The sequence below is a fragment of the Rahnella sp. AA genome (assembly GCF_002834385.1).
GTDB lineage: Bacteria > Pseudomonadota > Gammaproteobacteria > Enterobacterales > Enterobacteriaceae > Rahnella.
The window spans coordinates 1-91,246 of sequence record NZ_PITQ01000017.1 but is presented as its reverse complement, the minus strand read 5'-3'; the positions used below and the strand labels follow the sequence as shown (position 1 = coordinate 91,246).

Below are 91,246 nucleotides of genomic sequence, written 5' to 3'. Positions count from 1 at the left end.
CCTGCTGATGCAGGGTTCCGGCAGTAAGATGCAGGCCGTCGTCCGCCGTGATCGCGCCGCTGTTTGTGAACGTTGTCGCGCTGACATCGACGTTATCCGCCCCCAGCGTGGCGGTGCTGGTCAGGGTTCCCGCGCCGATCGTCAGCGCCCCCCGCGTCACCAGTTTTCCGCCCAGCTCTGCGCCTTCAGACGCACTGATCCCCAGCGCGTTTTTGCCCTGCGTCTGCGAATCACTGCCGGTGGTCAGGTGTTGCGTGCTCAGCGCCATATTGCCGTCGGCGGAGAGAAAACCGTTCAGGTCGGCGGTGCCCGCACTGAGGTTCACATCCCCCTGACTGGTCTGGGCGGAACCTGCGCGGGTGCTGAGCGCCGTGGCGCGGAGGTCTGCGCCCTGCGTGCCGGTGAGCGAACCGCCCAGATCCGCCTGCGCGGTGTTCAGCCGGAGCTGACCGTCAGCCAGTAACGTGGCCGCATCGCCGTTTGTCACGCCGTCGCGCACGGTCAGCGTCAGGTCGCCGTTGGTGCCCGTCAGCCCCTGATTATTGAGCTGGTTCAGGGTGAAGGTCTGGTCACCGCCGGACTGCGCCGTGCCGGTATTGGTGAAGGTGCCGCCGTTAAGCTGCTGCGTGCCCAGCGACTGCAACAGGCCGCCGTTGCCGAGCGTGCCGAAACTGAACTGCCCGTTGCGGTTGGCCGCCAGCGTACCGGCGTTGCTGAAATCCCCGGCGGTGAAGTTCAGGTCACGGCCGGCAATCAGGCTGCCCGACCACTGGCCGCCGCTGGCGACGGTGGCCTGTACATCATTCTGCGCCGAGGTTTTACCGCCCTGCGCAGCATTGAGCCGGTCAGCGGTGACTGAGAGATTGCCGCCCGCACGGGTTGTGCCGTCGAGCTGTTGCTGCTGTGCGGATAACTGCATATCGCCGGTGGAGGCCAGCGAGCCTGTACCGGTGACCTGCAATGCGCCGCCGCCTGCCGCCAACGTGTTGCCGTCCAGCACACCGGACACGACAGCGCCATCAGCGGCGGTAAACGATAAATCTTTGTCGCTGTGGATACTGCCTGATGCGCCGACGGAGAGGTCTGTCGCGTTCAGGTCAGCGTTGCCGGTGGTGGAAATCTGGCCGTTAAGCACCTGCTGCCCGGCGGTGAGCTGAATATCCCCGAGGCTGGTGATGAGCGAGTGTTGCCCGGCGTTCAGGGACGTGCTGTTAAGCGTCAGGCCGTTTTTGCCGGTCAGCGTGCCGTCGGCAATCATCTGCCCGCCGCCGAGACTCAGCCGGTCACCGGCAAACAGTGAGCCCTGCTCACCCACCGTCATCTGGCCTGCAACCTGCACACCCAGCCTCTGCTGCGAGCCAATCAGCCCCTGATTATTCAGGGCAGTGGCGGTGATGTTTTGTGCCCCGCCGGACTGCAGTGTGCCGCTGTTGTTCAGCGCCGTGGCCTTCAGGGTCTGCGTGCCCTGCGCCTGTATCAGCCCGCCGTTGGTCAGCGTCTGTGCCTGAAGCTGCACGCCGCCGCCCGCCGCAAGCTGGCCGTTATTGGTGAGGTCACCCGCCGACGTCAGCGTCGTATCGCCGGCCGACTGCTGGGTGCCGTTAAGGGCAATGGCCTGCGCACTGGCGGTCAGTTTGCCGGTGGCAGTGGCGTTACTCAGCATCAGCTTACCGCTGGCGTCAATCTGCATGTCGCCGACCGACGCGTTCAGGTTACCGAGGTTCACCCCGACGCCTTTGTCGCCGGAGACCAGATGAATACGGTTGGCGTACATGCCGCCCAGCGCACCGGTGTCAATCGCCACCGACGGCACGCCTGCGCCGGATACCGGCGTTGCGTTGCCCTGCGCATCCACATGATTCGCGCCCAGGGTGACGTTTAAATCTCTGGCGTACAGCCCGGCGTTAATCTGCGCGGCGCGTGAAATCAGCGAGAAGGCGTCGCTCTGGCGGGCATCCAGCCCCTGACCTTCGACGGTAATGCTGCCCTGCGTGACCTCAAGGGACTGCAGCGAACCGTCCGCGCCCAGCACCGGTTTGCCGGTGGTTAACGTGGCGTTCGGGGTATTGAGGAATCCGCAGCCGTTACAGGTAATGCCGTACGGGTTCGCCACCATGACGTTCGCGGCTTTACCGGCCACTTCCATGTAGCCATTCAGCTGCGACGGGTTGGAGGACACCACCTCGTTAATGATGCCCTTCGCTTCCTGCCCTGCCGTGAGGTTGGGGTTGTTCTGGATAAGGCCGCCGAGCTGGGTCTGCGTGAGCTTGCCGGTGGCGTTGTTGAGGATGAGGCCCTGCTGGCCGACGTTGAAATCATTGTAGGTGTTATGCGAAATCCCGGCCTGATTCGGGGTGGCGATATTGACCACCGGCACACCGTTGGCGGCCTGGTCGGTGCGGGTGTTGCCGCCTGCGACCGTCACGCCTGCCGCAAATGCGGGCACCACAGGCTGCCACACCAGCCAGCCCATCAGCCCGTACGCCAGCACCCTGCGCCATAAGGCAACAGGTTGTTCTTTCGCCGATTTCATCCCCGAATTCCTTCTCGTAAATTTACAATACAATGCCGATACGGTAGTAGACCGTGACGCGGTCCGGCGACAGTGAATCCGGATAGCTCAGCGGCCAGCCGACGGTAAACTGGCTGGAGAAATGTGCATTGGTGCTCGATAAGCCGACCGCCGTGCCCCACAGGGTGCCGGAAGCGTTAGCATCGTGATTGCTGCGTTGCAGATAGCCGCCGTCAAGCGCCGCCACACTGCTGATTTGGCCGAGGAATGGCAGCGTGAACAGCTGAGTGTCCAGTTCGTTGCGCCAGTAACCGCCGTTATCGCCGGAGAGGTATTGTTCTTTGAATCCGCGCACCGAGCTTTCACCGCCAATCGTCAGGCGTTCGCTGCCGTAGAGGCGGTCGTCGCCCCACTGGCCGTAAGCACTGGTCAGCCAGGTGATACGCTGCGTCACCGGGCGGTAATAGCTGGTGGACAACGTCCACTTGGAGAACTCCGCGCGTGGCGCATCGTCGGCTTTCCCCTCGTCACTTTCGCCGCCAAACCATGGGACACCATGGCTGAAGGCCGGATTCAGCGTCGCGTATCCCCCCCAGAGTTTCTGGCTGTGGTTGATCCCGGCGGTCCAGCTGGTCAGGCTGCGCGTGCTGCTGCCGAGCGGGACGTCGTTGAGGTAATTACGGTTGAGGCGGTGAGTTAATCCCAAACTGGCGGCAGTTTTCATGTCACCGTTGCGGAACAACACGCGGGACAGCGTGAAACGGTGCGCCTGGCTGTCGCCGCTGGAGCGCCAGAGATAACCCTGTGATTCGATCGTGCTGAGGTAATCGCTGTAGCTGTAGTTGTAATCAAACAGCCAGTAGCCGTAAGGCAGATTGACGCCGGCCTGTACGCTTTTCGCGTCATGGTCACTCGCCATGTCACTGCTGCGTGACGCGCTGACAAACCACTGGTCGGCCAGCCCGAGCAGGTTATTGCCGGTCAGCGAACCATTCATCTGCCCGGTGCCGGTACTTTTTTGCCCGGAGTTATCGAACCCGGCGCTGGCCTGCAGCGGGAACTCCGGAGTTGACGTCAGATTAACAATGGAATAACCCGGCTGGCCGCCGGGCTGGATTTCAATCTGTACCGGTGTTTTACGCAGCCGGTTAATTTGCTCCATCCCCTGCTCAATATCACGCAGGTTAAGGATTTTTCCGACGAGCCCCGGAAACGCCATCGCCAGCATCACCCCGCGCTGATTTTCCATTTTGATGGCTTCGAGCTTGCCTTCCATGACCGTCAGGCTGAGTGTGTCGGAAGACAAATCCTGCTCGGTGAGAAACGCACGGCTGGTGATATAACCCTGACCGATGTACCAGTCGGAGACCTCTTTCACCAGCGCATTAATCTGGCCGATGCCAAGGCATTGCTGAAGATAAGGCTGAGTCAGTTTTTGTTGTATCCGCGCAGGCATGTGATCGGCACCGCGCAGCGTAATGGTGTGAATATCAAAACAAGGGCCGCCGGGTTTCGGCGCGGTTTGCGGTGCGGGCGTGAGTGGCGTACTGCGTTCCAGTTCCTGACGTTGTTGCTGGTTTTGCAAAAGGAGCTGGCGCTGCTGCTGCTCGATGCTGTCGCGATCTGCCGGGCTGAGCGGTGCGGCATGTACGGTGAGGGAAACGATCAGCGGCAGTGCCATCAGGCCGGTGATTACCCTTCGCCTGGACTGGCGGGCACGAGCCAAAACCAAGCGACCTGATGGTGCAGAAATACTTATGATTTCCATATCCGGGCGTTTTTCCTGTCCAGCACCATGTTCCTTTGCACTTCAATAACCCGGCATCAGAAATGGCTATGGCATTGATTAATGATTAAACATTCAGCTCCTATCGGCACCAGATAAATTTACTTTAGGGTTTTTAAAAAAAATTTAAGCAAAACAGATGTAAAATTGAAATGCCGCGACACATCAGAAAATATGATTTGTAGGGGTATTAGTAAGGCACCGGTGGCCGTCCGTGTTGCACGGGCTGGAGAGATTTTTCACCCATCGCGCTTTCACGACAATAAGCCAATGCGCTGGCGGGTATATTTCCAGTGGCTAAGACGATATATCGCCTGCGGGGAAGTGCAATTTGAGGCGGGTTGAATTCTTATTTATTAAGCGAGATGCACGGTGCGTTAAAATAACGTAAAAAAAAGCCAGAGGTATTTACCTCTGGCTTTTTCGAATAATTTCCCTTTGGGAAAATTACAAACCGTACACCAGGTTTACAGACGTCACGGTATCGGTTTTATCCGGCGCGCTCGCAGGTGGTTTGGTGTTATACGTCACGTCATACGCCACTTTCAATGAGAAGTGAGTATTGATCGCAACGGTCAGCGCAGTTTCTGAGTTCAGCGTGGTTTCATCGTTCGCTAATACTGAGAAGCCCTGCGTGAAACGTGCGGTATCGCTGATCTGATAACCGTAAGTCCCTGAGCCATAAGCCAGAGCACGGGTATTGTTACCGCCCTGTTCGAACTCATCATGACGAACACCAGGACCCGCTTCCAGGTTCAGCGTGTGAACCGGACCGCTCCAGATCTGACGACCATAACCGACAGCCGCAACATCACGGGAACGGTAACCGTTATAACGGTCACTCAGCCAGCTCGCCTGACCAAAGACATAGTTCGCATTGTCAAGGTTATAGCGGGTACGACCACCAGCCTGATATTTCTCGGATGAACGGACACCGGAAGAAGATGTGTTACGCGCAGAACCCCACAGGCTGTAAGCCGTGTTGGTATCAAACCAGGTCATGGTGGTATCAGCATTCAGCGTGGAGTTGCTGGTGTTACCGGTTTGGGCACTGTAACCCGCCTGAACATTACCGTCGAAAGGCTTCTTCGCCTGAGCAGGGTCATCTAAGGCAGTAAAGATTGTGGTGTCTGCAAGGCTTGAAATACTGAACAGCGCTGCACCACAGACGATGGCACAAGCTGGTAAACGACGTACAACCCGAAAAAACATTTTGTTTCCCCAATAAGACTTAAGGCAAATAACGACACTGGAACCACACGATTTATGCCATTAATTAGGATCCGTTAATCAAGCCTGGCAACTCCATTTCGATGGCACATGTATACAAATATTTCTACCGCAACAAATATAACGCACTCAGCCCAGGATATCTTAATAAAGCGGCTTTTTTAGATAGTTCCGAATGACATATATTTCCAGCAATAGAAACATACAAAATCATTACATTTCCCTTCATTGATTTATTATTTCAATGCAGGGCAGTAATAAATCCTAACGTGCCACACTTTACTTCTTTCCTGCCGCTTTGGTTCGAAATGTTACCAGCCGGCAGCGTACAGATTTCCGCCGAACTCTTCGCTGAATCTTGTCCTTTTGAGCGATGCGGGGTAGTTTTGTCCTGATAACATCTTATTTTTGCCTCGGGTTCCTCGAAGGCAGCCTTCAGGAGGAGTGGTCATGGCTTTACAACAAGAGATTATTCAGGCTCTGCACGTTAAACCGCACATCGATGCCGCACAGGAAGTCCGTGTCAGCGTCGATTTTCTCAAAAGTTATCTGCTGGCCCATCCGTTCATCAAGACACTGGTGTTGGGCATCAGCGGCGGGCAAGATTCTACTCTTACCGGCAAACTTTGCCAAACGGCAATTAACGAATTACGTGCGGAAACTGGCGAAGCAGAGTACCAGTTCATCGCCGTGCGTCTGCCATACGGCGTACAGGCGGATGAATCTGACTGTCAGGACGCGATTAGCTTCATTCAGCCGGATCAAGTATTCACCGTAAACATCAAAAATGCCGTACTGGCCAGCGAAGCAACATTGCGCGAAATCGGTATTGAGCTGAGTGATTTCATTAAAGGTAATGAAAAAGCCCGCGAGCGCATGAAAGCTCAGTACAGCATCGCCGGAATGAAAAAAGGCGTTGTTGTCGGGACTGACCACGCCGCCGAAGCCGTGACCGGTTTCTTCACCAAGTACGGCGACGGTGGTACCGACATCAATCCGATTTTCCGTCTGAACAAACGTCAGGGGAAAGCGTTGCTGAAAGCACTGGGTTGTCCGGCACATCTTTATACCAAAGCGCCGACGGCAGATCTGGAAGATAACCGCCCTGCGTTACCGGATGAAGCAGCGCTGGGCGTGACGTATGAACTGATCGACGATTACCTTGAAGGTAAGAAAGTCGATGATAAATATGCCGCGATTATCGAAGGCTGGTATCTGCGTACCGAACATAAACGTCAGCCGCCCGTGACTGTGTTCGACGATTTCTGGAAGAAAAAATAACCCTTCTGGTGCAGGCGAATTGACGGGCACTCACCGGTGTCCGTTTTTATTCACAGCCACCGCAGATTTGATTGTCACAAGCTACTTTCCATTCATTAACGAAATCATTACCCTTAGCGTCCTTTCGGATGACTGACAGTGATGTTTTCAATGCAAAAATTCCTTTTCCTGCTGCTGAGCATGGTGCTCCTTGGCCCTCTGGGTATTGATTTATACCTGCCTGCCATTCCGGCTATTGCCCTCGGCCTGCACAGTTCAGAGGCCGTTATTCAGTCTTCCATTTCACTGTTTATCCTGGTGATGGGGCTTGGGCAACTGATCGCCGGTCCGCTGGTCGATAAATTTGGCCGCCGCCCGATCGCCGTTACCGGCGTGGTCATTTATCTGGCGGGCGCGATGATTGCCGCAACGGCCGGAACCGCCTGGATGTTTCTTTTCTCCCGCGTGGTTCAGGGGCTGGCGGTGTGTTGTACTTCCGTGGTTATTTTCAGCGGCGTGCGCGACCGGATGAGTGGCAATGATGCTGCCCGCGCCTATGGATTCCTGAACGGCACGCTGAACATTATCCCCGCACTGGCCCCGCTGATCGGCGGTTTGATCGCACAGTATTATGGCTGGCGAGCCCCGTTCTGGGCACTGGCCGTCTATACGCTGGCGGTGTTGCTGCTGGTCATTTTCAAACTACCTGAAACACGCCCTGCCGGGACGCAAACCAATGCCGGGCTGCCCTTGCATCAGTATGCCCGCATTTTATCTGACCCGCGTTTCATGACGTTTGCGTTGGTAAATGCGGGCGCGATGGGTATGGCCCTCACCTACGTGTCGCTGGCTCCCACGGTGTTGATGAGCATTGCGGGTCTGACACCACTGCAGTTTTCGCTGGTGTTTGGTGCCAACGGGTTCTGGATTATGGCGATGAGTTTTATCGCCAACCGCATTATCCGTAAAGTGGGACGCCCGGCTTGTCTGAAAACAGGCGGAATTCTGATGTTCGCCGGATGTGCCGGGTTGATCGCCGGGATCACACTGATGGCTCCGGCAGAACAGACCGCGACATGGCTCTATATGCTGCCGGTCGCCAGCGCCTGCGCGGGGCTGGCTTTCCTGATGGGCCCGGCGACCAGCTATGCGCTCGAACCGTTTTCAAATGAGGCAGGGGTGGCCTCTGCACTGGTCGGTTCGGTTCAGATGGCGGGTGGAGCATTATTTGGCTTTATTGCGATGGCGTTGCCTTTACAACCCAAACTGAGTCTGGCGCTGGTGATGCTGGCAGGAGGATGTCTGGCGATGCTGGCGCGCCGCGCCAGTAAGAAATCGACGGGTCAGCTGACCCGTCTGAAAAACTAAAAGCCGTTACCCGACGGTAGTCACCGGTACGCGCGGTGCGAGCGCACTCAGCAGTTCGTAGCCCAGCGTACCGGCGGCGGCCGCCACCGCGTCGACCGGCAAATACCCGCCCCACAGTTCGACCGGTGAACCAATTTGTGCGTGCTGACACGGCGTTAAATCCACCGCCAGCATGTCCATTGACACCGTACCCACCGTTTTTGTTATCACACCGTCGACCCAAACCGGCGTGCCGGAAGGTGCATGTCGCGGATACCCGTCAGCATAACCACAGGCCACAACGCCGATGCGCTGTGGCCCTGCGACGCTGTAGCGTCCGCCGTAGCCCACGCGATCGCCCGCGTTAAGTTCCTGAACGGCAATCAGCTCGCTTTTCAGCGTCATCACCGGCTTTAGTCCGCTATTTTCGATATCCTTCCATTCGCCGCTGGGTGACGCGCCATAAAGAATAATCCCCGGACGGATCCAGTCATAATGCGTATGCGGATGCCAGAGCGTGGCCGCAGAGTTGGCCAGACAACGTGGAGCACGGATGTTCTGCCCTGCCAGGTTAATCGCGGCCATCTGCGCATCTACGCCTTCAACACTGTCGGCGGTAGCAAAATGGCTCATCAGTGTGATTTCGCCCACCTGCTTCAGTTCACGCAACTGCTGCCATGCGGCACCGGCGCACGCGGGCGCAAACCCCAAACGGTTCATCCCGCTGTTGACCTTCAGGTAAACATCCACCGGCCGGGTGAACTGTGCTTCTGCCAATGCTTTAATCTGCCACTCGCTATGTACCGCAGTGGTCAGCCGGTACTTATCCACGATAGCCAGATCCTTCGCGCTGAAGAACCCTTCAAGCAGCAGTATCGGCCCGCGCCAGCCGGACTCACGCAGTAAAACCGCCTCGTTAAAATCAAGCAATGCAAAACCATCAGTGGCAGACAAGCTTTTCCAGATACGTGAAATACCGTGGCCGTAGCCGTTGGCTTTCACTACCGACCAGACTTTGCTGTGAGGTGCATATCCGCGGATAGTGTTCAGGTTTTGAGTTAACGCGGACAAAGATAATGTGGCTGAAATCGGGCGAGGCATACCAGCTCCGGCAAAAAAATAAGATGACGCCCGGGCCGCATAAGACGCTGTACCCGGGCGGAAATTGGCAGCAGGCTCAGCCGACCGGATGCATTTTATGCGGTCCGGCCGGACGGGCGATAAAATCAGGGCTGTAGCGCTCAACGGACAAATCGTCCGAAGGGATTGCCGGTGTCACGCCGGATATAATATCCGACAGCAGTTGCCCTGAACCGCAGGCCATTGTCCAGCCCAGCGTGCCATGCCCGGTATTGAGATAAAGATTTTTAAGGCGTGTACGCCCGACAATCGGCGTACCGTCCGGCGTCATCGGCCGCAGACCTGTCCAGAATGTTGCCTGTTCCACGTTGCCGCCGTTTGGATAAAGGTCTTTCACCACCATTTCCAGTGTTTCGCGGCGCGCCTGCGCCAGTTTAAGGTTGAACCCCACAATCTCGGCCATACCGCCAACACGAATGCGATCGTCAAAACGGGTTATCGCAATTTTATAAGTTTCATCGAGCACGGTAGATACCGGCGCCGAAGCGGGGTCGGTAATCGGAATGGTCAGTGAATAGCCTTTCAGCGGGTAAACCGGAATGGACACCAAATCGGCCAGCAACGCTGTGGAATAAGACCCGAATGCCACCACATAAGCGTCGGCTTTCACGAGCTCATCACCGCACTGCACACCGGTGATTTCGCCGTTTTCCACCAGTAATTTATCGACGGTGCGGTTGAATTCGAATATCACACCTGCCTGGCGAGCCATTTCAGCCAGTTTGCGGGTAAACATCTGGCAGTCGCCGGTTTCATCATTCGGCAAACGCAGGCCACCGGTCAGCTTGTGCGCGACCTGAGCCAGCGCAGGCTCTGCGCTCGCCAGCTGGCCGGACTCCAGCAACTGATACGGCACGCCGGCGTCTTCGAGCACCGCGATATCCTTCGCCGCACTGTCAAACTGCTGTGCAGTTCGGAACAGCTGTAACGTGCCGCCCTGACGCCCTTCATACTGAATGCCGGTATTTTCACGCAGCGCCTTCATGCAGTCACGGCTGTACTCCGCGAGACGTACCATGCGGCTTTTGTTGGTCTGATAGTGGTCCATATTGCAGTTACGCAACATTTGCCACATCCATTTCAGCTGGAACTGTGTCCCGTCAAGGCGGATGGCCAAAGGCGCATGCTTCTGAAACATCCATTTGACGGCCTTGACAGGAACCCCCGGCGCCGCCCACGGTGCGGCGTAGCCCGGTGAGATCTGCCCTGCATTACCTGCGCTGGTTTCTTCTGCCGGGCCGGACTGACGATCGATAACCGTCACCTGATGACCCGCTTTGGCCAGATACCATGCACTGGCGACACCGACCACACCACTGCCTAAAATCACCACACGCATATCGACTCCACTCCACGACAAAACAAAGCATAATATTCTGATGACAGGAAATTAACCTGCCTGATAAAAATCGCCAACACAGGCATTCATAACCGTGAGTTGTTTCACAATTATTTATCGTCTATGACAGCATTTTTTTCAATAGCCAGAAATAAATAACGATAACCCGCAACATTCAGGCTTTCATGTGAGAAAATTATGGTTTTATGATGTCAATGACAGCATTGCTGTCACCATGCATGACGAGTGGCAAAGCGGCTTTTTATGCAGTCATTTATTCTTTAAATTAATCAACAAATCAGAATAAAAAACTAAAAATAGTCGCACGCGTGGCATTCCCTCAGGGAATGTACGGCGCTTTCCTTTCCAGGCTTGCGGGGGTTTATAAAGTGTATTGTTGGCTTGAAAACATGAAGGCCACCCTTAACGGTGGCCTTTGGCTGTGCCGGGCTGGCGTGAAGAGCGGACTTCTCAGGCAGTTGCAGATTCCAGTCTCATCAGAGAGACGGGTTTGAACAGGCCTTTTTGCCCTTCCAGCTCCACACAATTTTCCCGGCGAAGTTCTTCGGGGGAACCGCTTTTCACACGAAACGCGGCAATTTTACCCGTCACGCCCGTTTCAGCATCCATAACGCGGGTGCCCTGGCCGATCCGGTTTCTATATCTGTCATAAGTAAAGGTATTTGCCATTTTCTGACCTCCTTAAGCATCAATAACAAACAACAGCGAACAAATGCTATACCTGTAAAAATCAGCTTTCAATATACAAACCCTGCTAATTATCAGGTTTAATTAGCTGCAGGTGTCCGCCTGAGTTGCCAGCCAAAAAATGTGATGCACATCGCTATCGCTCAATATGTAACCTACACTTCGTGGGATTCATTCTGAACCTCTCTTTTCCGCGATAAGGAGTCCATGTGAACAACTCAAACTTTCTGAAACTTAAAGATGGCACTCAGCTGTTTTATAAGGACTGGGGAAGCGGTCAGCCCGTTGTCTTCAGCCACGGCTGGCCGTTGTCATCGGATGCGTTCGAGGACCAGATGCTGTTTCTGGCAAACAATGGCTATCGTGTCATTGCGCACGACCGTCGCGGGCACGGACGCTCTTCCCAGAGCTGGGAAGGCAATAATATGGATCAATACGGGGATGACGTGGCCGAACTCACCGCTTATCTGGATCTTAAAGATGCCGTACACGTCGGGCATTCCACCGGTGGCGGCGAAGTAGCCCGTTATATCGGACGCCATGGCACTTCACGTGTAGCAAAAGCTGTACTCATTGGTGCAGTACCGCCGATTATGCTGAAAACCGATTTCAATCCTGACGGATTACCGCTCTCCGTTTTCGATGGTATTCGTGACGGTGTCCAGAAAGACCGCTCTCAGTTCTTCCTGGATTTGCCGGATGCGTTCTACGGCTTTAACCGCCCGGGAGCTGCCGTATCGGAAGGCTTGCGTGAAAGTTTCTGGCGTCAGGGCATGCAGGGTTCAATAAAAGCACTTTATGATTGTGTTAAAGCCTTCTCTGAAACGGATCAGCGCGAAGACCTGAAAAAGATGACGATCCCTACGCTTGTGATCTATGGCGATGATGACCAGATTGTCCCGCCGGTTTCTTCGAGCGAAGCCGCGTTGAAGTTACTGCCTGACGGGAAAAGCAAAGTCTACCCTGGCGCTTCTCACGGGCTGTGCAGCACGCATAAAGATCAGATCAACCACGATTTATTAGAATTTATCCGCAATTAGCTCCCCGGTTGTTTTCCCTGATTCTGAATTCCTTCCTCCCAAAGCCTTGCTGTGCAGGGCTTTGGGTTCTTCATTTCCTGCTGATTGACAGTGCCTTTCCTTAAGGATATAGATTTGATCAGGAATGGATTCATGGTGTTTATCTAACAGCACACTCAGATTGAGCTACGATTATCAATGGACGTGCGAAATCTTAAGAAAAGGTTGTGAATCAAACACTCTGTAGCGTCCATAACTGAATGAGGGTGCGGCTTATGACGACAGTGACCCAAAAGCAAAAAACTGAGGACAAACGTCTTAGCGATGGACCGGACTGGACGTTTGAGCTATTGCAGACCTATCTCGAAGAAATCGACAGAGTAGCCAAGTCTTACCGGCTGGATACTTATCCGCATCAAATCGAGATCATCACTTCTGAACAAATGATGGATGCCTATTCCAGCATTGGCATGCCAATCAATTACACTCACTGGTCGTTCGGTAAGAAATTCATTGAAACCGAACAGCTGTATAAGCACGGGCAACAGGGGCTGGCGTATGAAATCGTCATCAACTCCAACCCGTGTATCGCCTATCTGATGGAAGAAAATACCATCACCATGCAGGCGCTGGTCATGGCGCATGCCTGCTACGGGCATAACTCTTTCTTCAAAAATAACTACCTGTTTAAAAGCTGGACAGACGCCAGCTCTATTGTCGACTACCTGCTGTTCGCCAAGCGCTATATCAGCGAATGCGAGGAACGTTACGGTGTCGATGAAGTCGAGCGCCTGCTTGATTCGTGCCACGCCCTGATGAATTACGGCGTTGACCGGTACAAACGTCCGCAAAAAATTTCACTGCAGGAGGAGCTTGCGCGGCAAAAAAGTCGTGAAGAATACCTGCAAAGTCAGGTAAATTCCCTGTGGAAAACTTTGCCACGAAAAGACAGCGTCGATGCACCGGAACAGGCGCGTCGCTTCCCTTCAGAACCCCAGGAAAATCTGCTGTATTTCATGGAAAAAAATGCGCCTCTGCTGGAATCCTGGCAGCGCGAAATTTTGCGTATAGTGCGTAAAATCAGCCAGTATTTTTATCCGCAAAAACAAACTCAGGTCATGAATGAAGGCTGGGCGACATTCTGGCACTACACCATACTGAACCATCTTTATGATGAAGGAAAAGTATCGGATCGCTTCATCTTAGAGTTTCTGCACAGCCATACCAATGTGGTCTACCAGCCACCGTATAACAGCCCGTATTACAGTGGCATAAACCCGTATGCATTGGGTTTTGCAATGATGCAGGACATTAAGCGTATTTGTCAGGAACCGACGGAAGAAGATAAATACTGGTTCCCGGATATCGCCGGTTCAGACTGGCTGGAAACGCTGCATTTTGCGATGCGTGATTTCAAAGATGAAAGCTTTATCAGCCAGTTCCTGTCGCCAAAAGTCATGCGTGATTTCCGTCTGTTTACCGTGCTCGATGATGATCACAATAACTATCTGGAGATCGCCGCAATCCACAACGAAGAAGGTTACCGCGCTATCCGTCAGGAACTGTCGGCGCAGTACAATCTGAGCAACCACGAACCCAATATTCAGGTATGGAATGTCGATTTACGGGGGGACCGTTCGCTAACGTTGCGCTATATTCCGCAAGATCGCGCACCGCTGGATAAAAGCCGTCGTGAAGTGATGAAACATGTCCACCGCCTGTGGGGGTTCGATGTCTTTATTGAGCAACTCAATGAAGACGGCAGTGTAGAATTACTGGAACGCTGCCCGCCCCGCCCTGCACCTCTGTAACTTTCTGCATTTTCAGGCATTAAAAAAGGGCGCTCAGCGCCCTTTTCGTTTAGCGGATCCCTTATCTTTTTTGATCCGTTAAATCACCGGGCATGGCCCCCTGCATGCTGTGCCAGATTTCACCACTCTGACGACCATAATTGCGCACACAATCGACAATCTGTTCGTAGCTTTTTTCGTGGCAAATATCAGACAGCTTTTTATAGAAGGTGATCGCCAGTTTACGCGCTTCCGGATTCGAGAAGTAATAGCGCCCGACGCGGGTATAAAGGCCGCGTAATCCGTTGATAATCAGGCCGTAAATGGGATTGCCTGAAGCAAAAGCCAGACCACGAAAAATGCCGTAGTCCAGCGCCGTAAAGGCTTCCGCGTGGTCTTCAACCTCAGTCGCTTTCGCCAGCACCTGCTGGGTTTCTTCCGGATTGGTGCGCATCGCCTTACGGATAAAAATGGTCGCGATATTGGTACGGACTGACAACAGATTATCAATCAGCTGCGGGACGCTGTCGTGATCCAGACGCGCCAGCGTTTCCAGGATGTTCAGACCTGATGTCTCCCAGAAATTATTCACTTTAGTCGGTTTACCGTGCTGAATGGTCAACCATCCATCCCGCGCAAGCCGTTGTAACACTTCACGCAATGTGGTTCGGGTAACGCCAATGAGTTCTGAAAGCTCTCTCTCGGCTGGCAAAATCGAGCCAGGCGGGAAGCGGCTGTTCCAGATACTTTCGATGATGTACTCTTCGGCAAAACCGGCAGGACTTTGTGCCTTAATAACCATGTTTGTGTCGTTCCGTGTGTGGCTTTTATTAGAGATGCAGATGAGCTCATCATACCAGATGAAAATCCCCTGTTATAGCGCCCGGAAGGAACTAATGTTGAAACTGTGCCGGGGTTGGCAGAATTCCAAATTTCTTAAGGCGTTACATTCCCAGCCTTTCAGGTGGATAATTCTGACCGGAAGATTAAACTGGTCTATCTTTTTGATACATCAGTAAATTACACACAAGGGATCCCCGGATATTATGGAAACGGCCTTCACTCGCGCATTGATAAAAAACTTTCTGGGGCAGTCGCCTGATTGGTACAAAATCACCGTTCTGGCGTTCCTCATTATTAATCCTCTGGTTTTCTTTCTCGTCAGCCCGTTTTTAGCCGGCTGGCTGCTGGTCGTCGAGTTCATTTTCACCCTGGGTATGGCGCTTAAATGTTACCCGCTGCAACCCGGTGGCCTGCTGGCTATTGAAGCGGTCATGATCGGCATGACCAGCGCGGACCGTATCCGCGAAGAAATTTCAGCTAACATGGAAGTCATCCTGTTGCTGATCTTCATGGTCGCAGGCATTTACTTCATGAAGCAGCTACTTCTTACGGTTTTCACTAAACTGCTGCTGAATCTGCGCAATAAAATTGCCCTTTCCCTGGCGTTCTGTTTTGCCGCCGCCTTTCTTTCAGCCTTCCTTGACGCCCTGACCGTTATTGCCGTCGTCATCAGCGTCTCCGTGGGTTTTTATACGATTTACCACAACGTAGCATCAAATAAGTCTGAATTTGACGACCTGAATGATGACACGTCATTTACCGGCAGCCAGCAGCATCAGGCCATCCTTGAACAGTTTCGCGCATTCTTACGCAGCCTGATGATGCATGCGGGTGTTGGCACGGCGCTGGGCGGTGTGATGACGATGGTCGGTGAGCCACAAAATCTGATCATCGCAAAAGCCGCCGGATGGCAGTTCACCGATTTTCTGATCCGCATGTCACCGGTGAGCGTACCGGTGTTCATCTGCGGCTTTATTGTTTGTGCGCTGGTTGAGCGTTTCCGCCTGTTTGGTTACGGCGCACCCTTGCCGCAGCCTGTTTTTGACGTCCTTAAGGCGTTCGATCAAAAAAACAGTGAGAATAAAACCCGCCAGGAGCAGCTCAGGCTGGTCGTTCAGGCAGTGATTGGTGTCTGGCTGATTGCCGCGCTGGCTTTCCATCTGGCAGAAGTTGGCCTGATCGGTCTTTCTGTGATTATCTTCGCCACGGCATTTTGCGGGATAACCGACGAGCATGCGATCGGCAAGGCTTTTCAGGATTCCCTGCCCTTTACCGCCCTGCTGACGGTTTTCTTTGCCATTGTCGCGGTCATTGTCGAACAACATCTGTTCAGCCCGATTATTCACTTCGTGCTTCAGGCTGCGCCATCTAACCAGCTGTCCCTGTTCTATTTGTTCAATGGTTTGCTTTCATCAGTATCTGATAATGTTTTCGTCGGCACCGTTTATATCAATGAAGCCCGGTCTGCGCTGCAAAGTGGTGCGATTGACCTGAAACAGTTTGAGATGCTGGCCGTCGCCATTAACACCGGGACGAACCTGCCTTCGGTGGCGACACCCAACGGCCAGGCGGCGTTCCTGTTTCTGCTGACTTCCGCTCTTGCCCCGCTGATCCGCCTGTCTTATGGCCGGATGGTCTGGATGGCATTACCTTATACCGTCGTAATGACGCTGGTCGGTCTGCTGTGTGTGCAATACCTGTTACCGGATATGACTCAGTGGTATACCGATATGGGCTGGCTGAGCCTCCCACCGGCCAATGAGGTCATTCGGGTGCACTGAACGGGGCCCGGATTGCGTGAGTCATTCCATGCACTCCCTGCAACCCAGAAAATAAGCGAAATTAAAGTCGAATTGTCCGATTTATATTAATTATTTACCTAATATTTATTCTGACAGGCTGGCAGCGGGGTGCAATTGGTTTACACTGCGTGTCAGTCGCTAACTGCAGGGAAAATTTTTCTATGTTGCAATATCTTAACCGCTGTTCACAAGGCCGCGGTGCATGGCTTCTGATGGCGCTGACCGCACTGGCCCTTGAGCTGGTCGCATTGTATTTCCAGCACGTGATGTTACTTAAACCCTGTGTCATGTGTATTTATGAGCGTTGCGCTTTGATGGGTATCCTGGCTGCAGGCCTGGTGGGCGCTATCGCACCAGCCACCTGGCTACGCTACGCCGGTATCCTCATCTGGCTTTACAGCGCTTACGAAGGGATCCGGCTGTCATGGGAACACACGATGATCCAGTTGCACCCTTCTCCGTTTGCCACCTGCGATTTTGCAGCCCGCTTCCCAACCTGGCTGCCGCTGGATAAATGGTTCCCGTGGATGTTCATCGCCAGTGGCGATTGTGCAGAAAAACAGTGGGAATTCCTGTCATTAGGCATGCCTGAATGGCTGGTTGTGATTTTCAGCGTGTTTATGGTTATCGCTATTTTGGTTCTGATTGCCCAATTCGTAAAACCTAAACGCCGCGATTTGTTTGGCCGTTAATTCAGCCAGGCTGAAGTAGAAAAGCGCCTCAGGGCGCTTTTTTTTATGGGATTTTTCAGCAGAAATTAAAAACCTCTGCTGAACGAAAAAAGACCGATAGTTGTAAAACAGCCAATGAGTTCTATGCTACCAAGGCTAAAGGGATCAACAGAGGAAGAGATATGGTTGTTAAAGGGTTTTCAAAGGGTTTCTTTATTATGATCCTTTTCATTGTGACATTAGCCTTTCTGGATGTATTAAGGCCTTACTATTCCTCCGTACTATGGGCGATTATTCTGGCGGTCATTTTTAATCCGATGAAAAACCGGCTGAAACAATTAGTCGGTGACCGCAACGGCCTGATCTCACTGCTGACCGTGCTGATCATTTGTCTGATTGTTTTCACACCGCTGGCGATTATTACCTCTTCGCTGGCCATTGAATTCAATACGGTTTACACAAAACTTCAGGGTAATGAATCACAGTTGCCAACGCTGGTATCCGACACCATTCATCATTTGCCAAGATGGGCACGTCATTTCCTCGCCGACCACAATTTAGACAGCACGCCTGAAATTCAGAAAAAACTTTCAGACGTTGCATTACAGGGAAGCCAGTATCTGGCGGGCAGCGTTTTCGTGATTGGTAAGAGCACATTCGGATTTGTCGTTGGTTTCGGCATCATGCTGTATATCCTGTTCTTCCTGATTAAAGACGGCGCGTATTTGGTTAATCTGACGCTGGAAGCCCTGCCGCTTTCCCGCCATGTGAAGCATCATCTGTTCATGAAGTTTGCCGCCGTTTCGCGCGCAACGGTGAAAGGCACGGTGGTGGTAGCGATCGTTCAGGGTGCACTCGGCGGGCTGGCGTTCTACATTGCAGGGCTCGATGGCAGCCTGCTGTGGGGCGCACTGATGGCGTTTCTGTCGATTATTCCTGCAGTCGGTTCAGCGATCATTTGGGTCCCGGCTACGATCTACTTCTTCGCCTCCGGGATGCTCTGGCAGGGAATATTCCTCATCGTCTTCTTCGTCGTAGTTATCGGCCTGGTCGATAACATTCTGCGTCCGTTGCTGGTCGGCAAAGACACCAAAATGCCAGATTATCTCATTCTGATCACCACGCTGGGCGGGATGGAAGTCTATGGTATCAACGGCTTTGTTATCGGTCCGCTGATTGCTGCCCTGTTCATCGCCTGCTGGAATATTCTTTCCGGACGCGAGCATCAGAATAATACCGATATGATTGGCGAAGACTTTATCGAAGAAGGGAAAAACCACCCGGACGCGGATAAAACCGCACCGTAAACTATTACCGGTTTAACCCCATCAATGAGCGGCCTGTGCAGCCGCTCATTTTTTTCAAATTTCATTATGAAGATTTTCGAACCTGGCGTAGAAATGTGGAGGCGATTCAAAATTTGTCTCTGAAGGGGTAGCAATGAAAAATATTATCTTAAGCATGGTCGCAAAGATTTCCCGGATGGAGGTGGATGCAAAGCAACTGACCGCACAGGTTGAGGCTCAGTCGCTTTTACTGAGCGCCGTGTTTCTCACTGTGGGCAAAAATGGCGGTTCGCAGGAAGCCATCGAAAGCGTAAACAAAGCGATCAATTCCGTACTGGACTCCGCAGATGATGTGCTTAAATCGGATGCCAAACTTTTGTTTGAACAATTCCAGGCGCTGATTGAAATTACGCGACTGATCGATAAAGCCGACCCGGAACTGGATGCTGAGGCACTGAATGCATTAAATAGGGTCAGACCCGATTCAGAAATATAAAAATGAATGTATGATAACGATTACGCCCTGGCGGTCGCCGGGGCTTTTTTATGTCTAAAATCAGAGGTGATAGCAAATATGGGGTTAGAACGTTTAAACAAACTCCCGGTTTGGGCCGTTTGGGTTATCTGCGTGACAGCCTGTGTCGCGTTCTGGGTTATTGCGGGAACGGTAGTCTACGGAATTTTTAAGTAAAAATGGCATCCCGATTACACGGGAGAGGCAGGGAATCAGAAGGATTTTGAACTCCACGTAGCGGGCCATGCCCCGTCTCTGCCCCATACACTCACGCCGGAAATTCTTTCTTCTTTCCCTTCAACGGCTTATCTCGCCCAGCTTGGCTTATTCATAATATGATCCTGCCAGTCTTCAACGTCGTCTTCGCGAACGGCGATATAACGAACGGAGATTTGTGCCGTGTGCATCGCCGATTTAGAGGCTTTATTCAGCAGCGGATGCCACGGCAGCAACGGACGACCTTCGCCGATCAGGCGATAAGCACACGTCGGCGGCAGCCAGTCAAAGGTGGTCAGGTTTTCGCGGGTCAGCTTGATGCAGTCTTCTTCAAGCGTAAAACGACGCTCGTAGTTACGGCACTGACAGGATTTGATATTGAGCTGGTTACAGGCAACGTTGGTGAAGTAAATTTCTTCGGTATCTTCATCAATCAGCTTATGTAAGCAGCATTGTCCGCAGCCGTCGCACAATGCTTCCCATTCTTCGTCAGTCATTTCAGACAGCGTTTTTTGCTGCCAAAAAGCGGGTTCAGTCATAATGTGCATCCGGTATAAATAAAATGAGGGTGCTTATATAGACGCTTTAGCCTGCAGATGCAAGTAAAGCCGCCGGAAAGCTGCTCCGGCGGAGAGAGGATTTGTTTCAGATCACGCGGGTTGAAACAGCCTTACCGTTAAGTGTAGCCACAATTTCGTCACCCGCTTTCAGCGGCCCGACGCCCTGCGGTGTACCGGTCAGAATGATATCGCCAGCACGCAGCGTGAAATAACGGCTCATGTAAGCGATAAGCGGCAGCAGTGGCGTCAGCATGTTACGGGTATTGCCTTCCTGCCGAGCTTCACCGTTCACCACAAGTTGCAAATCAGCCTGTTGTGCGTCACCAAATTCACTGACCGGAATGAATCCGCTAATCGGACAAGAACCATCGAAGCCCTTGGCTTTTTCCCAAGGCTGCCCTGCCGCTTTGAATTTTGTCTGCAAATCGCGCAGCGTTAAATCCAGCGCCAGCGCATAACCGGCAATAGCATTTGCAACGCGGTCTTCCGTAGCCTGTTTGAGTGGCGTGCCGATAAGTACGGCCAGCTCAATTTCGTGATGTACCGAACCCAAATCTTTCGGAATAGCGAGCGGCTGACGGATATCGCACAGCGCCGTTTCCGGTTTGATAAACACCACCGGCTCGGCTGAGACCTGGCTGCCCATCTCTTTGATGTGATCGGCGTAGTTGTTACCCACACACACGACTTTATTCACCGGGAAATCCAGTAACGCGCCGTGCCAGTCTCTGTGTTGATACATACAGCCACTCCTTTTTAGGAAAATCAGCCGCTGAACGGATTTCGCGGGGTTGGCGCTAGCGGTGCAGAAGGTGCAGGTGTGGCAGCCGGAGCGGTTTCACCTGAAACAACCGGCACCTGAGAGCCCATAATGCCATCCGCCATCATTCCGATACTCAGCGCGAAATAGGTTGAACGGTTCCAGTGCATAATCGTACGGAAGTTATCGTAAACCAGGAACGCACGCCCTTGTGTGTCATCTGGTGTGATGATCCACGACCGGGTCGCCGCTGACGCCAGCGGGCTGCCATCTACCTGCGTGATGCCCATTTGCTGCCAGTAGCTGGCCGGATGCATCTGGTTATTTTTCAGGCCCGCAAGGCTGCCATCAAAACCAGCCGGTAATTTGACTTCCTGGCCCCAGCCCTGATTGCCCTTCCAGCCTTCTTTCGAAAGATAATTGGCGGTAGAGGCAAAAACGTCGTCCGTATTTTTCCAGATATCGATCTTACCGTCGCCATTTCCATCAGCGCCATAAGTCAGGTAAGAGCTTGGCATAAATTGCGATTGCCCCATCGCCCCGGCCCAGGAGCCTTTCATCATGTCGCGGGTAGCATGGCCGGAATCAACAATTTTAAGTGCAGACATAAATTCTTTGGTGAAGAAGGCCTCGCGCCGCCCTTCAAATGCCAGCGTTGCCAGCGCGGAGAAGACATCTTCTTTACCCTGGATTTTACCGAAGCTGCTTTCCATCGCCCACAGCGCCACGATGTATTGCGGCTGAACGCCGTAACGGTCGCTGACCTGCTGAAGAGCAGGTAAATTATTCTGGTATTGCGTCTGGCCCTGTTTGATTTTCCACTCCGGCAATACGCGGGTCAGATAATCATCGAGCGTGATTTTCTTTTCCAACTGGTTGCGATCGGAGTTAATCACACGATCTACAAAATGAATATCCGCGAAAGTACTGTCGATGGTTTGCTGGCTGATGCCCTGCGCCAGCGCCTGTGCTTTCAACGTTTGAACATAGGCGGGGAACTCGGCAGGGTCTCTGCCCTGTTCAGCCAGGGACGTCTTTCCGGAAGGCGTTGCGGGTGCGACAGCGGGCGCTTGCGCCGCTGCGGCAGGCTGAGAGGCTGTTTGCCCGGAAGTTGCTTTCTGTGCTGCACAACCACTGAGGATAATCAGAGGCGTTAACACGGCCAGTGCCGACAATTTCATCAAATTTTTCCTTTTGACATCTGCAAATAATTCATCGTTGTAAGCTTTAGGTACTACAACGATGAATGCAAGTCATGGCGTCTGAAAGTTCGGGGAATACCGGAACAAATGTCAGGAAATTGTTATTTGCTGGCGTCGTTCAGATGAATATTCAATAAACTTTCTGCCGGAGGTGGAACTTGCAGATAATAACCCTGCTCCCCGAGAGACTGGCGTACTTTGGTAATATCTGCAGTAGCGAGTTTTTCGCGGTCGGCCAGATTGAGCATCATTGAGAACTGCGGCACACCAAAACCTTTCAGTAATTCTTCGGGCACACGGGAGAAATCGTCTCTTTTTTCGACATACAGATAAGTCTGGTCGCGTTTAGTACTTCTATAGATCACACAAAGCATTTTTTTAACTCTATTTTATTGAAACGGTGGCTTGCCTAGATATAACTGTGACTATAACATGCTTATCGTACATCGGAATATCGCCCCCCGAGAGGTATTCCGGGGATTTAGAGTTGCTGAGACTGAGTCAGGATAGATGTCACAATCGCCAATAGAACTAAAAGGCAGCAGTTTTACCTTATCGGTTGTTCATTTACATAGTTCACAACCGGAGGTTATTTATCAGGCATTACAGGAAAAAGTGGAGCAAGCTCCAGCCTTTTTGAAAAATGCCCCTGTTGTTATCAACGTTGCCTCACTGACCGGTGAAGCAAACTGGAAAGACATTCAACAGGCTGTCGCTTCTGCAGGTTTTCGCGTTGTAGGCATCAGTGGTTGCAAAGACGAAGCGCAAAAACGCGCACTTTCCCGCACCGGCTTGCCGCTGCTGAGTGAAGGCCGCGCACAGCGCATTGCTGCAGAACCGCCGGTTCCTGTCGTGCCAGACAATGCCCCAGCGAAAACCCGCATTGTCAGCACCCCGGTCAGATCCGGCCAACAAATTTATGCCCGTAACAGCGACCTCATCGTGACCAACAGTGTCAGCGCGGGTGCGGAACTGATTGCCGATGGCAATATCCACATCTACGGCATGATGCGAGGCAGAGCATTAGCGGGCGCCGCAGGCGATGCAAATTGTCAGATTTTTTGCACGCATTTAGGCGCTGAACTAGTCTCTATCGCAGGGCAATACTGGTTGAGTGATCAAATCCCGACCGATTACCTCGGTCAGGCTGCGCGCCTCAGCCTGTTAAATAATGTGTTAACCATACAACCTTTAAACTAAGCCCTTTTGACAAGGAATCCATTCATGGCACGCATCATAGTTGTTACATCGGGTAAAGGGGGCGTTGGCAAGACCACTTCAAGCGCGGCCATTGCTACCGGTTTAGCTCAAAAAGGCAAGAAGACTGTTGTTATCGATTTCGATATCGGCTTGCGTAATCTCGACCTGATTATGGGCTGTGAACGCCGCGTAGTTTACGATTTCGTTAACGTGATCCAGGGCGATGCCACATTAAATCAGGCGCTCATCAAAGATAAACGCACTGAAAACCTGTTTATTCTTCCGGCTTCGCAAACCCGTGATAAAGATGCACTGACCCGCGAGGGTGTAGAAAAGATCCTGAATGATTTAACCGAGATGGAATTTGACTTCGTGGTGTGCGATTCCCCTGCGGGTATCGAAACGGGTGCTCTGATGGCGCTGTATTTCGCTGACGAAGCGGTCATTACGACCAACCCGGAAGTCTCTTCCGTTCGTGACTCCGACCGCATTTTGGGTATTTTGTCTTCAAAATCCCGTCGTGCGGAACAAGGCTTAGAGCCTATCAAAGAACATCTGCTTCTTACCCGTTACAACCCGGGCCGTGTCAGCCGTGGCGACATGCTGAGCATGGAAGATGTGCTGGAAATCCTGCGTATTCCTCTGATCGGGGTTATCCCTGAAGACCAGTCTGTACTGCGTGCGTCCAACCAGGGCGAACCGGTCATTCTGGATCAGGAATCTGATGCAGGGAAAGCGTATGACGACACCGTCAGCCGTCTGCTTGGGGAAGAACGTGCATTCCGTTTTATTGAGGAAGAGAAGAAGAGTTTCCTGAAACGCCTTTTTGGGGGATAAACCATGGCATTGTTAGATTTCTTTCTGTCCCGCAAAAAATCGACAGCCAATATAGCCAAGGAACGGCTACAGATCATCGTAGCCGAACGGCGTCGAGGGGATAGTGAACCATCGTATCTGCCTGATTTGAAGCGTGATATTTTGGCGGTCATCTGTAAGTACATTAAGATTGACCCCGAGATGTTGCAGGTTCAGTTCGAGCAAAAAGGTGACGATATTTCTGTACTTGAACTTAACGTCACCCTGCCAGAGTCGGAAGAAGCGCCTAAATGACAGCAGTCTATTTGCCTTGTTTGCAGATGTTTTTTTCGGCATAGTGCCCCCTGTTTTCTCAGGGGGCTACTCAGTGACTGCCCTTTTCCCTGCCCTGTAATATATTCCCACCACCTGAATACTGTATATATTCCCACTAAACATGCCATTCTGCGGCACACGCTGTTTATTATCTGAAATTATGATTAAGACTCATCCCATTCAGGCTGGCGGTTAATATCCTTAGTGTGATTCCCTCAGAGAACTTTTACCCATCGCTATTATTTAAATATGCTGTTAACAAAATAAAAAAAGCGGAGAAAATCTCCGCCCTTTTATTTTGGTTTTCTGTGCCGTTATTTGTCCACCCGGACCGCTAATCAATATTGGCTGAGAATTTCGTTCAACCTTTGCGCCAGAAGTTTTCCTCTCCAGCCGGTGATTAATTCCGGTTGTGACTCTTTGTCTTTTAACTTCCAGTGGCTGCTTAATAACTGATTAATCTGGCGACGGGATGCCAGTAACTCCACGCTCAGTTTGCTTTCTTCGCTGACAGTCTGGATCAGTGCTTTGATATCTTTGAACACTTTACGGTAACCCGGCTGGTCAATCAGATTCAAAATAGGTGCCGGTAAATCGTCTTCGTCCAGCGTCTCAGACTCTTCAACTAACGCCAGCAAAGTCCGTCCGTGGTAACGGATTTCCGGGCCACTCAGACCAAGAGCTTCCAGTTCACCCAGCGATTTAGGCTGATACCGCGCCACCTGCCAGAGGTTCTCTTCACGCACTACAAAATTAACAGCCAGGTCACGCTGACGGGCCTGGTTAAGGCGCCATGCGGCCAGTAATTTCAGACACCCCAGCTGGCGAGGGCGAAGCTGGAAGGCATTACCAATTTCCAGATACGCGAGTTCAGGTTGCAGAACTTCTTTACGACGGCGGCATAAAGCCTGACATTCGTCCAGTGCAGCGTCTATCCAGCCCGCTTCTTCCGTTTCACGCATCAGCTGGTCGGCCAGCGGCAACAGATACCACACGTCGGCTGCCGCATACACACACTGTTTCTCACTCAACGGACGCGCGATCCAGTCAGTACGTGATTCGCTTTTATCCAGCTCAACGCCGGTTGTTTCCGCGACCAGCCGTGCAAAACCGCAAGACAGCGGGCGCCCGCTGAAGGCGGCGAGAATTTGCGTATCAATCAGCGGCGAAGGCATCACACCAAAAGCGTTCAGGAAAACTTCCAGATCTTCGCTGCCGGCATGGAGGAATTTCACGACGTCAGGATCCACCAGCAAATCAATGAAAGGTTGCCACGCGGTGATCGGCAACGGGTCGATCAGCGTGAGCAATTCACCGTCAAATAACTGAATGAGCCCCAGTTGCGGGTAATAAGTGCGGGTGCGGACAAACTCGGTATCCAGCGCAATTTTACTGTGCGCCTTTGCCTGGAGACAAACCTGTTCCAGTGCGTCATTGGTTGTGATCAACTGATAATTCAAATCTTAATTCTCTTAATCATTACTGCGTTATAACGTGACAACGCCGGACATCGCCGGCGTTAAGAATCTGACTACCACTGGACAGCATATTAACCGCTATGCCGCATCCTGTCTGGGATCGGCTTTCGGTTTGACCTGCTCATCACGAAGTTCCCTTCTGAGGATTTTACCGACATTTGACTTCGGCAACTCATCCCGGAACTCGACAATCTTCGGTACTTTGTAACCGGTTAATAACCGGCGACAGTGCGCGAGGAGTTCTTCGCTGGTCAGTGACGGGTCTTTCTTCACCACGCAAATTTTGACGATTTCACCCGACGACTCGTTTGGCACGCCGATGGCGGCAACTTCGAGCACCTTGTCATGCTGTGAAACCACCTCTTCAATTTCGTTAGGGTACACGTTGAAACCGGAAACCAGAATCATGTCTTTTTTACGGTCAACAATCCGTAAGAAGCCCTGCTCGTCCACTGTAACGATATCGCCCGTCGATAACCAGCCATCTTTTAACACCTCATCCGTTGCCGACGGGCGCTGCCAGTAGCCCAGCATCACCTGCGGGCCTCGGACCCAGAGCTCTCCGGGCTGCCCCGGCGCAACATCCTGGCCGTTATCATCCACCAGCCGCACATCGGTTGACGGCACCGGTAAACCGATGCTACCGCTGTAATGTTTCAGGTCGTAGGGATTGCCCGCGACCAGCGGAGAACACTCCGTCAGGCCATATCCTTCCAGCAGATGTTTACCGGTGAGTTTTTCCCATTTATCTGCCACTGATTTCTGTACAGACATGCCACCACCGACGGAAAGCCGTAATGTAGAAAAATCCAGCTCACGGAAATCTTCGTTATTAAGCAACGCATTGAACAACGTATTCACACCGCTGATGGCCGTAAACGGGTATTTACCCAGCTCTTTAACCATCCCCGACACATCACGCGGGTTAGTGATCAACAGGCTTTTTCCGCCCAGTTCAAGGAATAACAGACAGTTCACGGTCAGCGCAAAAATATGATAAAGCGGCAATGCCGTAACAACCAGTTCATGCCCCGGTTGCAGCAAGGGGGCATAGGCCGCTTTTGCTTGTTCCAGATTGGCCTGCATGTTCCGGTGCGTCAGCATTGCCCCTTTCGCGACACCGGTTGTTCCGCCTGTGTATTGCAAAAATGCCAAATCCTCATTGATGATATCGGGTTTGATGTATTGCATACGACGTCCGCGCTGCAATGCCGTGCGGAAAGAAATGGCATTCGGCAGATGATATTTCGGTACCAGCCTCTTAATGTATTTCACAACAAAGTTGACCAGCGTCCCCTTCGCGGCAGAAAGCTGATCACCCATTCGGGTGAGGATCACATGCTTCACCTGCGTTTTGTACACCACCTTTTCCAGTGTATGGGCAAAGTTGGAGACAATCACAATCGCACTGGCTCCGCTGTCGTTAAGCTGGTGTTCCAGCTCGCGCGGTGTGTACAACGGGTTGACGTTAACGACCACCATACCTGCACGCAATACACCAAAAAGCGCTATCGGATATTGCAGGAGATTAGGCATCATCAGGGCCACACGGTCCCCCTTTTGCAAACCCAGCTCATTTTGCAGATAGGCGGCAAACGCACGACTGCGCTCTTCGAGCTTGCGGTAAGTCATCACCTCGCCCATGTTGATAAATGCCACGCTGTCAGCATAACGCAGCGTCGCATTTTCAAACATTTCGACCAGGGAACCATAGCGGTCAGGATCGATGTTCTCGGGAACATCTGCCGGATAACGTTTTAGCCAAACCTTGTCCAAGGTATCACTCCTGAAATCATGTTCTGTTGCCATCTCTGTTCGACGAGTTTTATCACGTCTTTAACAATATTTTAACTCAGCTTACCAGTTGCGTTTCAAACAATGTCGAGGTTGAGAGGCGGGTCACTATTTCTGCGACCGCGGATTACAGCCATCCCTGGCTAAAAAAATAAAAAGGCGGCATTTAAGCCGCCTTAACAACGATCTTCACTTCTCCGGCGGCGGCACAAGGTGCGCCGGAGCCGGTCTTACGGTTGCCGCAGGTAGCAACGGTGATGCACCGTGATCAGGCGGGTTACCGTGCGGCGCAGGGGCGCTATTCTGTGACGACGCTTTCGACCCGTGCGGGTGCCGCGTTATACCAACCAGGCCCCCAGCCGGGCCCAAACCCTCGCCCCCATGAATCATAAGGCCCACCGAAACCATAGCCCCACGGGCCTATCGGTTGAGGCGGCATCACCACCTGCTGTTCTACCCGCCAGCGTTTATAGCTGTTAACGTTCACCGTCACAAAATCATACGACGTCTGCCCGATCGTCCCTTTTTCAACACCGGTGATCGGCCCGACCACAGTCACTAACTGGTTGCGGTAATCGACAGGATCCACAAAACCGTTAATGTAAGCCATGATCCGCCCGCGTGAAGCAGCACCCAAAATCGGTCGTGCACCTTCGTCAAGCGGGACAGTCGCAATTTCAAGACGAGTTTTGTTTTGCAAGTTGGTCACCGAAACCACCTTGCCACCAAAACGCGACTCCTGCCCGACATACAGATTCGGTGCGCCCTGCACCGCCTGTAAATTCATTTGCGGCGTTGCCGTAGTTCCGCGAATTTCATCCGGAACGGTGACACACCCTGACAACACCAGAACGCTCAGCGCGACCGCGCTCAACGCCCATTTCTTACCTGTCTGAACCGAAAACGGCTGGACTGCTGACCACTTACGCATTGCGATGACTCCTGTGCATACTCTTAATGTTGACCACTTTTAAGAACACAAGTTGCGGTAACTTACCGGCCCGGCAGCTTTTTCCACGTAACTTCGTTGCGCAGATACGTGGGTTCAGCATCTTCAGGATCCACGCGTACGCCGTCTTCCCAGAGCCGGAGCGCCAGCAGCAGCATATCTTCCGCGTGCGGCAGTAACATTTTGCCATCAAATAATTCTGCAACCGGAGATTCACCCAACAAATGCGGATAAGCCTCCCAACCGGTACCGACGGTCGCAAAACGTCCGGTCAGTGAACCGGCCTGTTCGATGATTTGCTCAGGTTTGACCACTTTTTCGGTATTTTCGCCACTCCAGACGCCCAGGGCATTCCGGGAGAATTCGCCCCAGTACACTTCTCCCATACGCGCATCGATGGCGGCCAGTACGTTTTCAGCGCCGGTCTGGCGATACGCGCCCTGCGCCATGGTCTGTAATGTGGAGACCGGCAACAGAGGCAGCTCAGCGCCAAGCGACAGCCCCTGCGCCATACCGATACCGATACGCACGCCGGTAAAACTGCCCGGCCCGCGGCCAAAGGCCAGAGCATCAAGCTGATTGAGCGTCAGGCCCGCTTCAGCCAGGATCTGTTGCACCAGCGGCAAAATACGCTGCGTATGTTCGCGGGCGCAGAGTTCAAAATGAGCGAGCGTTTCGCCCTCATTGTATAGCGCAACCGAACAGGCTTCTGTCGCCGTATCAATTGCTAAAATTCGCGTGGACATGCCAAACCTCAGGCGGGGAAATGAATAAGTTAGGGCCTTTTTTCGGGGCGCTATCCTAACATAACGTGAAGGCTATTTCTGCTCTTCCACGTTCTGTAAAAAGCGTATCGCTTGTGCAAGCGAGCGCGTACGCGGCGTCGGCGGCAAACTGTTGAGGAAAACTTCACCATACGGGCGCATAACCAGCCGGTTGTCGCAAATCACCATCACGCCACGGTCATCGGTGTCACGGATAAGACGCCCGACGCCCTGTTTGAGCGTAATGACCGCATCCGGTAATTGTACGTCATTGAACGGATCGCCGCCGCGCAAGCGACAATCTTCGATGCGCGCTTTAAGCAGCGGATCGTCCGGCGAGGTAAACGGCAATTTATCGATAATGACGCACGACAGCGCGTCGCCGCGTACATCCACGCCTTCCCAGAAACTGCTGGTTGCCACCAGCAACGCATTACCCGCTTCGACAAACTGCGCCAGGAGCTGGCCTTTGCTGGTCTCCCCCTGCAATAACACCGGCAGCGTCAGGCTGGCACGGAATTCCTCCGCCAGTTCGCGCATCATTTTGTGCGACGTACACAGGAAGAAACAGCGGCCTTTGTTGGCTTCAATCAGTGGCCGGAGCATGCGCGCCAGCTGTTTGGAGCTGCCCTGGCCGTTCGATTCAGGCAGGAAACGCGGCACGCACAACAGCGCCTGTTTGGCGTAATCAAACGGGCTGGGCAGCAGCAATGTCTCTGCCTCATCCAGCCCGAGACGTTCGGTGAAATGATGCAACTGATCGTTCACCGAAAGCGTTGCAGATGTGAAAATCCACGCTCCCGGCTTTTCTTTCATCATTTCGCTGAATTTATCGGTGACTGACAGCGGCGTCAGCGCCAGAACGAAATGACGGGAATTACATTCATACCAGTAGCTGTAGCCGGGGATCGACACATCTTTCAGGCGCTTGAGACGGTTGCGATAGAGCGTGGCGCGCTCGAAGGCGGCGTCCAGCAAGGCCGAGCGTCCGAGAGACAGTTTGACCACGTCATAGCAAAGCTCCAGTGCGTCGTCGAGCAGCAAAAGCGCGCGCTGAATCGCGGGCTGGTTGAGCACGTCGCGCAGATTGCCGCGAAAACCCGGCTCACCGAGCGCCAGACGGAAATCCATTGTGCTCTGGCTCAGACGGTCGGCGCTTTTCTGCAACTGCACCGAATCACGCACTTCCGTGCGGTAAGCGATAGTGATGTCTTTCGCCATGTCCAGCAACTGACGGCTGGTCACCTGCTGGCCAAAATACTGGCTGGCAATATCGGGGATCTGATGGGCTTCGTCAAAAATCATCACATCAGCCTGCGGGATAAGCTCTCCGAAGCCGCTCTCTTTGACCACCATATCGGCCATAAAAAGGTGATGGTTCACAACCACAACGTCAGCATCCATCGCCTTACGGCGGGCTTTGACGACGAAACATTCTTTATACAGCGGGCAGTCGCTGCCCAGGCAGTTATCGTTGGTACTGGTGACCAGCGGCCAGACAAAACTGTCTTCCGGCACCACGGTGCAGGTGCTGATATCACCTTCTTCCGTGCTGCTCGACCAGTGCCGCAGGTGCGCCAGTTCGCTCAGCGCCTGGCTGGCGAGCTCACCGCCGGAAAGCGATTGCTGCTCCAGCCGCTCAAGGCACAAATAGTTTGAGCGGCCTTTGAGCAGCGCCAGACGGCCTTTGAATTGCAGCGCAGAAGCGACTTTCGGCAGGTCACGGGAATAGAGCTGGTCCTGCAGATTCTTCGATCCGGTAGAAATAATGACTTTTTTGCCCGAACGTAATGCCGGCGCGAGATAGGCGTAGGTTTTCCCGGTTCCGGTTCCGGCCTCAACGACCAGTCCCTGTTTTCCGCTGATGGCTTTGCTGACGGCCTGCGCCATCAGACGCTGCGGTTCACGGGGTTTGAAACCTTCAATTTTCTGCGCCAGGGCGCCATCTGTTGCAAAATCGTCTGTCACTGAATCTCTCTACCTGTACGGATCAGCAGTGATTATGCCAACCGAACGCCCTCACCGCCACCGTCATCTGCCAATCCAACGCAGCAAGCCTTTGTGTTACCCTTACCGCCATCAATAAAAAGTGACTAACAGGAGCACAACAATATGACTATCGAAAGGATCCGACCTGAGCCACGTATGTCTGATGTGGTCATCCACAACGACACTATTTACTACACCGCCGTGCCGGAAAATCTGGATGCGAATGCCAAAGATCAGACCGCTGAAACACTGGCCATCATTGATGCCGTGCTGACAGAAGCCGGTTCAGACAAGAGCAAAATTCTCGATGCCACGTTGTTTCTGGTTCACAAGGAAGATTTCCCGGCCATGAACGAAGCCTGGGATGCGTGGGTGTCACCGGGTAACGCGCCGGTTCGCTGCACCGTGCAGGCAAACCTGATGAACCCGAAATACAAAATCGAAATTAAGATCATCGCAGCACGCTAAGCGCCGGATCGCAGATGTAAAAAAACCTCCCGCGGGAGGTTTTCACATTTTGAAATACCCTAGAAATTCGGGTCGCATCAAGGCGGCAACTGAGTGAATCCCCGGAAGCATACATTCAGTATGTGACCGGGGTTCGCGAGGGCAGCCAACGCAGAGGCGGCCCGAAGGATGACGGGTATTATGCTTTTGCGCCTGCAACGGCTTCTTTCGCCAACTCAGTGATACGTGCATAGTCACCGCTTTCCAGCGCGTCGGCAGGCACCAGCCATGAACCACCGATGCACAGCACGCTTTTCAGCGCCAGATAGTCACGGTAGTTCTTCGGCGAAATCCCACCGGTCGGGCAGAAACGGACCTGAGGGAACGGACCGGCAATCGCCTGCAACGCTTTCACGCCGCCGTTGGCTTCCGCCGGGAAGAATTTGAATTCACGCAGGCCAGCATCCAGACCCATCATCAGTTCTGACACAGTGCAAATCCCCGGGATCAGCGGGATAGAACCGGCGTTAGCCGCTTTCAGCAAAGGTTCCGTCAGGCCCGGGCTAATCGCAAACTGGGCACCGGCTTCTGTCACTTCAGCCAGTTGTTCAGGATTAAGCACCGTACCTGCGCCAATAATGGCATCCGGCACTTCTTTCGCAATAGCACGGATCGCATCCATCGCACATGCGGTACGCAAGGTGACTTCCAGAACACGCACACCACCGGCAACTAACGCTTTCGCCAGCGGAACGGCATGTTCCAGTTTATTGATAACAATCACAGGAACAACCGGCCCTGAGGTCAGAATTTGTTCCGCGCTTGTTTTCCAGTTTTTCATCTCGTTCTCCATTTATGCCCGCAGGCACCGTTGTGATTGATGGCGCGCCCCTGCCACAGGGACCAGCAAATTGCGTTACTGGTGACCGACCACACCCGATTGGACGATACTACTATTCCTAACTGCTAAAAGAATTGATGTTTCATAAAAAAACGCTGCATAAGCAGCGTCTTTTTTTGATGACCCGTTACTCGAGCTCGTTCCAGGAACGGCCATCGCGGGTGATCATTGCCACGGATGCCACAGGCCCCCATGTACCGGACTGATACGGTTTTGGTGCTTCGCTTTCCGCCGCCCACGCATTCATGATGGAGTCGACCCATTTCCAGGCTTCTTCGACTTCGTCACGGCGGACGAACAGAGCCTGAATGCCCCGCATGGTCTCCAGCAGCAGGCGCTCGTAAGCATCCGCGATGTGCTGCTCGTTAAAGGTTTCGGTGAAGCTCAGATCCAGTTTCGTGGTTTGCAAACGATGTTTGTGCTCCAGACCCGGGACTTTGTTCAGCACTTCAATCTCGATACCTTCATCCGGCTGCAGGCGAATGGTCAGCTTATTTTGCGGCAACTGCTGGTAGGAATCACGGAACAGGTTCAGCGCCGGATTTTTGAAATACACCACAACTTCTGAACATTTGCTCGGCAGACGTTTACCGGTACGCAGGTAGAACGGCACACCGGCCCACTGCCAGTTGTCGATATCCACACGGATAGACACGAAGGTTTCGGTGCTGCTGGTTTTGTTCGCGCCTTCTTCTTCCAGATAACCCGGCACTTTTTTGCCCTGGACGAAACCGGCGGTATACTGACCGCGTACGGTGGTTTCGCGCACGTTGGATTGATCAATACGGCGCAGGGAACGCAGCACCTTCACCTTCTCATCACGAATACGGTCGGTGCTCAGATCAGCTGGCGGAGACATGGCAATCATGGTCAGGATCTGCAGCAAGTGGTTCTGGATCATATCGCGCATCTGGCCAGCTTTATCGAAGTAACCCCAACGGCCTTCGATACCCACCTCTTCCGCCACGGTGATTTGCACGTGATCGATAGTGCGGTTATCCCAGTTGCTGGCGAACAGGTTGTTGGCAAAACGCAGTGCCAGCAGGTTCAGTACCGTTTCTTTACCCAGATAGTGGTCGATACGATAAACCTGAGACTCCGCAAAGTATTCCGCCACCTGATCGTTGATGACCTGAGAAGACTCAAGCGAGGTACCCAGTGGTTTCTCCATCACAACGCGCGCAGGTTCTTTATTCAGCCCGGCCTCGCCCAGCCCGCGGCAGATTGCGCCGAACGTGCTCGGTGGCATCGCGAAATAGTTAATGGTAGCGCGATTTTGCTGGTCAAGCATTTTGCCCAGCACTTTGAAATGCTTCAGATCATTGACATCAAGGTTACAGAAATCAAGACGGGAGCTGAGCTTGTCCCACAGTTCCGGATCAATGGTTTCTTTCATGAAGGTGGTCAGGGCTTCTTTAACCACTTCGGTATAGGCCGCTTTGTCCCATTCCGCACGTCCGACGCCGATAATACGTGTGTCAGGGTGAATGTGACCGGCTTTCTCTAACTGATACAGGGAAGGCAACAGCTTACGGCGCGCAAGATCGCCCTTTGCACCGAAAATTACCAGATCACAAGCCTGGGCTGTCTGAGTTACCGCCATGTTCTTCTCCTCAATGCAGGAATACCTAATATATTTCTGGTTGCCTGTGCGTGCGCTGCAACTCGAATTATCTCGGGTACATATTGTAATTTTATTTCAGCAACAATGTACTCTGATTGCCCGTAAGCCGTAAACCTTGATCTGACAGTATGATAACTCCCTGATAAAACCCCATTTTTGTCATAAGTATTACAGGCATGCCGAAAACCGACCGTTTTCTGTAATTTTATGACAAAACTGAACAGAATTTACCATACTGAAAGTTAGATCTCGGTCAAACTCTGACAAAAAAAGCCGTAAATTCGCCTGACTGACGCTGCCAACGACATAACGCGCGTAGTATATTTTCATCAAATCAGAATGATTTCCTCTTTTCAAAGAAATCGTTGAAACCTATGAGTGGCATGCTTATGAATACATTGGAAAAAATCCAGACCAGCCTTGACATTCTGAGCAAGTCAGAACGCAAAGTCGCAGAAGTTATCCTCGCATCGCCGCACATTGCTATCCATTCCAGTATCGCCACTCTGGCCCGCATGGCCGACGTCAGTGAGCCTACTGTAAACCGTTTTTGCCGCCGTCTCGACACAAAAGGGTTTCCAGATTTTAAACTGCATCTGGCACAAAGTCTGGCAAACGGTACGCCTTATGTGAACCGTAACGTGGATGAAAGCGACAGCGTCAGCGCTTATACCAGTAAAATCTTTGAATCCGCGATGGCCAGCCTCGATCAGGTGAAAAACACCCTGGACATTGCCGCCATCAACCGCGCCGTCGATTTGCTCACCCAGGCCAAGAAGATTTCCTTCTTCGGGCTGGGTGCTTCCGCCGCCGTCGCGCATGACGCCATGAACAAGTTTTTCCGGTTCAACATTCCCGTGGTCTACTTCGATGATATCGTCATGCAGCGCATGAGTTGCATGAATTCCAGCGAAGGTGACGTCGTCGTGCTAATTTCTCACACCGGACGCACCAAGAATCTGGTGGAACTTGCGCACCTTGCCCGCGAAAACGATGCCACCGTCATCGCCATCACCTCTTTTAATACTCCGCTGGCACACGAAGCCACGCTCGCGCTGTTGCTCGACGTTCCCGAGGACACTGACGTTTACATGCCAATGGTCTCGCGAATTGCGCAACTGACGTTGATTGACGTGCTGGCCACGGGTTTTACATTGCGCCGTGGCGCAAAATTCAGAGATAACCTGAAGCGGGTCAAAGAAGCGTTAAAAGAATCGCGCTTTGATAAGGGTATTGTCGTCCCTAACCTGCTTGAGTGAGTTCGCCCTGCGAACCCGCATATCAAGTCAGTCATAAAGCATATCAATGATGCATTACCGATTTAATAGGGAGTCTGACGGAAAATCTACGCGCAAAGTGCGCACGACAAACGTCAGGCATGAGGTCAGCGGGTCACACAGGTGAAACCCTTTTGTATTACAATTACACCTTAACCCAATGTGGGCTCGCTGTTTTTTGCATTACCATGTTTCATCAGTTAACGGAGTAAGGCATGTCCAGAAGGCTCAGAAGAACGAAGATCGTTACCACCCTCGGTCCGGCAACTGACCGTGACAATAATCTTGAAAAGATCATTGCCGCCGGTGCAAACGTAGTACGTATGAATTTCTCTCACGGTACCCCTGAAGACCACATCCTGCGCGCCAACAAAGTGCGCGAAATTGCCGCCCGTCTTGGCCGTCATGTTGCTATCCTCGGCGACCTGCAAGGCCCGAAAATTCGCGTATCGACCTTTAAAGAAGGCAAAGTCTTCCTCAATATCGGCGACAAATTCCTGCTCGATGCCAACATGAGCAAGGGTGAAGGCGACAAAGAGAAAGTGGGTATCGATTATAAAGGTCTTCCTGCTGACGTTGTACCTGGCGATATCCTGTTGCTGGATGATGGCCGTGTGCAGCTGAAAGTGCTTGAAGTTCAGGGCATGAAAGTATTCACCGAAGTTACCGTTGGCGGCCCGCTCTCCAATAATAAAGGTATCAATAAGCTGGGTGGCGGCCTTTCCGCCGAAGCCCTGACTGAAAAAGATAAAGCAGACATTATTACTGCGGCCAGAATGGACGTAGATTACCTGGCAGTTTCATTCCCACGCACCGGCGAAGATCTTAACTATGCGCGCCGCCTGGCCCGCGACGCAGGCTGTAACGCACAAATCGTGTCTAAAGTTGAACGCGCAGAGGCCGTTGCCACTGACGAAGCCATGGATGACATCATTCTGGCCTCCGACGTCGTAATGGTTGCGCGCGGCGATCTGGGGGTTGAAATTGGTGACCCTGAGCTGGTGGGTATTCAGAAAAAACTGATCCGCCGTGCCCGTCAGCTGAACCGTGCGGTGATCACCGCAACTCAGATGATGGAGTCAATGATCACCAATCCAATGCCGACCCGCGCAGAGGTTATGGACGTTGCGAACGCCGTGCTGGATGGTACGGATGCGGTGATGTTATCTGCTGAAACCGCAGCTGGTCAGTACCCGGCAGAAACCGTGGCCGCGATGGCGCGTGTTTGTCTGGGTGCGGAAAAAATCCCCAGCATCAACGTTTCCAAACACCGCCTGGACGTGGAATTCGATAACATCGAAGAAGCCATTGCGATGTCCGCCATGTACGCCGCCAACCACCTGAAAGGCGTTACTGCGATTATCTCCATGACCGAGTCCGGCCGTACCGCCCTGATGTTGTCGCGTATCAGTTCTGGTCTACCGATCTTCGCGATGTCCCGCCATGAACACACGCTGAACCTGACGGCAATCTACCGTGGTGTGACGCCTGTATTCTTTGACAGCGTCAACGACGGCGTTGCCGGTGCTCAGGATGCGGTGAATTTACTACGTGACAAGGGTTACCTGCTCTCCGGCGATCTGGTCATTATCACTCAGGGTGATGTGATGAGTACCGTCGGAACCACCAACACCAGTCGCGTACTGCGTGTTGAATAACGTCTGAATGTTATAAACTATAACTGAAAAGCCGATCATTGCGAGCGGCTTTTTATTTCCCGCCTCAATCCATTTTTATTCCCCTGCAACAACAAGGTATTTAACGCTCTTAATTTGATCATTATTTTGCCATCTTCCAGAAATATTATTCTGCATCACCACTATTCTTCCCTGACCCAAAAAATTGCACCCACAGTTATTACGTATAAATATAACTTTTTGTATCCTCAATGCCCAGATTGAGAGCACAGAATTGAATAACAAATACAGACTTCTCTCATAGGATTAAGAGTATCCAAAGCTAAATTTACATTTTTATGTGATTGCGATCACATAAAAACATCAAAAACACAGGTATTTGCTAAATGTTCAATGTCGTTATTGAATGATAATGATTTGCATTTATAATGATTCCCAATCGTTAAAACCTTGTATATATCCGCACAAAGGAAATCAGACAAGACAAATAACCTGCAATTTCTGATAAAGAAAAATAATTAACCATACACTTAACAGGCGTGGCCATGAGCCCTGCCTGCTAACGCTTACGTTCACTGAAATTTCCTTAATACATTCGGGAGGCCGCCCTGCGCCTGCTCCCGATGAAAAGGTCAGACTAAAAGGGTCCAGAATGAGCCAGATAAATAATTGGGAATTAATGCAGGACAGCGCGGATAGCCTCACACCTGCTCAGGAAAATTTAAGACAAAATCAGGGTTATATTTTTAATCAAAATAGCACGTCAGAGTGGCAGGCACAGATCGAGCAAGGGATTGAATTAATTAAGTCTCATATTAATCAGACTGAAAAGCCTTTTTCGGGTGTATCCCCTGCCGAATTAGCCGAACAGTTTCGCCATATTGATTTAACCAAACCCTTAGACGGAACGCGGCTGGCGCTGGAAGAACTGGATGATTTATATCTTCAACACGCTGTTTATTTTCATCACCCGAAATACCTCGCACATCTCAACTGCCCGACCGTAGTTCCGTCGCAACTGGCTGAGCTTTTTATCAGCGCGATTAACTCTTCCGTCGATACCTGGGATCAGAGCGCTGGCGGCACGCTGATTGAACAAAAGGTCATCGACTGGACGCTGGCGCGCATCGGCTTTGGCGCACAGTCGGACGGTATTTTCACCAGCGGCGGCACGCAGTCAAACCTGATGGCGATGTTGCTGGCGCGCGACAGTCACTGCAAACGCACACGTCCGCAGCACAGCATCAAATATCAGGGCTTACCGCCGGAAGCTAACCGCTGGCGCATCTTCAGTTCACAGGTCAGCCATTTCAGCATTCAGAAATCCGCCGCCCTGCTCGGGCTCGGCTATGACGCCGTGGTGCCTGTCGCCTGTGACGACAAATTCCGTATGGATATCAGCGCGCTGAAACAGGAAATCGAACGCTGTCACGCAGAAGGTTTGATCCCGATTGCCATTGTGGCCACAGCGGGTACCACCGATTTCGGTAGTATCGATCCGCTCAATGAAATCGCGGAAATCTGCCGCAAAGAGAAAATCTGGATGCATGCCGACGCCGCTTATGGCTGTGGTTTACTGGTTTCCCCGCAGCATCGCCAGCGCATCGAAGGGATTCATCTGGCCGATTCCGTGACCGTTGATTATCACAAATCCTTCTTCCAGCCAGTCAGTTGCAGTGCGTTTCTGGTCAACGATCACCGCCATCTGGAACACGTCACTCACCACGCGGAATACCTGAATCCGCTGAGCGCAAAACTGGAAGGCACACCGAATCTGGTCAACAAAAGCATCCAGACCACCAAACGTTTCGACGCCCTGAAAATGTGGCTGACGCTGCGCATCATGGGCCAGCAGGCACTGGGCGAATCCTTCGATGTGCTGCTGGAACGCGCCACCGAAACCCATCAGCTGATGGAACAAAACCCGAACATTGAAGTGTTGCACAAACCCGAACTGAGCACGCTGGTGTTCCGCTTTGTCCCGCGCATGTCAATGAGCAAGGAGCAAATTGACGCCATCAATGCCGACATCCGCAAAGCCATTTTCCGCGACGGCAGCGCCGTGATAGCCGGAACCAAAGTGCATCAGCGCCAGTACCTGAAATTCACCCTGCTCAATCCGACCACAACCAAGGAAGACGTCGCCGATGTGCTCAGCCTTATCACGCATTACGGCAAAGAACTGACCGCCGCCGCGCTGAGCGCCGCGAAGAACCGCTAACAGGAGTTGCACCATGAGCCTTAATTCCCCTGAACTGAATGCAGATAAACAGACCTACGATTTTATCGCGATTGGCATCGGCCCGTTCAACCTCGGCCTGGCCTGTCTGACGGAACCGGTAAAAGCGCTGAATGGCCTGTTTTTAGATCAAAATGACGGCTTTGACTGGCACACCGGCATGATGCTGGAAAGCGCCCATTTGCAGACGCCGTTTATGGCCGATCTGGTGACGCTGGCTGATCCGACCAGCCCTTACAGTTTCCTCAACTACCTGAAGCAGCAAGGAAAACTGTATTCTTTTTACATCCGTGAAAATTTCTTCATGATGCGCAAAGAGTTCAACCAGTATTGCCAGTGGGTTTGTGAGCAGCTGAGCAGCCTGCAATTTTCCACACGCGTGGAACTGGTGACCTGGGACGCACAAACCGAATGCTATCTGGTGCAGGCGCGTCCGACCCGGGGCGGAGATAAACAGATTTACCGCGCCAAACGACTGGTGCTGGGCACCGGTCCGTCGCCGTGGCTACCAGCGTGTGCCCGTGAAGCAGGCAGTAACGTTCACCATTCCAGCGCCTATCTGCCGAACAAAGAGCGGATGCAGCGTTCGAAATCCATCACCGTAGTCGGCAGCGGCCAGAGTGCGGCGGAAATTTATTACGACCTGCTTTCAGAAATCGACAAGTACGATTATCACCTGACCTGGGTGACCCGCGCGCCGCGTTTCTATCCGCTGGAATACAGCAAACTGACGCTGGAAATGACCTCGCCGGAGTACATCGATTACTTCCATGCCCTGCCTATGAGTAAGCGCGATCAGCTGAACCGCGAGCAAAAAGGCTTGTACAAAGGCATCAACATCAGCCTGATCAACGATATCTACGACCTGATGTACACCAAACGCCTGGATGGCCCGCTGAATGTCGATCTCTACACGCATTCGGAGCTGACCGCACTGACGGGTAACCGCAAAGGCGAGCTGGAGATGACGCTGCTTCACCACGAACAGCAGCAGGAATATCGCCACCAGACGGAATCCGTGGTGCTCGCAACCGGTTACGGTTATCAGCCGCCGCAGTTTATCGAAGGCATCTACAACCGCATTCAGTGGGATGACGCCGGGCGCTACGCCGTCAACCGCAATTACAGCATCGACGCCCATAACCAGATTTTTGTCCAGAACGCCGAACTGCATACCCACGGTTTTGTCACGCCGGATCTGGGCATGGCGTGTTACCGCAACAGTTCCATTATTCGCGAAATGCTCGGCGAGGAAATTTATCCGGTGGAAAAATCCATCGCCTTCCAGACTTTCTGCGCCCGCAGCCTTGCAGACCGATAACGGAGAATTAACCCATGTCTGAATTGACTCCCGCGCCCCTGTTCACCTGCCCGCGTGACGCAGGGCAGCTGACATTACGCCCGCTGCATCTGGCAAAAGACGCCGCCATCCTGCATGCGTGGATGACGCAGCCTTACGCGCATTTCTGGGGAATGCAGAACAGCAGCGTGGCCGACGTTGATGTTTTCTACCGCGACCTGACTGCCGGAACACCGCTGGCCGCGCTGATGGGCGAAATCAACGGACAGCCGCGTTTTCTCATCGAATGCTATCCGGTGCAGGACGATCCATTACGCGATCACTACGACGTTCAGCCCGGCGATATGGGCATGCATATTTTGCTGTCTCCGGCGGATAAACCCGTTTCCGGTTTCAGCTGGCAGGTCTTTTCAGCCGTGATGGAATATCTGTTCAGCCAGCCGGACGTGAAACGCGTGGTGGTTGAGCCGGACGTGCGTAACGAAAAGATCCACAAACTGAATAAGCGCGCAGGTTTCCGCTATCAGAAACAAATTCAACTGACTCATAAAACCGCCTGGCTGGCTTTCTGCCAGCGCGAAGATTTTTTGCAGGCCCGCCAGAAGGAAAAAAACACCATGACTTCATCTCAGCTGCAATCCGGCCAGCATCTGCAACCGGAAATTTGGGCGAAAGCCAATGCCCTGCTGTTACGCAAATGCCTGTCAGAGCTGACGCATGAACGCCTGCTGGCGCCGGTCGCGCTGCAAAACAACGGCACCTGGACCGACTATCAGCTGGCCGTTCCGGCTTCTGAAGTTGAATACCGTTTCCGTGCGCGCCAGTTACCGCTAAACGACTGGATGATTGACCTCGACAGCATTCAGCGTCTGGATAACTTCACGCCACAACCGCCGGACGCGTTGAAATTCATCATTGAATTTGCGGATCAGATCGGCATTTCGCAGGCGATGTTGCCGACCTACATGGAAGAAATCAGCAGCACGCTTTACAGCAGCGCATATAAGCTGGCGAACAATCACACGACAGCAAAACAACTCTCGGAAGCCGATTTCCAGACCGTGGAAACCAGCATGACCGAAGGCCATCCGAGCTTTATCGCCAACAATGGCCGCATCGGTTTTGATGCCGGTGACTACGTGCGTTATGCGCCGGAAGCGGCAAATCCGCTGCAACTGGTCTGGGTCGCGGTGCATCACGACAAAGCTCATTTCGCCAGCGTGGAAGGTTTGCCGTACGAAAAACTGATCGCCGAAGAACTGGGCGATGCGCAGATTTGCGCGTTCACGCAGCGTCTGGTCGATAATGGTGTGGATCCGAAAAACTACTACTTCATGCCGGTTCATCCGTGGCAATGGCAGAATAAATTACTGACGGTATTTGCGCCGGACATCGCCCGCCAGTTCCTGATTTATCTCGGTGAGGGCGAGGACAACTATCTCGCACAGCAGTCCATCCGCACCTTCTATAATGCCAGCCGCCCGAAAGCCCGCTATGTGAAAACTGCGCTGTCCATACTGAATATGGGCTTCATGCGCGGACTTTCACCGTATTACATGGCGACCACGCCGGGCATCAACGAATGGCTGGCGGAGCTGGTCGAAAACGATTCCTACCTGCAATCCACCGGTTTCAGCATTCTTCAGGAAGTGGCTTCACTGGGTTATCACAACCACTATTTCGAAGAGGCGATTAAGGGCGACAGTGCGTATAAAAAAATGTTTGCCGCACTGTGGCGTCAGAACCCGGTGGCTCAGTTGCAGCCGAATCAGCGCCTGATGACCATGGCCGCGCTTTTACATACCGACAAACACGGTGACGCCCTGATTGTTGAGATGATCAAATCCTCAGGCCTGGCGACTGGCGACTGGCTCAAGCGTTACATGCACGCCTACCTCAGCCCGTTGTTGCACTGTTTTTATCAGTACGATCTGGTGTTTATGCCGCACGGCGAAAACCTGATCCTGCGTTTCGAAAACAACATCCCGGTTAACGCGTTTATGAAAGATATCGCGGAAGAAATTGCCGTGATGAATCCGGATGCTCATCTGCCCGAAAAAGCCAAACGACTGGCGGTCGACGTGCCGGAAGAGCTGAAAATCCTGTCGATCTTCACCGACGTGTTTGCCGGTGTGTTCCGCTTTATCGCCCGCATTCTGGAAGAAAACGGCAATTATCCGGCCGGGCAGTTCTGGCAGGTGGTGGCGGAAGTCGTCCGCGATTACCAGATTCAGTATCCGGAGCTGGCAGAGAAGTTTGCCCGTTACGACATGTTTGGCGCGGAGTTCACGCATTCCTGCCTCAACCGTCTGCAACTGGCGAATAACCAGCAGATGATCAATCTGTCGGATCCGGCGCAAAACCTCAAGTTTGCCGGGACGCTGGAAAACCCGATTGCGGCCTACGCGAATAAATACTGAGTCCCGCACTTAACACGTTTTTTAGCGCGGCCTGAGAGGGTCGCGCTTTTCTGATTTTGAGCAATGGAGAAGTATTGTTATGTCGTCCGTTTCTGAACCCGCCTCTCAGCTGAGCTGGCGTCAGTGGCTGTTTCCGCTGTCGCTGGTGATGTTCGAATTCGCCACTTATATTGCCCACGATATGATTCAGCCGGGTATGTTGCAGGTGATCAGCGACTTCAGCGCCAGCGCCGGTTGGGTTTCCACCTCGCTGACCGCCTATTTGTGTGGCGGAATTCTTCTGCAATGGCTGCTCGGGCCGCTCTCTGACCGGCTGGGGCGCAGGCCGGTTTTGCTGGCGGGCGTGGCCTTTTTTACCGTCACCTGCTTTCTCACGGTATTCACGCAAAGCATCGAACAATTTATCCTGATGCGTTTTTTGCAGGGCATGAGCCTGTGCTTTATCGGCGCGGTGGGTTACGCCGCCATTCAGGAAGCGTTCAGCGAAGCCCTGAGCGTAAAGCTGATGGCGCTGATGGCCAATATCACGCTGATTGCGCCACTGCTCGGGCCGCTGGCGGGCGCGGCGTTCATTCACTACGCGCCGTGGAAAGCGATGTTTGCGCTGTTTGCGCTGATCTCCGCGCTGTCATTCTGGGGCCTGTGGCGCAGCATGCCGGAAACGGCGTCGGGTCGTGACGGGCGTTTCTCGATGCGCCGCTTGCTGGCAGATTACCGCGAGGTGTTCACCAATGCTGGCGTGGTCACCGGCTCGTTATCGATCGGGCTGATCACGTTGCCGCTGCTGGCCTGGGTTGCGCAGTCGCCGGTACTGCTGATTCAGGACGCCGGAATGACGCCGTTACAATACGGCTGGTTACAGGTTCCGGTATTCACCGGGCTTATCATCGGCAACGTTGTACTGAGTAAACTCAGCGGCAAAGTAAATATCCGCACGCCGGTCTGGCTGGGGATTTTGCCGATTGTTCTCGGGCTTTGCATCAGCGCTTATGCGGCGCTGTTTATGGTTCATGCCTGGTACTGGATAACGGCGGGGCTGAGCTTGTATGCGCTGGGTTCAGGGCTGGTCAATGCCGGGCTTTACCGGCTGACGCTGTTCTCCAGCCCGACAGGGAAAGGCACTGTGGCGGCGGCGCTCGGGCTGATCACCATTGTGGTTTTCGCGACAGGGATTGAACTGGCAAAACAGCTTTATTTCGCGCAGGGCTACGGCATTTTCATGCTGGCCGGTTTGCTGTTCGGTACGGCGGGAACACTGCTGATTGTGCTGTTTCTGAAACGCGCTATAAAAGCGGGATAACAAATGCAAAAGAGGCTGAGTTTTACGCTCAGCCTCTTTGCTTAATACGATGTTTAGCGCTTACTTTTTCGGGTAAAGCTCTTTGCGGGAATACGGCTCCGGTTCACCCGGTTTACGCGTTTTCAGCAATTTGAGGATCCAGGTGTATTGCTCAGGATTCGGCCCGACCAGCAATTCCACCTCTTCATTCATACGGCGCGCAATCTGGATATCGTCTGCCGTCGCCAAATCATCCATCGGTGGCCGCACAAAAATGTCCAGACGCTGCTCTTTGCCGTTATACACCGGGAAAAGCGGCACAATCTGCGCACGGCAGACTTTCATCAGACGGCCCACGGCAGGCAATGTCGCCTTGTAGGTTCCAAAGAAATCAACGAATTCGCTGTGTTCCGCACCGTGATCCTGATCCGGCAGATAATATCCCCAGTAGCCCTGACGCACGGAGCTGATGAACGGTTTGATCCCGTCATTTCGGGCATGTAAACGCCCGCCATAGCGGCGACGCACGCTGTTCCACAGATAATCCGTCAGCGGGTTTTTCTGGTTATGGAACATGGCTGCCATCGGCTGACCACTGGCCGCCATGAGCATTGCCGGGATATCCACAGCCCAGCCGTGTGGCACCAAAAAAATCACATTTTTGCCGTCGCGCTGCATCTGGTCGACAATTTCTTTGCCGTGCCAGTGGATGCGCTGCGTGATTTTTTTGGGGTCACGGAGTGCCAGCTCCGCCATCATCACCATCGACTGCGGCGCGGTGGCAAACATTTCGTCAATGATATGTTCGCGCTCCGCTTCCGGGGTTTCGGGCAGGCAATACAACAGGTTGATTTGCGCGCGACGACGTGCGCCTTTGGCAAATTTTCCGGCCAGACGGCCCAGACTGCCTAAAACAGGGTCGCGCACTTTCGCGGGCAGATAAGCCATACCGGCCATCGCTCCGACGCCCAGCCAGACGCCCCAGTAACGCGGATGGTAAAAGGCTTTCTGAAATTGCGGAATAAATTCTACGGATGATCGTTTTTCTTTTTCTGGCTGCATGCTCAGGCTCTTATATCAAATTCTGGCGTAATGATAAGTGTAGTGATTTATTTTGCAATAAATCACTACACCGAAACATCAGCCCCTGAACAATCAGTCCAGCTTCAGTTGCGGAACAACCTGGCGGACCGTGGCCAGATAAGTACTACGATCTTTACCTGTCAGCCCTTCGGTACGAGGCAATTTGGCGGTCAGAGGATTGACGGCCAGCTGGTTAATCCACATTTCGAAATGCAGGTGCGGGCCGGTTGAACGGCCTGTGTTGCCGGAAAGCGCAATGCGGTCACCACGCTTCACTTTCTGCCCCGGTTTCACAAGGATTTTGCGCAAATGCATGTAGCGGGTCATGTACTGACGGCCATGACGGATAGCGACATAGTTGCCCGCAGCCCCACCATTTTTAGCCATAACGACTTCGCCATCGCCCACCGCAAGCACTGGCGTACCGACCGGCACTGCGAAATCGACACCACGGTGTGGCGCCACGCGGCCAGTCACCGGGTTAAGGCGACGTGGGTTAAAGTTTGAAGAAACGCGGTATTGTTTTCCGGTCGGGAAGCGCAGGAAACCTTTCGCCAGCCCGCTGCCGGTGCGGTCGTAGAATTTTCCGTCCTCTGCACGGACGGCGTAATAATCTTTACCACCGGAGCGCATATGCACGGCCTGCAATTCGCTTTGCTCGCTTTTCCCATCCAGCACTTCGTGAGACATCAGCACCGCGAAATCATCGCCTTTTTGCAATTTACGAAAATCGAGTTGCCACTGTAATGCTTTGATCACCGCACTGACTTCACCGCTGGTTAACCCTGCCGCTTTGGCACTGGTCACGAAACTGCCGTTCAGCGTGCCCTTCATGACCGAGTCTTTCCACTCACCTTTGAGGGTTTCGAGTGAAGATTTGAAGGTATTGCCGGAGCGGTCAAACGTGTACGTTTCACGGCGGGATTTCTCCCACGTCAGGCGCTGTAAATCGCCCGCGTCGTTTAACGTCCATGACAGTTGCTGACCAATCTTCAGGTTGCGTAAATCACGGTTAGCATCCGAAAGCGCAGCAATTTCCGACATATCAATGCCGTACTGATTCAGAATGCTGCTGAGGGTATCGCCGGTAGAAACCACGTATTCATGAACGCCCGCTTCGTTCGCGGTTTTATCGTCCAGATCGTCCTGAGGGATATCATCGTCAGCCGGAGGCGACTGATCGATAGGCTCACTGGCTTCGGGAAGCAGTGAACGAAGTTGCTGGTTGTCTAACGTGATGTTTTTAACCAACGGTTTGGTATCGGAAAGGTCATTGTCCGGGTGATAGGCTAACGGTTTCCAGACGGCGACGGCCAGTGTGACGACGGTCAGCGACCCCAGCATAATGCGGTGGGGCCGTGGAAGGTTGCTATACGCCAGAGCGATAGAACGGGCTATCAGCTGCACTTAAATTCTGTCCTTTTAGCTTACTTCAGGCAGCTCAAATACTGGTTCGTCAGCTGTGACAGAAAGTTCACGTAGCTGTCCGCACCCAATACAATGCCGCTCCCCAGCGGATCCAATGTGCCCATACGCACTGTTGTTCCCTGGGCAACAGCCGTTATAACGGCTGGCCTGAATTGTGGCTCAGCAAAAATGCAGGTCGCTTTTTGCTCAACCAACTGTGTTCGAATGAGATGTAAACGCTGTGCGCCAGGTTGTATTTCGGGATTGATCGTGAAGTGACCAAGTGGCGAAAGGCCGAAGTGTTTTTCAAAGTAGCCATAGGCATCGTGAAAAACAAAATATCCCTTACCCTGAACAGGTTGCAGAATACTACCAAGGTTTTTGTCAGCTTTTGTCAAGCTCTCTTCAAAATGCGACAAATTTGCATCTAATTGTTGCTTTTTCTGCGGAACCAGCGCTACGAGCTTGTTATGAATGACAATCGCGGTCTCGCGTGCGATTTCCGGCGACAGCCAGACGTGCATATTGTATTCGCCATGATGATGATCGCCATCGTCGTGACCGTGGTCATGCTCATCATCATCGCTGCCTTTTATCAGCAACGGTTTTACCGCGGGCAGCATCGCAATTTCTACCTGACGGTTCGGCGACAGTTGCGCAGCCGATTTCGTCATGAAGGCTTCCATTTCCGGCCCCACCCACACCACCAGATCGGCGCTGCGCATACGCGCAATATCCGAAGGACGCAGCGCAAAATCATGCGGTGATGCTCCGTCCGGCAGCAAAACTTCAGTCGGCATAACACCATCGGCAATCGCTGAAGCGATAAAACCCAGCGGGCGAACAGAAGCCAAAACGACGGCCTGTGTGTTGAAAACCACACCGGAACTCAATATTGCGGCGGCCAGTAACATCCGTTTAACGCTTTTTTTCTGTATCATGCGGGGTGAACTCATCTTCGTGTTGGGGGAAAACTGGTTATTTTTCGCGAAACGCAATATTATAACATCCGATTTGTTCTGCAAGACCCTATGACATGCCCACATTAGCTACGCTTCAAAATATCTCGGTTACTTTCGGTACACGCCGCGTGTTGTCCAACATCTCGCTGAGCCTGCAACCGGGGAAAATACTGACCCTGCTTGGCCCGAATGGTGCCGGGAAATCAACGTTAGTGCGCGTTGTGCTTGGCCTGATTGCGCCAACCGAAGGCACGATGACGTGCGAGCCGGGCTTACGCATCGGCTATGTTCCGCAAAAAATTCATCTTGACCCGACGATGCCGCTGACCGTCAGTCGTTTTATGCGCCTGAAACCCGGCGTGAAAAAAAGCGATATTTTGCCTGCGCTGAAACGCGTTCAGGCGGCGCATCTTCTCGATCAGCCGATGCAAAAATTATCCGGCGGTGAAAACCAGCGCGTTTTACTGGCGCGCGCGCTTCTCAACGGCCCGCAACTTCTGGTGCTCGATGAACCGACGCAAGGCGTAGACGTCAACGGCCAGGTTGCGCTGTACAACCTTATCGACAACCTGCGCTGTGAGCTCGGTTGCGCCGTGCTGATGGTGTCGCACGACCTGCATCTGGTGATGGCGAAAACCGACGAAGTGTTGTGCCTGAATCAGCATATTTGCTGTTCCGGCTCACCGGAAGTCGTGTCCACACACCCTGAATTTATTGCCATGTTTGGCAACCGGGGAGCAGAACAGCTGGCCATTTACCGTCATAACCATAATCATCGCCACGATTTAAAAGGGAAGATTATTTTGCGCAACACCGGAGGCCGTGACGCATGATCGCGCTGTTATTACCCGGCTGGATCGCCGGTGTTTTGCTGGCGATTGCCGCCGGTCCGCTGGGCTCTTTTGTCGTCTGGCGCCGTATGTCCTATTTCGGCGATACACTGGCTCACGCGTCCCTGCTCGGCGTCGCGTTCGGCCTGCTGCTCAACGTCAATCCGTTTTACACCGTCATTGCCGTGACATTATTGCTGGCAGTTTTGCTGGTAGCGCTGGAGCGCAAACCGCATCTGGCCGTCGATACCCTGCTGGGGATTATGGCGCACAGCGCATTATCGCTCGGTCTGGTGGTGGTCAGCCTGATGTCCGGCGTTCGCGTGGATCTGATGGCGTATCTGTTCGGTGATTTGCTGTCGGTGACCTACAGCGATATCTGGATGATTGCCGTCGGTGTTACTATCGTGATTGCGGTACTTTGCTGGCAATGGCGGGCGTTACTTTCGATGACCATCAGCCCGGAACTGGCGCACGTCGACGGTGTAAACCTGCAACGTTCGCGGATCATCCTGATGCTGGTCACGGCGCTGACTATTGGTCTGGCGATGAAATTTGTCGGGGCGCTGATCATCACATCGCTGCTGATTATTCCTGCCGCCACGGCGCGACGCTTTGCGAAAACACCTGAACAGATGGCGACCGTGGCAATTGCGATTGGCATTATCGCCGTCACAGCCGGTCTGACGTTTTCAGCATTCTACGACACACCGGCGGGCCCGTCCGTTGTGCTTTCCGCTGCGGTGCTGTTTATGCTCAGTCTCGGCAAAAAGCAGATTGCCTGACGGCAATATCACTAAAGAAACACCTGTAAAAACGGACGCCCTGAGCGTCCGTTTTCGTTTCTACCTGTTCTATTCTTTTTGCGCCCTCGCAGCCTGCCTCGACTGGCGCCAGTGCAGCACCGGCGATACCGTCAGCCCGTGGATAACCACGCTGGCGACGATCACCGTAAACGCAATATTGGTCATGTAATTAGCGTCCGCGCCGTGCAGCCCGTGCGTCCAGGCATAAGCAATGTAGTTCATACTGCCAATCCCGCGAATGCCAAACCAACCAATCATTAGCCTTCGTCCGTGCGGCACGCGGATGCCCATTGTCGTGAGATATACGGCAAGCGGGCGGATAACGATAAATAAAATGGCGGCGATCAGCAGCCCCATCGGCTCCCAGTGTTCGGCCAGCGTTATCCCCAGCACCATCACAATCCCGGCGGCAAAAATTCGCTCAATGGTATCCCCGAAGGACAACGCATCGCCGACCATCAGCCCGATAGAGTTTCGCGGCATTTCCGCCTGCATACTGTGGCGCTGATGAGGGTTTACCATCCCTTCTGCGGGCGGTGGCCGCCGCCCTTCTTCCAGATCTTCCGGCGGATGCAGCGATACCACACGCACCTCAGCACTGCGCAACCCGACGCCCGCCGCAAAAGCCGCCAGAAAGCCCGATGCATCGAGGCTTTGCGCGGCGGCATAACTCAGCGCAATCAGCGACAGCGCCAGAAAATCACTCGGCGCAACCGACCGCTGTTTGCTGTGAAACCGCGTAGCGATCAGCCCGACCCCTTTCCCCATCGCGAAACCAATCCCCAGCCCGCCGAGCAGTGCCCAAACAACATCTCGCCACGCCCAGTGCCAGATGGCCTCCGACGACAACCCTTCGTGCGCGGTAAACAACATCAAAGCCAGCATCAGAACAGGCAGCGCCGAGCCGTCGTTCATCCCCGCTTCGCTCGACAGCGCAACCCGAAGGCCGTCATCGTCATTCGCATCATTGACCGCAATCATGCTCGCCAGAACGGGATCCGTGGGTGCGATAATCGCACCCAAAGCCAGCGCCAGCGGCCAGGAAAGGCCGGTGATGTAATGTGTCATCACGGTAACGCACAGCACCGTCAGCAGCATCGCGGGAAACGCCAGCACCGCGCCGACACGCCAGCTTTGCGAACGGAAAGGCAACCTGAGCTTGAGGCCGGTAATAAAGAGCGAAGCAGCCATCGCGATTTCGGTAAAACGCGCAGTCAGCGTTGAATACGCCACCAGATCAACGTGCAGTAAATCCAGAACCCAGGGGCCGCACACCACACCTGCAGCAAGATACAATCCAAAAGTCGTCACCGGCCCGCGGGAAATCCATCCCGACGCCAGAGACATAATTAACAACAATCCGCCCACTGCGGCGGTCCATCCCAGAAAACCCATGTATCGTCCTTTTAAAATGCCATCGTCTAAGCGTAGTACATCGCGAAACTCAGACGTTTTCGGGCACAAAAGGCGCGGCAAGGTCATTAACCGTGCGCTAGACTATTTGTCTGTTTTGACTCTCTTCTCTGCTCTATATTTTAAATATCGAAGGTAATAAATTGATTAAATACAGCGTGCTATACCCAAACATCAAAAACGGAACCTTTGATCATGACTATTACCGTGACGTGCATTTGCCGCTGATTAAAAGCCGCATGGGAGCGTTTTGCCATTCCTATGCCATCGACAAAATCCCTGAAAATGCCCCGGCCGATGCTCCGTTTATCGCGGCATGCCATATTTACTGCAATTCAATGGAAGATTTTGAGCAAGGCATGAAAGATAACGCCGCTGACTTTGTGGCAGACGTGGCCAACTTCACCAATATCGAACCCGTTAAGATGATTTTTGAGGTTGTTGTCTGAACAATTTGCTCAACGCATAAATAAAAAAGGCGATAAACCTCAGCAGGTCTATCGCCTTTTTTAACGGGCTTTTAGCGCCCTTTTACTCCCGCCTGAAAACTTATTTACTCAGTAATCTTTTAATCGGCGTGCTCGGTTCACGCTTAATGGTATGCAGAAATACCTGCGCTTTATCGTTCACCGCATATTCTGCTGTCACACCAAAATCCTGCACCATCGCCCATTTTTCGAACAGGGCTTCATCGCTTTCTCGCATGAACCACAACATTCTCACCGCCGTCACTGCCACCTGAGGAATTTGCGTCACTGTGCCGTTAATCCACTTATTTAATGTACTGCGGGGCAAGCCAAGCAGGATACACAACGCCGGCTGATCGATATTCAACCGCTGAACGTAATCCAAAAACTCATTTGCGTTATCTGCCATAGCCTTATCTCCAATTTCTTAAGCCCGACACATTGTACAAGAATCCCGTAGGGATTTCATTACGTCGCTATCCGCTACCAAAAATCCGAGTTTTTACCTCTTTAGAGGCATAAAACAGTGTCTGTTAGCTACAAATAATCGCGCTAAGTGAAACAATTTCATGTAGCGGTTTAACTTTACGTTTCTTGACATAAGTCAAATGACCGTGAATGTGTGAAACAAGTCACATTCATCGTATGTATGATTTTCGTAAGGGGACAGAAATGTCGTCCTGCTGGTGCATTTATTTGTCGCTATTAGATACTTATTTCAATGTCGGAAAAAACTCATGAAAGCTCAGGTAACAGACCGTAATACTCAGATCGTTAATGCTTACATCGCAGGGAATCATAACAAATCGGAATTGGCGCGTTATTTCGGAGTATCGGCTTCGACCATTCGCCGTGTTTTAATGGCGGTCACTGTTGCGGCTATGGCAGTCGCTGCGGCTCCTGTTTCGGCTTCTGATGTTGACGTACAAAAACCTCAAGCAGCAGCACCTACCAGCGTCCCTTCTCAGACGGAATTGAAAGTTCGTTTCGATGCTTTGAAAGCAGCACAAACCCATGAAAAATCACAGGATAATTCGCTATCTTCCCTTCAGCATGATGTTAACTGGTCTAACAACAAGATTGATAATAACCACCATGCCATCATGGTTGCGCAAGTAGATATTGACAATAATGCTGCTAAAAACGTTGAACAGGACGCTGCGATTCAAACAGCTCAGACGACTGCAACACATGCCAGTATTAATGCTACCGCAGCGCTTAAAGGCAACTTTGTCCAATCCGGGTTGATTAAGGCCAATCAGGATGCAATTGCCGATAACCGCAAAGACATCGACGATAACGCAGGTTTGATCCGTGCAACCGCCCAAGGCGTTAACCAGAACAAAGACGACATCGCTGCCAACAAGGCGGCACAGGCTACTGTCAACCAGAGGCTGGCAAACCAGATTACGGACAATACGCACAACATTGCGGATACCAACAGTGCTGTGAAAAATCTGTCGTCTCAGGTTGATACCGACCACGTTGTGACCGTCGCATTGGGCAACGAAGCAAACCAAAACAAGCTGGATATTGCGTCAAATAAAAATGCAATTGCAGGTAAAGTTGATCAGTCGCTTTACGCTAATGACAAAAAACGCCAACTGGGCACTGATACTGACCAGGATCACGGTATTCAGCAGGCTCAAAATGCCGCGGATAAAGCACAGCAAACTGCCAATCAGAAAGTCGATCAAAAACTTTACGCTCACGACAAAGTACGCCAGTTAGGCACGGACACCGAGCAGGATAAAGCCACACAAGCCGCACAGGAAAGTATTGATGGCGCAAACGCCCGTGAAAATATCCGCCAGTCGGATCGCATTCAGGGAATGCTTGCCGCGCACGATGCCGCTCAGACCAAAGCGATAGTCCAGGCATCTATCCCGGTCGTTCAGCAAGACAGCAACACCCGTCTCACCCAAATGAATGCTGCCGCTACCAACGCCGCAGTGCATTCCCTGATAACCCAGCAAACGGCCGATCATCAAACCATCGAAAAGCTTACCGCAACCCCGGCTCAGCAGCCGGTCGTTCAGCAAGAAGTCCGCTCTGCATATTACGATGCACAAATTACCTCCCTCAATATTGAGGCTGAGCAGAATCATGCCGAAGTGTTGTCAGAATCTCATGCGCGCTATCAGGCAGATAAACAGGTTCTTTCGGAATCTGAGTCCTACACCAATCAGAAATTCAGTTCATTGAAATCTGAGGTTGATGACAACAAAAAAGAAGCCGCTGCAGGCTCTGCCTCCGCGATGGCTCAGGCCAATATCCCTCAGGTTCAGGAATCCCAGCAGTTTGCCGTCGGTGCAGGCATCGGGGGTTACGATTCCGAAAATGCGCTTTCCGTCGGCGCTTCCTTCCACGCCGGGCACGCCACTATCGTCAAAATGACCGTTTCCGACGACTCACAGGACAATGTCGGTTACGGCGCAGGTGTGAGCGTGGGCTGGTAATAAAATCATTATCCGTGGCTGGCAAAAGTCAGCCACGGCATACAACTGAACGAATTTAACGGGCATTTTATGAAAAAAATTTTTATCGCCACGACGCTGGTTTTGCTCGCCGGTTGTTCATCTCAGGCATCCCGGATGGCGGATTGCCAGGCGCAGGGAATATCCAAAGACGCGTGTTATATCGCTGAGCAAAACCGCCAGACGGCGGTTCAGAATACGGCAATGAAGCAGGCAATGGAAAATGCGGCAAAGCAATATGCGCAGACGGCCAAACGCGTCGTGCATGTCCGAATCAAAGGTATTGATATCAAAATCTTTCCCGCAGATAAGCAGGGATACATCGAAAGCACGGCAGCAGCACTGGATGAAGATAACGCGGATGCTCAGGTTTACCGCAAAGGCATTTTTACGGCGATCTACTACAAGCGCACACATAAAGTGGTGCTGATGCGTGACGGGCAGATTTACGGCAGGACGACAGTATGAAAAAACACCATACCGATCAGTTCAAACATTTACCCCCGGAGCAGCAATACACCTGCCTGAAAATGTTACAGCGGGTTGAGGAAACACCCCTGTCTGACGGTGTCACCGGCGTGGCTGTATCAGTAATGATGCGAGACGGCCACACCGCGACGCTCAGTAAATTCATCGCGAAACCCGATGAAGTCGCGGTGCTGGTGAGCTGGGAACCGGTGAACTAAGGAGCCCCGGAACAATGAAAGCCCTCATAAAATACCTGATTACGGCAGCCCTCCTCACGGGCAGTGTTCAGGCACAAACCGTTCAGGTCATCGAGGATAACCGCGAGAATATGCATAACGCTAAAGCGTTGCACAATATCGCTATTGCTTCTGTACATGGCATTCAATGACCCATCGCATAGAATTTGCGTTATGTATCGCACTAAATGCACAAGAAAATTCCTAACAACTCAAAATTCTATCCGGAAATATCCACCATGAAGAAAATTTTACTGGTAACCATGTTGTCCTTATCTGGTGGCCTGCACGCAGCTGAATACATCAACAGTGGCGCACCTTGGGATTATGTTTACTGTGGTGAGAAAGACGGAAAATCCTTCTACGGAAGTTGCTCAACAGCTGGACGCTCTGTCGAAATTCATAAAGTCAGAGATACTGTTATCAAGTTTGTATTCAAACAAGATGGTGCCGCATACGGTCAGGGTAATTGGTTCTTCGCAAAGCAGGACGGCAAAGACAAAAACACCTATCACGTGGTTAATCTGCGAACGAGTGCGAATGATGATGGCATGGTCGGAACGGTTGTTTTTTATGGTGACGAGCAAGTGATTTTCAAAACATGGAAAGCGTCAGCACCGAACGACCTCGAAAACATGACTCAGGAAACCTTCTTCCTGACTTACGCAGGAGAATAAATGAAAAATATTGAACAGACTCCAGTTTTATAGATTCCACGTCGCGACACCAAAGAAAAAGCCATACAGCAACTTGAGAATGTTACGGCATGGCTTTGATGGTGAAATCAGTCTTGGTTCTTCATTCTGAGCACATACCAACGGCAAAGCAGAATAACCAACACCCCACCAACCGCTGACACGCACACCGCTGTGTTCTGGTATGCATCAAGAATGCCTTCAGCATCATACACACCAAAGAAGCCCGCATAAGCCCGTATAGTGTTCTCAGTGATAAAATTATCTATCACCTGAGTGAACAGAACGGTCAGGATTATGAACGCCAGCACGTACCCCACAGCCAGCAGAAACCGCACAAGCCATTTAGTCACTATGAAACCTTCATGATTCCGTGCGCCTTCAGGGATGAGCCAGGAATTGTAATCATAGATGTTGCCATGAGCGCGGCGCGTAGGTAATCGAACTCTGCAAGTGACGTCATTGTGATACAGCCCTCACTTAAACCCAATGGCCCAATTGGATGAAGCCGGAAATTTCCACGCTTCACGCCCTCTATGAAAGTCTCATCATTGATTTTTCCGTCATCGCGGTACAGGGAAAACCAATCTTCACGCGCAGCCCCATAGATATATTTCAACGCAGCCATTCGAACGGCACCAAGACGCCCGCCAGACTCACGGCTTACGATGTAATAACGCCCCACGGGTAACGCCCCGCTCATTGCAACGTTTGTTAATGTCGGATTGTTGCGACCAGCAAAGCGACCGGAAAAGGCGGGGAAATTGCCAACACCTGCACAGCTTAAGATTGATGTTTCCATTCCGTTCAGCACAAAGCTACATGTCAGCGGCATTTTAGGCTGTCACCCTTTCATTCCATGCGTCAGTGAACTGAACATTCCCATCAAGGTATTTCCACGTGATTTTTTCATAGCGCAATTCCACGCTTTCATTGTGGTTGTGCTTTTCAAAGGCTGGATTTTTGATGTTGTGCATCAGAGGGCAAACAGAGACAACTTTCACGGCCTCAAGCATCATGTTGAAATACTCAACTTCCTGACCCGCATCATTAATCTTGTACCATTTGAATTCTGCTGAATGAAGCGTCTGACCGGTTGCAACAGCTTTGTATAGGTACGGGCTTGAGCTATCGAATTCTTTTTCGAAACCTAAAGCGCCATGAATGCGTGTCCCGGTAATTTTGCCTGTGTTGCCATCAGTGGGAATGTGAAGAGAGTGACCGAAACCAAGAATTTCTATTGAACCTTCGCGACCGTTTACATCAACAGACCCTTTGATGTTAGCGCCGCCATCGTCTTTAAGAAACAGGTAAGCAGGGATTGCCATTTTTCAAATCTCCTTATTTATAGTGCGTATATTAAAACCACATAAATCTAACACCACAATGAAAATTCATAAATTTGGCTTATGGCAATATTAAACCTGGCAAAAGAAAAACCTCACCCAGGCCCATCAACAAATCTTTCTGATTTAAAACGGAAAAGGAACCCAACAATGTTCCGCTGATTGGCGTGCCCCGAGTCCGTAGACAAATCTGTCCTACTCTATAGAGACGCAAACAGGACGATGAGCAAAACCTATCTCCCCGGTTATCGCATTGCCCTAATTAATTGATGAGCCTGTTCAAAAATTTGCGTTTGTAACTCATGCCCTATGCGCAGACGATGGGGGCTCTTGCTCATCACAACCGCCGGATGTGGCGGAGGAGTAAATGTGGGATTTTTAAGCGGATTGTTCGCCCGTATTGCAGGCCAGAAACCAGAGCAAACTACGGAACAAACATCACCTCATGAGGAGTTAAAAATGGCAAAAGTACTGGTTCTTTATCATTCCATGTATGGTCATATTGAAACGATGGCGCAGAGTGTTGCTGAAGGCGCACGCAGCGTTCCCGGTGTTGAAGTTACGGTAAAACGCGTCCCTGAAACCATCCCGGAAGAGGCATTTAAAGCCGCAGGCGGGAAAACCGGCCAGACAGCAGAAGTCGCGTCACCGGCAGAACTTGCCGACTACGACGCCATTATCCTTGGCACCCCTACCCGTTTCGGTAATATGTCCAGCCAGATGCGTACCTTCCTCGACCAGACCGGTGGCTTATGGGCCAAAGGCGCACTGGCAGGCAAAGTCGCCAGCGTATTCAGCTCAACGGGGACCGGCGGCGGTCAGGAAATGACGATTGCCTCAACCTGGACTACCCTCGCCCACCACGGCATGATCATCGTCCCAATCGGTTACACCACCCCAGAATTATTCGATATTTCCCAGGTTCGCGGCGGCACACCTTACGGCGCAACCACAATAGCTGGCGGCGACGGCTCACGTCAGCCAAGCGCAGAAGAGTTGCGTATTGCCGTGCATCAGGGCAAACACGTTGCCACCATTACCCAGAAATTGTTCAGCTAACACGTAACTTCAGCAAAAGGCGCAAATCTTTGCGCCTTAAATTCCCAAAAAAAACGGCCCTTGCGGACCGTTTTGTCTTAAGCGGAGATTACGCCCGTTTCAGTTATTTACCCCGCGATGCAATGATGTTTTCGGCAACATTGCGCGGTGCCTCGGCATAGTGATTGAACTCCATGCTGTAGGTTGCACGACCTTGCGACATCGAGCGCAAAACGGTGGAGTAGCCGAACATCTCGGATAACGGCACTTCGGCTTTAATGATTTTACCGCCGCCGCCCGCAATCTCTTCCATGCCCTGAACCGTACCGCGACGGGAGGACAAATCGCCCATCACGCCACCGGCGTACTCTTCCGGAGTTTCCACTTCCACTTTCATCATCGGTTCGAGGATCACCGGATCCGCGCGTTTAGCCGCTTCTTTGAAACCAAAGATGGCCGCCATTTTGAACGCCATTTCCGAGGAGTCGACCTCGTGGTAAGAACCGAACGTCAGCGTGACTTTCACATCCACCACCGGATACCCGGCCAGAATGCCGTTGTTCAGCGCTTCCGTAACCCCTTTTTCAACCGCAGGGATATACTCACGCGGGACAACGCCCCCTTTGGTGGCATCGACAAACTCAAAGCCGGTGCCTGCCGGCAGCGGTTCGAGCGTGAAGACAACGTGCCCGTACTGGCCTTTACCACCGGACTGGCGCACAAATTTCCCTTCGACATCCTGCACGGTTTTGCGCACAGTTTCCCGATAGGTTACCTGCGGTTTACCGATGTTGGCTTCCACGCCGAACTCACGTTTCATGCGGTCAACGATAATTTCCAGATGCAACTCGCCCATCCCGGAAATGATCGTCTGGCCGGATTCCTCATCGGTGCGGATGCGGAACGACGGGTCTTCCGATGCCAGCCGTGACAGCGCGATCCCCATTTTTTCCTGGTCTGCCTTGGTCTTCGGTTCAATCGCCTGCGAAATCACCGGATCCGGGAATTCCATGCGCACCAGCGTAATAATGTCGCTCGGGTCGCACAGCGTTTCACCGGTGGTGACATCTTTCAGGCCCACACAGGCCGCGATATCACCGGCGCGGATTTCATCTATCTCGATGCGGTCATTGGCATGCATCTGCACGATACGCCCGATACGTTCTTTCTTGCCGCGCACAGGGTTATAGACGCTGTCACCTTTTTTCAGCACGCCGGAATAAACGCGGACAAACGTCAGCTGGCCGACATAGGGGTCAGTCATCAGTTTGAATGCCAGCGCCGAGAACTTCTCGTTATCGTCGGAATGACGGAACACTTCGTTGCCGTCTTCGTCCGTACCGGCAACCGGCGGAATATCCAGCGGCGACGGCATCAGTTCGACCACGGCGTCGAGCATGCGCTGAACACCTTTATTCTTAAACGCACTGCCGCACAGCATCGGCTGGATTTCACCGGCGATGGTGCGCAGACGCAGACCTTGGGTAATTTCATCCTCAGTCAGCGTGCCTTCTTCGAGATATTTATCCATCAGCTCATCATTGGCTTCCGCCGCCGCTGAGACCATTTTTTCGCGCCATTCTTCCGCAAGCTGCTGTAAACCGGCCGGGATCGGTTCATAGGTAAACGTCATACCCTGCGTCTCGTCATCCCACAGGATCGCGCGCATTTTGCGCAGATCGACCACGCCGGTGAAATGCTCTTCACTGCCAATCGGAATAACAATCGGTACCGGATTGGCTTTCAGGCGGTCAACCATCATCTGGCGGACGCGGAAGAAGTCTGCACCCTGACGGTCCATTTTGTTAACGAAGGCCAGACGCGGCACTTTGTATTTATTTGCCTGACGCCAGACGGTTTCAGACTGTGGCTGTACGCCGCCCACGGCGTCGTACACCATCACCGCACCGTCGAGCACACGCATGGAACGTTCCACTTCAATGGTGAAATCCACGTGCCCCGGGGTGTCGATAATGTTAATGCGATGCTCATCGAACGAGTGATCCATCCCGCGCCAGAAACAGGTCACCGCAGCGGACGTAATCGTAATGCCGCGTTCCTGTTCCTGAGCCATCCAGTCTGTGGTCGCACCGCCGTCATGCACTTCTCCCAGCTTATGGTTCATGCCGGTATAAAAAAGAATACGCTCGGTGGTGGTGGTTTTACCTGCGTCGATGTGTGCTGAGATACCGATATTGCGGTAGCGCTCGATTGGCGTTTTGCGAGCCATATAACGTCCTTACTGGTTGATGGCTAAGTTGGCGGAGAGTGATTTCACATCCCGTCACAAAGTTGAGTTAAGAAATAAAGTGACTACTAAAATTCTTAATGCGGAGAGTATACTACAATTGTACGTGTATAGTCGTACAATAATTTTATTCTATTGATGAAATCGGTCACAGGCCGTCGCGTTGTACAGCAGCAGACGGATAAGCTATATTGCGCGGCCGCGTTAACACACGTCTAAGTAAGGAAAGTCCGATGATAGCCAACCACCCTGAACGCGAGCAGATCCGTCTCGAAAATGTGCTGACTGCACTGGGAAATCCGCTACGTCTGGCGGTGATCCGCACCTTAGCGAAAGGCGGCGAACACCCGTGCGGCACCCTGTTGCAGGGCTTATCGAAATCGACGCTGACTCACCACTGGCGTGTGCTGCGCGACAGCGGCGTTATCTGGCAGCGCCCGGACGGACGCGCCAATTTACTGTCGCTGCGCCGTGATGATCTGGACGCACGCTTCCCCGGCCTGCTTGATTGCCTGCTCAGCGCCATCGAATCCGACGGCATTACCATTGAATCCACGCAAAAGCATATCTCCGGGCAACATCTTTAATCCCCGGCCAGCTGCTTTCGAACCAGCTGACAAAACGTACTTATTATAGACGATGCATGGCTGTCTTCCCGCCGGGCGAGATACAACGGCGCGCTGAGCTGCGTGCTGGCATCCAGCGGCAAAAACACCACGCCGTCGCCACCCAGCCGGGTCATGGACGCCGGAACAATCGATATTCCCAGCCCCGCGCCGACCAGACTCAGGCACGACGTCAGCCGTGGCGCTTCCTGCACGATATGCGGGCTGAATCCGGCGCGGACATACGCCGCGAGTATCGCATCATACAACCCCTGCCCGGCGCGACGACGGTAAAGTACAAACGGTTCATTGCTCAGTTCTTCGAGTTTTAGCGGCTTCGCGGAGGTTCGCGCGGCCAGACGGTGTCCGGCAGGAACGGCGACCCACATCGGCTCTTCCAGCACCTTTTCCATCTCCAGCTCCGGCATATCTTTGACCGGCATTCGCACAAACGCCACGTCGAGTTGCCCCGCCACCACCGCCTCCAGCAACTCGCCGCTGCCGCTTTCCTCAAGCTGCGTGCTGACCGACGGATAAATCTCGCGATACCGGCGCAGCAGCGCAGGCACAAAAGTATGCAGCGCTGCGGAGCTTGTGAATCCAATCCGGATGCGCCCCTGTTCGCCCTGTGCCGCACGGCGCATTGCCGCATTCAGTTGCTCGGCACGTGCCAGGACGGCGCGCGCTTCCTGCAACAGCACTTCACCGGCTTCGGTCGGGATCACCCCGCGCGGCAGACGCTGCAATAAAATCACGCCAAAATCCTGCTCCAGCCCCTGCAACAGGCGGGTCAGCGGAGGCTGCTGGATAAATAACAGTTCAGCCGCGCGGGTAATACTCCCGGCTTCCACCACGGTGACAAAGGCGTTAAGCCGTTTCAGTTCGATCATTGCCATACCCTCCGGGTATCTGTTGGCGCCATTAAAGGCATTAGACATCATGTCATGACAGCGCGCATGATCCGTAACGAAATTTACGCCTCTGGCGGCTTTGAATTACATTTGAGGGAGAGTGTCGAGATGGCCGATTACACGCAGGAAAAAATTATGCTCAGCACCGAAGATCAGACTGCGCCTGCACCCGACTGCGGGCAACTTTTCATGGGCTTTTTCGTTCTGGGCCTGACGGGTTTTGGCGGTGTGCTGCCGATGGCGCGGCACATGCTGGTGGATAAACGCCGCTGGCTGACCGCCGCACAGTTCACCGAACTGCTCGGGCTGTGTCAGTTTTTACCCGGCGGCAATATCATCAATTTATCGGTGGCCTTAGGGATGGAATTTCGCGGGCTGCGTGGTGCGCTTTCCGCCATCCTCGGGCTGATCCTCGCGCCGACGATTTGCGTTGTGCTGCTCGGTTTAGTTTATGCGCGTTATCAGAATGAACCGCTGGTAGAACATCTTTTCGCCGGTATGGCAGCGGCAGCGGCGGGATTGCTACTCTCCACGGGGCTTAAAATGCTCGCCCCGCTGTGGGGAAAATGGCTGCAACTGGCGCTGGTCGCTGCGGGCGTGATCGCCATTGCAGTGTTCCGTATCCCGATGTTGCCGGTCATGCTGGTGCTGGCGCCGGTCAGCATTTTTATCTGCGCACGGAGTAAATTCTGATGGCCGTTTTACTCTCACTCGCCCTGCTATTTACCGAGCTTTCATTACTGGCGTTTGGCGGCGGAAACACCATCCTCCCCGAGATGCAACGTGCGGTGGTGGATGTGCATCACTGGATGAGCGCGCAGGAATTCAGCGCCCTGTTCGCACTGGCGCAGGCCGCGCCTGGCCCGAATATGATGATCGTGCCGCTGATTGGCTGGCAGGTCGCCGGGTGGTCCGGGTTGCTGGTTTCCTCACTGGCAAAATTCGGCCCGTCTTCTGTCGTGACGATTATCGTGATGGGCGGCTGGAAGCGTTACAAAGACAGGCCGTGGCGACAGGTGATCCAACGCGGACTGGTGCCGGTCACCGTCGGGCTGGTGGTCTCCAGCGGATTGCTAATCGCCAAAGCCTCCGCCACCACATTGACCCTCGCCGGTGTGATTGCACTGTGTACGCTGATGGCCCTCAACAAACGCATCCATCCGTTATGGGTGCTGGCGGTGGGCGCGGTATTGGGGCTGGCGTTGGGCTGAAGCCAGTTAATGATAGAACCTTTAAATTTGAGTACTCGTGCTTTAATTAAAGGTTCTATTATTTATCCCCTGCTGACCAATAGCAGAGCTCTCTAGTTTCCGACGTCAGGTGCTCTGTGAAATTATATTATATAAAATGCTTATTGATTCACTCAGCAAATAAACCCCGCACACGCCCATCCCTCGGATTATATATTAAGAAGTCATTAACATACAAAATCATTCTGCCATCTTCCTCTCTAGTTACTCGTTATGTTTATCTAATCAATTCAACGTTTATTGTTGAAATATCCTAACCGTGTATTAATCATCACTTAAATGGAATTTCTAAATGACGACTTTATATTTTACACAGCAATTGAAAATCATGGGTGCCCGCACTCAAAACTCCACCAGTTATTTATTTACGCGCCACCGCCTGGTCGCACTGGATAACACAACAGGTGAGCCCGTCATTGCAGACTGGCAGTATGATGGAGAGTCAACATCCATCAGTGGAAATAGTTTCATTGACACCCAGCCACACAAAAAGCTCTACATCAGTTCGGCTGATTATACTGGCCGCGCCACACTCAATGTCAGCAACATCGACGGCAACTTTTTCTCCGTCGCGGCCCGTAAAAATGACGGTACCGTGACGTCATGGGGCCTTGACAGCTGCGGCGGCGTCCCGCCAGTTAACGAACGGAATCATGACATCATCGCCGTTGCCGGTTCAAATCAGTCCCTTTGTGCCCTCAATGCCAATGGTCAGATTTTTTCATGGGGTTTTCAGACCGCCCCCGGCCAGATAATGGCCATTCCTGACAATATTTTAGCGTTGAATGACATCATTGAGATCAGGGGTAATGAAACTGGAATGGCGGCATTACGCGCCTCCGGGCAGATTGTGGTTTGGGGTTCTGAGAATGCAAGTGACCTCCCCGCTGACATAGCAGCGTTGATCGATATCGTTGATATTCAGGCAAGCTCTGGCGCTTTTGCTGCGCGTCGCGCTAACGGCCATGTGGTTGCCTGGGGGCATATCTCAAATGGCGGGAAATTAACCGTCGAAGTGGAATTACTGAACGACATTGTGGATGTACAGTCTACTTCTTATGCCTTCAGCGCACGCCGCGCTAATGGGCAAATCGTCGCATGGGGTGATGAGGCTCACGGCGGTAAGGTGCCTGATATTCTGGCATCACTGACTGATGTTGTTGATATCGCCGGGTCATTACAAACATTTATCGCCCGCCGGGCCAGCGGGCATATCGTCACATGGGGAACCAGCAACTACATTCCTGCCGAAATCGAATTGATGGACGACATTGTTGATGCCCAGATGACCGATGCAGCCGTCATCGTGCTGCGCTCAAATGGTCAGGTTGCGGCATGGGGGGACGACTCTAAAGGTGCCATGGTCCCGACGGGTTTAAATAATGTCGTTGCCCTGACCACCACAATGGATTCCGTCGCTGCACTTAAAAGCGACGGGCGCGTTGTGTGCTGGGGGAAATATACCAGCGAGGGCATGCTGCCTGAGCTGAAAGATATTCAGGCGGTATATGCTAACCACGAAAGCTTCTTTGCGATTAAAACGGACAATACGCTTATCGTATGGGGAAATACGCACAGCGGCGGTGATATGGCTGATGTACCGGCTGATTTGCAGGGGAATATTAGTTTTTATGCACCTACTGCCAGGCTGAAATTGATGGGAGCGAGATCACCGATGGGGGGAGGAACTCAAACATATCCTGTCGGAGTGAGAATGATCGCCGCTCTGGATGCTGATACTTTACAACCTGTTCAGGTGATGTGGCGCTATGTTGATGAAGACTCTGAAATTCTGAGTGAAAAGCTCACCGACACTAACCCAGAGAAACAGCTTCAGGCATGTTTACCCGGCAGCAATATACAGGTTACTCTGACTACGGCTAATATGACTGGAAATTATGGCCATTTAATTTGGGGGGCTGGTGATTTTTTTGAAAATGAAATGTCTGTACTGCAGGATCAAGGATTAGTGACAACCTGGGGATGTGGACTATCTTCTGCTCAAGTGGCAAAACAGCTTGCCACACAATTAGTCTGCACAGAGGATGCCTTCGCATTAATAAACCCAGAAGGCCAGGTTTTTGCATGGCCTTCAGTTCCTAAATCAGTTTGCGGCACTGTTCCGGAAAATATATCCAGTTTAAAAGATGTTGTGGCTATCTCCTCAAATTCTAATGCATTTGTTATTTTGCGTTCAGGTGGACAGGTTGATGCGTGGGGTTATCAAAATGCCGGTGGAAAAGTCCCTGCGGAGATTAAAGCGCTCAATGATTGTGTTCAGGTGTATGCCGGGAGTGAAGCTTTTGTGGCACTGAGAAAAACCGGAGAGATCGTCGCATGGGGATTTCCAACCTCGGGCGGAACTCTGCCGGAAGATATTGCGCAACTTAATGATATTGTGGCCGTTATCCCTGGCACTTTTGCAATTGTCGCGTTGCGAAAAAATGGACAGATTGTTGCCTGGGGGAGTCAGAACTCTGGTGCAGAAATACCAGATGCGGTTAAACAGTTAACCGATATTGTCAGCGTTACGGCATGTAACGCTGTATTTACTGCCTTAAGGGCGACAGGGCAAGTGGTGACATGGGGACAGGGTAGCAATTTTGGTTATAAACAACCCGATGGAATGAGCGAATTAACTGATTTTACTTCTGTGTCTGGGGCTTACCAGGCCTTTGTTGGGCTGCGCTCAACGGGACAAGTTGTCGCCTGGGGACCCATAGTAAATAACTGGAATACAAATGGAGACTTTGATAAATATATCGCTCCATTAACAGATATTGTTGCGGTGACAACCGGCCTTAACATGCTTTCAGTATTACGTGCAAATGGTGAAATAGCTTGCTGTGTCTTTATTGACGAGCTTCCATTTGATCAACCGCAGTTGAAAAACATCAGAGCAATATACTCTATACCTCAATGCTTTTGCGGCTTAGCCGAGGATGGGACGCTAACTCTGTGGCCGTCCAATTCAGACGTCTATGTAGACGGCGTTCCCCCTGCACTTCAGGGAAATATCCTTTACGAAGTCCCGTCTAAATAATCCTATTCAATATCCGGTTACATTCAGCCGCCCAAACCGGGCGGCTTTTTTATTTGCGAACCCGATCGCAATATCCAGCGCGCAAATAGGTTATTGATTGAAGATTGAGTATCTATATATATCAATCATTAAGGATGATAATGAAGATCAAACCTCTGAGCCTTGCTGTTTCTGCCCTGCTGCTTACCGCCCCGTCCGTTTTTGCCAATACTCCTCAGCCCGAACTCAGCCAGAGTGAAGCGACGTTGCTCACCGTTGACGGGCTGCAATTCAAAGACCTCAACCATTCAGGAAAGCTGGAACCTTATGAAGACTGGCGGCTGACGCCGGAAGAACGCGCGGCGGATTTGGTAAAACGCATGACGCTGGAAGAAAAAGCGGGCGTGATGATGCATGGCTCTGCGCCAACGGCCAACAGCCCGATCGGTGCCGGAACACACTACGATACTGACGCTGCGAAAAAGATGATCGCTGGCGCCAAAGTTAACAGCCTCATCACCCGTCTTTCGGCGGAAAATCCGGCCATTATGGCCGAAGAAAACAACAAACTTCAGCAAATTGCCGAAGGAACGCGGCTGGGGATCCCGGTTACCATCAGCAGCGATCCTCGCAATTCCTTTGAATATCTGATTGGCGCGAGCACCTCTTCCGGCAAATTTACCCAATGGCCGGAAACGCTCGGGCTGGCAGCTATTAATAATGAAAAAGTCACCCGCCGTTACGCCGATATTGTGCGTCAGGAATACCTGGCGGTCGGTATCCGCGAGGCGCTTTCGCCGCAGGCCGATCTGGCAACCGAACCACGCTGGGCGCGCATCAGCGGAACCTTTGGCGAAGATCCGGCCCGCGTGCACAACATGGTGCGCGGCTACATTGAAGGCATGCAAAACGGGGCCGGCGGCCTGAACAGCGGCAGCGTCATTTCGGTGGTGAAACACTGGGTCGGCTACGGCGCAGCGGAAAACGGCTACGACAGCCACAACGTGTATGGCAAGAACGCCGTCTTCCCCGGTAATAATCTGAAAGAACACATCTACCCGTTTACCGGCGCGTTTGAAGCGAACGTCGCCAGCGTCATGCCCACCTATTCCATCCTGAAAAATGCGATGTTCGAAGGCAAACCGCTGGAACAGGTCGGTGCCGGATTCAGCCATCAGTTGCTGAACGATATTTTACGCGGGCAGTACGGTTTTAAAGGCGTGATCCTCAGCGACTGGCTGATCACCAATGATTGCAGTGACGAATGTCTGAACGGCGCGCCGGAAGGCAAAGAACCGGTGCCGGGCGGCATGTCGTGGGGCGTGGAAAACCTGACGCCACAGGCGCGTTTCGTCAAAGCGGTGAAAGCCGGTGTCGACCAGTTTGGCGGCGTGACCGATTCACAACTGCTGGTGAACGCGGTTAATGAAAAACAGCTGACAGAGCAACGTCTGGACGAATCCGTGATCCGTATCCTGGTGCAAAAATTCCAGACCGGTCTGTTTGAAAACCCGTATGTAGACGCACAGAAAGCGGTGCAAACCGTGGGACGTGAGAGCTGGCAGAAAGAAGCGAATGCGGCGCAAGGCCATTCGCTGGTTCTGCTGCAAAACAAAGATGAGGTTTTACCGCTGAAAAAAGGCCAGAAAATCTGGCTGTACGGCATCGAACCGAAAGCCGCGCAGGCAGCGGGTTTAACCGTCGTCGATACCCCGGAAAAAGCCGATGTGGCGCTGATCCGCGCACAAGCGCCGTATGAACAGCCACATCAGCAGTGGTTCTTCGGCAAACGTCATCACGAAGGATCACTGGTGTTCACTGAGGAAAATGCAGATTATCAGGCCATCGTGAAAGCCAGCAAATCCGTTCCGACCATCGTGACCGTTTATCTGGATCGCCCGGCCATTCTCACCAACGTGGCCGATAAAGCCAAAGCGGTTATCGGCAATTTTGGCGTCAGTGATACCGTGCTGTTTACCCGCCTTACCGGAACGCAAGCCTATACCGGGAAACTGCCTTTCGAACTGCCTTCTTCCATGGAAGCCGTTTTGAAACAGAAGTCGGATATGCCGCACGACAGCGAATCGCCGTTGTTTGAGATTGGCTTTGGTTTGGCACGGTAAAACATCAGCGATCAGCCGGTGACGCGCGCCAGCACAAAACCGTCCCAGCCTTTGCTGCCGACGGTTTGTAATGCGGTTGCCGACAGCCGCGGTTCTTTTTCAATCATCTCTATAAAGCGGCGTACGCCCTGAACCCGGGCGTCGTCGCTGTGCGGATTGGCGACCTCGCCATCACGCACGACGTTATCCCCGATGATTAATGTCCCCGGTTTTGACAGTTTCAGCGCCCATTCCAGATACAGCGGATTACTGGGCTTATCGGCATCAATAAAAATCAGATCAAAGGGTGCCTGCGTGGTCAGAGACGGCAAGGTGTCGGACGCCGCGCCGGTATGCAGCGTAATTTTATCCTGCAAACCGGCCAGTTCGATATTTGCCTGTGCAACCCGGGCGTGATGTGGATCGGCTTCGAGCGTTACGACACAGCCCGATGCAGGAAGAGCCCGCGCCATCCAGAGAGTGCTGTATGCGCCGAGCGTCCCGATTTCCAGGACTTTCTGCGCGCCGGTCATCTGTACAAACATCGCCAGCAATTTACCCTGATTGGGCGCAACGTCATGTGCCGGTAATCCGGCCTGGTGATTGTTTATCAACACCTGTTCCAGCACCGGATCGCTCTCCACCAGATGGCTGACCAGATAGCGATCGACCTCCGTCCATTTTTCAGCGTACTGCTCAGGGCTTACCTGACTCATGCGGCCTCCTGTTAAAAGTGTTTTATAACCCCCTTTAAAACTAATCATTTTTTCCCGTTTTGCCGGATTTTATTCCTACTTTTTAAGGTTTATCGCTCCCCTCTTACAATAACCAGATTGCCCTTATCGCTCGTTAAACAATCAAAAAACCCATCCATTTCATGCGGATAAAATGTCGTCACTTCACACTTTTGGCAGAAAGTTCACTTGAATTTGTAAAATAATAATGATAACAATTATCATTAAGTTTAACATTCGTCTCGTTTCTGTTAATCCCTGTCATTTTCTGTACAGGCGCTTTAGTACGGAACGTTGTTAGCTTTTGGGTCTATACACACATCAATACACTCGCATCAATTAATTACTCGATTATTTATCGAGTTATTTATAGGGACTATGAATATGTTGTTGGCTTTCCCCCTCAAACGCTCGGTGCTTATGTGCGCTATGGCGCTGTCCGTTCCGGCAGCTTCTCTGGCCGCTGAAGACACCATCGTTGTCAAAGCCGCACCTGCTGATACCGCAGATGCTCCGACGCAGGGTTACAGTGCGAAAACCAGTAAAAGCGCGACTAAAACGGATCAGTCGTTAATCACCACCGGTCAGGCAGTTTCTGTGGTAACTCGTCAGCAAATGACTGACCAGAACGCCACCACTGTCAACGCGGCACTGAACTACACGCCGGGCGTTTTCACCAACTTTGCCGGTGGCGCAACCCGCTATGACACCATCTCCCTGCGCGGTTTCCACGGCGGCGACGTCAACAACACATTCCTTGATGGCCTGCGTATTCTGAGCGACGGCGCGACCTACAACTCCATTCAGGTTGATCCGTGGTTCCTTGAGCGTATTGATGTGGTCAAAGGCCCGTCTTCTGCGCTTTACGGCCAGAGCATTCCCGGTGGTGTAGTGGTGGAATCCACCAAACGTCCGCAATTTGCTGAAGAAGGTCACTTCCAGCTTTCCGGCGGGACGCAAAACACCAAAGGCGGCGCGTTCGATTACACCAATGCGCTCAGCGATACGCTGGCATTCCGTCTGACCGGCATGACCCGCAGCAGCGACACGCAGTACGATCATCAGCGCGAAGAACGTTATGCGATCTCCCCGCAGCTGCTGTGGACGCCGGATGAAAACACCTCCCTGCTGCTGCGCGCGTATCTGCAAAAAGATCCGTCCGGCGGTTATCATGCCGCTGTTCCGGCCGACGGCAGCCTGTATGGACAGAAACTGAGCCGTGGTTTCTTTGACGGCGAAAGCACCTATAACCAGTTCAAACGCTGGGAACAAATCTACAGCTACGAATTCCAGCACACGTTTAACGACGTCTGGTCATTCCGTCAGAACACCAACTACACCCATTCCAATACCGAACTGGATCAGGTGTATCAGGCAGGCTGGAACGCCGACCGTTCACTGATGAACCGTTACTATTCCGGCGAGAAATCCTCCCTCGATACGTTTGCTATCGATAACCAGCTGGAAGCCGATTTCGCCACCGGCGAAGTCGCGCACAAAGTGGTGCTGGGCTTTGATTATTCACACTTCATTAACGACGTGAAATCCGACGGCGCGTATGCCGAAACGCTTAACCCGTACACCGGTGTCGGCGGCGATGCGCTGGATTACTACAGCCATTCGCGCGGCAAAAACCGTTACGAGCAGATGGGCACTTATCTGCAGGACGAAATGAGCTGGAACAAGTGGTTCCTGACGCTGTCCGGCCGTTACGACACGCTGAAAACCTCAAGCCGCAGCTACGAAAGTATTTACTCGCAAACCTCCAACAGCGAACGTAAAGACGAACACTTCAGCAGCCGCGCTTCCCTGCTGTATGCATTCGACAACGGGATTTCTCCGTACGTCAGCTACAGCCAGGCAATGACGCCGTCTGCCCTGCCGGGCGCTGACGGCACGTTGCTGAAACCGATGCAGAGTGAGCAATACGAAGCCGGTATCAAATACCAGCCGGTCGGTACGTCCGATATGTACACGGCGGCGCTGTATGACCTGACCCAAAAAGACGTGGGTAACCGCGTGGTTGTCGGCAGCTACTACGAGCCGGCGGGTAAAATCCGTTCACAGGGTCTGGAGCTGGAAGCGAAGAAACAGGTCACTGAGCGTTTCAACGTGATGGCGGGTTATACCTACAACAAAGTGCGTATCCGCGACGCGGCGCAAAACAACGGCAACACGCCGTACGTGACGCCAAAACAGATGGCTTCCATCTGGGGTCAGTACAAATCGCCAATCGGGGTGGACCTGGGTGCTGGCGTCCGTTACATCGGCACTCAGTGGGCGGATAACGAAAACACCCGTCACATGCCTTCCGCAACGCTGGTTGATGCGTCACTGCGTATGAATCTGGTGCAGTTTAATCCGCAGCTGAAAGGCGCGTATGTACAGCTGAACGCAAACAACCTGTTCGACAAAAAATACGTCGCGGCCTGTTACGGCACCAGCTATTGCTACTGGGGCCAGGAGCGTACCGTGGTCGCCACTGTCGGTTATGATTTCTGATAGCTGACAGCGGAAAAGGGAAAACCTTCACACGTCCCCTCAAATTACCGTGATAAAAAAGCCCTGAATTTTCAGGGCTTTTTCTTTTCTATTGCGCCGGAATATTCTGCGCAGGTAAATGCAGCCGCGCTTTGAGATTTTCTTTTGCGCTGTGCAGCAATGCGTCCGAGGCCTGCCGGTCGGGTTCACACCGCGCCAGCGATAAACTGCCCATCAGCTCCGAACTGACTGACACCGCCGTCGTCTGCGGATCGTCCACACCCATCTCAGTTAGCTGCCGGATAATCATGCCGCGAATTCTTTCAATCCCGCGCGCAAATTCAGCCTGACAAGGCACGGTCATGCGCGGTGCTTCAGAAGCCAGCGCCGACACCGGGCAACCCTGCGAACGGTTATCGCGATGCCACGGCGACAGATAAAAATCGATGTATCCCGCCAGTTGCTGCTGCGCGTTCAACCCCTGATTATCTTTGTCCCAGCGCTGCATCACCTGATTAAACATCTGCTGAATGGCGGCTTCGATCAGGGCGTCTTTCGAGGCAAAATGCGCATAAAATCCGCCATGCGTCAGCCCGGCTTTGCTCATCACGCCCGCCACGCTGACCTGCAACGGCCCTTTGGCGCGGATGGCTTTCGCCGCTTCCTTCACAATCCGCTCGCGGATTTTAGGCTTATGTTCACTTTCGTAGCGCATAGTAAGACCCTGATAATCGAATAAATTGCCGCCTCAGTTTACCTGACCGGTTCCGTTAACGAAACGCGCGCATCGACAGATAACCCCGGCCTCAGCGCGCTGGCTTCCGGCTGACCGGGATCCAGACGAATACGCACCGGTACGCGCTGAACAATTTTAGTGAAATTGCCGGTGCCTGGCTCAAACGGCAGCAGCGCAAAGGTTGAACCGGAACCCGGCGCGAGGCTGTCCACTTCCCCGTGGAACGTCACGCCGGGCAGTGCGTCCACCTGCACGTCGGCTTTCTGGCCGGGCTGCATTCTGCCGGTCTGCGTTTCCTTAAAATTGGCGGTGACGTAAATCCCCTCATCGGGCACCAGCGCCATCAGCCGCTGGCCGGGCGTCACATAATCTCCGACCTGTACCTGACGGTTTCCGACCACCCCATCCACCGCCGCAAAAATCGTTGTATGGTTAAGATCCTGCTGCGCCAGATCTTCCGCCGCCTGCGCTTTTACCACCGCCGCATTTGCCAGCGCCAGCGCGGCTTCAATTTCAGCCCGCTGCGCGTGCGTCACTGCCGCCTGATTTTGCGCGACATCGAGCATGGCAGCCGCGTGTGCCGAAGTCTGTTCCGCCGTCACCGCCACGGTTTTATAGCGGTCCGCATCATTGCGGGATGTCGCCCCGCTAACCGCCAGCGACTGATACCGTTGCTGTTCAGCCTCCGCGTGCTGCTGTTCTGCCCGGGAGGATCGGATGGCCGTTCTCGCGGCCTCTATCTGTGTCAGCGCCAGTTGCTCCTGCGCCTGCTGGCTCAGCAACGCAGCCTGCTGTTGCGCGACCTGCGCGCGGGCGTCTTCGAGATCGCCCCGCGCTGCGGCTAATCGTGCCGTAAATTCTTCGCTGTCGATGAGCACCAGTTTATCTCCGGCATGCACCAACTGGTTATGCCTTACCAGCACTTTTGCCACAAATCCTTTCACCTTAGGTGCGACGGTCGTGGCATCTGCCGTCAGATAGGCATCATCTGTTGATTCTGACGCGGGTGCCGCCAGCAGCCAGACTGTGCCCGCCAGGGCAACGGCCAGCGCAATACTGCTGACAACCCAGATCCGTTTTGATCGCTTGTTCACTTTTACTGCCGGGACCGGGATCCCTTCACCTGCTGTCGTTTCACTCATTTTTCATTCCAATCATTGCATGATGGTTATCATATTAATATGATGATCATCATATAAACAAGTCCCGGGATATCACAAAAATGTCAGCCACCCTGAATCACCCCGCAACGCTTTCGCCAGCGGATTACCCGACATCACGTAAGTTTCTGATTTTCAGCATTATGGCCTTTGGCATGTTTCTGGCGCTGATCGACATCCAGATCGTCGCCGCCTCGCTCAACGACGTACAGGCCGGGCTCTCTGCCGGGCCAGACGAAATCAGCTGGGTGCAAACCTCCTATCTGATCGCTGAACTGGTGATGATCCCGTTCTCCGCATTCCTGACGCAGGCGCTGTCCACCCGCTGGCTGTTCAGCGCTTCCGCCGCGTTATTCACCCTCAGCAGCATCGGTTGCGGATTGTCGTGGAACATTGAGTCAATGATCTTCTTCCGCGCGTTGCAGGGGTTTACCGGCGGTGCGATGGTGCCGACGGTTTTCGCCACCGGCTTCGCCATGTTTCAGGGCAAACAGCAGGCGCTCATCCCGGCGATCCTTGGCATGGTCAGCGTGCTGGCACCCACGCTCGGCCCGACCGTCGGCGGCGTGGTAACACAATTACTCGACTGGCGATGGATTTTCTTCATCAATATCCTGCCGGGTATTCTGGTCGCCACCGGTGCGGTGCTGTTTATTCATGTTGATAGCGCCGATTTTTCGATGCTCAGACGCATCGACTGGGTGCACTTATTGTCGATGGCGATAGCGCTGGGTTGTCTGGAATACGTGCTCGAAGAAGGCCCACGCAAAAACTGGTTCAGCGATCCGCAAATCCAGATTTCCGCCTGGTTTTCTCTGGTGGCGTTTGCCTTGTTTCTCGAACGTTCTTTCTATTCCAAAAACCCGATTGTGCGCCTGACCCCCTTTCGTGATCCGACCTTTACCTTTGCCTGTTTATTCAATCTGGTTGTCGGTTTTGGTTTGTACGCCTCAACTTATCTGACGCCGGTTTTTCTGGGCCGTATCCGCGATTTCAACAGCCTTGAGATTGGGACCACGGTGTTTGTTGTCGGCGTCGGGCAGTTCTTCAGCACCATTATCGCCGCCCGCCTGATCAATCGTGTCGATCGCCGGATATTAATCACCGTGGGGTTATCGGGTTTCGCGCTAAGTTTATGGCTGACCACCGCCGTCACACCTTACTGGGGCGCAGAACAATTTTTCTGGCCGCAGGTGGTGCGGGGTTTATTCATTATGTTGTGTATCGTGCCCAGCGTGAACATGGCGCTGACCGCCTTTCAGGGTCCGGAACTGCGCTATGCGTCGGGGCTGTTTAACCTGATGCGAAACCTCGGCGGGGCTATCGGCATTGCGACCGTCAACACCTGGTTGCAGGACTGGACACGCGTTCACGCAGCGCGTTTCGGTGAAAGCCTTGGGCAATACGGCGACTCTGCGCAGGATGTGATTGGATCACTGGCACAAAAAATTGGCCACCTGACGCCGGATACCGCGCACGCATTGATGATGGCGAAAGGTCTGTTCGGGGCAAAAGTGGCGGCGCAATCCCTGACGCTGGCGTTCAATGATATCTTCCAGGTCATGGCGTGGATGTTCATCGCCGCCCTGGTCATGGTGCCGTTTTGCCGTAAATGAGGGCAACATTGTGGTGAAACTGTGCAGGCTGCCGCAAAAAATGCGGTTGTAGCAGGGAACTTTTCTAACAAGATGAGAAAGCTTTGGCCTGTTAGAAATAAATCCTTATAATTAGCGGCCCTGAAATGCGATTCGTTACACATCCAGAGTCCCTTTCAAGTGCTATGTGCAAGTACACTATTCCTCCGGCCGGTTTGAACAGGTCGGGGGGAATCAACATCCTGACAAAAACTGCCAGTTGTGGCATTAACGACCAACGAAAATATGAAAATGAGCATTCGCGCAATCCTTACCCTGGTTTTGGCAGTTGCTGCATATAGCCAGGCATCATTTGCTGTGGTCTACCCTCTTCCGGCCAACAACGGTCGTCTGGTCGGTGAAAACATCACAGTTACTGTTCCGCAGGGCAGCAGCCTGCCGCTGGAACATTTTGCAGCGCAATACCAGATGGGTTTGAGCAACATGCTCGAAGCTAACCCTGGCGTTGACCCGTTCCTGCCAACTCCGGGTACCGTGCTGACCATACCTCATCAACTGATCTTGCCGGAGACTCCGCACGAAGGCATCGTGATCAACAGCGCTGAGATGCGTCTGTATTACTACCCGAAAGGCACCAATACTGTTGTCGTGTTGCCAATCGGTATCGGCGAGTTGGGTAAAGACACCCCGATGAACTGGGTCACTACCGTTCAGCGTAAAAAAGCGGGCCCTACCTGGACGCCAACGGCAAAAATGCATGAAGAATATGCTTCGCGTGGCGAATTCCTGCCAGCCGTATTCCCGGCAGGCCCGGACAACCCGATGGGTCTGTACGCTTTATATGTAGGCCGTCTGTATGCCGTTCACGGTACCAATGCTAACTTTGGTATCGGCCTGCGCGTAAGCCACGGTTGTGTCCGTCTGCGTGATGCGGATATTAAATGGTTGTTTGACAACGTGCCGCAAGATACCCGCGTTCAGTTCATTAACGAACCGGTGAAAGCGACCGTTGAGCCAGACGGTAAACGTTACATTGAGATCCACAACCCGCTGTCTTCTAATCAGGAAGAGTTTGATTCCCAGCAACCGCTGCCAATCACCCTGACCGGCAGCGCCAGTACCGTTGCATCGTCTCCGGCTGTTAACCAGGCTGTGGTTCAGCGCGCGATCGAGATGCGTGCGGGTATGCCGGTGCAGATCAACTAACGCTCACCGATATCTGATACAGAAAGCCCCGAAAATGTTTCGGGGCTTTTTTTTGGAATTTTTTCAGGGCCGGACAGAGAGTATTTCGGTCCGCGACAGCACCTCACTGCCAGTGAGGAACCGTCTCCCCACCTGCGACACCCATCACACTTCCCCTTCCGGTAGCAGATTTTTTCATGCTGGCAGCGGATCCCCCCTCATGCATTTTCGCGTCTCTGCGTATTTTATTCTTCATGCTGTCTGCACCCTGCAACGACGGGCAGTCAATAACGAGAATAACGGAGAACGTTTATGGCCAGGTTGAACAGAAATTATCTGATGTGTTGTTTGTTCTTTTTCTTCTTTTTTATTTGCTGGGGAGCCTGTTACCCCTATTTGTCTTTATGGCTCACGGACACCATCGGCGTCAGTTACAGCGACGTCGGGCTGGTTTATTCCTTTACCGCTATTGTTTCTGTGTGTATTCAACCCGTTTTTGGGTTTATTTCCGATAAATTAAAGTTCCGCAAAAACCTGATGTGGATGCTGGCGATTATTATGGTGCTGTTCGCGCCTTACTGGATTTATATTTTCGCGCCGCTGATGAAATATAACGTCATTGCCGGCGCACTGGCGGGCGGTATTTATATCGGGTTTGCTTTCGGCGCGGGCTGCGGCGTATGCGAAGCCTATATTGATAAAGTCAGCCGCATGACCGGTTTTGAGTTTGGCCGGGCGCGTATGTTTGGCGGGCTTGGCGCGGCATTCGGTACGTTTTTAGCCGGTGAACTGTACGGCATTAATCAGGATTATATTTTCTGGATGGCCAGCCTGGCCGGGGTATTCCTGCTGTTTGTGGTCTTCATGACGGATCCCAAACACGACAGTACCTGCCCGGCGCAGGCAGAAGGTAAAGCCATCATCACCCGCAAGGATGTGATGGAATTACTGAAAACCCGCCGGTTCTGGTTCTTCGCGGTGTACATGGTCGGCGTTGGTGCAGTCTATGAAACCTATGACCAGCAGTTCGCGATTTATTACAGCCGTTTTTTTGCCAGCAAAGCCGAGGGGGCCGCAGCCTTCGGGTATCTCTATACCGCACAGATATTCCTTGATGCCGTGGTCATGTTCTTCGCCCCGTGGTTCGTGAATAAAATCGGCCCGAAAAATGCCCTGTTATATTGCGGAATGATCATGAGTATCCGCATTATTGGCTCAGCGTACGCCACCGGCCCGTTGAGTATCAGTGCGATCAAAATGCTGCACGGTTTTGAAAGTTCTGTCTTCCTGGTATCCGGTCTTAAATATATCTCTGCAAATTTCCCGGCGTATATTTCTGCCACGGTGTATTTAATTGGTTTCCAGTTTTCCAAACAGTTCAGCGCCATATTTCTCTCCGGCACCGTCGGGCATATGTATAACACGCTGGATTTCCGCGACACCTATATCATTCTCGGCCTGATTGCGCTGGGCTTTACTTTACTTTCATTCTTTACGCTGTCACCGGTGCGTCAGCGTTTACCGCAGGAAGCCGTTTCAGGCTGAATAAGAGGAGTCCGACATGAATAAACTTTATTATGGCGTGGCATATTACGATGAATATATGCCAGTTGAGCGTCTGGAAAAAGATATCGCGATGATGCTCGACGCCGGTATTAATGTCGTGCGTATTGCCGAATCCACCTGGAGTACGCTGGAACCCGCAGAAGGTCAGTATAATTTCCGTCATATCGACCGCGTGCTTGATGCCATGCATCAGGCGGGGATAGCAGTGATTATCGGCACACCGACGTATGCTATTCCGGCGTGGCTGGCGCGTAAATACCCGGAAATTATGGTCACCACGCCGGAAGGCCAGCAGAAATATGGCCGCCGCCAGATCATGGATATTGTGAATCCCGATTTCCGGCGTCATGCCGAAAATATCATTCGGGTTCTGCTCAGCCATGTCAAAAATCATCCGGCGATTATTGGTTATCAGGTGGATAACGAAACCAAGCATTACGATAATTGCGGCCCGGAAATGAAGCAGAAATTTGTGGCCGGTATGCAGGAACAGTTTGCTGATATTAATGCCATGAATCAGGCGTTTGGTCTCAACTACTGGAGTAACAGAATTGACGACTGGCGGGATTTCCCGCCGCCCGAAGCGACTATTAACGCCAGCCTCGGCTGTGCGTTCTCCCGCTTTCAGCGCCAGTGCGTCACGGAATATCTGGCATGGCAGGCGGCGCTGGTCAATGAATACCGTCAGCCCCATCAGTTCGTGACGCAGAATTTCGATTTCGAATGGCGCGGTTATTCTTTTGGCGTGCAGCCGCGCGTGGATCATTTCGCAGCAGCCAAAGCGATGACCATGGCAAGTGTCGATATTTATCACCCGTCACAGGAACAGCTGACCGGTAAGGAGATTGCTTTCGGCGGCGCCATCGCACGCGGTATGAAGCACGGGCAGAATTATTATGTGATGGAAACACAGGCGCAGGGTTTTGCCCAGTGGGTGCCCTTCCCCGGCCAGTTGCGCTTGCAGGCTTTCAGCCATCTGGCGCACGGCGCAACGCTGCTTTCATACTGGCACTGGCATTCGATTCACAATTCGTTTGAGACTTACTGGAAGGGCCTGCTCAGCCATGATTTTGCGCCGAACCCAACGTATAACGAAGCCAAAACCATCGGTGCCGACTTTGCCAGGCTGTCGCCCCGGCTTATGGATTTAAAAATCGAAAATGACGTCGCCATTCTTATCAGCAATGAAGCGATGGACGCGCTGAACTGGTTTAAACCCGAAGGTGTCAGCACCAATCTGTACAACGATATTTTCCGCCAGTTTCACGACGCGCTTTATGAAGAGAACATTTCTGCCGACATCATCGCCGATCTCCCGGCCAATCCCGGGCGCTATAAGTTGCTGATCGTCCCGGCGCTGTACGCCGCCAGTGACGACCTGCTCCGGCGCATCAGCGCTTATGTGGAAGGCGGTGGCCGGGCGATGATCGGCTTTAAATCCGGCTTCAGTGATGAAAATGTGCAGGTTCGTCATGGTGCACAACCGGGCATTTTGCATGAATGCTGCGGCGTAACGTATAACCAGTTCGTGCTTCCCCACGGTACACAAATCACTTCAGAACGGCTGGAACTCGACGTTCAAAATGCGCAGGTTTCAACCTGGATGGAACTGCTGAAACCGCAGGGCGCGCAGGTTTTGGCGCGTTATGACCATCCGGTATGGGGCGAATACGCCGCCATTACCGAGCACGATTTCGGACGTGGCAAAGCGATGTACGTTGGCTTTCTGCCAGAAATCTCACTGATCAGGCAGCTCGTTGCCCGCCTGACCACCGGCCTGCCGCTCAGTGCCAGAATGAGCCAGCAGACTTTCCCGCTGATCGTACGCGGGGGCGTCAATCAGGCCGGGCAGCGTGTCCGCTATTATCTGAATTATTCAGCGTGTGCGCTGACCGTCGAAGACGCACTGTGCGGAGAAGAGCTGATCGGCGGCACGTCTGTGCACGGGCAGCCGCTGGTACTTGCGCCGTGGGGCGTGGCGATTATCGCCGGATAAACTCACCCGCCGTCGCGCAGGTAATAATCAGTACGGCGGCTAGTATTGATGCATCGAATATCAGGACAGCGCCATGATGGACCAGAACCCGGACAATTTTGATTTTCTGCATTACTCGCCGCTGATGAAAAAATTCAGTTTTCAGGCCTATCTGGTCGCCGGTTTCACCCCCATCACTACCGACAGTGCGCTGGATTATTTCATCAACCGCCCGAACGGCATGAAAGGTTACATCATTAACCTGACGCTTAACGGACAGGGCGATATCACCTCCGGCAACGATCGCCGTGCCTGCCACGCGGGTGACTTGCTGCTGTTCCCGCCCGGAATTCCACATTACTACGGACGGGCAAATCATAGTGACAGCTGGGATCATCTGTGGGTGTATTTTCGCCCGCGCGGTTACTGGATTGACTGGCTGAACTGGCACGACACGGGCTGCGCTATCGGCCAGCTTACCCTGCCGTCGCAGGAAAAAGTGGATGAAGTGGTCAGCCTGTTTAAATCCATCCTGACCTACAGCGATTGCGGCAGCCCGCTTTCCGAAGCGCTGGCGATGAACGCGCTGGAAAAACTGCTTCTGCACTGCCAGCAGTTATTGCCGATCCACAACACCCATCAGCGTGACCCGCGGATCCACCAGGTTTGCCAGTACCTCAACGAGCATCTGGACAGCGACATCAAAATCGAAGAACTCGCGCAACGCGTCTACCTTTCGCCTTCGCGGCTGGCGCATCTGTTCAGGCAGGAACTGAATACGACGATCCTGTGCTGGCGTGAGGAACAACGGATTAACCGCGCCAAATCGTTATTGCAGGTCAGCCAGCAGCCGATTGCCAAAATTGCCGAAACAGTGGGTTATGAAGATCAGCTCTATTTTTCACGGATTTTCCGCAAACATTTGTCCGTCAGTCCCAGCCAGTACCGGAGAAATTTCGATGAAAGAGACCGGGCTGACGGAGAAATGGAATAGTGCAGGCCGGCCGTCATATCGTCCTTGCTGTCATTAAAACGTCACAACTCCCGCCTAACCTTTCAGTAACAAAAAATATCCATATGTGTATTTTTATTTCTGACGGTTTATGAAAAGGAGTTTTGACAATGCAACAACCTCTCTCTCTGCTGGCCCGCGCCCTCTCTGCCGCCCTGCTGGTTTCTGCTTCCGCCAGCGCTTTTGCCGCTCAGCCGGATGCCCTGACAGACCGCGCCGCGAAAGGCGTGCTGACTGAGCCGGGCGGCGCACGTCGTCTGAGCGGTGATCAGACGGCAGCGCTGAAAGCGTCGCTTTCGGACAAAACGGTGAAGAACGTGATCCTGCTGATTGGTGACGGAATGGGCGATTCAGAAATCACCTCCGCACGAAATTATGCCGAAGGCGCAGGCGGCTATTTCAAAGGTATCGATGCCCTGCCGCTGACCGGTCAGTACACACATTATTCTCTGGATAAAAAGACTCAAAAGCCAAGTTACGTGACGGATTCTGCCGCGTCGGCCACGGCCTGGACGACCGGCGTAAAAAGCTATAACGGCGCCATCGGCGTGGACGTAAACGGTAAAGATCACCAGACCATTCTTGAGATCGCCAAAGCCGCAGGCAAGGCGACCGGCAACGTCTCCACCGCCGAATTGCAGGACGCGACACCAGCCGCCCAAATCGCGCATGTCACGTCGCGTAAATGCTATGGCCCGGAAGAAACGGCGGAGAAGTGCGCCAGCAACGCGCTGGAAAATGGCGGACGCGGTTCCATCACTGAACAGCTGTTGCAGGCCCGCGCCGACGTCACACTGGGCGGTGGCAAAAAATCCTTCAGTCAGCTGGCGAAAGCCGGGGAATTCAGCGGTAAATCCCTGAAAGACCAGGCACTGGCTCAGGGTTATGTGTGGGTAGAAAACGCCGGCCAGCTCAGCGCCATCACGCAGGCCGACCAGAAAAAACCGCTGCTGGGCTTATTCGCCGATGGCAACATGCCGGTACGCTGGCAGGGCCCGAAAGCCACGTATCACGGCAATATCGATAAACCGGCCGTCACCTGCGAAGCCAATCCGCAGCGCACCGCAGAGATCCCGACCCTTGCCGCGATGACTGAAAAAGCGATCGACCTGCTGAAAACCAATCAGAACGGTTTCTTCCTGCAGGTCGAAGGTGCGTCTATTGATAAGCAAGATCACGCCGCCAATCCGTGTGGTCAGTTTGGTGAGACGGTAGATCTGGATGAAGCAGTGCAGAAAGCCCTCGAATTCGCCCGCAAGGATGGCAATACGCTGGTGATTGTGACCGCCGACCACGCGCATTCCAGCCAGATTATTGAAACCGACGCCAAAGCCCCCGGCCTGACGCAAACACTGACCACCAAAGACGGCGCACCGATGACCATCAGCTACGGGAACTCCGAGGATGATTCGCAGGGGCACACCGGGACTCAGTTGCGGATCGCCGCGTTCGGGCCACACGCCGCGAACGTCGTCGGGCTGACCGACCAGACGGATTTGTTCTATACCATGCGGGAAGCAATGAATATTAAATAAGCAGTGAGGGCTGGCCGCTGACTGAGTAAATTTCGGTTTTTCAATAACTGTGTTCACTTAACTCGCCGCGCCGAAACCGACCAAAAGGGGAAAGTGCTTTTCCCCTTTTGGATTTCCCCACGCTTTTTCAACACGCGCTCCGCTCGCTGGCTATGTTTCAGCAACCGCAGCTATTGCCGCGAAAACTTGCCGCTGCGCGGTTCCCTTGCTCGGTTTCGAGCCACAGGTCTCGAAACACTTCGCCCGGCAAGCTTTCTGAAAGCGGCCATTGGCTTTTTCACCCTATTACAGTGGTTTGGTTTGCTCCTCCCCCTGCGAAGGGGGAGGCCGGGAGGGGGTTTTGCAGGCCACTGAGCCGCTACAACCAACACCCCATCCCGGCCTTCCCCTCGTGAGAGGGGAAGGAGCAAATCAAAATCAGCCTGCATCTATCTTCCGAATTACATAGCTATTGGCCGCTTTCAAAACGACGTTGAGTGAGGAGTGAGAAACAGCGAGAGTCTTTTTTCGAGCAGGTTCGAACCCGAAGCGAAAGTACCGCGCAGCGGCGGCGTTTGCGGCACTAGCCGGAGTGGCTGAAACATAGCCAGCAAGCGGTAGCGCGGAGTAAAAAAGACGCGGAGATTCCAAAGAGGGCTCGTCATAGCCCTCTTTGGTCGGTTTCGGCACAAGCCGCTGAGCGATCACTGCAATTGAGAAACCGAAATCTTCTCGGTCAGCTGTCAGCCTTCACTGCAAGTGAAAAACCGAAATATTCTCGGTTTGTTATTAAAACCGCCCGCGGCCCGCAACTGTTATACCTAATTATCACCATACTGTTCCTGTTATACCTACTCCCCTTCATGGTTAAATCCCCTTTCATCATCTGCTATAAAAATAGGTCTTCTCATGTTGGGTTTAGATGCCTTCGAACTGGCTCGTATACAGTTCGCCTTCACCGTTTCTTTTCATATAATTTTCCCCGCCATCACCATCGGGCTGGCCAGTTTTCTGGCGGTGCTTGAAGGGATGTGGCTCAAAACCAAAAAAGAGGAATATCGCGACCTCTATCATTTCTGGTCAAAAATCTTTGCTGTAAATTTCGGCATGGGCGTGGTGTCCGGGCTGGTGATGGCGTATCAGTTCGGGACTAACTGGAGCTTTTTCTCGTCATTTGCGGGCAGCATCACCGGCCCGCTGCTGACCTACGAAGTGCTGACCGCCTTCTTCCTCGAAGCGGGTTTTCTGGGCGTGATGCTGTTCGGCTGGAACCGTGTCGGCCCCGGTCTGCACTATTTCGCCACCTGCATGGTCGCGCTCGGCACGCTGATGTCCACGTTCTGGATCCTCGCGTCCAACAGCTGGATGCAGACGCCGCAGGGCTTCGAAATCGTCAACAATCAGGTGGTGCCGGTGGACTGGCTGAAAGTCATTTTCAATCCATCGTTCCCCTACCGTTTGCTGCACATGACCACCGCCGCGTTCCTGTCGTCGGCGTTTTTCGTCGGTGCATCTGCCGCCTGGCATCTGCTTAAAGGGCGCAATACCCCGGCAATGCGCACCATGCTGTCGATGGCGATGTGGATGGCGCTGATCGTTTCCCCGGTTCAGGCGCTGATTGGTGATGCGCACGGGCTGAACACGCTGAAATATCAGCCTGCGAAAATCGCCGCGATTGAAGGCCACTGGGAGAACAAGAACAGCGAACCGACGCCGCTGATTTTGTTTGGTTACCCGGATATGAACCGTGAGGAAACGCGTTATTCGCTGGAAATCCCCTATCTTGGCAGCCTGATCCTCACGCACAGCCTGACCCAGCAAATCCCGGCGCTGAAATCATTCCCGAAAGAAGACCGGCCTGACTCGACCATCATTTTCTACAGTTTCCGCATTATGGCCGGGCTTGGCATGCTGATGATCGTTCTGGGGTTGTGGAGCCTCTGGCTGCGCTGGCGCGGCAATCTTTATGAGAACAAAGCGTTCCTGCGGTTTGCATTGCTGATGGGGCCGTCGGGCTTACTGGCCTTGCTGGCGGGATGGTTTACCACTGAAATTGGCCGTCAGCCGTGGGTGGTTTATGGCCTGCTGCGCACCAAAGACGCCGTTTCCAGCCACGGCGAGATGCAGATGAGCATCAGCCTGCTGCTGTTCGTGGTGATTTATTCTTCAGTGTTTGGCGTCGGTTATCTCTACATGATGAAGCTTATCCGCAAGGGGCCGCAGCCGCATGAAGGCCAGAATCAGGATCACGGCGGACCGGGGCAACATCGCACACCGGCGCGTCCGCTGTCGGCTATTAAAGAACCGCTGAACGACGAAGGAGTTTGAAATGGGTATCGATCTTCCGCTGATTTGGTTTTTGATCATCGTCTTTGGCGTGATGATGTACGTGGTGATGGACGGCTTTGATCTGGGCATCGGCCTGCTGTTTCCGCTGGTGAAAGCAGAGCATGAGCGCGATGTGATGATGAACACCGTCGCGCCAGTCTGGGACGGCAACGAAACCTGGCTGGTGCTCGGCGGTGCGGCGCTGTTTGGCGCGTTTCCGCTGGCGTATTCCGTGGTGCTCGACGCGCTGACTATTCCGCTCACATTAATGCTGTTCGGCCTGATTTTCCGCGGCGTGGCTTTTGAGTTTCGCTTCAAAGCCAGCGCGGCAAAACGTCACGTCTGGGACAAATCGTTTATTGCCGGTTCGGTGCTGGCAACGTTTTGTCAGGGTGTGGTGCTTGGCGCGGTCGTCGGCGGCATTCCGGTGGTTAACCGCGCCTATGCCGGTGGCGCGCTGGACTGGCTGACGCCGTTCAATCTGTTCTGCGGCTTCGGGCTGGTCGTGACCTACGCCCTGCTCGGCTGTACGTGGCTCATTATGAAAACCGAAGGCCGCCTGCAGGAAAGCATGCACCGCTGTGCAAAACCACTGCTTTTCACCTTTCTGACCGTGCTGGTGATCATCAGCGTCTGGACGCCGCTGACGCACGCCGCCATCGCCGCACGCTGGTTCAGTGTGCCGGATCTGTTCTGGTTCCTGCCGGTTCCGGTGCTGGTGCTGGTGGTGGCGTTTTGGATGTTGCGCGCGATAAACCGCCAGGCGCACCACTCGCCGTTCCTGCTGACGCTGGCACTGATCTTCCTCGGATATACCGGTCTTGGGATCAGCATCTGGCCGAACATTATTCCGCCGTCCGTTTCCATCTGGGAGGCGTCCGCTCCGCCGCAAAGTCAGGGGTTCATGCTGGTCGGCGCGCTGTTTATTATCCCGATTATTCTGGTTTATACCTTCTGGAGCTATTACGTGTTCAGAGGGAAAGTGACGCCGGAACAGGGCTATCACTGAGATGCGGAGGAGTAAATGAAGAAGCTCATCAGGGAAATGGATGATGAAACCGTTATTCGTCAGCCTTTCTGGAAACGCGTCTGCTGGATGGCGACCATCTGGCTGGGCAGCGTACTGGCGCTGTTTGTTGTCGCCTCGGTGTTTAAATTGCTGATGGCCGCAGCGGGAATGCGCACACACTGATCCCACAAACAAAAAACCTCCGCCATCACTGGCGGAGGTTTTTCATTGCGGGCGCGGAAAACCGGTCAGCGCAGCAGGTTATCGAGACGATCGTCGTCGATGCCGTCAGGTTCCAGATGCGCCGTCACATCGGCAAACTTGAACAGTTTACCCACCGCCATTTCCGCCGCGTCGCCGATGTCGTGCCCGATATCCACGCTCAGGCTGCCGTCCACTTCCACGTGGAACTCCACGAAAACGCGGTCGCCGCCGTTACGGGTGCGGATGTCATGCACGCCTTTCACGCCGGTCACGCTCAGCACGGCGTCTTTCACACGCTGACGATCGTCGGCACTCAGCTCCCTGTCCAGTAACTGCGTCAGCGCATCCGCCGCCATGCCACGTGCATTCCAGATCATATAGAAAGAAATCAGCAATGCGCCGATGGAGTCAGAACGCGTCCAGCCAAAATAGCGTTCGAAAATCAGCGCCAGCAGCACGGCGATATTCACCGCGACGTCGGTGATGTAATGCGCCCGGTCGGCGGCAATCGCCGTGGAACCGGTACGTTTCACCACGTAAGTTTGCATCAGCACCAGACAAGTCGCTGCGATACAGCTGATGATGATGACCCAAATCCCCAGCCCGAGTTGCGCCAGCGGCGCAGGGTTAATAATGCGTCCGATGGATTCCCCGCCGAGCACCAGCCCGGCCGCACCCAGCAACAACGCCTGGACAAAAGCGGCGACGGCTTCGGCTTTGCCGTGCCCGTAACGGTGCCCTTTGTCAGCAGGACGCAGGGCGTAACGCACGCCAATCAGCGTCACCATGGACGCCAGCACATCGACCAGCCCGTCAGCTGCCGAGGTCAGCAAAGCAATAGAGCCCGTCGCCACCCACGCCCAGACTTTGATGCACACCAGCACCAGCGCCACGCAGACAGAAACCAGAGACGCGATACGTGTCAGCCCTTTATAGGAAGGGGCCGGGCGGCTCATGAATGGCTCCGGATAAGCAGATTTTTTTGAGAATTAATCACAGGGATTTCCTGAAGCAGATAATCAATTTTATTTGATAAATACAAATACCAGTCCGGCATTATAACCCATTTCTCACTTTTAAGACCTTCCCTATGGTTTGGATCTTCGTGCCCTGACTAAGGTTTATTGACATGGATTTACTTGCATTTACATCAATACAATCTAGCTTAAAACAAGATTTCTTTGTTCCGGCACGTAGCCGCCGATAACCAGAAGAGCACTATGACAAACGATAACAAAGCACAGCCTTCCGCGTCGGATGACGCACACTCAGAACACGATTCCAGCCAGGTAAAATCAGGAGAAGGTCACAACAAGGGAAACCAGAACAACAATAGCGAAGAAGCGAATGAAACCCGCAAAGGCCCGGGCAAGAAACCGCTGATTATTCTCGGTATTGTTGTGGTGGTCATGCTGGTCGTGGCGCTGGTCTGGTGGCTGATGACCAAAGATCAGATCAGCACCGACGATGCCTTTACCGAAGGCGACGCCGTGACCATTGCGCCGAAAATTGCCGGTTATGTCACTAATCTGGCGGTGAAAGATAACCAGTTTGTACATAAAGGCGATCTGCTGGTGGAAATCGATCCGCGTGATGCCACGGCGCAGCGCGATGCCGCGCAGGCGCAGCTTGGGCTGGCGGTTGCCCAACTGCATCAGGCGCAGGTTCAGTATGATCTGGCGAAAGTGCAGTATCCGGCGCAGCTGGCGCAGGCAAAAGCCCAGCAGACGCGTGCGGAAGCCAATTTACTTAACGCCACGGCAGATTTCCGTCGTCAGCGCGGTGTCGATCCGCGGGCGACCACGCAACAGAATATCGATACGTCCAACGCGCAGGTACGTTCAGCCGCCGCAGACCTGGAAAATGCCAAAGCGCAGGTGCAGGTCGCCGCACAGGTTCAGCTTAATATTCGTCAGGCTGAAACCAACGTTGAAGCCCGTCAGCAACAGGTTGAACAGGCCAAAGCGCAGCTCGAAAATGCCACACTGAATCTCTCGTATGCGCAGGTTCGCGCACCGTTCGACGGCTACGTCACCAAGCGTAATGTGCAGCTCGGTACGCTGGTGCAGGCCGGTTCATCGCTGTTCTCGGTGGTGTCGAAAGAGATCTGGATCGCCGCCAACTATAAAGAATCGCAGCTTGAGCGCATGCGTCCGGGCAATAAAGTGGAAATCACCGTGGATGCGTTCCCGGACATCAAACTTCATGGTCACGTCGACAGTATTCAGCAAGGCACCGGCTCGCGCTTCTCGGCCTTTCCGGCGGAAAATGCCACCGGTAACTATGTGAAAATTGTGCAGCGCGTACCGGTCAAAATCGTCATCGACAGCGGTCTGGATGAAAATCATCATCTGCCGCTCGGCCTGTCTGTTGAACCGACGGTGACCGTCGAATGAATGAAGATCGCAGCTACTGGAAACCCAAGGCCAATCCGTGGGCAGTTGCCGCCGTCGTAACCATTGCGGTGTTCATGGAAATCCTGGACACCACCATTGTTAACGTGGCGCTGCCGCACGTCGCCGGTTCGCTGTCCTCCAGCTATGACGAATCGACCTGGGTTTTAACGTCATATCTGGTGGCCAACGGCATTGTGTTGCCGATTTCCGCGTTTCTCAGCCGCGTGATGGGCCGCAAAACCTACTTCCTGATCTGTATCGCGATGTTCACCGTCTGCTCTTTCCTGTGCGGTATCGCAACCGAACTGTGGCAGATGATTTTGTTCCGCGTGTTGCAGGGGTTCTTCGGCGGTGGTTTGCAGCCGATTCAGCAATCGGTGCTGCTGGATTATTTCAAGCCGGAAGATCGCGGCAAGGCGTTTGGTCTGTCGTCGATTGCCATCATCGTGGCCCCCGTTGTCGGGCCGACGCTCGGCGGTTACATCACCGATAACTTCAGCTGGCGCTGGGTGTTTCTCATCAACATTCCGGTGGGGATTATTGCCCTGCTGGCGATTTATCAGTTGCTGGAAGATCCGCCGTGGGAGCGTAAAGCTAAAGGCAAACTCAGTATTGATTACATCGGTATCGGGCTGATTGCGCTCGGGCTGGGCTGTTTGCAGGTCATGATGGACCGCGGCGAGGACGACGACTGGTTTAAATCCGGCTTCATCGTCACCTTTGCGGTGCTGGCGGCAACCGGGATTGTCGGCGCGATTTACTGGCTGCTTTATGCCAAAAAACCGGTGGTCGATCTGCGCTGTATGAAGGATAAAAACTTTGCCGTCGCCGGTTTACTGATGGCCGGTATGGCGATGATTTTGTACGGCAGCTCAGTGGTGATTCCGCAGCTGGCGCAGCAGCAGTTAGGCTATACCGCCACGCTTTCCGGGCTGGTGATGTCGCCCGGCGCGGTGCTGATTGTGTTGTCGATCCCGCTGGTGCTGAAACTGATGCCCATTGTGCAGACGCGCTACATCATTGCGTTCGGCTTCTTCCTGCTCGCCGCGTCGTTTATCTATTCGGCCACGCTGACGCCGGACGTCGATTTCGAAACGCTGGTGCTGTACCGCAGCGCGCAGTCGATCGGGCTGGGCTTCCTGTTTGTGCCGCTGACGACCATCGCGTTCATCACTATTCCGCAGCGGATGAACGCCGACGCCGCCGCGCTGTTTACCATGTTCCGTAACGTCGCAGGCTCGATCGGGATTTCGCTGGCCACGGCCGGTGTGACCGAGCGAACGCAGGCACACAGCGCACACATGGCGCACAACATGTCGCCGCTCAATGAACAGTTTAATCAGGCCGTCAGCAAAAGTGCCGCCGCGATCCGTGATTTCGCCCACGTCGTCGGCGACCCGATGCAGCTCGCCACCGTGAAGATGTATCAGGAAATGATCTCGCAATCGCGCATCCTGGCTTACATCGATGTGTTCGGCTATTGCGCCATCGTCGCTGTTATTTTGATCCCATTTTGTTTCCTGCTTTCGCCGGTTAAGAGCGAAGGTAATGCCGGAGCACATTAAGTTGAATACGACCCGGAAGTTGAATAAGACCACATTGTTTACCGTTTCGGCTCTCACGCTGGCGCTGGCGGGCTGCTCCGTAGGCCCTGATTACCAGAAGCCGAACCCGGTCACGCCGGGCGCTTATAACGACATGACGAAGCCGAAAGACGCCGACGGCGCGTCCATCGCCCTGCCCTCGGAGCCGAATCCGCTATGGTGGAAAGCGTTTAATGACCCGCAGCTCGACAGCCTGATCACCCGCGCGATTGCCGGGAATATCTCCCTGCAACAGGCGGTGCTGCGCATTGCCGGTGCCCGCGAGCAGGTCAAACAGGCCGAAGGCGCCTGGCTGCCGTCGGTTCAGGGCAGCGCAAAAGCCACGCGTCAGCAGCTTGGCCTGAAAGGTATTCTGGATTCCAGCGGTGCCTCGCAGCAACTGAACGATCTCGGTCCGGAAGCCTCCGGCGCCATCAGTACGGCGACGCGGCCCGTGAATTTATATCAGGGAAGTTTTGACTCCAGCTGGGAGCTGGATTTATTTGGCGGCACGCGGCGTCAGGTTGAGGCCGCGAATGCGCAGACACAGTCTTCTGTCGAACAACGCAATGATGCGCTGGTGTCGCTGGAAGCCGAAGTGGCCCGCGCGTATCTGCAACTGCGTGGCGCGCAAAGCGTGACGGCGGCGATTCAGACGCAAATCGACGTCGCGCAGCAGACGCTGGATCTCACGCAAAACCGCCAGAAGAACGGCCTTTCGCCACAGCTGGATGTCGAAAACGCCCGCGCACAACTGGGTTCATTGCGCGCCCAGTTGCCGCAGTATCAGGCGCAGGAACGTCAGGCGATGAACGGGCTGGCGGTTCTGCTCGGCCAGACGCCGGGCTCGCTGGATGCCGAACTGACCGCACCAAAACCGATGCCTGCCCTGCCCGCTGCCGTCCCGGTGGGCGTGCCGTCGCAGCTGGCGCGTCGCCGCCCGGACGTGCGCAAAGCCGAAGCCGATCTTCACGCGGCGACCGCCAATATCGGCGTCTCCGTCGCGCAGATGTTCCCGAGTATTTCCCTCACCGGCCAGTTCGGGATGCGTAACACTGACGTGAGTTATCTCGACAACTGGAGCAGCCATTTCTACTCCTTCGGCCCGCAGGTCACGCTGCCGATCTTCCAGGGCGGACGTCTGGTTTCCAGCGTGCATCTTTCCCGCGCACAGCAGGCTAATGCCGCGCTGAACTACCGCCAGACGGTACTGACCGCGCTTCAGGACGTCGATAATGCACTGGTGAATTACCGCACGGATCAGGATCAGGTGAACGGATTAGAGCAGACGACCGAAGCGTTACAGACAGCGTTTGATCTCGCCAGCGACAGTTACCGTCAGGGGCTTTCAACGTTCATCAACGTGCTCGACGCCCAGCGCCAGCTCGCGCAGGCGCATCAGCAATCCGCCGAAGCGAAGGTGAAAACCAGCACCGATCTGGTGTCACTGTACAAAGCCCTCGGCGGTGGCTGGGAGCCGTACCAGAACGTCGATTTGCCGACCTACACCGTCTTCGGCCCGGCGGCAACGACGGATGTGAAAGTCAAAACGACGTCGGGAGTGACACCGTAATGATTAACTTCGCTTTATCAAACCGCTGATGTTGTGCATCCGGTTTCCCTGACAAGACGTCCAAAATACTGGCGTGGAGCTTTTTCCGCGCCAGACAAAGAGACAGAAATCACTAACAGAAATTCTTTATTCACTGTCTCTATTCATCAGACTTATCTATATAATTTATATGAAAATTTCTAACAACCTTTAAAACCCTCCAGATTTACATTCAGAAATACTTAATTTCTGCAAAAATGCTTAACACCATTCATTACCCCTTCTGTTAGTCCGGTTTCTGAGTAGAACCACACCACCACAATTTGACTTAAGTAAAAACCATCTCAGGTAACCTCACCGCGGACGGTGGCGGGATAACGGAATAATTCACAGGGAGTCACCGGTTTACGGCCTGTGTAAAAGGGACTTAAACGAT

Annotated in this window: 77 protein-coding genes; 45 read left to right on the top strand and 32 right to left on the bottom strand. The window is 53.1% G+C overall.

Annotated features, from left to right (window positions below; translation table 11 throughout):
- From CWS43_RS25940 to CWS43_RS25930, 3 genes are all read right to left on the bottom strand, one after another.
- The coding region (locus tag CWS43_RS25940; protein WP_157825439.1) for a filamentous hemagglutinin N-terminal domain-containing protein at positions 1-2,533 on the bottom strand (2,533 nt) is incomplete at its 3' end.
- A gap of 22 nt (positions 2,534-2,555) precedes the next feature.
- Positions 2,556-4,193 (bottom strand): ShlB/FhaC/HecB family hemolysin secretion/activation protein, encoded by a 1,638-nt coding sequence (locus tag CWS43_RS25935; RefSeq protein ID WP_232777227.1) that lies wholly within the window; start codon positions 4,191-4,193, stop codon positions 2,556-2,558.
- 552 nt (positions 4,194-4,745) lie between these two features.
- A complete protein-coding gene (locus tag CWS43_RS25930; protein WP_101080031.1) occupies positions 4,746-5,510 on the bottom strand; it encodes a YdiY family protein in 765 nt (254 codons plus the stop codon).
- A gap of 468 nt (positions 5,511-5,978) precedes the next feature.
- On the opposite strand from CWS43_RS25930, the gene nadE reads away from it, so the two are divergent.
- Complete coding sequence (nadE, locus tag CWS43_RS25925; protein ID WP_101080030.1) at positions 5,979-6,809, top strand: ammonia-dependent NAD(+) synthetase; 831 nt, start codon at positions 5,979-5,981, stop codon at positions 6,807-6,809.
- 150 nt (positions 6,810-6,959) lie between these two features.
- A complete protein-coding gene (locus tag CWS43_RS25920; RefSeq protein ID WP_101080036.1) occupies positions 6,960-8,156 on the top strand; it encodes a multidrug effflux MFS transporter in 1,197 nt (398 codons plus the stop codon).
- A 6-nt stretch (positions 8,157-8,162) separates the two neighbouring features.
- Here the strand turns inward: CWS43_RS25920 and dadX are convergent, their stop codons facing one another.
- From dadX to ydfZ, 3 genes are all read right to left on the bottom strand, one after another.
- Positions 8,163-9,236, bottom strand: coding sequence for a catabolic alanine racemase DadX (gene dadX, locus CWS43_RS25915; RefSeq protein ID WP_101080029.1), 1,074 nt, complete (start codon positions 9,234-9,236; stop codon positions 8,163-8,165).
- 76 nt (positions 9,237-9,312) lie between these two features.
- Entirely contained in the window at positions 9,313-10,614 is a 1,302-nt protein-coding gene (locus tag CWS43_RS25910; RefSeq protein WP_101080028.1) for a D-amino acid dehydrogenase, read from the bottom strand.
- A 471-nt stretch (positions 10,615-11,085) separates the two neighbouring features.
- On the bottom strand, positions 11,086-11,304 hold the full coding sequence (ydfZ, locus tag CWS43_RS25905) for a putative selenium delivery protein YdfZ (protein WP_101080027.1): 219 nt from the start codon (positions 11,302-11,304) through the stop codon (positions 11,086-11,088).
- 227 nt (positions 11,305-11,531) lie between these two features.
- On the opposite strand from ydfZ, the gene CWS43_RS25900 reads away from it, so the two are divergent.
- Together CWS43_RS25900 and CWS43_RS25895 are read left to right on the top strand one after the other, a co-directional pair.
- The gene (locus CWS43_RS25900) at positions 11,532-12,362 is read left to right on the top strand and encodes an alpha/beta fold hydrolase (protein WP_101080026.1); all 831 of its coding nucleotides are present in this window, start codon (positions 11,532-11,534) and stop codon (positions 12,360-12,362) included.
- 254 nt (positions 12,363-12,616) lie between these two features.
- A complete protein-coding gene (locus CWS43_RS25895) occupies positions 12,617-14,152 on the top strand; it encodes a SpoVR family protein (protein ID WP_101080025.1) in 1,536 nt (511 codons plus the stop codon).
- A gap of 61 nt (positions 14,153-14,213) precedes the next feature.
- On the opposite strand, the gene fadR is transcribed toward CWS43_RS25895, so the two are convergent.
- The gene (gene fadR, locus CWS43_RS25890; protein ID WP_101080024.1) at positions 14,214-14,933 is read right to left on the bottom strand and encodes a fatty acid metabolism transcriptional regulator FadR; all 720 of its coding nucleotides are present in this window, start codon (positions 14,931-14,933) and stop codon (positions 14,214-14,216) included.
- Between the two features lie 244 nt (positions 14,934-15,177).
- On the opposite strand from fadR, the gene nhaB reads away from it, so the two are divergent.
- The 4 genes from nhaB to iraP all read left to right on the top strand — a co-directional run bounded on the left by nhaB (position 15,178) and on the right by iraP (position 19,229).
- Positions 15,178-16,755, top strand: a complete 1,578-nt coding sequence (gene nhaB, locus CWS43_RS25885) for a sodium/proton antiporter NhaB (RefSeq protein ID WP_101080023.1) — start codon at positions 15,178-15,180, stop codon at positions 16,753-16,755.
- 182 nt (positions 16,756-16,937) lie between these two features.
- Positions 16,938-17,468, top strand: coding sequence for a disulfide bond formation protein DsbB (dsbB, locus tag CWS43_RS25880; RefSeq protein WP_101080022.1), 531 nt, complete (start codon positions 16,938-16,940; stop codon positions 17,466-17,468).
- A 161-nt stretch (positions 17,469-17,629) separates the two neighbouring features.
- Positions 17,630-18,754, top strand: a complete 1,125-nt coding sequence (locus tag CWS43_RS25875) for an AI-2E family transporter (protein ID WP_101080021.1) — start codon at positions 17,630-17,632, stop codon at positions 18,752-18,754.
- Between the two features lie 133 nt (positions 18,755-18,887).
- Positions 18,888-19,229, top strand: a complete 342-nt coding sequence (gene iraP / locus CWS43_RS25870) for an anti-adapter protein IraP (protein ID WP_101080020.1) — start codon at positions 18,888-18,890, stop codon at positions 19,227-19,229.
- 323 nt (positions 19,230-19,552) lie between these two features.
- Here the strand turns inward: iraP and CWS43_RS25860 are convergent, their stop codons facing one another.
- The 4 genes from CWS43_RS25860 to CWS43_RS25845 form a co-directional block, all read right to left on the bottom strand.
- Positions 19,553-20,002: a YcgN family cysteine cluster protein gene (locus CWS43_RS25860; RefSeq protein ID WP_101080018.1), complete on the bottom strand. Its 450-nt coding sequence runs from the start codon at positions 20,000-20,002 to the stop codon at positions 19,553-19,555.
- 106 nt (positions 20,003-20,108) lie between these two features.
- Positions 20,109-20,765 carry a fumarylacetoacetate hydrolase family protein gene (locus CWS43_RS25855; RefSeq protein WP_101080017.1) on the bottom strand — a complete coding sequence of 219 codons (657 nt, stop codon included), beginning with the start codon at positions 20,763-20,765 and terminating at the stop codon, positions 20,109-20,111.
- Positions 20,766-20,788: 23 nt separating this feature from the next.
- Positions 20,789-21,964, bottom strand: coding sequence for a lytic transglycosylase domain-containing protein (locus CWS43_RS25850; RefSeq protein WP_101080016.1), 1,176 nt, complete (start codon positions 21,962-21,964; stop codon positions 20,789-20,791).
- A 122-nt stretch (positions 21,965-22,086) separates the two neighbouring features.
- Positions 22,087-22,359 (bottom strand): YcgL domain-containing protein, encoded by a 273-nt coding sequence (locus tag CWS43_RS25845; protein ID WP_101080015.1) that lies wholly within the window; start codon positions 22,357-22,359, stop codon positions 22,087-22,089.
- Positions 22,360-22,495: 136 nt separating this feature from the next.
- Here CWS43_RS25845 and minC point away from each other — a divergent pair, with 136 nt between their 5' ends.
- Genes minC through minE form a run of 3 tightly spaced genes read left to right on the top strand, consistent with a single transcriptional unit; the run spans position 22,496 to position 24,295 of the window.
- Positions 22,496-23,185, top strand: coding sequence for a septum site-determining protein MinC (gene minC, locus CWS43_RS25840; protein WP_095921806.1), 690 nt, complete (start codon positions 22,496-22,498; stop codon positions 23,183-23,185).
- Between the two features lie 24 nt (positions 23,186-23,209).
- Positions 23,210-24,022, top strand: coding sequence for a septum site-determining protein MinD (gene minD / locus CWS43_RS25835; RefSeq protein ID WP_101080014.1), 813 nt, complete (start codon positions 23,210-23,212; stop codon positions 24,020-24,022).
- A 3-nt stretch (positions 24,023-24,025) separates the two neighbouring features.
- Positions 24,026-24,295 carry a cell division topological specificity factor MinE gene (gene minE, locus CWS43_RS25830; protein WP_095921805.1) on the top strand — a complete coding sequence of 90 codons (270 nt, stop codon included), beginning with the start codon at positions 24,026-24,028 and terminating at the stop codon, positions 24,293-24,295.
- 359 nt (positions 24,296-24,654) lie between these two features.
- On the opposite strand, the gene rnd is transcribed toward minE, so the two are convergent.
- The 5 genes from rnd to CWS43_RS25805 all read right to left on the bottom strand — a co-directional run bounded on the left by rnd (position 24,655) and on the right by CWS43_RS25805 (position 31,269).
- Entirely contained in the window at positions 24,655-25,776 is a 1,122-nt protein-coding gene (gene rnd / locus CWS43_RS25825) for a ribonuclease D (protein WP_101080013.1), read from the bottom strand.
- A gap of 96 nt (positions 25,777-25,872) precedes the next feature.
- Positions 25,873-27,570 carry a long-chain-fatty-acid--CoA ligase FadD gene (fadD, locus tag CWS43_RS25820; protein WP_101080012.1) on the bottom strand — a complete coding sequence of 566 codons (1,698 nt, stop codon included), beginning with the start codon at positions 27,568-27,570 and terminating at the stop codon, positions 25,873-25,875.
- A gap of 316 nt (positions 27,571-27,886) precedes the next feature.
- Positions 27,887-28,519 (bottom strand): Slp family lipoprotein, encoded by a 633-nt coding sequence (locus CWS43_RS25815; RefSeq protein ID WP_101080011.1) that lies wholly within the window; start codon positions 28,517-28,519, stop codon positions 27,887-27,889.
- Between the two features lie 62 nt (positions 28,520-28,581).
- Positions 28,582-29,283: a tRNA (adenosine(37)-N6)-threonylcarbamoyltransferase complex dimerization subunit type 1 TsaB gene (tsaB, locus tag CWS43_RS25810; protein WP_101080010.1), complete on the bottom strand. Its 702-nt coding sequence runs from the start codon at positions 29,281-29,283 to the stop codon at positions 28,582-28,584.
- 72 nt (positions 29,284-29,355) lie between these two features.
- Entirely contained in the window at positions 29,356-31,269 is a 1,914-nt protein-coding gene (locus CWS43_RS25805) for an ATP-dependent DNA helicase (protein ID WP_101080009.1), read from the bottom strand.
- 144 nt (positions 31,270-31,413) lie between these two features.
- On the opposite strand from CWS43_RS25805, the gene CWS43_RS25800 reads away from it, so the two are divergent.
- Positions 31,414-31,758 carry a RidA family protein gene (locus tag CWS43_RS25800; RefSeq protein ID WP_101080008.1) on the top strand — a complete coding sequence of 115 codons (345 nt, stop codon included), beginning with the start codon at positions 31,414-31,416 and terminating at the stop codon, positions 31,756-31,758.
- Between the two features lie 178 nt (positions 31,759-31,936).
- Here CWS43_RS25800 and CWS43_RS25795 read toward each other — a convergent pair whose 3' ends face one another.
- The gene (locus tag CWS43_RS25795) at positions 31,937-32,578 is read right to left on the bottom strand and encodes a bifunctional 4-hydroxy-2-oxoglutarate aldolase/2-dehydro-3-deoxy-phosphogluconate aldolase (RefSeq protein ID WP_101080007.1); all 642 of its coding nucleotides are present in this window, start codon (positions 32,576-32,578) and stop codon (positions 31,937-31,939) included.
- A gap of 187 nt (positions 32,579-32,765) precedes the next feature.
- Positions 32,766-34,241, bottom strand: coding sequence for a glucose-6-phosphate dehydrogenase (gene zwf / locus CWS43_RS25790; RefSeq protein WP_101080006.1), 1,476 nt, complete (start codon positions 34,239-34,241; stop codon positions 32,766-32,768).
- A gap of 410 nt (positions 34,242-34,651) precedes the next feature.
- Between zwf and CWS43_RS25785 the strand changes: the two genes are divergently transcribed.
- From CWS43_RS25785 to CWS43_RS25760, 6 genes are all read left to right on the top strand, one after another.
- Positions 34,652-35,521 (top strand): MurR/RpiR family transcriptional regulator, encoded by an 870-nt coding sequence (locus tag CWS43_RS25785; RefSeq protein WP_101080035.1) that lies wholly within the window; start codon positions 34,652-34,654, stop codon positions 35,519-35,521.
- Between the two features lie 233 nt (positions 35,522-35,754).
- Entirely contained in the window at positions 35,755-37,197 is a 1,443-nt protein-coding gene (pyk, locus tag CWS43_RS25780; RefSeq protein WP_101080005.1) for a pyruvate kinase, read from the top strand.
- Positions 37,198-37,828: 631 nt separating this feature from the next.
- On the top strand, positions 37,829-39,397 hold the full coding sequence (locus CWS43_RS25775; RefSeq protein ID WP_101080004.1) for an aspartate aminotransferase family protein: 1,569 nt from the start codon (positions 37,829-37,831) through the stop codon (positions 39,395-39,397).
- 13 nt (positions 39,398-39,410) lie between these two features.
- Positions 39,411-40,736 (top strand): lysine N(6)-hydroxylase/L-ornithine N(5)-oxygenase family protein, encoded by a 1,326-nt coding sequence (locus CWS43_RS25770; protein ID WP_101080003.1) that lies wholly within the window; start codon positions 39,411-39,413, stop codon positions 40,734-40,736.
- Positions 40,737-40,750: 14 nt separating this feature from the next.
- Complete coding sequence (locus CWS43_RS25765) at positions 40,751-43,135, top strand: GNAT family N-acetyltransferase (protein WP_101080002.1); 2,385 nt, start codon at positions 40,751-40,753, stop codon at positions 43,133-43,135.
- A gap of 79 nt (positions 43,136-43,214) precedes the next feature.
- On the top strand, positions 43,215-44,435 hold the full coding sequence (locus tag CWS43_RS25760) for an MFS transporter (RefSeq protein ID WP_101080001.1): 1,221 nt from the start codon (positions 43,215-43,217) through the stop codon (positions 44,433-44,435).
- 60 nt (positions 44,436-44,495) lie between these two features.
- Here the strand turns inward: CWS43_RS25760 and lpxM are convergent, their stop codons facing one another.
- The 3 genes from lpxM to znuA form a co-directional block, all read right to left on the bottom strand.
- Positions 44,496-45,476: a lauroyl-Kdo(2)-lipid IV(A) myristoyltransferase gene (lpxM, locus tag CWS43_RS25755; RefSeq protein ID WP_101080000.1), complete on the bottom strand. Its 981-nt coding sequence runs from the start codon at positions 45,474-45,476 to the stop codon at positions 44,496-44,498.
- A 93-nt stretch (positions 45,477-45,569) separates the two neighbouring features.
- A complete protein-coding gene (gene mepM, locus CWS43_RS25750) occupies positions 45,570-46,904 on the bottom strand; it encodes a murein DD-endopeptidase MepM (protein ID WP_101079999.1) in 1,335 nt (444 codons plus the stop codon).
- 20 nt (positions 46,905-46,924) lie between these two features.
- Positions 46,925-47,845, bottom strand: coding sequence for a zinc ABC transporter substrate-binding protein ZnuA (znuA, locus tag CWS43_RS25745; RefSeq protein WP_101079998.1), 921 nt, complete (start codon positions 47,843-47,845; stop codon positions 46,925-46,927).
- A 95-nt stretch (positions 47,846-47,940) separates the two neighbouring features.
- Here znuA and znuC point away from each other — a divergent pair, with 95 nt between their 5' ends.
- Positions 47,941-48,699, top strand: coding sequence for a zinc ABC transporter ATP-binding protein ZnuC (gene znuC / locus CWS43_RS25740; protein WP_101079997.1), 759 nt, complete (start codon positions 47,941-47,943; stop codon positions 48,697-48,699).
- On the top strand, positions 48,696-49,481 hold the full coding sequence (znuB, locus tag CWS43_RS25735; RefSeq protein WP_101079996.1) for a zinc ABC transporter permease subunit ZnuB: 786 nt from the start codon (positions 48,696-48,698) through the stop codon (positions 49,479-49,481). The genes znuC and znuB overlap by 4 nt, the downstream gene beginning before the upstream one ends.
- A gap of 69 nt (positions 49,482-49,550) precedes the next feature.
- Here znuB and CWS43_RS25730 read toward each other — a convergent pair whose 3' ends face one another.
- Complete coding sequence (locus tag CWS43_RS25730; protein ID WP_101079995.1) at positions 49,551-50,897, bottom strand: sodium:proton antiporter; 1,347 nt, start codon at positions 50,895-50,897, stop codon at positions 49,551-49,553.
- A gap of 161 nt (positions 50,898-51,058) precedes the next feature.
- Between CWS43_RS25730 and CWS43_RS25725 the strand changes: the two genes are divergently transcribed.
- Positions 51,059-51,364: an EthD family reductase gene (locus CWS43_RS25725; protein WP_101079994.1), complete on the top strand. Its 306-nt coding sequence runs from the start codon at positions 51,059-51,061 to the stop codon at positions 51,362-51,364.
- A 100-nt stretch (positions 51,365-51,464) separates the two neighbouring features.
- On the opposite strand, the gene CWS43_RS25720 is transcribed toward CWS43_RS25725, so the two are convergent.
- Positions 51,465-51,791 carry a hypothetical protein gene (locus CWS43_RS25720; RefSeq protein ID WP_101079993.1) on the bottom strand — a complete coding sequence of 109 codons (327 nt, stop codon included), beginning with the start codon at positions 51,789-51,791 and terminating at the stop codon, positions 51,465-51,467.
- 328 nt (positions 51,792-52,119) lie between these two features.
- Here CWS43_RS25720 and CWS43_RS27640 point away from each other — a divergent pair, with 328 nt between their 5' ends.
- The 5 genes from CWS43_RS27640 to CWS43_RS25700 all read left to right on the top strand — a co-directional run bounded on the left by CWS43_RS27640 (position 52,120) and on the right by CWS43_RS25700 (position 55,240).
- Positions 52,120-53,841 (top strand): YadA C-terminal domain-containing protein, encoded by a 1,722-nt coding sequence (locus tag CWS43_RS27640; RefSeq protein ID WP_232777223.1) that lies wholly within the window; start codon positions 52,120-52,122, stop codon positions 53,839-53,841.
- A 69-nt stretch (positions 53,842-53,910) separates the two neighbouring features.
- A complete protein-coding gene (locus CWS43_RS25710; protein ID WP_101079992.1) occupies positions 53,911-54,327 on the top strand; it encodes a hypothetical protein in 417 nt (138 codons plus the stop codon).
- On the top strand, positions 54,324-54,545 hold the full coding sequence (locus tag CWS43_RS25705) for a hypothetical protein (protein ID WP_101079991.1): 222 nt from the start codon (positions 54,324-54,326) through the stop codon (positions 54,543-54,545). The genes CWS43_RS25710 and CWS43_RS25705 overlap by 4 nt, the downstream gene beginning before the upstream one ends.
- 14 nt (positions 54,546-54,559) lie before the next feature.
- A complete protein-coding gene (locus tag CWS43_RS27330) occupies positions 54,560-54,715 on the top strand; it encodes a hypothetical protein (RefSeq protein WP_157825437.1) in 156 nt (51 codons plus the stop codon).
- A gap of 87 nt (positions 54,716-54,802) precedes the next feature.
- On the top strand, positions 54,803-55,240 hold the full coding sequence (locus CWS43_RS25700) for a hypothetical protein (protein WP_101079990.1): 438 nt from the start codon (positions 54,803-54,805) through the stop codon (positions 55,238-55,240).
- 107 nt (positions 55,241-55,347) lie between these two features.
- Here the strand turns inward: CWS43_RS25700 and CWS43_RS25695 are convergent, their stop codons facing one another.
- Genes CWS43_RS25695 through CWS43_RS25685 form a run of 3 tightly spaced genes read right to left on the bottom strand, consistent with a single transcriptional unit; the run spans position 55,348 to position 56,586 of the window.
- On the bottom strand, positions 55,348-55,611 hold the full coding sequence (locus CWS43_RS25695) for a hypothetical protein (RefSeq protein ID WP_101079989.1): 264 nt from the start codon (positions 55,609-55,611) through the stop codon (positions 55,348-55,350).
- On the bottom strand, positions 55,611-56,093 hold the full coding sequence (locus tag CWS43_RS25690; protein WP_101079988.1) for a DUF2778 domain-containing protein: 483 nt from the start codon (positions 56,091-56,093) through the stop codon (positions 55,611-55,613). Before CWS43_RS25690 ends, CWS43_RS25695 begins: the two co-directional genes overlap by 1 nt.
- Before the next feature lies 1 nt (position 56,094).
- Positions 56,095-56,586 (bottom strand): type VI secretion system tube protein TssD, encoded by a 492-nt coding sequence (locus tag CWS43_RS25685; protein ID WP_101079987.1) that lies wholly within the window; start codon positions 56,584-56,586, stop codon positions 56,095-56,097.
- 477 nt (positions 56,587-57,063) lie between these two features.
- On the opposite strand from CWS43_RS25685, the gene wrbA reads away from it, so the two are divergent.
- Positions 57,064-57,663: an NAD(P)H:quinone oxidoreductase gene (gene wrbA / locus CWS43_RS25680; RefSeq protein WP_101079986.1), complete on the top strand. Its 600-nt coding sequence runs from the start codon at positions 57,064-57,066 to the stop codon at positions 57,661-57,663.
- Between the two features lie 103 nt (positions 57,664-57,766).
- On the opposite strand, the gene fusA is transcribed toward wrbA, so the two are convergent.
- Positions 57,767-59,872: an elongation factor G gene (gene fusA / locus CWS43_RS25675; RefSeq protein WP_101079985.1), complete on the bottom strand. Its 2,106-nt coding sequence runs from the start codon at positions 59,870-59,872 to the stop codon at positions 57,767-57,769.
- Between the two features lie 251 nt (positions 59,873-60,123).
- Between fusA and CWS43_RS25670 the strand changes: the two genes are divergently transcribed.
- Positions 60,124-60,477: a helix-turn-helix transcriptional regulator gene (locus tag CWS43_RS25670; protein WP_101079984.1), complete on the top strand. Its 354-nt coding sequence runs from the start codon at positions 60,124-60,126 to the stop codon at positions 60,475-60,477.
- Here the strand turns inward: CWS43_RS25670 and CWS43_RS25665 are convergent.
- Positions 60,474-61,391: a LysR family transcriptional regulator gene (locus CWS43_RS25665; RefSeq protein WP_198555929.1), complete on the bottom strand. Its 918-nt coding sequence runs from the start codon at positions 61,389-61,391 to the stop codon at positions 60,474-60,476. The two genes, CWS43_RS25670 and CWS43_RS25665, sit on opposite strands and share 4 nt — an antisense overlap.
- A 123-nt stretch (positions 61,392-61,514) precedes the next feature.
- Between CWS43_RS25665 and CWS43_RS25660 the strand changes: the two genes are divergently transcribed.
- The 4 genes from CWS43_RS25660 (at position 61,515) to CWS43_RS25645 (ending at position 67,801) form a co-directional block, all read left to right on the top strand.
- Positions 61,515-62,099 (top strand): chromate transporter, encoded by a 585-nt coding sequence (locus CWS43_RS25660; protein WP_101080034.1) that lies wholly within the window; start codon positions 61,515-61,517, stop codon positions 62,097-62,099.
- On the top strand, positions 62,099-62,617 hold the full coding sequence (locus tag CWS43_RS25655) for a chromate transporter (RefSeq protein ID WP_101079982.1): 519 nt from the start codon (positions 62,099-62,101) through the stop codon (positions 62,615-62,617). The genes CWS43_RS25660 and CWS43_RS25655 overlap by 1 nt, the downstream gene beginning before the upstream one ends.
- A gap of 331 nt (positions 62,618-62,948) precedes the next feature.
- The gene (locus CWS43_RS25650) at positions 62,949-65,699 is read left to right on the top strand and encodes a hypothetical protein (protein WP_101079981.1); all 2,751 of its coding nucleotides are present in this window, start codon (positions 62,949-62,951) and stop codon (positions 65,697-65,699) included.
- 140 nt (positions 65,700-65,839) lie between these two features.
- Positions 65,840-67,801, top strand: coding sequence for a glycoside hydrolase family 3 protein (locus CWS43_RS25645; protein ID WP_101079980.1), 1,962 nt, complete (start codon positions 65,840-65,842; stop codon positions 67,799-67,801).
- 11 nt (positions 67,802-67,812) lie between these two features.
- Here the strand turns inward: CWS43_RS25645 and CWS43_RS25640 are convergent, their stop codons facing one another.
- Positions 67,813-68,496, bottom strand: coding sequence for an O-methyltransferase (locus CWS43_RS25640; protein ID WP_101079979.1), 684 nt, complete (start codon positions 68,494-68,496; stop codon positions 67,813-67,815).
- A gap of 402 nt (positions 68,497-68,898) precedes the next feature.
- Here CWS43_RS25640 and CWS43_RS25635 point away from each other — a divergent pair, with 402 nt between their 5' ends.
- Positions 68,899-71,016: a TonB-dependent siderophore receptor gene (locus CWS43_RS25635; RefSeq protein ID WP_101079978.1), complete on the top strand. Its 2,118-nt coding sequence runs from the start codon at positions 68,899-68,901 to the stop codon at positions 71,014-71,016.
- An 88-nt stretch (positions 71,017-71,104) separates the two neighbouring features.
- Here CWS43_RS25635 and CWS43_RS25630 read toward each other — a convergent pair whose 3' ends face one another.
- The gene (locus CWS43_RS25630) at positions 71,105-71,710 is read right to left on the bottom strand and encodes a TetR/AcrR family transcriptional regulator (protein WP_101079977.1); all 606 of its coding nucleotides are present in this window, start codon (positions 71,708-71,710) and stop codon (positions 71,105-71,107) included.
- Positions 71,711-71,748: 38 nt separating this feature from the next.
- The gene (locus tag CWS43_RS25625; protein WP_101079976.1) at positions 71,749-72,873 is read right to left on the bottom strand and encodes an HlyD family secretion protein; all 1,125 of its coding nucleotides are present in this window, start codon (positions 72,871-72,873) and stop codon (positions 71,749-71,751) included.
- Positions 72,874-72,953: 80 nt separating this feature from the next.
- Between CWS43_RS25625 and CWS43_RS25620 the strand changes: the two genes are divergently transcribed.
- The 9 genes from CWS43_RS25620 to CWS43_RS25580 all read left to right on the top strand — a co-directional run bounded on the left by CWS43_RS25620 (position 72,954) and on the right by CWS43_RS25580 (position 85,258).
- Entirely contained in the window at positions 72,954-74,507 is a 1,554-nt protein-coding gene (locus tag CWS43_RS25620; RefSeq protein WP_101079975.1) for a DHA2 family efflux MFS transporter permease subunit, read from the top strand.
- A 264-nt stretch (positions 74,508-74,771) separates the two neighbouring features.
- Positions 74,772-75,692 (top strand): L,D-transpeptidase family protein, encoded by a 921-nt coding sequence (locus CWS43_RS25615; RefSeq protein WP_101079974.1) that lies wholly within the window; start codon positions 74,772-74,774, stop codon positions 75,690-75,692.
- Positions 75,693-75,983: 291 nt separating this feature from the next.
- Complete coding sequence (locus tag CWS43_RS25610; RefSeq protein WP_101079973.1) at positions 75,984-77,216, top strand: oligosaccharide MFS transporter; 1,233 nt, start codon at positions 75,984-75,986, stop codon at positions 77,214-77,216.
- Between the two features lie 16 nt (positions 77,217-77,232).
- Positions 77,233-79,233 (top strand): beta-galactosidase, encoded by a 2,001-nt coding sequence (locus CWS43_RS25605; protein ID WP_101079972.1) that lies wholly within the window; start codon positions 77,233-77,235, stop codon positions 79,231-79,233.
- A 76-nt stretch (positions 79,234-79,309) separates the two neighbouring features.
- Complete coding sequence (araC, locus tag CWS43_RS25600; RefSeq protein ID WP_101080033.1) at positions 79,310-80,206, top strand: arabinose operon transcriptional regulator AraC; 897 nt, start codon at positions 79,310-79,312, stop codon at positions 80,204-80,206.
- 128 nt (positions 80,207-80,334) lie between these two features.
- A complete protein-coding gene (gene phoA, locus CWS43_RS25595; protein ID WP_101079971.1) occupies positions 80,335-81,759 on the top strand; it encodes an alkaline phosphatase in 1,425 nt (474 codons plus the stop codon).
- An 888-nt stretch (positions 81,760-82,647) separates the two neighbouring features.
- The gene (locus tag CWS43_RS25590; protein WP_101079970.1) at positions 82,648-84,066 is read left to right on the top strand and encodes a cytochrome ubiquinol oxidase subunit I; all 1,419 of its coding nucleotides are present in this window, start codon (positions 82,648-82,650) and stop codon (positions 84,064-84,066) included.
- A gap of 1 nt (position 84,067) precedes the next feature.
- Positions 84,068-85,075, top strand: a complete 1,008-nt coding sequence (cydB, locus tag CWS43_RS25585; protein WP_101079969.1) for a cytochrome d ubiquinol oxidase subunit II — start codon at positions 84,068-84,070, stop codon at positions 85,073-85,075.
- A 36-nt stretch (positions 85,076-85,111) separates the two neighbouring features.
- Positions 85,112-85,258, top strand: a complete 147-nt coding sequence (locus CWS43_RS25580; protein ID WP_101080032.1) for a DUF2474 domain-containing protein — start codon at positions 85,112-85,114, stop codon at positions 85,256-85,258.
- A gap of 65 nt (positions 85,259-85,323) precedes the next feature.
- Here the strand turns inward: CWS43_RS25580 and CWS43_RS25575 are convergent, their stop codons facing one another.
- Positions 85,324-86,235 carry a cation diffusion facilitator family transporter gene (locus tag CWS43_RS25575; protein ID WP_101079968.1) on the bottom strand — a complete coding sequence of 304 codons (912 nt, stop codon included), beginning with the start codon at positions 86,233-86,235 and terminating at the stop codon, positions 85,324-85,326.
- 264 nt (positions 86,236-86,499) lie between these two features.
- Here CWS43_RS25575 and CWS43_RS25570 point away from each other — a divergent pair, with 264 nt between their 5' ends.
- Genes CWS43_RS25570 through CWS43_RS25560 form a run of 3 tightly spaced genes read left to right on the top strand, consistent with a single transcriptional unit; the run spans position 86,500 to position 90,831 of the window.
- Positions 86,500-87,675 (top strand): HlyD family secretion protein, encoded by a 1,176-nt coding sequence (locus CWS43_RS25570; RefSeq protein WP_101079967.1) that lies wholly within the window; start codon positions 86,500-86,502, stop codon positions 87,673-87,675.
- Positions 87,672-89,240 carry a DHA2 family efflux MFS transporter permease subunit gene (locus tag CWS43_RS25565; protein WP_101079966.1) on the top strand — a complete coding sequence of 523 codons (1,569 nt, stop codon included), beginning with the start codon at positions 87,672-87,674 and terminating at the stop codon, positions 89,238-89,240. Before CWS43_RS25570 ends, CWS43_RS25565 begins: the two co-directional genes overlap by 4 nt.
- Before the next feature lies 1 nt (position 89,241).
- Positions 89,242-90,831 carry an efflux transporter outer membrane subunit gene (locus tag CWS43_RS25560; RefSeq protein ID WP_232777214.1) on the top strand — a complete coding sequence of 530 codons (1,590 nt, stop codon included), beginning with the start codon at positions 89,242-89,244 and terminating at the stop codon, positions 90,829-90,831.
- The last annotated feature ends 415 nt before the right edge of the window (positions 90,832-91,246 follow it).

Excerpts from the sequence above, each read along its gene's own strand:
- CWS43_RS25935 (WP_232777227.1), bottom strand. The coding sequence starts at position 4,193 with ATGGCACTGCCGCTGATCGTTTCCCTCACCGTACATGCCGCACCGCTC.
- CWS43_RS25930 (WP_101080031.1), bottom strand. The coding sequence starts at position 5,510 with ATGTTTTTTCGGGTTGTACGTCGTTTACCAGCTTGTGCCATCGTCTGT.
- nadE (WP_101080030.1), top strand. The coding sequence starts at position 5,979 with ATGGCTTTACAACAAGAGATTATTCAGGCTCTGCACGTTAAACCGCAC.
- CWS43_RS25920 (WP_101080036.1), top strand. The coding sequence starts at position 6,960 with ATGCAAAAATTCCTTTTCCTGCTGCTGAGCATGGTGCTCCTTGGCCCT.
- dadX (WP_101080029.1), bottom strand. The coding sequence starts at position 9,236 with ATGCCTCGCCCGATTTCAGCCACATTATCTTTGTCCGCGTTAACTCAA.
- CWS43_RS25910 (WP_101080028.1), bottom strand. The coding sequence starts at position 10,614 with ATGCGTGTGGTGATTTTAGGCAGTGGTGTGGTCGGTGTCGCCAGTGCA.
- ydfZ (WP_101080027.1), bottom strand. The coding sequence starts at position 11,304 with ATGGCAAATACCTTTACTTATGACAGATATAGAAACCGGATCGGCCAG.
- CWS43_RS25895 (WP_101080025.1), top strand. The coding sequence starts at position 12,617 with ATGACGACAGTGACCCAAAAGCAAAAAACTGAGGACAAACGTCTTAGC.
- fadR (WP_101080024.1), bottom strand. The coding sequence starts at position 14,933 with ATGGTTATTAAGGCACAAAGTCCTGCCGGTTTTGCCGAAGAGTACATC.
- nhaB (WP_101080023.1), top strand. The coding sequence starts at position 15,178 with ATGGAAACGGCCTTCACTCGCGCATTGATAAAAAACTTTCTGGGGCAG.
- dsbB (WP_101080022.1), top strand. The coding sequence starts at position 16,938 with ATGTTGCAATATCTTAACCGCTGTTCACAAGGCCGCGGTGCATGGCTT.
- CWS43_RS25875 (WP_101080021.1), top strand. The coding sequence starts at position 17,630 with ATGGTTGTTAAAGGGTTTTCAAAGGGTTTCTTTATTATGATCCTTTTC.
- iraP (WP_101080020.1), top strand. The coding sequence starts at position 18,888 with ATGAAAAATATTATCTTAAGCATGGTCGCAAAGATTTCCCGGATGGAG.
- CWS43_RS25860 (WP_101080018.1), bottom strand. The coding sequence starts at position 20,002 with ATGACTGAACCCGCTTTTTGGCAGCAAAAAACGCTGTCTGAAATGACT.
- CWS43_RS25855 (WP_101080017.1), bottom strand. The coding sequence starts at position 20,765 with ATGTATCAACACAGAGACTGGCACGGCGCGTTACTGGATTTCCCGGTG.
- CWS43_RS25850 (WP_101080016.1), bottom strand. The coding sequence starts at position 21,964 with ATGAAATTGTCGGCACTGGCCGTGTTAACGCCTCTGATTATCCTCAGT.
- CWS43_RS25845 (WP_101080015.1), bottom strand. The coding sequence starts at position 22,359 with ATGCTTTGTGTGATCTATAGAAGTACTAAACGCGACCAGACTTATCTG.
- minC (WP_095921806.1), top strand. The coding sequence starts at position 22,496 with ATGTCACAATCGCCAATAGAACTAAAAGGCAGCAGTTTTACCTTATCG.
- minD (WP_101080014.1), top strand. The coding sequence starts at position 23,210 with ATGGCACGCATCATAGTTGTTACATCGGGTAAAGGGGGCGTTGGCAAG.
- minE (WP_095921805.1), top strand. The coding sequence starts at position 24,026 with ATGGCATTGTTAGATTTCTTTCTGTCCCGCAAAAAATCGACAGCCAAT.
- CWS43_RS25815 (WP_101080011.1), bottom strand. The coding sequence starts at position 28,519 with ATGCGTAAGTGGTCAGCAGTCCAGCCGTTTTCGGTTCAGACAGGTAAG.
- tsaB (WP_101080010.1), bottom strand. The coding sequence starts at position 29,283 with ATGTCCACGCGAATTTTAGCAATTGATACGGCGACAGAAGCCTGTTCG.
- CWS43_RS25800 (WP_101080008.1), top strand. The coding sequence starts at position 31,414 with ATGACTATCGAAAGGATCCGACCTGAGCCACGTATGTCTGATGTGGTC.
- CWS43_RS25795 (WP_101080007.1), bottom strand. The coding sequence starts at position 32,578 with ATGAAAAACTGGAAAACAAGCGCGGAACAAATTCTGACCTCAGGGCCG.
- zwf (WP_101080006.1), bottom strand. The coding sequence starts at position 34,241 with ATGGCGGTAACTCAGACAGCCCAGGCTTGTGATCTGGTAATTTTCGGT.
- CWS43_RS25785 (WP_101080035.1), top strand. The coding sequence starts at position 34,652 with ATGAATACATTGGAAAAAATCCAGACCAGCCTTGACATTCTGAGCAAG.
- pyk (WP_101080005.1), top strand. The coding sequence starts at position 35,755 with ATGTCCAGAAGGCTCAGAAGAACGAAGATCGTTACCACCCTCGGTCCG.
- CWS43_RS25775 (WP_101080004.1), top strand. The coding sequence starts at position 37,829 with ATGAGCCAGATAAATAATTGGGAATTAATGCAGGACAGCGCGGATAGC.
- CWS43_RS25770 (WP_101080003.1), top strand. The coding sequence starts at position 39,411 with ATGAGCCTTAATTCCCCTGAACTGAATGCAGATAAACAGACCTACGAT.
- CWS43_RS25765 (WP_101080002.1), top strand. The coding sequence starts at position 40,751 with ATGTCTGAATTGACTCCCGCGCCCCTGTTCACCTGCCCGCGTGACGCA.
- CWS43_RS25760 (WP_101080001.1), top strand. The coding sequence starts at position 43,215 with ATGTCGTCCGTTTCTGAACCCGCCTCTCAGCTGAGCTGGCGTCAGTGG.
- lpxM (WP_101080000.1), bottom strand. The coding sequence starts at position 45,476 with ATGCAGCCAGAAAAAGAAAAACGATCATCCGTAGAATTTATTCCGCAA.
- znuA (WP_101079998.1), bottom strand. The coding sequence starts at position 47,845 with ATGATACAGAAAAAAAGCGTTAAACGGATGTTACTGGCCGCCGCAATA.
- znuC (WP_101079997.1), top strand. The coding sequence starts at position 47,941 with ATGCCCACATTAGCTACGCTTCAAAATATCTCGGTTACTTTCGGTACA.
- znuB (WP_101079996.1), top strand. The coding sequence starts at position 48,696 with ATGATCGCGCTGTTATTACCCGGCTGGATCGCCGGTGTTTTGCTGGCG.
- CWS43_RS25730 (WP_101079995.1), bottom strand. The coding sequence starts at position 50,897 with ATGGGTTTTCTGGGATGGACCGCCGCAGTGGGCGGATTGTTGTTAATT.
- CWS43_RS25720 (WP_101079993.1), bottom strand. The coding sequence starts at position 51,791 with ATGGCAGATAACGCAAATGAGTTTTTGGATTACGTTCAGCGGTTGAAT.
- CWS43_RS27640 (WP_232777223.1), top strand. The coding sequence starts at position 52,120 with ATGAAAGCTCAGGTAACAGACCGTAATACTCAGATCGTTAATGCTTAC.
- CWS43_RS25710 (WP_101079992.1), top strand. The coding sequence starts at position 53,911 with ATGAAAAAAATTTTTATCGCCACGACGCTGGTTTTGCTCGCCGGTTGT.
- CWS43_RS25705 (WP_101079991.1), top strand. The coding sequence starts at position 54,324 with ATGAAAAAACACCATACCGATCAGTTCAAACATTTACCCCCGGAGCAG.
- CWS43_RS27330 (WP_157825437.1), top strand. The coding sequence starts at position 54,560 with ATGAAAGCCCTCATAAAATACCTGATTACGGCAGCCCTCCTCACGGGC.
- CWS43_RS25700 (WP_101079990.1), top strand. The coding sequence starts at position 54,803 with ATGAAGAAAATTTTACTGGTAACCATGTTGTCCTTATCTGGTGGCCTG.
- CWS43_RS25690 (WP_101079988.1), bottom strand. The coding sequence starts at position 56,093 with ATGCCGCTGACATGTAGCTTTGTGCTGAACGGAATGGAAACATCAATC.
- CWS43_RS25685 (WP_101079987.1), bottom strand. The coding sequence starts at position 56,586 with ATGGCAATCCCTGCTTACCTGTTTCTTAAAGACGATGGCGGCGCTAAC.
- wrbA (WP_101079986.1), top strand. The coding sequence starts at position 57,064 with ATGGCAAAAGTACTGGTTCTTTATCATTCCATGTATGGTCATATTGAA.
- fusA (WP_101079985.1), bottom strand. The coding sequence starts at position 59,872 with ATGGCTCGCAAAACGCCAATCGAGCGCTACCGCAATATCGGTATCTCA.
- CWS43_RS25670 (WP_101079984.1), top strand. The coding sequence starts at position 60,124 with ATGATAGCCAACCACCCTGAACGCGAGCAGATCCGTCTCGAAAATGTG.
- CWS43_RS25665 (WP_198555929.1), bottom strand. The coding sequence starts at position 61,391 with ATGGCAATGATCGAACTGAAACGGCTTAACGCCTTTGTCACCGTGGTG.
- CWS43_RS25660 (WP_101080034.1), top strand. The coding sequence starts at position 61,515 with ATGGCCGATTACACGCAGGAAAAAATTATGCTCAGCACCGAAGATCAG.
- CWS43_RS25655 (WP_101079982.1), top strand. The coding sequence starts at position 62,099 with ATGGCCGTTTTACTCTCACTCGCCCTGCTATTTACCGAGCTTTCATTA.
- CWS43_RS25650 (WP_101079981.1), top strand. The coding sequence starts at position 62,949 with ATGACGACTTTATATTTTACACAGCAATTGAAAATCATGGGTGCCCGC.
- CWS43_RS25645 (WP_101079980.1), top strand. The coding sequence starts at position 65,840 with ATGAAGATCAAACCTCTGAGCCTTGCTGTTTCTGCCCTGCTGCTTACC.
- CWS43_RS25640 (WP_101079979.1), bottom strand. The coding sequence starts at position 68,496 with ATGAGTCAGGTAAGCCCTGAGCAGTACGCTGAAAAATGGACGGAGGTC.
- CWS43_RS25635 (WP_101079978.1), top strand. The coding sequence starts at position 68,899 with ATGTTGTTGGCTTTCCCCCTCAAACGCTCGGTGCTTATGTGCGCTATG.
- CWS43_RS25630 (WP_101079977.1), bottom strand. The coding sequence starts at position 71,710 with ATGCGCTACGAAAGTGAACATAAGCCTAAAATCCGCGAGCGGATTGTG.
- CWS43_RS25625 (WP_101079976.1), bottom strand. The coding sequence starts at position 72,873 with ATGAGTGAAACGACAGCAGGTGAAGGGATCCCGGTCCCGGCAGTAAAA.
- CWS43_RS25620 (WP_101079975.1), top strand. The coding sequence starts at position 72,954 with ATGTCAGCCACCCTGAATCACCCCGCAACGCTTTCGCCAGCGGATTAC.
- CWS43_RS25615 (WP_101079974.1), top strand. The coding sequence starts at position 74,772 with ATGAAAATGAGCATTCGCGCAATCCTTACCCTGGTTTTGGCAGTTGCT.
- CWS43_RS25610 (WP_101079973.1), top strand. The coding sequence starts at position 75,984 with ATGGCCAGGTTGAACAGAAATTATCTGATGTGTTGTTTGTTCTTTTTC.
- CWS43_RS25605 (WP_101079972.1), top strand. The coding sequence starts at position 77,233 with ATGAATAAACTTTATTATGGCGTGGCATATTACGATGAATATATGCCA.
- araC (WP_101080033.1), top strand. The coding sequence starts at position 79,310 with ATGGACCAGAACCCGGACAATTTTGATTTTCTGCATTACTCGCCGCTG.
- phoA (WP_101079971.1), top strand. The coding sequence starts at position 80,335 with ATGCAACAACCTCTCTCTCTGCTGGCCCGCGCCCTCTCTGCCGCCCTG.
- CWS43_RS25590 (WP_101079970.1), top strand. The coding sequence starts at position 82,648 with ATGTTGGGTTTAGATGCCTTCGAACTGGCTCGTATACAGTTCGCCTTC.
- cydB (WP_101079969.1), top strand. The coding sequence starts at position 84,068 with ATGGGTATCGATCTTCCGCTGATTTGGTTTTTGATCATCGTCTTTGGC.
- CWS43_RS25580 (WP_101080032.1), top strand. The coding sequence starts at position 85,112 with ATGGATGATGAAACCGTTATTCGTCAGCCTTTCTGGAAACGCGTCTGC.
- CWS43_RS25575 (WP_101079968.1), bottom strand. The coding sequence starts at position 86,235 with ATGAGCCGCCCGGCCCCTTCCTATAAAGGGCTGACACGTATCGCGTCT.
- CWS43_RS25570 (WP_101079967.1), top strand. The coding sequence starts at position 86,500 with ATGACAAACGATAACAAAGCACAGCCTTCCGCGTCGGATGACGCACAC.
- CWS43_RS25565 (WP_101079966.1), top strand. The coding sequence starts at position 87,672 with ATGAATGAAGATCGCAGCTACTGGAAACCCAAGGCCAATCCGTGGGCA.